87 protein-coding genes and 1 pseudogene (1 of these 88 running past the window's edge) are annotated in these 97,705 nt (G+C 72.2%); 43 read left to right on the top strand and 45 right to left on the bottom strand.

Annotated elements, in window-relative coordinates:
* Positions 1 to 216: 216 nt before the first annotated feature.
* From KVF89_RS20345 to KVF89_RS20335, 3 genes are read right to left on the bottom strand one after another with little or no spacing between them, the layout of a single operon-like run.
* Entirely contained in the window at positions 217 to 1,995 is a 1,779-nt protein-coding gene (locus tag KVF89_RS20345; protein WP_257428124.1) for an acetyl/propionyl/methylcrotonyl-CoA carboxylase subunit alpha, read from the bottom strand.
* Between the two features lie 16 nt (positions 1,996 to 2,011).
* On the bottom strand, positions 2,012 to 2,254 hold the full coding sequence (locus tag KVF89_RS20340) for an acyl-CoA carboxylase subunit epsilon (RefSeq protein WP_257428122.1): 243 nt from the start codon (positions 2,252 to 2,254) through the stop codon (positions 2,012 to 2,014).
* 29 nt (positions 2,255 to 2,283) lie between these two features.
* Positions 2,284 to 3,870 (bottom strand): acyl-CoA carboxylase subunit beta, encoded by a 1,587-nt coding sequence (locus KVF89_RS20335; RefSeq protein ID WP_257428120.1) that lies wholly within the window; start codon positions 3,868 to 3,870, stop codon positions 2,284 to 2,286.
* Positions 3,871 to 3,935: 65 nt separating this feature from the next.
* Here KVF89_RS20335 and KVF89_RS20330 point away from each other — a divergent pair, with 65 nt between their 5' ends.
* The 8 genes from KVF89_RS20330 (at position 3,936) to KVF89_RS20295 (ending at position 17,271) form a co-directional block, all read left to right on the top strand.
* On the top strand, positions 3,936 to 4,616 hold the full coding sequence (locus KVF89_RS20330; protein WP_257428118.1) for a TetR/AcrR family transcriptional regulator: 681 nt from the start codon (positions 3,936 to 3,938) through the stop codon (positions 4,614 to 4,616).
* Positions 4,617 to 4,768: 152 nt separating this feature from the next.
* Positions 4,769 to 6,316, top strand: coding sequence for a S8 family peptidase (locus KVF89_RS20325; RefSeq protein WP_257428117.1), 1,548 nt, complete (start codon positions 4,769 to 4,771; stop codon positions 6,314 to 6,316).
* A gap of 87 nt (positions 6,317 to 6,403) precedes the next feature.
* Complete coding sequence (locus KVF89_RS20320) at positions 6,404 to 7,036, top strand: GTP pyrophosphokinase (protein WP_257428115.1); 633 nt, start codon at positions 6,404 to 6,406, stop codon at positions 7,034 to 7,036.
* Between the two features lie 21 nt (positions 7,037 to 7,057).
* Entirely contained in the window at positions 7,058 to 8,779 is a 1,722-nt protein-coding gene (locus KVF89_RS20315; protein WP_257428114.1) for a cation:proton antiporter, read from the top strand.
* A gap of 97 nt (positions 8,780 to 8,876) precedes the next feature.
* A complete protein-coding gene (locus tag KVF89_RS20310) occupies positions 8,877 to 9,074 on the top strand; it encodes a hypothetical protein (RefSeq protein ID WP_257428113.1) in 198 nt (65 codons plus the stop codon).
* 242 nt (positions 9,075 to 9,316) lie between these two features.
* Positions 9,317 to 13,234, top strand: a complete 3,918-nt coding sequence (locus tag KVF89_RS20305) for a CLIPPER-2 domain-containing protein (RefSeq protein ID WP_257428112.1) — start codon at positions 9,317 to 9,319, stop codon at positions 13,232 to 13,234.
* Positions 13,235 to 13,377: 143 nt separating this feature from the next.
* Positions 13,378 to 15,957 (top strand): LuxR C-terminal-related transcriptional regulator, encoded by a 2,580-nt coding sequence (locus KVF89_RS20300; RefSeq protein ID WP_257428109.1) that lies wholly within the window; start codon positions 13,378 to 13,380, stop codon positions 15,955 to 15,957.
* A 165-nt stretch (positions 15,958 to 16,122) separates the two neighbouring features.
* Positions 16,123 to 17,271, top strand: a complete 1,149-nt coding sequence (locus tag KVF89_RS20295; protein ID WP_257428108.1) for a zinc-binding dehydrogenase — start codon at positions 16,123 to 16,125, stop codon at positions 17,269 to 17,271.
* Between the two features lie 199 nt (positions 17,272 to 17,470).
* Here KVF89_RS20295 and KVF89_RS20290 read toward each other — a convergent pair whose 3' ends face one another.
* Positions 17,471 to 19,192: an FAD-binding dehydrogenase gene (locus tag KVF89_RS20290; protein WP_257428106.1), complete on the bottom strand. Its 1,722-nt coding sequence runs from the start codon at positions 19,190 to 19,192 to the stop codon at positions 17,471 to 17,473.
* Positions 19,193 to 19,362: 170 nt separating this feature from the next.
* On the opposite strand from KVF89_RS20290, the gene KVF89_RS20285 reads away from it, so the two are divergent.
* The gene (locus KVF89_RS20285) at positions 19,363 to 22,380 is read left to right on the top strand and encodes an MMPL family transporter (RefSeq protein ID WP_257428105.1); all 3,018 of its coding nucleotides are present in this window, start codon (positions 19,363 to 19,365) and stop codon (positions 22,378 to 22,380) included.
* Positions 22,377 to 22,964 carry a TetR/AcrR family transcriptional regulator gene (locus tag KVF89_RS20280; RefSeq protein ID WP_257428103.1) on the top strand — a complete coding sequence of 196 codons (588 nt, stop codon included), beginning with the start codon at positions 22,377 to 22,379 and terminating at the stop codon, positions 22,962 to 22,964. Before KVF89_RS20285 ends, KVF89_RS20280 begins: the two co-directional genes overlap by 4 nt.
* 96 nt (positions 22,965 to 23,060) lie before the next feature.
* On the opposite strand, the gene KVF89_RS20275 is transcribed toward KVF89_RS20280, so the two are convergent.
* On the bottom strand, positions 23,061 to 24,647 hold the full coding sequence (locus KVF89_RS20275; protein ID WP_257428102.1) for an adenylate/guanylate cyclase domain-containing protein: 1,587 nt from the start codon (positions 24,645 to 24,647) through the stop codon (positions 23,061 to 23,063).
* Between the two features lie 47 nt (positions 24,648 to 24,694).
* Between KVF89_RS20275 and KVF89_RS20270 the strand changes: the two genes are divergently transcribed.
* Together KVF89_RS20270 and KVF89_RS20265 are read left to right on the top strand one after the other, a co-directional pair.
* The gene (locus KVF89_RS20270) at positions 24,695 to 25,186 is read left to right on the top strand and encodes a nuclear transport factor 2 family protein (RefSeq protein WP_257428101.1); all 492 of its coding nucleotides are present in this window, start codon (positions 24,695 to 24,697) and stop codon (positions 25,184 to 25,186) included.
* The gene (locus KVF89_RS20265; RefSeq protein WP_257428100.1) at positions 25,183 to 25,731 is read left to right on the top strand and encodes a PGPGW domain-containing protein; all 549 of its coding nucleotides are present in this window, start codon (positions 25,183 to 25,185) and stop codon (positions 25,729 to 25,731) included. Before KVF89_RS20270 ends, KVF89_RS20265 begins: the two co-directional genes overlap by 4 nt.
* 63 nt (positions 25,732 to 25,794) lie before the next feature.
* On the opposite strand, the gene KVF89_RS20260 is transcribed toward KVF89_RS20265, so the two are convergent.
* The 5 genes from KVF89_RS20260 to KVF89_RS20240 form a co-directional block, all read right to left on the bottom strand.
* Positions 25,795 to 27,300 carry an Ig-like domain repeat protein gene (locus tag KVF89_RS20260; RefSeq protein WP_257428098.1) on the bottom strand — a complete coding sequence of 502 codons (1,506 nt, stop codon included), beginning with the start codon at positions 27,298 to 27,300 and terminating at the stop codon, positions 25,795 to 25,797.
* Positions 27,297 to 28,004: a hypothetical protein gene (locus KVF89_RS20255; protein ID WP_257428097.1), complete on the bottom strand. Its 708-nt coding sequence runs from the start codon at positions 28,002 to 28,004 to the stop codon at positions 27,297 to 27,299. The genes KVF89_RS20260 and KVF89_RS20255 overlap by 4 nt, the downstream gene beginning before the upstream one ends.
* A 169-nt stretch (positions 28,005 to 28,173) precedes the next feature.
* Positions 28,174 to 28,857, bottom strand: coding sequence for a response regulator transcription factor (locus tag KVF89_RS20250; RefSeq protein ID WP_257428095.1), 684 nt, complete (start codon positions 28,855 to 28,857; stop codon positions 28,174 to 28,176).
* Positions 28,854 to 30,902 carry a sensor histidine kinase gene (locus KVF89_RS20245; RefSeq protein ID WP_257428093.1) on the bottom strand — a complete coding sequence of 683 codons (2,049 nt, stop codon included), beginning with the start codon at positions 30,900 to 30,902 and terminating at the stop codon, positions 28,854 to 28,856. Before KVF89_RS20245 ends, KVF89_RS20250 begins: the two co-directional genes overlap by 4 nt.
* A 125-nt stretch (positions 30,903 to 31,027) precedes the next feature.
* Positions 31,028 to 31,534: a hypothetical protein gene (locus tag KVF89_RS20240; RefSeq protein WP_257428091.1), complete on the bottom strand. Its 507-nt coding sequence runs from the start codon at positions 31,532 to 31,534 to the stop codon at positions 31,028 to 31,030.
* 128 nt (positions 31,535 to 31,662) lie between these two features.
* Between KVF89_RS20240 and KVF89_RS20235 the strand changes: the two genes are divergently transcribed.
* The 5 genes and pseudogenes from KVF89_RS20235 to KVF89_RS20215 form a co-directional block, all read left to right on the top strand.
* Positions 31,663 to 32,247, top strand: a complete 585-nt coding sequence (locus KVF89_RS20235) for a sugar O-acetyltransferase (RefSeq protein ID WP_257428089.1) — start codon at positions 31,663 to 31,665, stop codon at positions 32,245 to 32,247.
* Positions 32,248 to 32,270: 23 nt separating this feature from the next.
* The gene (locus KVF89_RS20230; protein WP_257428087.1) at positions 32,271 to 33,227 is read left to right on the top strand and encodes a patatin-like phospholipase family protein; all 957 of its coding nucleotides are present in this window, start codon (positions 32,271 to 32,273) and stop codon (positions 33,225 to 33,227) included.
* Positions 33,228 to 33,239: 12 nt separating this feature from the next.
* Positions 33,240 to 34,433 (top strand): TetR/AcrR family transcriptional regulator, encoded by a 1,194-nt coding sequence (locus KVF89_RS20225; protein ID WP_257428086.1) that lies wholly within the window; start codon positions 33,240 to 33,242, stop codon positions 34,431 to 34,433.
* A gap of 11 nt (positions 34,434 to 34,444) precedes the next feature.
* Positions 34,445 to 37,873 (top strand): exodeoxyribonuclease V subunit gamma, encoded by a 3,429-nt coding sequence (gene recC / locus KVF89_RS20220; protein ID WP_257428084.1) that lies wholly within the window; start codon positions 34,445 to 34,447, stop codon positions 37,871 to 37,873.
* Positions 37,870 to 38,259, top strand: a pseudogene (locus KVF89_RS20215) (UvrD-helicase domain-containing protein); the annotation flags it as partial. The gene recC and the pseudogene KVF89_RS20215, both read left to right, overlap by 4 nt.
* Here KVF89_RS20215 and KVF89_RS30610 read toward each other — a convergent pair.
* Genes KVF89_RS30610 through KVF89_RS20205 form a run of 3 tightly spaced genes read right to left on the bottom strand, consistent with a single transcriptional unit; the run spans position 38,228 to position 40,423 of the window.
* Entirely contained in the window at positions 38,228 to 38,893 is a 666-nt protein-coding gene (locus tag KVF89_RS30610; protein ID WP_372497959.1) for an ArsR family transcriptional regulator, read from the bottom strand. The pseudogene KVF89_RS20215 and the gene KVF89_RS30610 overlap by 32 nt on opposite strands.
* 13 nt (positions 38,894 to 38,906) lie before the next feature.
* Complete coding sequence (locus KVF89_RS20210) at positions 38,907 to 39,329, bottom strand: DUF3151 domain-containing protein (RefSeq protein WP_257428083.1); 423 nt, start codon at positions 39,327 to 39,329, stop codon at positions 38,907 to 38,909.
* A gap of 35 nt (positions 39,330 to 39,364) precedes the next feature.
* Positions 39,365 to 40,423 carry a PDDEXK nuclease domain-containing protein gene (locus tag KVF89_RS20205; protein WP_257428081.1) on the bottom strand — a complete coding sequence of 353 codons (1,059 nt, stop codon included), beginning with the start codon at positions 40,421 to 40,423 and terminating at the stop codon, positions 39,365 to 39,367.
* Positions 40,424 to 40,506: 83 nt separating this feature from the next.
* Here KVF89_RS20205 and KVF89_RS20200 point away from each other — a divergent pair, with 83 nt between their 5' ends.
* Positions 40,507 to 41,991 (top strand): DHA2 family efflux MFS transporter permease subunit, encoded by a 1,485-nt coding sequence (locus KVF89_RS20200; protein WP_257428080.1) that lies wholly within the window; start codon positions 40,507 to 40,509, stop codon positions 41,989 to 41,991.
* 60 nt (positions 41,992 to 42,051) lie between these two features.
* Here the strand turns inward: KVF89_RS20200 and KVF89_RS20195 are convergent, their stop codons facing one another.
* Genes KVF89_RS20195 through fbaA form a run of 4 tightly spaced genes read right to left on the bottom strand, consistent with a single transcriptional unit; the run spans position 42,052 to position 44,966 of the window.
* On the bottom strand, positions 42,052 to 42,390 hold the full coding sequence (locus KVF89_RS20195; RefSeq protein WP_257428079.1) for a type II toxin-antitoxin system PemK/MazF family toxin: 339 nt from the start codon (positions 42,388 to 42,390) through the stop codon (positions 42,052 to 42,054).
* Positions 42,374 to 42,571, bottom strand: a complete 198-nt coding sequence (locus tag KVF89_RS20190; RefSeq protein ID WP_257428078.1) for a hypothetical protein — start codon at positions 42,569 to 42,571, stop codon at positions 42,374 to 42,376. The genes KVF89_RS20195 and KVF89_RS20190 overlap by 17 nt, the downstream gene beginning before the upstream one ends.
* A 47-nt stretch (positions 42,572 to 42,618) precedes the next feature.
* Positions 42,619 to 43,938: a threonine ammonia-lyase IlvA gene (gene ilvA / locus KVF89_RS20185; protein WP_257428076.1), complete on the bottom strand. Its 1,320-nt coding sequence runs from the start codon at positions 43,936 to 43,938 to the stop codon at positions 42,619 to 42,621.
* Positions 43,935 to 44,966, bottom strand: coding sequence for a class II fructose-bisphosphate aldolase (fbaA, locus tag KVF89_RS20180; RefSeq protein WP_257428074.1), 1,032 nt, complete (start codon positions 44,964 to 44,966; stop codon positions 43,935 to 43,937). The genes ilvA and fbaA overlap by 4 nt, the downstream gene beginning before the upstream one ends.
* A 116-nt stretch (positions 44,967 to 45,082) precedes the next feature.
* Between fbaA and KVF89_RS30470 the strand changes: the two genes are divergently transcribed.
* The 3 genes from KVF89_RS30470 to KVF89_RS20165 are packed head-to-tail and all read left to right on the top strand — an operon-like array spanning position 45,083 to position 47,068.
* Positions 45,083 to 45,937, top strand: coding sequence for a hypothetical protein (locus tag KVF89_RS30470; RefSeq protein WP_257428072.1), 855 nt, complete (start codon positions 45,083 to 45,085; stop codon positions 45,935 to 45,937).
* Complete coding sequence (locus KVF89_RS30465; RefSeq protein ID WP_257428070.1) at positions 45,934 to 46,431, top strand: SigE family RNA polymerase sigma factor; 498 nt, start codon at positions 45,934 to 45,936, stop codon at positions 46,429 to 46,431. The genes KVF89_RS30470 and KVF89_RS30465 overlap by 4 nt, the downstream gene beginning before the upstream one ends.
* Positions 46,432 to 46,489: 58 nt before the next feature.
* Positions 46,490 to 47,068 carry a hypothetical protein gene (locus KVF89_RS20165; RefSeq protein ID WP_257428068.1) on the top strand — a complete coding sequence of 193 codons (579 nt, stop codon included), beginning with the start codon at positions 46,490 to 46,492 and terminating at the stop codon, positions 47,066 to 47,068.
* A 15-nt stretch (positions 47,069 to 47,083) separates the two neighbouring features.
* Here the strand turns inward: KVF89_RS20165 and KVF89_RS20160 are convergent, their stop codons facing one another.
* On the bottom strand, positions 47,084 to 47,731 hold the full coding sequence (locus KVF89_RS20160) for a TrmH family RNA methyltransferase (RefSeq protein ID WP_257429159.1): 648 nt from the start codon (positions 47,729 to 47,731) through the stop codon (positions 47,084 to 47,086).
* Positions 47,732 to 47,816: 85 nt separating this feature from the next.
* On the opposite strand from KVF89_RS20160, the gene KVF89_RS20155 reads away from it, so the two are divergent.
* On the top strand, positions 47,817 to 48,608 hold the full coding sequence (locus KVF89_RS20155) for a DedA family protein (protein WP_257428067.1): 792 nt from the start codon (positions 47,817 to 47,819) through the stop codon (positions 48,606 to 48,608).
* A 61-nt stretch (positions 48,609 to 48,669) separates the two neighbouring features.
* Positions 48,670 to 49,110 (top strand): VOC family protein, encoded by a 441-nt coding sequence (locus KVF89_RS20150; protein ID WP_257428066.1) that lies wholly within the window; start codon positions 48,670 to 48,672, stop codon positions 49,108 to 49,110.
* A 71-nt stretch (positions 49,111 to 49,181) separates the two neighbouring features.
* On the opposite strand, the gene pyrE is transcribed toward KVF89_RS20150, so the two are convergent.
* Positions 49,182 to 49,727 (bottom strand): orotate phosphoribosyltransferase, encoded by a 546-nt coding sequence (gene pyrE / locus KVF89_RS20145; protein WP_257428064.1) that lies wholly within the window; start codon positions 49,725 to 49,727, stop codon positions 49,182 to 49,184.
* Positions 49,728 to 49,878: 151 nt separating this feature from the next.
* Between pyrE and KVF89_RS20140 the strand changes: the two genes are divergently transcribed.
* A complete protein-coding gene (locus KVF89_RS20140; protein WP_257428062.1) occupies positions 49,879 to 50,454 on the top strand; it encodes a Uma2 family endonuclease in 576 nt (191 codons plus the stop codon).
* A gap of 11 nt (positions 50,455 to 50,465) precedes the next feature.
* Entirely contained in the window at positions 50,466 to 51,641 is a 1,176-nt protein-coding gene (locus tag KVF89_RS20135) for a pyridoxal phosphate-dependent aminotransferase (RefSeq protein WP_257428060.1), read from the top strand.
* 32 nt (positions 51,642 to 51,673) lie between these two features.
* On the opposite strand, the gene KVF89_RS20130 is transcribed toward KVF89_RS20135, so the two are convergent.
* Positions 51,674 to 52,729, bottom strand: coding sequence for a hypothetical protein (locus KVF89_RS20130; RefSeq protein WP_257428059.1), 1,056 nt, complete (start codon positions 52,727 to 52,729; stop codon positions 51,674 to 51,676).
* A gap of 231 nt (positions 52,730 to 52,960) precedes the next feature.
* Here KVF89_RS20130 and KVF89_RS20125 point away from each other — a divergent pair, with 231 nt between their 5' ends.
* Positions 52,961 to 55,492: an amidase gene (locus KVF89_RS20125; protein WP_257428057.1), complete on the top strand. Its 2,532-nt coding sequence runs from the start codon at positions 52,961 to 52,963 to the stop codon at positions 55,490 to 55,492.
* Positions 55,493 to 55,554: 62 nt separating this feature from the next.
* Here KVF89_RS20125 and clpB read toward each other — a convergent pair whose 3' ends face one another.
* Entirely contained in the window at positions 55,555 to 58,146 is a 2,592-nt protein-coding gene (clpB, locus tag KVF89_RS20120) for an ATP-dependent chaperone ClpB (RefSeq protein ID WP_257428056.1), read from the bottom strand.
* Positions 58,147 to 58,660: 514 nt separating this feature from the next.
* On the opposite strand from clpB, the gene KVF89_RS20115 reads away from it, so the two are divergent.
* Positions 58,661 to 60,154: a hypothetical protein gene (locus KVF89_RS20115; protein WP_257428055.1), complete on the top strand. Its 1,494-nt coding sequence runs from the start codon at positions 58,661 to 58,663 to the stop codon at positions 60,152 to 60,154.
* Positions 60,155 to 60,172: 18 nt separating this feature from the next.
* On the opposite strand, the gene KVF89_RS20110 is transcribed toward KVF89_RS20115, so the two are convergent.
* The 8 genes from KVF89_RS20110 to KVF89_RS20075 form a co-directional block, all read right to left on the bottom strand.
* The gene (locus tag KVF89_RS20110) at positions 60,173 to 61,087 is read right to left on the bottom strand and encodes an Abi-alpha family protein (RefSeq protein WP_257428053.1); all 915 of its coding nucleotides are present in this window, start codon (positions 61,085 to 61,087) and stop codon (positions 60,173 to 60,175) included.
* A 16-nt stretch (positions 61,088 to 61,103) separates the two neighbouring features.
* On the bottom strand, positions 61,104 to 62,438 hold the full coding sequence (locus KVF89_RS20105) for a DUF445 domain-containing protein (RefSeq protein ID WP_257428051.1): 1,335 nt from the start codon (positions 62,436 to 62,438) through the stop codon (positions 61,104 to 61,106).
* Positions 62,439 to 62,581: 143 nt separating this feature from the next.
* Positions 62,582 to 63,031: a heat shock protein transcriptional repressor HspR gene (locus KVF89_RS20100; protein WP_257428049.1), complete on the bottom strand. Its 450-nt coding sequence runs from the start codon at positions 63,029 to 63,031 to the stop codon at positions 62,582 to 62,584.
* On the bottom strand, positions 63,031 to 64,245 hold the full coding sequence (gene dnaJ, locus KVF89_RS20095) for a molecular chaperone DnaJ (protein WP_257428048.1): 1,215 nt from the start codon (positions 64,243 to 64,245) through the stop codon (positions 63,031 to 63,033). Before dnaJ ends, KVF89_RS20100 begins: the two co-directional genes overlap by 1 nt.
* Positions 64,246 to 64,393: 148 nt before the next feature.
* Positions 64,394 to 65,017 (bottom strand): nucleotide exchange factor GrpE, encoded by a 624-nt coding sequence (gene grpE, locus KVF89_RS20090; protein WP_257428046.1) that lies wholly within the window; start codon positions 65,015 to 65,017, stop codon positions 64,394 to 64,396.
* Positions 65,014 to 66,873, bottom strand: coding sequence for a molecular chaperone DnaK (gene dnaK, locus KVF89_RS20085; protein ID WP_257428044.1), 1,860 nt, complete (start codon positions 66,871 to 66,873; stop codon positions 65,014 to 65,016). The genes grpE and dnaK overlap by 4 nt, the downstream gene beginning before the upstream one ends.
* A 167-nt stretch (positions 66,874 to 67,040) precedes the next feature.
* On the bottom strand, positions 67,041 to 67,814 hold the full coding sequence (locus KVF89_RS20080; RefSeq protein ID WP_257428042.1) for a sulfite exporter TauE/SafE family protein: 774 nt from the start codon (positions 67,812 to 67,814) through the stop codon (positions 67,041 to 67,043).
* Positions 67,815 to 67,935: 121 nt separating this feature from the next.
* Positions 67,936 to 68,562, bottom strand: a complete 627-nt coding sequence (locus KVF89_RS20075) for a FadR/GntR family transcriptional regulator (protein WP_257428041.1) — start codon at positions 68,560 to 68,562, stop codon at positions 67,936 to 67,938.
* A 118-nt stretch (positions 68,563 to 68,680) separates the two neighbouring features.
* Between KVF89_RS20075 and KVF89_RS20070 the strand changes: the two genes are divergently transcribed.
* Positions 68,681 to 70,033, top strand: coding sequence for an SLC13 family permease (locus KVF89_RS20070; protein ID WP_257428040.1), 1,353 nt, complete (start codon positions 68,681 to 68,683; stop codon positions 70,031 to 70,033).
* Positions 70,034 to 70,044: 11 nt separating this feature from the next.
* On the opposite strand, the gene KVF89_RS20065 is transcribed toward KVF89_RS20070, so the two are convergent.
* The 4 genes from KVF89_RS20065 to KVF89_RS20050 are packed head-to-tail and all read right to left on the bottom strand — an operon-like array spanning position 70,045 to position 72,289.
* Entirely contained in the window at positions 70,045 to 70,710 is a 666-nt protein-coding gene (locus KVF89_RS20065; protein ID WP_257428038.1) for an HAD-IA family hydrolase, read from the bottom strand.
* A 22-nt stretch (positions 70,711 to 70,732) separates the two neighbouring features.
* Entirely contained in the window at positions 70,733 to 71,329 is a 597-nt protein-coding gene (locus KVF89_RS20060; RefSeq protein ID WP_257428037.1) for a hypothetical protein, read from the bottom strand.
* Between the two features lie 30 nt (positions 71,330 to 71,359).
* Positions 71,360 to 71,791 carry a nuclear transport factor 2 family protein gene (locus tag KVF89_RS20055; RefSeq protein ID WP_257428035.1) on the bottom strand — a complete coding sequence of 144 codons (432 nt, stop codon included), beginning with the start codon at positions 71,789 to 71,791 and terminating at the stop codon, positions 71,360 to 71,362.
* 9 nt (positions 71,792 to 71,800) lie between these two features.
* Positions 71,801 to 72,289 carry a nitroreductase family deazaflavin-dependent oxidoreductase gene (locus tag KVF89_RS20050; RefSeq protein WP_257428034.1) on the bottom strand — a complete coding sequence of 163 codons (489 nt, stop codon included), beginning with the start codon at positions 72,287 to 72,289 and terminating at the stop codon, positions 71,801 to 71,803.
* A 47-nt stretch (positions 72,290 to 72,336) separates the two neighbouring features.
* On the opposite strand from KVF89_RS20050, the gene KVF89_RS20045 reads away from it, so the two are divergent.
* Together KVF89_RS20045 and KVF89_RS20040 are read left to right on the top strand one after the other, a co-directional pair.
* Positions 72,337 to 73,227, top strand: coding sequence for a TIGR03619 family F420-dependent LLM class oxidoreductase (locus KVF89_RS20045; protein WP_257428031.1), 891 nt, complete (start codon positions 72,337 to 72,339; stop codon positions 73,225 to 73,227).
* The gene (locus KVF89_RS20040) at positions 73,227 to 74,387 is read left to right on the top strand and encodes a hypothetical protein (RefSeq protein ID WP_257428030.1); all 1,161 of its coding nucleotides are present in this window, start codon (positions 73,227 to 73,229) and stop codon (positions 74,385 to 74,387) included. The genes KVF89_RS20045 and KVF89_RS20040 overlap by 1 nt, the downstream gene beginning before the upstream one ends.
* A gap of 106 nt (positions 74,388 to 74,493) precedes the next feature.
* Here the strand turns inward: KVF89_RS20040 and KVF89_RS20035 are convergent, their stop codons facing one another.
* Complete coding sequence (locus KVF89_RS20035) at positions 74,494 to 75,342, bottom strand: aldo/keto reductase (RefSeq protein WP_257428029.1); 849 nt, start codon at positions 75,340 to 75,342, stop codon at positions 74,494 to 74,496.
* 194 nt (positions 75,343 to 75,536) lie between these two features.
* On the opposite strand from KVF89_RS20035, the gene KVF89_RS20030 reads away from it, so the two are divergent.
* Both KVF89_RS20030 and KVF89_RS20025 read left to right on the top strand, forming a co-directional pair.
* Positions 75,537 to 76,331 carry an SDR family oxidoreductase gene (locus KVF89_RS20030; RefSeq protein WP_257428027.1) on the top strand — a complete coding sequence of 265 codons (795 nt, stop codon included), beginning with the start codon at positions 75,537 to 75,539 and terminating at the stop codon, positions 76,329 to 76,331.
* Between the two features lie 67 nt (positions 76,332 to 76,398).
* Entirely contained in the window at positions 76,399 to 77,556 is a 1,158-nt protein-coding gene (locus tag KVF89_RS20025; RefSeq protein WP_257428022.1) for a sulfotransferase family protein, read from the top strand.
* Between the two features lie 9 nt (positions 77,557 to 77,565).
* On the opposite strand, the gene KVF89_RS20020 is transcribed toward KVF89_RS20025, so the two are convergent.
* Positions 77,566 to 77,925, bottom strand: coding sequence for a VOC family protein (locus KVF89_RS20020; RefSeq protein ID WP_257428019.1), 360 nt, complete (start codon positions 77,923 to 77,925; stop codon positions 77,566 to 77,568).
* Between the two features lie 122 nt (positions 77,926 to 78,047).
* Here KVF89_RS20020 and KVF89_RS20015 point away from each other — a divergent pair, with 122 nt between their 5' ends.
* Positions 78,048 to 78,494, top strand: coding sequence for a hypothetical protein (locus tag KVF89_RS20015; protein WP_257428018.1), 447 nt, complete (start codon positions 78,048 to 78,050; stop codon positions 78,492 to 78,494).
* 13 nt (positions 78,495 to 78,507) lie between these two features.
* Here the strand turns inward: KVF89_RS20015 and KVF89_RS20010 are convergent, their stop codons facing one another.
* The 3 genes from KVF89_RS20010 to KVF89_RS19995 all read right to left on the bottom strand — a co-directional run bounded on the left by KVF89_RS20010 (position 78,508) and on the right by KVF89_RS19995 (position 83,379).
* Positions 78,508 to 79,950, bottom strand: a complete 1,443-nt coding sequence (locus KVF89_RS20010) for a cytochrome P450 (RefSeq protein ID WP_257428017.1) — start codon at positions 79,948 to 79,950, stop codon at positions 78,508 to 78,510.
* 235 nt (positions 79,951 to 80,185) lie between these two features.
* Positions 80,186 to 83,173, bottom strand: coding sequence for a helix-turn-helix transcriptional regulator (locus tag KVF89_RS30145; protein WP_273475521.1), 2,988 nt, complete (start codon positions 83,171 to 83,173; stop codon positions 80,186 to 80,188).
* A gap of 53 nt (positions 83,174 to 83,226) precedes the next feature.
* Positions 83,227 to 83,379 carry a hypothetical protein gene (locus KVF89_RS19995; protein ID WP_257428016.1) on the bottom strand — a complete coding sequence of 51 codons (153 nt, stop codon included), beginning with the start codon at positions 83,377 to 83,379 and terminating at the stop codon, positions 83,227 to 83,229.
* A gap of 109 nt (positions 83,380 to 83,488) precedes the next feature.
* Here KVF89_RS19995 and KVF89_RS19990 point away from each other — a divergent pair, with 109 nt between their 5' ends.
* Both KVF89_RS19990 and KVF89_RS19985 read left to right on the top strand, forming a co-directional pair.
* A complete protein-coding gene (locus KVF89_RS19990) occupies positions 83,489 to 84,154 on the top strand; it encodes a nitroreductase family protein (protein ID WP_257428014.1) in 666 nt (221 codons plus the stop codon).
* Positions 84,154 to 86,130 (top strand): ABC transporter ATP-binding protein, encoded by a 1,977-nt coding sequence (locus KVF89_RS19985; protein WP_257428012.1) that lies wholly within the window; start codon positions 84,154 to 84,156, stop codon positions 86,128 to 86,130. Before KVF89_RS19990 ends, KVF89_RS19985 begins: the two co-directional genes overlap by 1 nt.
* A 13-nt stretch (positions 86,131 to 86,143) precedes the next feature.
* Here KVF89_RS19985 and KVF89_RS19980 read toward each other — a convergent pair whose 3' ends face one another.
* Entirely contained in the window at positions 86,144 to 86,818 is a 675-nt protein-coding gene (locus tag KVF89_RS19980; RefSeq protein ID WP_257428010.1) for a response regulator, read from the bottom strand.
* The gene (locus KVF89_RS19975; RefSeq protein ID WP_257428008.1) at positions 86,815 to 87,774 is read right to left on the bottom strand and encodes a sensor histidine kinase; all 960 of its coding nucleotides are present in this window, start codon (positions 87,772 to 87,774) and stop codon (positions 86,815 to 86,817) included. The genes KVF89_RS19980 and KVF89_RS19975 overlap by 4 nt, the downstream gene beginning before the upstream one ends.
* A 113-nt stretch (positions 87,775 to 87,887) precedes the next feature.
* On the opposite strand from KVF89_RS19975, the gene KVF89_RS19970 reads away from it, so the two are divergent.
* From KVF89_RS19970 to KVF89_RS19960, 3 genes are read left to right on the top strand one after another with little or no spacing between them, the layout of a single operon-like run.
* Positions 87,888 to 88,343, top strand: coding sequence for a hypothetical protein (locus KVF89_RS19970; RefSeq protein ID WP_257428007.1), 456 nt, complete (start codon positions 87,888 to 87,890; stop codon positions 88,341 to 88,343).
* A complete protein-coding gene (locus KVF89_RS19965; protein ID WP_257428005.1) occupies positions 88,330 to 88,815 on the top strand; it encodes a TrkA C-terminal domain-containing protein in 486 nt (161 codons plus the stop codon). Before KVF89_RS19970 ends, KVF89_RS19965 begins: the two co-directional genes overlap by 14 nt.
* Positions 88,812 to 90,107, top strand: coding sequence for an ArsB/NhaD family transporter (locus KVF89_RS19960; RefSeq protein WP_308212733.1), 1,296 nt, complete (start codon positions 88,812 to 88,814; stop codon positions 90,105 to 90,107). Before KVF89_RS19965 ends, KVF89_RS19960 begins: the two co-directional genes overlap by 4 nt.
* Before the next feature lie 43 nt (positions 90,108 to 90,150).
* On the opposite strand, the gene KVF89_RS19955 is transcribed toward KVF89_RS19960, so the two are convergent.
* Positions 90,151 to 90,339, bottom strand: a complete 189-nt coding sequence (locus KVF89_RS19955; protein ID WP_257428004.1) for a DUF1918 domain-containing protein — start codon at positions 90,337 to 90,339, stop codon at positions 90,151 to 90,153.
* A 75-nt stretch (positions 90,340 to 90,414) separates the two neighbouring features.
* Here KVF89_RS19955 and KVF89_RS19950 point away from each other — a divergent pair, with 75 nt between their 5' ends.
* On the top strand, positions 90,415 to 90,915 hold the full coding sequence (locus KVF89_RS19950) for a DnaJ family domain-containing protein (protein ID WP_257428001.1): 501 nt from the start codon (positions 90,415 to 90,417) through the stop codon (positions 90,913 to 90,915).
* Here the strand turns inward: KVF89_RS19950 and KVF89_RS19945 are convergent.
* Both KVF89_RS19945 and KVF89_RS30605 read right to left on the bottom strand, forming a co-directional pair.
* The gene (locus KVF89_RS19945) at positions 90,907 to 91,161 is read right to left on the bottom strand and encodes a DUF2442 domain-containing protein (RefSeq protein ID WP_257428000.1); all 255 of its coding nucleotides are present in this window, start codon (positions 91,159 to 91,161) and stop codon (positions 90,907 to 90,909) included. The two genes, KVF89_RS19950 and KVF89_RS19945, sit on opposite strands and share 9 nt — an antisense overlap.
* Before the next feature lie 11 nt (positions 91,162 to 91,172).
* Complete coding sequence (locus KVF89_RS30605) at positions 91,173 to 91,403, bottom strand: DUF4160 domain-containing protein (protein WP_273475522.1); 231 nt, start codon at positions 91,401 to 91,403, stop codon at positions 91,173 to 91,175.
* Positions 91,404 to 91,633: 230 nt separating this feature from the next.
* On the opposite strand from KVF89_RS30605, the gene KVF89_RS19940 reads away from it, so the two are divergent.
* Together KVF89_RS19940 and KVF89_RS19935 are read left to right on the top strand one after the other, a co-directional pair.
* Positions 91,634 to 92,737 (top strand): HpcH/HpaI aldolase/citrate lyase family protein, encoded by a 1,104-nt coding sequence (locus KVF89_RS19940; protein ID WP_257427994.1) that lies wholly within the window; start codon positions 91,634 to 91,636, stop codon positions 92,735 to 92,737.
* A gap of 3 nt (positions 92,738 to 92,740) precedes the next feature.
* Complete coding sequence (locus KVF89_RS19935) at positions 92,741 to 93,625, top strand: HpcH/HpaI aldolase/citrate lyase family protein (RefSeq protein ID WP_257427992.1); 885 nt, start codon at positions 92,741 to 92,743, stop codon at positions 93,623 to 93,625.
* 215 nt (positions 93,626 to 93,840) lie between these two features.
* Here the strand turns inward: KVF89_RS19935 and KVF89_RS19930 are convergent, their stop codons facing one another.
* Complete coding sequence (locus KVF89_RS19930) at positions 93,841 to 95,025, bottom strand: PucR family transcriptional regulator (RefSeq protein WP_257427991.1); 1,185 nt, start codon at positions 95,023 to 95,025, stop codon at positions 93,841 to 93,843.
* Positions 95,026 to 95,119: 94 nt separating this feature from the next.
* Between KVF89_RS19930 and KVF89_RS19925 the strand changes: the two genes are divergently transcribed.
* Complete coding sequence (locus KVF89_RS19925; RefSeq protein WP_257427990.1) at positions 95,120 to 96,265, top strand: ferredoxin reductase; 1,146 nt, start codon at positions 95,120 to 95,122, stop codon at positions 96,263 to 96,265.
* 76 nt (positions 96,266 to 96,341) lie between these two features.
* Positions 96,342 to 97,583, top strand: coding sequence for a fatty acid desaturase family protein (locus KVF89_RS19920; RefSeq protein WP_257427989.1), 1,242 nt, complete (start codon positions 96,342 to 96,344; stop codon positions 97,581 to 97,583).
* Between the two features lie 14 nt (positions 97,584 to 97,597).
* Here the strand turns inward: KVF89_RS19920 and KVF89_RS19915 are convergent, their stop codons facing one another.
* Positions 97,598 to 97,705: the 3' portion of a hypothetical protein gene (locus KVF89_RS19915; protein ID WP_257427987.1), read on the bottom strand. 372 nt of this gene lie beyond the right edge of the window; only the last 108 of its 480 coding nucleotides appear in the window; the start codon falls outside the window, past its right edge — the gene reads right to left on this strand; its stop codon occupies positions 97,598 to 97,600.

The raw sequence follows: 97,705 nt of genomic DNA, 5'->3' as shown, positions 1-97,705 counted from the left end.
CGCGCCCCCCCGCCGCCCACTCACGCCACCACCCCCCCGACCCGCCACAGATTTACCGGTCCACCGCCGCGACCCGCCCAATTTTCACCTCCCGAGTGTACTATCTGCCCCGGGTCGGTGTTGATCCGGATTCAATCTGCGACGGGTCGGGGTCAGACAGAGTTCAATCTGCGACGGGTCAGCGTCGGACAGAGTTCAATCTGCGACGGGTCGGGGTCAGTCTTTGATCTCGCAGACGACCTCGCCGTTGCCGATGGTGACGCCGACCTCGGCCGAGAGACCGGTGATCGTGCCGGCCTTGTGGGCCTTGAGCGGCTGTTCCATCTTCATCGCCTCGAGGACCACGACGACGTCGCCCTCGGCGACCTCCTGGCCCTCCTCGACGGCGACCTTGACGATGGTGCCCTGCATCGGCGAGGTGACCGAGTCACCGGATGCCGCGGCGCCGGCCTTCTTGCCGCCGGCGCGCTTCGGCTTCTTCGCGCCGCCGGCGGCGGCACCGCCGCCGAGGCCGCCGAGACCGGCCGGGAGGACGACCTCGATCCGCTTGCCGCCGACCTCGACGACGACCTTCTGCTTCTCGCCGGCCTCATCGGGCTCGCCCGCGGCGCCGCCGTACGGCGTGATCTGGTTGTCGAAGTCGGTCTCGATCCACGTCGTGTAGACGTCGAAGGAGCCCTCGCCCGACGGCGTGGACGCGCCGACCCAGGCGGGGTCGTTGACGATGACCTCGTGGAAGGTGATCGCGGTCGGCATGCCGTCGACCTCGAACTCCGCGAGTGCCCGGCGGGACCGCTCGATCGCCTGGGTGCGGCTCGACCCGGTGATGATCAGCTTGGCGATCAGCGAGTCGAACGCGCCGGGGACGGTCTCGCCGACCTCGTAGCCGCCGTCGACGCGGACGCCCGGGCCCTGGGGCGGGTTCCACGCGGTGAGGGTGCCGGGGGCGGGCATGAAGTTGTTGCCGCCGTCCTCGGCGTTGATCCGGTACTCGATCGAGTGGCCGCGGATCTCCGGGTCGCCGTAGCCGAGCTCCTCGCCCGCCGCGATGCGGAACATCTCGCGGACCAGGTCGATGCCGGTGACCTCCTCGGACACGCAGTGCTCGACCTGGAGGCGGGTGTTGACCTCGAGGAAGGAGATGGTGCCGTCGGCGGCCACGAGGAACTCGCAGGTGCCGGCGCCGACGTACCCGGCCTCGCGCAGGATGGCCTTGGACGAGTCGTAGAGGCGCTGGTTCTGCTCCTCGGTGAGGAACGGCGCGGGCGCCTCCTCGACCAGCTTCTGGTGGCGGCGCTGCAGCGAGCAGTCCCGGGTGGAGACGACCACGACGTTGCCGTGCGTGTCGGCCAGGCACTGGGTCTCGACGTGGCGGGGCTTGTCGAGGAACTTCTCGACCAGGCACTCCCCGCGACCGAAGGCGCCGATCGCCTCGCGGGTCGCGGACTCGAAGAGCTCGGGGATCTCCTCGAGGGTGCGGGCGACCTTGAGGCCGCGTCCGCCACCACCGAAGACCGCCTTGATGGCGACGGGAAGGCCGTGCTCCTCGGCGAACGCGACGATCTCGTCGGCGGACTCGACGGCGTCCTTGAGGCCCGGGGCGAGCGGGGCGCCGGCGGCGAGGGCGATCTGCTTGGCCTTCGCCTTGTCGCCCAGGCCCTCGATCGCGGCGGGGGAGGGGCCGATCCAGATCAGGCCGGCGTCGAGCACGGCCTGTGCGAACGCGGCGTTCTCGGCGAGGAAGCCGTAGCCCGGGTGCACCGAGTCGGCGCCGGACTGCTTCGCGACGTCGATGATCTTGGCGATGTCGAGGTACGTCTCCGCGGGGGTGGCGCCGCCCAGGGAGTAGGCCTCGTCGGCAAGGCGCACGAAGAGCGCGTTGGCGTCGGGCTCGGCGTACACCGCGACCGAGCCGATGCCCGCGTCCTTGGCGGCACGGATGACGCGCACCGCGATCTCGCCACGGTTGGCGATCAGGACCTTCTTCAACGACATGGTGTGGCCTTCCAGTTCAGCGGGGCAGGGCGCTGGCGCGCCAGGCGCCGCGTCCGGGGTTCGGGTGGGTGCTGGCGGTACGACGCAGGCGGCGGGCCGGGTCGGTCCACGGAGAGCGGGGTGCCTCGGGCGCCGCGGCGCCGCCGCCGAGGGCGGAGAGCACGGCGACGATCGCGGCGACCTCCTCGGCGCTCGCTTCGCTCACGCACAGCAACGGCGTCGCGCTCGCTTCGCTCGCACTGCTTTCTGTTCCGGCCATTCAGGCCTCCTTCGTCGGCGAACGGCCGGTCACAGCGGGATGTTCCCGTGCTTCTTGGGCGGCAGGACCTCGCGCTTGTTGCGCAGCAGGCGCAGCGCCTTGACCACCTCGGCGCGGGTCTCCGACGGCTTGATGACGCCATCGATGTAGCCCCGCTCGGCGGCGATGTAGGGGTTGGCGAGCGTGGTCTCGTACTCGTCGATCAGCTCGGCGCGCTTCGCCTCGACGTCTCCGCCGGCGGCCTCGAGCTCGGCGAGGGTACGGCGGTGCACGATGTTTGCCGCGCCCTGGGCGCCCATCACGGCGATCTGGCCGGTGGGCCACGACAGGTTGATGTCGGCGCCGAGGTGCTTGGAGCCCATCACGTCGTAGGCGCCGCCGTAGGCCTTGCGGGTGATGATCGTGACGAGTGGGACGGTCGCCTCGGCGTACGCGTAGATCAGCTTCGCGCCGCGGCGGATGATGCCGAGGTGCTCCTGGTCGACGCCGGGCAGGAAGCCGGGGACGTCGACGAAGGTCAGCACCGGGATGTTGAAGGCGTCGCAGAACCGGACGAACCGGGCGGCCTTCTCGGACGCGTCGATGTCGAGCGTGCCGGCGAACTGCATCGGCTGGTTGGCGACCACGCCGACGGACCGGCCCTCGACCCGGCCGTAGCCGACGATGATGTTGGGCGCGAACAGCGGCTGCACCTCGAGGAAGTCACCGTCGTCGACGATCGTCGTGATGACGTCGTGCATGTCGTAGGGCTGGTTCGGCGAGTCCGGGATCAGCGTGTCGAGCGCGAGGTCCTCGGCGGAGGGGTCGAGGTCGGCCGCGTCGTCGTAGGACGGCGCCTCGTCGAGGTTGTTCTGCGGCAGGAAGGCCAGCAGCGCCTTGACGTACTCGAACGCGTCCTCCTCGTCGGAGGCCATGTAGTGGGCGTTGCCCGACTTGGTGTTGTGGGCCCGGGCGCCGCCGAGCTCCTCCATGGTGACGTCCTCGCCGGTGACGGTCTTGATGACGTCGGGACCGGTGATGAACATCGCGGAGGTCTGGTCGACCATGATCGTGAAGTCGGTGACCGCGGGGGAGTAGACGTGCCCGCCCGCGCAGTTGCCCATGATCATCGAGATCTGCGGGATCACGCCGGAGGCATGCACGTTGCGCTTGAAGATCTCGCCGTAGAGGCCGAGCGAGACGACACCCTCCTGGATCCGGGCGCCGGCGCCCTCGTTGATGCCGATGATGGGGCAGCCGGACTTCATCGCCAGGTCCATGACCTTGGTGATCTTCTCGCCGTAGACCTCGCCGAGCGAGCCGCCGTACACCGTGAAGTCCTGCGAGAAGACGCAGACCTGGCGTCCGTCGACCGTGCCGTAGCCGGTGATCACGCCGTCGCCGTACGGACGGTTCTTCTCCAGGCCGAAGGCGGTCGAGCGGTGGCGGGCGAACTCGTCGAGCTCGACGAAGCTGCCCTCGTCGAAGAGCAGCTCGATGCGCTCGCGGGCGGTCTTGCGTCCCTTGGCGTGCTGCTTCTCCTGCGCCTTGGCGGCGGGAGCGTGCACGGCCTCGTCGGTGCGGCGGTCGAAGTCCGCCAGCTTGCCCGCCGTCGTGTGCAGGTCGATCTCGGTCATGAAACTGAGTATCATCCATTGACACTGGAGTTCACAAGTGGCCGGTGCTCAGGAGCGGAGTGGGTGTGACGCAATCGCGCGAGGAGGACCGCCGTGGCAGGAGTGCCGCCGCGGCGATCGTCGACGCCGCCTTCCGGCTGTTCAACGAGTTCGGGTACGACGAGACCAGCGTCGACGACATCGCCGCTGCCGCGGGGGTGAGCCGCAGCTCCTTCTTCCGGCTGTTCGGGTCGAAGGAGATGGTGATCTTCCCCGACCACGACGCGATCCTGGCCGCGGTCGAGGAGCGGCTGGCCGCCTCGACCGAGAAGAGCGCCATCCTCGCCGTGTCCGACGCCGTCCGGGTGGTCCTCTTCCACTACATCGCTGAGGGACCGCTGGCCCGGCGCCGCTACCAGCTGACGTCCACGGTCCCGGCGCTGCGCGAGCGGGAGCTGATCAGTGGGTCGCGCTACCAGCAGCTGTTCCGGCAGTACATCAGCGCGTGGGGCGACGGCTCCGAGGAGTCCGAGCGCCGTGGCGAGCTGATGGCCGCCGGGGTGGTCGCCGCCCACAACCGGGTGCTGCGCCGCTGGCTGCGCGAGGAGTGCGAGGACCCGCACCTGGAGATCGACGAGGCGATGGCGCAGGTCAACGCGCTCTTCACCCCCGCGCCCGTCCCCGCGCCGGTCGCTCCCGGCGCGATCGTCGTCGTCCGGACCGATCAGGACCTCGCTGCCGTCGCGGAGCAGCTCCGCTCGATGTGACCCGAGGCCGCGATATCGGCACCGCGTCCGGTCGCGGAACAGTTCCGGTCAATCCGAATCTCGACCGAGGATCCTCTCGCCAGTAGTGCCTCCGAGAGGACAAGATGTGACGCGGCGCACATCCGCGCCAGCTCTCTCGGAAAGGTTGACCCATGTCTCAGTTCAACCGGCGGCTCCGTGCCGCTGCCCTCACGGTCGCCGCGGGCCTCACCCTGGCCGGGCTGTCCGTGGGTGGGTCCGGTGCCTCGGCCGCTCCCGGAGGCGCGGCCGGCGACGGCCCCCCATCCACCCCGGTGCCGATCAGCACGCCCGACGGGGTCGTGTCGGCGTACCTGCTCAACGCGAAGCACGCCAACCCCGGCCAGACCCGTCTGGTCGAGCGGGCGGTCATCCGGGCCGGTGGAGTGGTGGTCCAGACCTGGCCGCAGATCGGCGTCGTCGTCGCGCACAGCGACCGGGCGGCCTTCCGCACCGACGTCAGGACACAGGCCGGCAAGGCGCTCGAGTCGGTCGGGGCCACCCGCACCGTGCCGGTCAGCGAGGGAACGCCGGACGGCGTGCAGGCGCCGTGGGGCCCAGGCAGGAGCCAGGCCCGTGCCGCCGCGCCGCGCGCCGAGGGCGACACCGGTGCCGAGGTCACCGAGGCGGTCGCGGCGGACCCGCTCGAAGGCGACCAGTGGGACCTGCGGGTGATCAAGGCCGACCAGGCACACGCGATCACCGACGGCTCCCGTGACGTCCTCGTCGGTGTGCTCGACAGCGGCATCGACCCCGACCACCCCGACCTCGACGACAACATCGATGTCGCCGACTCGGTCAACTGCAGCGACGCCGGCCGGCCGGACACCTCGGCGACCGGCTGGTACCCGACGACGAGCGACCACGGCACCCACGTCGCCGGCACGATCGCGGCGGAGCGCAACGGGGAGGGCATCGTCGGCGTCGCGCCCGGCGTGCGGATGGCGGCGGTCAAGGTCGTCAACGACGCCGGGTTCATCTACCCGGAGTACGCCGTGTGCGGCTTCGTCTGGGCCGGCACGCACGGCATGGACGTGACCAACAACAGCTACTACGTCGACCCGTTCGAGTTCTACTGCGAGGACCAGCCCGACCAGTACGCCGCCAAGGAGGCCGTGCGCCGGGCCGTGGCATGGTCCACCGAGCAGGGCGTCGTCCACGCGGCCGCGGCCGGCAACTCCGCGCTCGACCTGTCCGACAAGACGTCCTTCCTCGACCAGGGCAGCCCCGATGACGGGACCCCGGTCACGCGGACCCTCAACAGCGGCTGTCAGGACATCCCGACCGAGCTCGACGGCGTCGTGACCGTGTCGGCCAGCCACCGTGACGACATCCTGGCCTACTTCTCCAACCGTGGCCTCGGCATCATCGACGTCGCCGCTCCCGGCCGCCGGATCCTGTCCACCATCGTCGCGGGCAACGGCTACGGCCTGAAGTCCGGCACTTCGATGGCGGCCCCGCATGTCGCCGGTGTGCTGGCGCTGATGAAGTCTGCCCACCCCGATCTCACGCCGGCCCAGATGGTCGCGAGGCTGCGGGCCGCTGCCGACGACCACCCCTGCACCATCCAGGAGACGCCGCCGCTGCCCGAGATCCCGTTCGGCGTCCCCTGTGTCGGCACCGACGCCGACAACAGCTACTACGGCGAGGGCATGGTCGACGCCCTCGACGCCGTGAGCTGACCCGGCTCCGGGGACCCGGGTGGACCGGTGGCCGCCTGCCGGGCGGTCACCGGTCACCGGTCACCGGTCACCGGGCAGACTCGACGCGTGACCGCCATCGTCCCCGAGGAGTCGGCTGCCGCCTTCCTGCGCGAGCTGCGGCTGTTCCACCTGAACTACAAGTTCGGTCTCGACGAGATCCTCACCAAGATCAACATCCTGCGTGAGGAGATGACCTTCCGCGACGGGGCCAACCCGATCGAGCACGTCAACTCCCGCATCAAGACCATCGACAGCCTCCGCGACAAGGCCGCCCGGATCGGCTGCCCGCTCGAGCTGGACGCGATCGCGGAGCAGATCCGCGACATCGCCGGCGTCCGCATCGTGTGCAGCTTCGTGGCCGACGTCTACCGGGTGCTCGAGATGCTCACTTCCCAGCCGGACGTCACCGTCCGCCAGGTCAAGGACTACATCGCTCACCCGAAGGCGAACGGGTACCGGAGCCTGCACGCGATCGTGGAGATCCCGGTGTTCCTGTCCGACACGACCCGCGCCGTGCCGATCGAGGTCCAGATCCGCACCGTGGCCATGGACTTCTGGGCCAGCGTGGAGCACAAGATCTACTACAAGTACGCCAAGGACGTGCCCGCCGAGCTGGTCGAGGAGCTCTCCGCCGCCGCCGGCGTGGCCCACGACCTCGACAACCGGATGGCGGAGCTGCACCGCACCGTGCACGGATGATCGCCCCCTAGGCTCGACCGGGTGAGCCACGAGTTCGTCGTCATCGCCGGTGCGGGCCTGGGCATCAGCATCGCGGCGGCGGTGTTCGCCCGTCGTACCGGTGTCGCGGCGCCGCTGCTCCTCGTCGCCCTCGGCATCGCCGCGAGCCTGGTCCCCGGTACGCCGGTGCTCGAGGTCGATCCTGAGCTGATCCTGGCCGGCGTGCTGCCGCCGCTCCTCTACGCGTCGGCCGTCCAGCTGCCCGTGCTCGACCTGCGCCGCAACCTGGCGCTGATCAGCTGGCTGTCGGTCGTGATGGTGATCGTGTCGTCGGTGTGCGTCGGCCTGCTGGTGCACGCGGTGTTCCCGGCGATCCCACTCGCGCTGGGCATCGCGCTGGGCGCGGTGGTGAGTCCGACCGATGCCGTCGCCGCGACCGCTGTGGGGCGTCGGGTCGGACTGCCGCCGCGGTTGATGACGGTGCTCGAGGGCGAGAGCCTGGTCAACGACGCGTCCGCGCTGGTCGTGCTGCGCACGGCGATCGCCGTCGTCGGCACCAGCAGTGCGTTCAGCCTCGGCGGCACGGTCGGCGACTTCACCTGGGCCGTCGTCGGCGCGGGCCTGGTCGGGTGGCTGGTGGCGTGGGCGACGGTCCTGGTGCGCGAGCGTCTCGACGACCCGGTCCTCAACACCACGATCTCGTTCATCACACCGTTCCTGGCCTATGTGCCGGCCGAGGAGGTGCACGCCTCCGGGGTGCTGGCAGTGGTCGTGGCCGGCCTGGTCACCGGCGCGATGGGCGCGAAGCGGTTCAGCGCCCGCGACCGACAGACCCAGACCACGACCTGGGCGACGATCAACTTCATCCTGGAGAGCGGCGTCTTCCTGGCCCTCGGCTACCAGCTGCCCGCCCTGGTCGACGACGCCCGGGCGGAGACCAGCGTCGGCCAGGTCGTCGGCATGGTGAGCCTGGTCCTCGGTGCGCTGATCGCCCTCCGGTTCGCCGGCCTGGCCTGGCCGGCGCTGGTCGGCCGGTTCGGCCCCGGTGACCGCAACAGGCGGGCCCGGCTGCGGTTGGACCAGATCGAGCAGCACGTCTCCGCCTGGGAGCCGAAGGACGACCGGGAGGAGACCCGGCTGCGCTGGGCGCGCAAGCGGATCGCCCGCGCCAGCGCCGACGTCGCCTTCGAGGAGCGCGAGCCGATCACCGCCCGCGGCTACCTCGTCCTGGCCTGGGCCGGCATGCGCGGCGTCGTCACGCTGGCCGCGGCGCAGACGATCCCCAGCGACACACCGCACCGCAACACCGTGGTGCTGGTGGCGTGCCTGGTCGCGATGGTCTCGCTCGCCCTGTTCGGCCTGACCCTCCCGGCACTGATCCGCCGGATGCGGTTCCCGACCGACGACCCGGCCGAGCGTCGCGACGACGTGCTCACCCTGATGCGCCAGATCGGTGAGGACGCGACCGATTCCCTGGGGCCGCTCGACACCCAGCGGATCGACGGCGAGGCCCTCGACCCGGAGGTGGTGGAGGTGCTCAAGGACCGCTTCCTGCCGATGCTCCTGGCCGGCGTACGACGCGGCGCGGCGAGCCGGCCGGGCCAGCGGGAGCAGGCGTTCATCATCCAGCGCCGCTACCTCGACGCGCTGCGCGAGGGGTTGCTGCGGGAGCGCTCGGTGGGCGCGTTCAGCACCGAGACGTACAAGCAGGTCGAGGCGATCCTCGACCGCGAGGAGCAGCGGCTGGGCTCCGCCGCCGGCTGAGCACCGGGGGAGCAGCGGCTGGGCGCCGGGTGACTTCCGGGGTGACAACCGTGGTGCTGCCTCCGCGACCACCTCCGGCGTGCCCACAATCCCTCACATGCACAGCAGGCTCCCGGTCGTCCGCCGCGTCACGGAGTTCGACGCACTCGTCGAGCACCGGCTCGCGCGGCTGCACCGTGAGATCGACGAGGCCCGCTCGCGGCTGGCCGACGAGCCCGAGATCGAGATCCTGACCCATCTGTGCGGCGTCCTGGCCGGCCTCGGCGACACCCTGTCGCGCCGGGGGAGCGCGTAGTCACGCGCGAAGGCGCGGACCGCGGCATCGTGATCCGCGCCGGCAGGCGGCGCTGTCGTCACCTCGCCGCCGGGTGAGGTTCCGGGGGGTGTTCGGGGCGATGCCGTATCCCCCAGGGTGCCGGGTCGATATCCGTGGTGCAGGGCCGCTTCCACCTCTCCCCGGGACGGGTGCGGTGGCCTGCCGTCCGGCACCCAGCTGCACGCATCGCACCCATCTGCACTCGGAAAGGTCCCCCCACCTTGAGGAAGCTCCTCCCTGGTCTCGCACTGGCGCTCGTCGCCGGCGCGGCGGCCGTCGTACCCACGGTCGCGCTGGCTCCGCCGGCGATCGCAGCGCCCGGTGACCCGGGCAATCCCTCCGATCCGGTCGTCATCTTCCACGAGGACTTCGAGAACGACATGGCCGACGGCGAGGTCGTCCGGCTCACCGACTACGTCGGCGCGAACGGCGAGACCTACTCCGCCGAGGGCGCGTGGGCCAACCCCGCCCAGCAGAACGGCTTCGTCCTCGACGGCACATCGAGCGACGCCGACCAGCAGGCCGTCGGCAACACCGGCAGCTACGCCCAGCTGCGGAACCTCGCGACGACGATCGGCGCCATGAACGGCTCCGTGTCGCCGGAGTCGAACCACGCCGCCGCGGCCTTCACCGGCGGCGGGGACCCGGGACCGAACCTGGTCGAGTTCCGCACCGAGCAGCCGATCGCCTACGACGCGACGAACCGCTTCCTCACCTTCTCCGCCAACACCTCGGTCATCAACTGCCACGCGGCGCCGCCGCTGCTGCGGTTCTACCTGGACAACGGCGTCACCGAGATCCCGGTGGGGGCGAGCGCGCTCAACCCCTGCCCCAACGGTGCCCGCACCGTGATCTCCGACGGCATCCTGTTCAGCGGCACCGAGCTGGGTGTCGTGCTCCGCAACGAGCAGGGCAGCGCCGCCGGCAACGACCACGCGTTCGATGACATCGTCGTCAGCGACGCGACCCCGCAGCTGGACAAGGCGTTCTCGCCGACGACCGTGCCGGCCGGGTTCCCGAGCACGCTGACGTTCACCGTGACCAACACCTCCGACCTGGCCGCGAAGGAGGGCTGGTCGTTCACGGACAACCTGCCCGCGGGCATGGAGATCGCCGCGGCGCCGCGGTTCGCCACGGACTGCGCCAACGGCGCGATCCTGAGCGGTGGCACCGCCGGTGACACCGGCGTCTCGGTCGAGGGCGACCTCACCGCGGGCCAGGAGTCCTGCGCCCTGTCGGTCGACGTGGTGACGCCCGGCGCCCACGCCGGGGACACCTTCGCCAACGCCGCCGCCAATGTCGACGACCTGGTCGGGCTCGACCCGCCCGGCTCGGCCACGCTGACCGTCGGCGCGCGCGGCCTCCCGCAGGTCGGCTGCGACCTGGCCGACACCCGGGGCACCCAGCGCTGGTGGCACTTCGGCAACGGCGTCGGCCTGGACTTCGGTACGTCGGGCACGGCGATGCCGACCACGACCCCGGACACCAACGTCAACTCGATCGAGGGCACGACGGTCGTCACGGACGCGGCCGGGCAGTTGCTGTTCTGGTCCAACGGCCTTCAGGTGTTCAACAAGTTCCACCAGGTGATGCCGAACGGCGCCGGCCTGCTCGGCAACGCCTCGGCGACACAGACGGTGGCGGCGTTCCCGTCCGTCACCTCGCCGGGCACCTACTTCGTGGTCTCCACCAACGGCGCCTCGGAGGTCGGCGGCACCGGACATCTCGTCTACTCGGTGGTCGACATGTCCCTCGACGGCGGTCTCGGTGACGTGACGGCCACGAAGAACGTCGCCCTGGAGCCTGCCGCCAATGGCGCCTCCGAGCAGCTGACCGCGATCCCGAACGCCTCCGGCGACGGGTTCTGGGTGGTCACGGCGCAGGCGTCCTCGCCCAACATCCGGGCCTACCTGTTCGACGCGGCCGGCCCGGTCGATCCTGACGGCGCCGGTCCGTTGGCCGCGGGCGACTCGGTGGTGAGCGTGATGCCGACGAACAACTACAACCAGTTCGGCACCCTGAACCTCAGTCCCGACCTGTCCAGCGTCCTGCTGGCGACGGGGAACGCCGCCGGCGCCTCCCGGATCCGGTTGATGGACTTCGACGCCACCACCGGCCGCTTCGCGCAGCGCTTCGAGTGGACTACCCCGGTCGGTCAGGGCACGAGCATGTACTCGGCCGACTTCTCCCCCTCGGGCGACTACGTCTACGCGACGCGCATCTTCGGCGGCGCCCATCTGTTCCGCTACACCCTCGCGGGTGCGGCCGACGGTGCCGCGGTCAAGGCGACCGAGGTGGATCTCGGCGTGTTCCACAACGACGGCGGCCAGGTGAAGCGCGGCCCGGACGGCCGGATGTACCTCGCGAAGCGGGGCGCCGGTTCCCTCGGCGTGATCAGCACCCCCGACGCGGCAGACTCCGGCGACATCGGGCTCGACACCGCCGGCGTCACGCTGCCCGCGGGCACCGCGTCGCAGTGGGGACTCCCGCAGATGGTGACCGGCTGCCCGAGCACCCCGAAGCTGGAGCTCGTCAAGACGGCGGCGCTGACCACCGACACCGGCACCATCGGCCAGGCCGACGCCGGTGATGTGATCACCTACACGATCACCGTCACCAACAGCGGGTACGTCGACGTCGCCGACGTCACGGTCGCCGACCCGATGCCCGGACTGTCGCCTGTCACGCCGGCCAACGTCCCCACGCTGGCGCCCGACGACGACGCGGTCTTCACGGCGACGTACACCGTGACCCAGGCCGACGTCGACAACGGCGGCCAACTCGTCAACGCCGCGACGGCGGAGGGCACCGACCCGGACGGCGACGAGATCGTCTCCCCGCCGGCGCCGGGCACCTCGGTGACGATCGACATCGCTCCCGCCGACCCGGACGTGCAGGTCGTGAAGTCGTCGGCCATCACCACCGACGGGCTGCCGCTGGGCAAGGCCGACGACGGCGACGTGATCACGTACACCTTCACGGCGACCAACCACGGGAAGGCGACCGCGCACGACGTGGTGGTGAGCGACACGCTGCCGGGCCTTTCGGCGGTCTCGCCGGCCTCGGTGGGCACGCTCGCCCCCGGTGCCTCGGTGGACTTCACCGCGACGTACACCGTCACGGCCGCCGACGTGAAGGCACAGAAGATCGAGAACACCGCGTCGGTGACCTCGACCGGTCCGACGCGGGGTGGCGTCACGCCCCCGCCGGTCATCTCGGCGTCGAACACGGTCAACACCGCGACCGGTCCGCTGGGTGCGCCGTCGATCCTGACGAGCACTGACCGGAAGGTCGCGCTGGAAGTGGGCAAGAACGGCCGGACCAAGCCGGTCGCGCTGCGCGACTCGGTCACGATCACCGGCCTCGTCCCGGGCGGCAGCCCGCAGGGCACGGCCACGCTGTACGGCCCGGTCGCGTCGCCGTCGGGCGCGATGTGCACGCCGGAGAACCTGGTGGGCACGGTCGCCTTCACGCCGGCCAACGGCACCGTCGACACCCCGTCCGTGCAGGTCTCGGAGCCCGGCTACTACACCTGGGTCGTCGCCACGGCCGCGGACCGCCGCAACCTCGCGGCCACCCACGCCTGCGGCCTGCCGACCGAGACGACGCTGGTGCACCGGGCCGACTACGGCAAGGTGAAGATCGAGACCGGGTACGCCGGCACCGAGGCCTCGGTCCAGGGCCGCGTGGTCCGTCCGGCCCAGGTCTCGATCAAGGCGCTCGGCATGAGGGCCAAGCTCGACACCGTCGGCCTGCGCAAGGGCTCGATGGTGATCCCGGGCAATGTCGCCAAGGGCGGCTGGCTGGGCCGATCGGCGCTGCCGGGGGACCTCGTGGGCTCGACCGTGATCGCCGGTCACGTCTCGGACCGCGCGGACCGCCCGGGTGCCTTCGGCAAGCTGCGCAAGGCGAAGAAGGGCCAGGTCGTCACTGTTCGCGCGAGCGACGGGACGATCCAGAGGTACCGGATCGACCGCGTCTTCACCCAGCCGCGCAAGAAGGGCTTCGCGGGCACGGAGGTCTCCACGACCGGGGAGCACCAGCTGACCCTGGTGACCTGCACCGGCAAGGTGACCTACGCCAACGGCCGCTACCACTACACGAAGAACCTCGTGGTGGTCGCGACCCCGGTCGGGTGACCCGGAGATGAGGACGGGGCACCGGGGCGCCGGCAGCGATGCTGCCGGCCACCCCGGTGCCCTGTCTGCCGTTCCGCTGCGGCACGATGCGAGGACGGTGGCATCCCCCGAGCTGCCACCCCTCTCCCTCTGAGGTGCTGACCGTGCGTGCCGGTGCGATCGTCCGACCCCGCCTGCTCGAGCTGCTCGACGTCGACCCAGCGCCGGTCACGGTGCTGCAGGCGCCGTCCGGCTACGGCAAGACCACCTTGGTCCGGCAGTGGGCGGCGGGTCCACGCCCGCCGGACGAGCGGCTGGTCTGGGTCGCGCTCAGCGCGGAGGTCGAGTCCGACCGCGCGTTCTGGACGGCCGTCATCACCGCCGGCCGCCGGCTCGGACACCTGTCGCCGGAGCGGGCCGGCGTCGTCGCCGACGACGTCGACGCACTGGACGACCCGGTCCCGGTCCTCCGGAACCTGGTCGTCGACGGGCGACCCGTGACCCTCGTCGTCGACGCCTACGAGCACGTGCGCCATGCCGCCGCCCAGGTCGACAGCGACATCCTGCGCCTGGCCGCCGAGCTGCCCCATCTGCGGATCGTGGTGACCACCCGGGCCGGGACGACGCTCGCCGACCCGGTGCACCGGGTGCGGGACGCCGTCCGCCTGATCGGCGAGGAGGACCTCGGGTTCACCTCCGAGGAGACGGCCCTGCTCTTCGCCGAACACCTGCCCGGCGACCTGGCGGAGGTCGCGGAGCAGGTCCATCACGACACCCACGGCTACCCGCTGGCCATCCGGGCCGCCAGCCTGGCGCTGCGCGGTCGGTCGTGCCCGCCCGCCCGCGACTCCGCCGAGTGGCGCGCGATCGTCGCCCAGGACCTGAGCTCGCAGATGCACGATCCCGTGCTGTCCGCCTTCGTGCGCGACACCGCCGCCGCGCCGTACTTCGATCTCGAGCTGGCCCAGGCCCTCACCGGTCTCGAGGACGCGGGGCCGATCGTCGACCAGCTGGAGTGGAACGGTTTCGGGCGCTGGGTGCCCTACCTCGCCGACCGCCCCGTCTTCCAGTACGTCGACTCGCTCCGCGAGGCCGTCCGCGACGACCTGCGGACCAACGACTCCGACCGCTACCGGCGCAGCGCTGGCACCGCCGCGACCTGGCTGCACGACAACGACGAGCACGAGCAGGCGTTGGAGCTCGCCGTCGACGCGGGACGCTACGAGCTGGCGAGCCGGATCTTTCGCAGCGTGCTGCTGAGCTCGCCGGAGAGCTACACGACCGATCATCTCGACCGGCAGCTGGCCCGGATCCCACGGGCGCTGCTGATGCGACAGCCCGTTCTCGCGTTCGCGCGCGGGCTGGCGCTGCTCAGCAACCCGGCCACCCGCGGCGCCGCCGGCGAGTACTTCCTGCGGACCGCCGACCAGACGAGCGACGACTGGCGTCATCTCGATCGCGGCTCGTCGTTCTTTCAGCGGGTGGCGAAGTCGGCCAGCCTGCGGTTCGTGGGGCGGTACGTCGAGGCGGCCACCGCCGGCCGCGCCGCACTCGACTTCTACGACGACATCGACATCGGCGACGACGACCGGCTCCTCGAGCTGCGGGCGATGGGCCTGCGACAGGTGGGCTACTCCCTGTTCCAGGCCGGCGAGCTCGAGGACGCGCACGCCGTCGTCACCCGGGCGATCGCGACCGCCACCCGTCCCTGGGCGCGCAACTACACGCTGGTCTACGGCGTCGGGCTGTCGGCCATCGACGGCCGGTGCCGCGAGGCCGCCCACACCGCGCGGCTGATCGATCCACGGGCGTGGCCCCGCGACCACGCCCACACCTACGTCAACGCGCTCGGCAGGATCGGCAACGCGATGCTGCGCCTCGACGACTTCGACTTCGCCGGCGCCATCGCGGAGTACGACGGCTGCGAGTCTTTCATCCACACCGCCGAGTTCTGGCCGTTCCTCACCTGGACCCTGCTCCAGGCGCGCCTCGGGTTGGAGGAGTCGGGCCCTGAGGTCCAGCGGGTCGCCGATGCCCTGCAGGCCTGGCCGCCGCCGCCCGGCGCCGGTGACAGCTTCGGCACCTCGGTGCTGCACGGCCTGCTCGCCATCACTTGGCTCTCCGAGGGCCGCACCCGCGAGGCGGCGGAGCTGCTGCGCCGCCCGAGCCGTTGGCCCGGCCAGGTCGCGCCCGCGCAGGTCCTGAGCCGGCTCACCGGCGGCGACGCGGCCGGCGCTCTGCACGTCGTACCTCGCCTCGAGTCGCTCCCCGGGCACAGCATCCGGTCGCGCGCCGGCCTCGCCACGCTCGGCGCCGCGGCCGCCCTGCGTGCCGGACACCCCGACGCCGCCGGCGCGTTGCTCGACCGGGCCGCCTCGCTCCACGCCGAGCACGGTGTCCGGGCCCACCTGCTGCACGTGCCCGGCAAGGATCTCGAGGCGCTGCGCGACCTCGCCCGGCACTCGGGTCGCGCCGCGGCGGCTTCCTACCTGGACGTCGACGTCGTCGGCACCATCGATCCCGGCGTCGAGGTCAGCCCGCTGACCGCACAGGAGCTCGCGGTGCTGCGCGCCTCGGTCGACCATCCACGCCGCAGCGACCTCGCCGCCGCGCTCCATCTGTCCCCGGAGACGGTGAAGTCGCACATGCGCAGCATCTATCGCAAGTGGGGCGTGAACACGCGCGAGGCGGCCCTCGAGCGGGGCATCCGGCTGGGCCTGCTCGGCGACGACCGGCCCGGGTGAACTGCTGGGTGAGATGACCTCGCCCGAGGTGCCCGGCGGCCGGGTGGCGGCGCAGAATCGGGACCGGGCCTCCGGAAGGGGCCCATCCCCCCAGTGCGCGGCCCGGGTGAGAATTCCCGGGCCGCGTCGTTTTTGGGGCCGGACGCCGGACGGCATGATGTCCGCATGCGTGCCGTCGTGTGCCACCGGGCCGAGCTCACCGTCGAGGATCTCCCCGACCTGACACCCGAGCAGGGGCAGGTGCTGATCGACGTGGAGCGGTGCGGGATCTGCGGCTCCGACCTGCACGCCCGGGTGCACTGCGACGAGACGGCGGCCGACGTGGCCGAGCTCGGCTACGACCACTTCATGCGCTCGACGGACCGGGTCGTGATGGGACACGAGTTCGTCGGCACCGTCGCGGACTACGGTCCGCGCACCCGCAAGGCGTTCCCGGTCGGCACCCGGGTCGTCGCCCTGCCGGTGCTGCGCGCCGGCGGGTCCGTCCACCTCACCGGGCTGAGTGCGCTGGCCTCGGGCGGGTACGCCGAGCAGGTGCTCGCCGTGCCGTCGATGACCCTGCGCGTCCCGGATGGCCTCGACGCGGAGGCCGCCGCCCTCACCGAGCCGATGGCGGTCGCCCTGCACGCCGTACGCCGCGGCGAGGTCGGCGCGAAGGACACGGCCGTCGTGATCGGCTGCGGTCCGATCGGGCTCGCCGTGATCGCGATGCTCAAGGCCACCGGGGTGCGCCACGTCATCGCCAGCGACTTCTCCGCTGGCCGTCGCGCCCTGGCGGAGCGGATGGGCGCCGACGTCGTCGTCGACCCCGCCGAGGAGTCACCGTGGGCGTCGTTCGCCGCGTCGAAGCGCTATCTCACCGAGGCGATCGCCCTCGCCGAGATGGGCATCGACGCGATGGACAAGCTGCGCGCCGTCCCCCTCCTGCCGTGGGCGCACGTCCTGCGCGCCGCCGAGAAGGCCGGCGCCACCCCGCGGGGGCCGGTCGTCTTCGAGTGCGTCGGCATCCCCGGCATGATCGAGCACGTCGTCGCCAACGCCCCGCTCCTGTCGCGGGTGGTCGTCGTGGGCGTGTGCATGGGCGAGGACACCTTCCGCCCGTCGATGGCGATCAACAAGGAGATCGACCTGCGCTTCGCCTTCGCCTACGACCCCAGCGAGTTCCACCAGACGCTGCAGTGGATCGCCTCCGGCAAGGTGGACGTGCGTCCGCTCGTGACGGGTACGGTCGGGCTGGACGGCGTCGCCGGTGCCTTCGAGGACCTCGGCGACCCCGAGCGGCACGCGAAGATCCTGGTGGACCCCGCCCGTTGAGTCGCCCCATCTGACCCGTTGAGTTGCCGCATCTGACCTATTGAGTTGCCCCATCTGACCCGTCGAACTGCCGATCCCACGGGTCGGGGCGGCGACTCGATAGGTCAGATGGGCCGACTCAGGGGGTCAGAACGGCCGACTCAACGGGTCAGAACGGCCGACTCAACGGGTCAGATGCGGCGACTCAACGGCGGCGGGTTCAGTTGCGGGCGATGGCGCGCCCGGCGGCCCGTCCCGAGAAGATGCAGCCGCCGAGGAAGGTGCCCTCCAGGGCGTTGTAGCCGTGCACGCCGCCGCCACCGAACCCGGCGACCTCGCCGGCGGCGTACAGACCCGGGATCGCGGTCCCGGACCCGTCGACGACCTGGGAGGACAGGTCGGTGGCGACGCCGCCGAGGGTCTTGCGGGTCAAGATGTTGAGGCGTACGGCGATGAGCGGGCCGTGCTCGGGGTCGAGGACCTTGTGCGGCTTGGCCACCCGGATCAGCCGGTCGGTGCGGGAGCGGCGGGCGTTGGCGATCGCCATCAGCTGGAAGTCCTTGCTGAACCCGTTGTCGAGCTCGGCGTCGCGGGCCTCGATCTGGCGGCGGAGCACCGCTGCGTCGAGATGCGGGCCGCGGGCCGGGGAGTCGCCGTCGACGATGGCGTTCATGCCGTCGACCAGGTCCTCGAGCGAGGTGGCGACGACGAAGTCGAGGCCGTCGGTCTTGAACCGCTCGACCGGGGCGGGGGCGCCCTTCGCGAGCCGGGCCCGGAGCATCACCTTGAGGTCCTTGCCGGTGATGTCGGGGTTCTGCTCGGAGCCGGAGAGCGCGAACTCCTTCTCGATGATCGACTGGGTGAGCACGAACCACGTGTAGTCGTAGCCGGTCGCGCCGATGGTGGCGAGCGTGCCGAGGCTGTCGAACCCGGGATAGTTGGGCGCGGGCAGCCGCTGCCCGGTCGCGTCGAACCACAGTGAGGACGGCCCGGGGATGACCCGGATGGCATGGTCGGGCCAGACCGGGTCCCAGTTGTGGATGCCCTCCGTGTAGTGCCACATCCGGTCCGGGTTGACCAGCCGGGCACCCGCGGCCTGGGCGATCGCGAGACCACGCCCGTCGACGTACGCCGGCACGCCGCTGATCATGTGCGCCGGAGCGGGACCGAGCCGATCGGCCGGCCAGTTCGCCCGGATCAGCTCGTGGTTGTGGCCGATGCCGCCCGTGGTGACCACGACGGCCGGCGCCCGCAGCTCGAAGGCGTCGACCTCGACGCGCGAGGACGCGAAGCCCCGCTCGGCCGACGACGGCTCGAGGACCGCCCCGCTGACGCCGACCACGGCGTCGCCGTCCTTGACCAGGGTGTCGACGCGGTGCCGGAACCCGAAGCGCACCAGGCCCTGCTCCTCGGCCGCCAGGACCGGTTCGAGGAAGACCCGCACCACCTCGGGGCCGGTGCCCCAGGTGAGGTGGAAGCGGGGCACGGAGTTCCCGTGGCCCGCCGCGTCGCCACGCCCGCGCTCGGCCCAGCCGACGAAGGGCAGCACCTTGAGGCCCAGCTCGCGCAGGTAGGCGCGCTTCTCGGTGGCGGCGAAGCGGACGTACGCCTCGGCCCACTGTCGCGCCCAGTGGTCCTGCCCCGGGCTGCCGTCGGGCTCGGTGTCGGTGCGGTCGAAGCCCGCCGAGCCCTGCCAGTCCTGCCAGGCCAGCTCGACGGAGTCCTTGATGCCCATCCGCCGCTGCTCGGGGGAGTCGACGAGGAACAGCCCGCCCAGCGACCAGAACGCCTGCCCGCCGAGGTTGGCGCGGTTCTCCTGGTCCAGCACCAGTACCCGCTTGCCGGCCCGGGTCGCCTCGTAGGTCGCCACCAGCCCGGCCAGGCCGGCGCCCACGACGATCGCGTCCGGCTCGAATCCCTGCTCCACGCTGCCCGTACTCACGCGGGGAGCCTGCCACACCGCCGGTGGCGGCCCCTTGCAACTGAGGGTCACAGCGCCAGAAGTGGTGCAACAACGCCCGGGTAGGAGCAGTAGCACGTAGTTGCCAAGCGTGATGTGGCCCGCGCCACACCTCCTTGCCACTGGCAAGGAACCGGTTCTAGTTTCCAGGGGTGCCCGCTCAGCGCGACCAGGTCGCCCACTACGCCCGGTTCGTCGTACGACGGGCCGGGTGGGTGGTGCTCGCCTGGCTGGCGCTGACCGCGGTGATGAACGTGGCGGTGCCACAGCTGGAGGAGATCGCCGGCCGCGACTCCTCGCCGATGGTGCCGAAGGACGCACCGTCGATGCGGGCGGTCGAGCTGATGAACGAGCAGTTCAGCAGCGGCGACAGCGAGAGCTTCATCGTCGTCGCGATGGAGCGCACCGCGGGGCTGACCCGGGCGGACCGGGCGTACGCCGAGTCGCTCGTGACCGAGCTCGCGAAGGACAGCGACGACGTCGCGTTCGTGCAGGACGTGCGGGACCCCGCGCTGCGCAAGGCACTGACCAGCGAGGACCGGCAGGCGCGCTACCTGCTGGTCGGCATCACGGGCGCGACGGGCGCGCCGTCGTCGCTGCGCCAGGTCGCCGCCGTACGTGAGGTCGTCGGCGAGCAGGCTCCGACCGGGCTCACCGTCGAGGTCACCGGGCCGACCGCGACGGTGGTCGACCTCGCCACCGAGACCGAGCACAGCGTCGTCCGGATCACCATCGTCACGATCGGCCTGATCGCACTGATCCTGTTCCTGATCTACCGGTCGTTCGCGATCCCGGTGCTGATCCTGACCGTCGTCGGGCTCGGCCTCGGGCTCGGACGGGCGGTGGTGGCGTGGTGCGGACTGCACGACGTCTTCGCGGTCTCGACCTTCAGCGGATCCTTCCTGACCGCCATCGTGCTCGGCGCCGGCACGGACTACGCCGTCTTCCTCGTCGCGCGCTACCACGAGCAGCGGCGGCTCGGCATCGAGCCGACGCGGGCCGCCGCGATCGCCGCCACCCGGGTCGGCTCCGTGATCGCGGGCTCGGCGGTGACCGTCGTCCTCGCCACCCTCGCCATGGCGCTCGCCGACCTCGGCTTCTTCAACACCACCGGACCGGCGGTCGCCGTCAGCATCGCGGTCAACCTGCTCGTCAGCCTCACCCTGACCCCCGCTCTCCTCGCCCTGGCGGGTCGCCGCGGCTGGGCCGAGCCGCGCACCTCCCGGGCCGCCGGCGTCTGGCAGCGGGTGGCCGACCTGGTCGCCGCGCACCCGGCCCGGATGCTCACCGCGTCGCTCGTGCCGCTGGCGGTGCTGGCGGCCCTGTTCCCCCTCGCCGACCTGTCGTACGACGTGCGCGAACCGCTCCCGGACGGCGCCGAGAGCAACCGGGGCTATGCCCTGCTCGCGCGGCACTTCCCGGTCAACGAGGTGCTGCCCGACTACGTGCTCGTGCGGGCCGACCACGACCTGCGCACCAGCAAGGACCTCGCCGTCCTCGAGCGCGCCGCCGCCGCGGCCGCCCAGCACGACGGCGTCGTCCTGGTGCGCAGCGTGACCCGGCCGCTCGGCGTACCCATCGCGGAGGCGTCGGTCGCCCACCAGGCGGGTCTGGTCGGCGACGAGCTCGGCCGGGCGCAGGGTCAGGTCGCCGAGGGTGCGAGCGGAGCGGACGAGCTGGCCGCCGGCGCGGGCCAGCTCGACGACGGGGCCGGGCGGCTCGCCGACGGCGCGGGCCGGGCGGTCGAGGGCGCCGACCGGATCGCCGCCTCGACGGGCAAGCTGACGACGGGGATGACGCAGCTGCTCGACGGCGCGGACGCGGCGATCACCGGGACCGGAGACCTGCGCGCCGGCGCGAGCGGCCTCGCCGACGGGCTGGAGGTCGCCGCGGGCCAGGTGGAGGTCGCCGTCGACGGGCTCGCGCTGGTGTACGACGCGCTCGCCACCAAGAGCCTCACCTGCGGACTGGACCCGGCCTGCCGGCAGGCGCGCACCGGGCTGAGGCAGATCTGGGAGGCCGAGCGCGACCAGCTGCTGCCCGGCCTGCAGGAGGCGGCGAAGGGCGCCCGGTCGCTCGCGGACGGTACCGGCGACCTGCAGTCCGGCCTGCAGCAGCTGCGGTCCGGACTGGCCAAGGCGCGCAAGGGCAGCCGGCAGCTCGCCGACGGTCAGCGGGTGTTCGCCGACCGTCTCGGCGACCTGTCCACCGGCGCCGAGCAGCTGGCCGAGGGAGCCGGGCGCCTGCACGGCGGGACGCGGGAGGTCGCGGCCTCCCTGCCGGAGCTCGAGGACGGCCTCGAGGCCGCCGCGCGGCACCTGCGCGAGACCCGGTCCGGGGCGGACGACCCGGTCAGCGGCGGGTTCTTCCTGCCGCCGACCGCCCTGGCGGACCAGGACTTCGCCGCCGCCATGCAGCTCTACCTGTCGCCGGACGGTCGCACCGCGCGGTTCGCCGTCCTCGGCTCGACCGACGCCTTCGGCCCCGAGGCCTCCGACCGGGTCGACGAGATCCGCACCATCGTGGAGACCTCCTTCAACGGCACCCGGCTCGACGACGCCGAGGTCGTCACCACCGGCATGGCGAGCACCAACGCCGACCTGCGGCGCTACTCGGTGTCCGACCTTCAGGTGATCGCCGGCTTCGCGCTGGTGGCCGTCTTCCTCGTGCTGCTCCTGCTGCTGCGCAGCCTGGTCGCGGCGTTCGCGCTGATGGCGACCGTCGTGTTGTCGTACGGCGCCGCGATCGGCCTCTCGGTGCTCGTGTGGCAGTACGGCCTCGGCATCCAGCTGGACTGGACCGTCGCGGCGGTCGCGTTCGTCGTCCTCGTCGCCGTCGGCGCCGACTACAACCTGCTGCTGACCAAGCGGATGCACGAGGAGGCGCCCGACGGGTCGGCCGCCGGGATCGCCCGGGCCACCGCCGTCACCGGCGGCGTGATCACATCGGCGGGCGTGATCTTCGCGGTGTCGATGATGGCGCTGCTGGCCGGGCGGGTCACGACCATCGGCCAGGTCGGCTTCACCATCGCGGTCGGGCTGCTCCTCGACACCTTCGTGGTCCGCTCGCTGCTGGTGCCGGCCCTGGCCACCGTGCTGGGCAGGCGGCTCTGGTGGCCGCAGCGGTCGGCGCGGGACGGGGCGCGGGATGAGGCAGGATCGGCGGCATGAGGAATGCCGACCTGCGCCAGCGACTGCTTCGCGCGGCCGAGCAGGAGATCGCGGCGTGCGGGCTGGCCAAGGCCAGCCTCCGCGCGATCGCTCGCCGGGTGGGCGTCTCCCACCAGGCCACGGCGCACCACTTCGACGACCGGGCCGGACTGTTCACGGCGCTGGCGGTCGAGGGCTTCGAGCTGCTGCTCGACCGGACTCGTTCGGCCGTGTCCGACCTGTCGGCCGAGGGCGGGAGGCAGGTGGTCGCCTCGGCCGTCGCCTACGTCGAGTTCGCCGCGTCCCGGCCGACCATGTTCGACGTCATGTTCCGGCCCGAGCTGCTGCACGCCGCCGACCCGCGTCTCCGCGCCGCCCGGCTCGAGCACCGGGTGCTGCTGCGTGAGCTGGTCGGCACCGCCCAGGCCACGGGCTGGGCCGCGTCCGTGCCGACCGAGGAGCTGGCCACCGTCGGCTGGGCCGCCGTGCACGGGCTCGCCGTCCTCCAGCGTGACGCCCAGCTGACCGACGTGCCCACCGGGGTGCACGTCGACCCGGCGCGGCTGCTGGCGCAGGTGGGTCAGGCGCTCGACGCGCTGGCGTGACGGGTGTATGAATCGCCGCTGAAGCGGCGATTCATACGGACCTCTTGACTGCTGCCTGCGCTTCTTGCCCGGTGCAAAGGCCAGGAAGCGCAGGAATCACCTCTGAACCGGCGATTCCTGCAGCACCGCGAGCCGGGTCGGCCCCGACCGTCCCCGCAGCACCGTCTCGCCGTGCTCGACCCACCGGGCGGCCTCCGTCCCGTCGGCGGCGGTCACGGAGTCCCAGGACGCGAGCACCCGGCCGGGGGCGTCCTTGGCGAGGTCGGTGAGGCGGGCGGCGGAGTTCACGGCGTCGCCGATGACGGTGTACTCGAAGCGCTGCTCGTGGCCGACATTGCCGGCGACGACCTGACCGGTGGCGACGCCGATCCCGGCCTCCACCTCGGGCACCTCGGTGGCCAGCCGGGCGGCCATCGCCCGGGCCGCGGCGAGGGCGGCGGTGGCATGGTCGGGCAGCTCGACCGGGGCGCCGAAGATCGCCAGCACCGCGTCGCCGATGAACTTGTTGACCAGGCCGTGCTGGCGATCGACCTCGTCGACGACCACTCCGAAGAAGCGGTTGAGGACGGCGACCACCTCGGTGGGCCCGTGCTGCGTCGCGTACGTCGTCGAGCCGATCAGGTCGACGAAGAGCACCGAGCACACCCGGGTCTCCCCGCCGAGCTCGATCTCGCCGGCACCCAGCGCCGCCGCGGCGGCCGCGACCTCCTCGCCGACATGGCGGCCGAACAGGTCGCGGATCTGCTCGCGCTCCCGCAGGCCGTGGACCATCGAGTTGAAGCCGCTCTGCAGCTGCCCGAGCTCGGTGCCGTCGTACACGACGATGTCGGCGTCCAGCCGGCCGTGCTCGACCTCCTGCATCGCGTCGCGGACCGACAGCAGCGGTGCGACCACGGAGCGGGCGTTGAGGTCGGTGAGCAGGAACCCGAAGACCAGCACGATCCCGCACACGATGATGGTCACCACCGCGAGCTGTGCGAGCGTCGCGTCCGACCCGGCCGGGGTGAGCGCGAGGATCGCGGCGATGAGCAGGCCGACGATCGGGGCGCCGGTGCCGAGGGTCCAGAAGATCGCCATCCGCGGACCGACGCCGACGCCGCGCACCCGTTGGGTCACCTTGACGTCGGCGAGCGCACGGGCCGCGATCGGGCGCAGCGTGAACTCGGTCAGCAGGTAGGCGATGCCGGACACCACGACGGCACCGATCCCGACGGTCAGGCCGGTGCCGATGGCTCGTGCGGGCTGCAGCACGACCGTCAGGACCGTGAACAGGATCGTCCCCACCAGCCAGATGGAGAACTGGGCGGAGGTCAGCGAGAGGGGGACGCGCAGGGCCCGGGCCCGCTGGGAGTGGCCGGGGTCGATCTCGGACTGGGTCGCCCACCGCAGCGCGCGCAAGGAGGACGTCGTCCCCCAGATCGCGCCGACGATGGCGGCCAGCACGACATAGGACGGGATCGCGATCGCCAGGGCCAGCACCATCGCCCGGTTGGGCGAGGGCGAGGGGATGGCCCAGGTGTTGATGACGAACACGACGAGCGCGCCGACGAGGTTGGTCGTCACCAGCATCACCGTCAGCAGCACCTGGATCCGGATCCGCAGCTGGCGGGGCCCCTGGTCGCGCGGGCCGAGGATCCGGGACCCGAACGGGCCGCGTCGGAGGGAGGGCGACCGACGTGGCATGGCCCGAAGCGTAGTGCTGGTTGTCCCCCTCTGATTGGATCGGCGACATGAGCGCCGCCGAGATCACCGAGGCCTATGCCGCCTTCCACGAGAAGGTCGCCGGCTTCGTCGCGACCGGCGACTGGTCCGGGTACGCCGACCTGTTCACCCCCGACGCCGTCTACGTCGAGCACGCGATGGGCACGTTCACCGGCCGCGACGAGATCCGGGACTGGGCGGTGCGGACGATGACGTCGTACCCCGGCCGGATGATGCCGGGCTTCCCCATCTCCTGGCAGGTCGTCGACGCGGAGCAGGGCCGGCTGGTCTGCGAGGTGCTCAACCCGATGCCGGATCCCGGCGACGGGACGATGCTGACCGAGCCCAACATCACGATCATGACGTACGCCGGGGACGGGCTCTTCTCACGGGAGGAGGACGTCTACAACCCGCTCCGCTTCCACGCGATGGCCCAGAGGTGGGCGCGGATCGCGGCCGAGCACGGCCGTGCCGACGAGGACGTGCTGGCCTGGCTCGACAGGTTCGGGGGTGGCCGGTGACCGGCGCGGCGAAGCGGATCCTGCTGGAGGTCCTCGGCTGGGTCCTGCTGCTGGCCGGCGTCGCCGCCCTGGTGCTGCCCGGGCCCGGTCTGCTGCTGATGGCGGGCGGCCTGGCCGTGCTGTCGCAGCAGTACACCTGGGCCGAGCGGCTCCTCGACCCGGTGATGCTGCGGGCGCTGCGGGCCGCGGCGGAGGGGGTGGAGACCCGGCCGCGGGTGATCATGTCCACGCTCGGGGCCCTGGGCATCGGCGCCTTCGGCGTGCTGTGGCTGGTTGCCCCGGACGCGCCGGGCTGGTGGCCGATCGCGGAGCGCTGGTGGCTGCCGGGCGGCATGTGGACCGGGATCACGCTGCTGCTGTCGTGTGTCATCGCGCTGGCGCTGATCGTCTACTCCTACCGCCGATTCCACGGCAAGCCGGAGGCGGTCGCCGCCCTGGATGGCCGGATCGACGAGGCCGATGCCGACGCGCACGAGCAGCGTGACCGGCTGCGCGAGAGGGGCCACGGCGAGCGCCGTCACCAGGACGGCGAGGACGGTCCCTGACGGACCGGACCGGGGCGGCGGCGCGCCACCCCGGTCCGGATCCTCCTCATCGTTCGAGCGAGCTCAGCGGACCTTCGCCCGGACCGTGGTGCCGGCGGCCTCGACCGCCGCCGAGCCGCCGTACGCGATCGCCAGCTTCGCCTTGCCGCGCGGGAGCCGCTTGAGCACCAGCGTCGCTCGGCCGTTCTTCAGGACCGCCGTGCCGAGGACCTTCTTGCCGCGCCGGACGACGACCGTGCCGTCGGGAACGGCGCCCGACGCGGTCACCGCGACCTTCAACTTGACCTTGCCGCGCGCCTTCGCCTTCGCCTTGGCCTCGACCTGGGCGGCGGCCCGGGCCACAGCTGCGGTACCGGCGCTCTGCAGGACCAGCGGCTCGAACTGCGGTCGCCGCACGGTCAGCCGCACGCTGAGCGACCGGCCGGCGTCCGCCGCCCCCGGACGGTACGACGCCCCGGTGGCCCCGGCGATCGGCTGGCCGTCGCGCAGCCACTGGTAGGTGTACGTGTCGGTCGTCGCCCGCTGGGGGAGCAGGGTCTCGACCCGGACCTCGGTGACGCCGGGAGCGACCGCGGTGAGCACGCCGCCGACCTTCGCCTCGCCGGTGATCCGCGCGGGCCCGTCGGCCTCGAGCGACTTCGCGATCGTCAGCGGGCTCGACGTGGCCGGGACGCCGTCGTGGTGCTCGAGGACCGGGACCGACGCGTAGTGGATCGTGCTGCCCGCGTCCTGCGGCCGCACCGTGTAGGTCGGCTCGGTGAAGCCGGTGAGCACGGAGCCGTTGCGGTACCACCGGTGCTCGACCGCCGTCGGCTCCGGGGCGAAGGTCGCGGGCGTCGCCGTCAGCGTCTCGCCCACCCGGGGCGCGCCGGAGATCGTCGGGGGCTGCTGGACGGTGAACGTGCCCCTCCGGACGTGGTAGGTCAACGTCGCCTGCCGGGCGTTGCCCACCGGGTCGGTGGTCGTGACGACGAGCGTGCGGGTGCCGGGGGTGCTGGTGTTCAACGGCGCGCCGTTGGCGACGCTGCCGTTGCAGGTGGCCACGCCGGAGTGTCCGTCCCAGCAGCTGAAGCCGCTGAGGACCCGCTGGCCGAGCGCGTACTCCGCGCCGTGACCCAGGTGAGCGGCGTACGTGATCGTCGGCGCGACCCGGTCGATGCCGACCCAGATCCGGGCCTCGGCGCGGTTGCCGTTGTTGTCGGTGGCGACGATGTCGATCTGGGTCGATCCCTCGTTGCTGACCGGGATGCTGCCGCGGTGGCCCTCGAACATCTCCTCGAGCTCGGTGGCGCCGGTCATCGTGTAGCTGACCTGTCCGACGCCGGAGCTGGCGCCACCGCCGGTGCCCTGGTCGACGACGAGGACCGGCACCGTGCGCGGTCCGGGGAACCAGCCGTCGACGCCGCCCGTCGGGTAGTCGATGTTGATCGTCGGCGGCGTCCGGTCGATCGCGCCGGGCACCGGGCCCGGGTCCTCCGGGTCCTCCGGGTCCATCGGCTGGGCCGCCGTGGGGCCGGCGACGAGCAGGGCGGCGGCGGTCAGCGCGCCGACGAAGCGGGTCCTTCTCATGACAGGTCCTCCTGGACGATGCGGCTGCGGCTCAGGGAGAGCCAGATGCCGACGAGTACGAAGCCGGGCAGGGCGATGAAGGGCAGGCCGGGTACGCCGGTGGCCGCGACGGCCGCGAACGCGAGCACGCAGACCAGGCCGGCCAGCACGGCCGGGCCTCGGGAGACCAGCCCCTCACGCAGGCCCATCCAGGCGACGCCACCGAGGGCGATGGCCAGCGGGAGCGCCGCGATGAACGGGCTGAAGTCGTTCATCACGTAGTAGGTGTAGAGGCCGGCGTCGTCGTAGGAGCCCTCTTCGATCGCGCCGTGCAGGTAGTTGCCGAGCGCGCCCTTCCAGCCGTAGGCCAGGGTCAGCGCGCCGGCCGCCGCGACGGCGCCGAAGGAGACGACGGAGGCGCCGATCGACCAGTCGTAGCGCTGGCTGACCCGGCGGCGCCACACCGCGGCGAACACCAGGAGGGCGGCGACGCAGAGGAAGCCGCCGAGGCCGCCGATGCGGAAGGGCAGATGGTCCAGCTCGGGGATGTCCGCCACGGAGACGGTGTGGTCCGTGGACCGCTGCTCCCCGGCGGGCCGCTGGTCGGTGAACAGGGTGCCGACCATGCCGAGCAGGCCGGCGGCGCTCATCCACAGCGGCCAGGCGTGGAAGCGTGAGGAGTCCACGGGCACGGGGGTCCCCCGTGGATCGGTGGCGAGTGACATGAGGGTCTGCTCTCTCGGGAGCGGCGCGCGTGCGCCGGCCGCCGTGCTCTACGGCGGTGACGTCACCCTCGTCCGCGCGGCAGCCCGGCCGACAGGTGCAGGCGTCCTCAGTCCGCCGGGCCGCCGGCCTCGGGAAACACGGACCAATCCCGCGTGCTGCGCGACGGCGCTATTGGTCCGTGTTCCCCTCGGGCCGGGTCACACCGATGCCGGCCTTGCGCGCCTTGACCACGAGCGCCGCCCGGTCGGTCACGTCCAGCTTGGTGAAGATCGCGTACACGTAGTTGCGCACCGTCTTGGTGGTGAGCACCAGCATCCGGGCGATGGTGGCGTTGTCGTGGCCACGCGCCACCAGCTCGAGGACGTCGCGCTCGCGCTCGGTGAGCTCGGCGAAGACGCCGCCGCGCGCGCTGCGTGCACCCGTCAGGAAGGCCACGGCCCGGCCGGCGACCTGGGGGCCGAGCATCACGGCGCCGCCGGCGATCGCTCGGACGGCGCTCTCGATCTCCTCTGGCTCCGCGCCCTTGACGAGATAGCCACGGGCACCGGCGCGCAGCGCGCCGAAGAGCGCCTCGTCGTCGCCGAACATGGTGATGACCAGGACGCCCGTCGCCGGGCGCCGCCGCAGGATCTCGCGGGTCGCGTTCGCGCCCGACCCGCCGCCCAGGTCGAGGTCCATGAGAACGACGTCGGGCGCCGTCGCGTCCACCACGGTGACCGCCTCGTCCTCGCTCGCGGCCTGCCCGACGACGTCGAAGCCGGTCTCCTCCAGCAGCGACGACATCCCGATCCGGAAGACCGGGTGGTCGTCGACGACGACGATCCGGATCCGGGCTGGATCGACCGGGCTCATGGCAGCACCATCCTCACGCGGGTTCCGGGGGTCTCCGGGCGAGACTCCACCACGACGCTGCCACCGAGCTCGTCGGCCCGCTCGCGCATCGATGTCAGACCGACCCCCACGCGGGGAGCGTCGCCGAGCCCGCAGCCGTCGTCGACGACGTCGAGTACGACGCCCCCGCCGGCCGGTGCGTCCACGGCGAGCTCGACCGTCTCGGCCCGGGCATGCCGGTAGACGTTCATGAGCGCCTCGGTCGCAACGTGGTAGACCGCTATCTGATGGCGGGTCCCGAGGATGGCCGTCGGGTCGACACGGGTCCGCACGTCCAGGCCGGCGCCGCGGAACCGTGTGGCGAGGACGTCGAGCGCGGCGGCGAGGTCGCCGTCGTCGAGCTGGGCCGGCAGGAGCGAGCGGGCCAGCATCCGGATGTCCTCGGTGCGCCGGGTCAGCTCGCCGCGCATCTCGTCCAGCAGCGCGGACGCACCCGGTGGGTCGTGACGCAGCCGGCGCTGCGCGGCCGCCAGGCCGAGGCCGACACCGGCGATGGCCGGCCCCAGGCTGTCGTGCAGCTCGCGGCGCAGCATCCGGCGCTCCTCGTGCCGCACCTCGCCGAGGCGCTCCGACGCGGCCTGCAGCCGCAGCTGGGACTGGACGAGGTCGAGACTGAGCGCGAGGACGTCGGACAGCGACCGGAGCACGCGCCGGGTGCGCCCGTCGAGGCGTTGCCCGGGTGCCGCCAGCGCGGTCAGGTCCCCGATGTGACGGTCGTCCACCACGAGCCGGACGCTCGCCCGGTGCTCGGCCGGGGCCCGGGGGCGGTCGGTTCCGCTGCTCACCTCGATCAGGGGCTCCGAGGCCGACACCACCGTCACCCGGCCCAGCCGCAGTCCGTCGCGGACGCTCTCGACGAGCGCCGGCAGCACGTCGTGCCGGCTCTCGCCCCGCACCTGCCGCCCGAGCTGGGTGAGCAGCCGGACCGGGTCCGCGGCACCTCCGTGCACGAGCCGGTCCACCCGGCCCTGCAACCCCTGGCGCAGCGGGTGGATCACCAGGGCCAGGCCGGCGACGACCAGGGTGCGGGCGGTGTCGTCGCTGACCGGGAGCAGCCGGATGGCGAGGCCCACCGACCCGACGTAGAGCAGCGCGACCACGGACGACAGCAGGGCCCACACGACGAGCCGGGGTACGACGACCTCGGAGCCGCGGTCCCAGGTGCGCAGCACGACCACGACCACGGACAGGCACAGCAGCACCTGGGCGACGGCGAGGATCGGCACCCCGAGCGGCTGGACGGAGGCCCGGCCCCAACCGGGCGGCCAGAGCTGGAGCACGGCCATGCCGGCGAACATCAGCGCGACAGCCGCCACCAGGACGCCGTACGCCCGGGCACCGTCGCGAGGCTCTCCCCGCCACTGCCGGACGACGTCCGCGACCGCGAGCAGGCCGACGACCCCGGCGACCCCCACGCACGGCCACGCCAGGTGCATCGCGGCCGTCCCCGTGGCGGTGCCGTCGAGCGAGAGCGGATTGGGGGGTGCGCCCGGCTGCTGGCTGATCGCCGTGAGCAGGGTGATGAGCCCGCTGGCGAGGACGCCGGTCGCCGCCAGCGCCCGCCGGACCGGGGTCAGCCGGTCCGGCCGCAGGAGCCACGGCAGCACCGTGATGGCCAGGAACCCACCGGGCGCGGAGAGCCAGCCGGACGCCTGCACGGCGAGCCCGGCGCCGGGCAGGCCCGGGTGGGTCCAGGTGAGGAGGCTCCACCCCAGCGCGGCCGCCGAGGCGGCGAAGCCGATCCCGATGAAGGCGGTGAGGGGGCCGGCCGGGTGGTGGCCGCGCCGCACGATCATGGCCGAGGTGGGCCCGGTGGTGAGGGCGACGAGGACGTAGAGCGCGAAGTAGCTCCGCTCGGCGTGCCACGGGACCTCGCCGAACGGTCCACCCGCCGCCAGCGTCATCGAGCCCGCAGCGAGGGCGAGACCCCAGGTCAGGGCGACGATCCCCAGCGCGCGGCGACGCCGCCCGACGTCGTCGGGCCGGCACCCGACGCGCTCGTCCATGGGCGGCATTGTGCTGGATCCGGTGGCCCGGCGGGCAAGGTCCGCAGTCCTCGTTCGCCCGGGCTGCCCGGTCCTGCCGTCCGGTCCCGCCGTCCGTCCCGCAGCCCAGTCCCGCAGCCCGGTCCTCAGGAGGCGTCGAACGCGAGCCGGAACCCGCCGTCGCGCGGGTCCACCTGGAAGCCCGCGTCGCCGGCGAGCCCGCTGACGACCTCGTGGCCGAGGCCGGGCGGCTCCTCGCGGGTCACGTCGTACCCCTCGGCACCGGCGAGCGCGTCCTCGTAGTGGTCGAGGACCGCGGCCGCCTCCTGGTCGGCGGCGTAGTCGACGGTCTGCACGCTGCCGTCGCCACCGGACACCGCGCACAGCACCGCGCCCGCGGGCGGCTCGGGCCAACCGGGCGGCAGCGCCGCGTCGGCCAGGTCCGGCTCGCCCCACGCCATCGGGAACGCCGCCTCGCACTCCTCGGGCACGCCCGAGTCCTCCTGGGCGTCCGCGAGCCGCTCCGTCGCCTCGCTGATCTCGTCGTCGGCGGTCCGGCCACCGGACGGGTCGTCGCCGCCGCAGGCCGTGAGTGCGAGCACACCGAGGACGACGGCGGTGGCCGCGGCGGGGCGGGCAAGGGTGATGGACATGGCTCTCCTCGTTCGGGCGTCCGTCCGCGGCGGTCGCGGAAGACCGAGGAGAGCCTCCCGGCGTGCACGACCCGGCATCGAGAGGCCGCGGTCCCCGAACGCTCGGGCCGTCGGGCAGGCTGGGACCCATGACCGGACGACCCGAGACCGACGGCCGCTCCATGCGGGAGCGGATGGATGACGGCGACCTCTACCTCGCCGACGACCCCGAGCTGATCGAGGCCTACGCCCGCGCGCAGGAGCTGACCGAGGCCTACAACGCGACCGGGGTCCGCGAGCGCGAGCGGCGTACGACGATCCTCGGCGAGCTCCTCGGCGCGATCGGCGAGGAGACAGCCGTCCGCCCGCCGTTGCGCGTCGACTACGGCCGTCAGGTGCGGATCGGAGCGCGGGCCTTCGTGAACTTCGGCCTGGTCGCCCTCGACGTCGCGCCGATCACGATCGGCGACGACGTGCAGATCGGGCCCAACGTCCAGCTGCTCACGCCGCTGCACCCGCTGGAGGCAGGGCTGCGCCGCGACAAGTGGGAGAACGCGTTGCCCATCGCGATCGGCGACAACGTCTGGTTGGGTGGCGGCGTGATCGTGTGCCCGGGCGTCACCATCGGCGCGAACACCGTCGTCGGCGCCGGCTCGGTCGTCACGCGCGACCTGCCGGCCGGCGTGCTGGCCGTCGGCAGCCCGGCCCGGGTGGTGCGCGAGCTGCCGGCATGAACTCCCTCCGTGACGATGCCGGGATGAGGCGGCCCGTGGGTGCCTCGCTCCTGGCCGTGCTCCGGGAGCGGCGACGCTCCGGCAGCCTGCCCGGACAGCGCGGTGACGGGCACCGGATCGCCCTCGCCATCGAGGGCGGCGGCAGCCGGGCGGCGTACTCGGCCGGGATGGCGCTGGCGATCGACGAGGCCGGCCTGACCGACGCGTTCGATGACGTCTACGGCACGTCCGGCGGTGCTCTCAACGGTGCCTGGCTGCTGACCGGCGAGGCCCGGCGCTGGATCCGCAGCTGGGCGTGGCCGGAGGTCGCCGCGGCGAGGGTGACCGATCCGCGACGCATCCTGCGTGGCGGGCCGGTGGTCGACCTCGGCCGCCTGGTGCACCACGTGTACGAGGAGATCACGCCGATGGACTTCGACGCCATCGTCGCCAACCCGATCGGCTTCCACCCGATCGCGACCGACGCCGCGACCGGGGCGGCGGCCGACCTGGCGTCGTACGTCACCGACCGGATCGGCGCCCAGACCGCGCTGCGGGCGAGCTCCTGCATCCCGCTGCTCGCCGGCCGTCCGGTGCGGCTCGGCGGCCGGACGTACGTCGACGGGGGACTCTCCGAGGGAGTGCCCTACCGCACCGCACTCGCGCAGGGCGCCACCCATGTGCTGGTCCTGCGCACCCGCCGGGCCGACCAGCGCGCCGTACCGCCGTCTCGGGTCGAGCGGATGCTGCTGGCGCCGTACTTCCTGCGCCACGGGCGGGCGGCCGGCGCGGCCCACATCGGACGGCATCGGACCTACGCCGAGGACGACCTCCAGCTCGCCGCGGGCACCACGGCCGACGTACCGACCCTCGTGGAGGTCCGTCCGCCGCTCGGCTCGCCCGACGTGACGCGGCTCAGTGGCGACCTCGGTGTCATCGACGACGCGATCGAGCGGGGGAGGGGCGCGATGGCCGCCTTCCTCGACGGGCCCTCGGGCTGAGGCGCGGGGATCGTGTCCGAGGAGGCGCCGCAGCGTCGGCCCCGCAACCGCAAGCAGCTGATCGTGGCCGCGGCGGCACGCCAGTTCGAGCAGGGCGGGTTCCACGACGTCGCGGTCGCCGACATCGCCGCGGAGGTGGGCATCACGGCCTCGGCGCTGTATCGCCACTTCCGCGGCAAGTCGGGGCTCCTCGCGGCCGCGGTCGAGCAGGAGATCGAGCTGCTCGAGCAGGCGTACGGCGGCGCGGCGGACCTGCCGGCGCTGCTGGACGCCGCCGCGACCCTCCTGCTGCGTCCGAACCGGCCGGGGAGCGTGTGGCAGCGCGGCCAGGTCTTCCTCGAGCCGGGATGCGCCGCGGAGCTGGAGGTGCGGTACCTCGCCGCGCTGGAGCCGCTGCGCCGGGCTGTCGTGGCGGCCGCGCCCGACAGCATCGGCCACGCCGACGCCGAGGCGCGCACCTGGGCCGTGCACTCCGTGCTGACCACGGGCCGCGCCTTCGAGCGGGCCCGGGTCGATCGCGACCGCACGCGACGGCTGCTGGTCGAGGCGGCCACCGCGGTGGCCGCGGTCGGGGAGCTCCTGCCCGGTCGTGCCGTCGTGCCCCGCGCGGTGGTCGGTCAGCGGGGCAGGCTGCGACCGGTGTCCCGGCGCGAGGCGGTGCTCTCGGCCGCCGTACGCCTGTTCGCCGAGCGGGGCTTCAGAGCCGTCGGCATGGACGACATCGGCGCCGCCGCCGGGATCTCCGGACCGACGCTCTATCACCACTTCCCCCGCAAGTCGGCACTCCTCGCCCACGTCATCACGCGCTGCCTCGACGCCATGCAGTTCGAACTCGCCGGCGTCCTCTCGTCCACCGATGACGCCGCCGAGGCGCTCGAGCAGGCGCTCGCGTCACTGGTACGCATCAACGTCGCCCAGGGGGATGCGCTGGCCGCGCTGTTCACCGAGGTCGTCCACGTCCCTGAGGACGAGCGGGCGCCGATCCGGCGGATGCAGCAGGACTACGTCGACGAGTGGGCCGTGCTGCTCGTCGCCTGCCGGCCCGAGCTGACGCGCCCCGACGCCCAGGCACTGGTGCGGTCGACCCAGACCGTCGTCAACACGATGCGCCTGCGCCTGCCCCTCGACGAGGCCGGCCAGCGGGCGGCGTTGCAGCGGATCGGCCGGGCGGTCCTCGGGACACGTTCCGCCGAACCCGGTCAGTAACCTCGGCCCCGATGGCCCTCCACCTGCACCGCGCCGCGCGGACCGACCTCCTCGCCGACGACCTCGGCGAGCTGCTCGCGACGCCGCTGCCCGACCCGTTCGCCAGCGAGGTCGTCGTCGTGCCGGCCAAGGGCGTCGAGCGGTGGCTCACGCAGCGGCTGTCGCACCGCCTGGGGGCCGGGCCGCTGGGCGGGGACGGCGTGTGCGCGGGGGTGCGACTCCTCCAGCCGGCGTCCCTGGTCGGACTGCTGCTGGGTCGCGACCGCGACGACCCCTGGCATCCCGACCGTCTGGTCTGGCCGTTGCTCGCCACGGTCGACGACTCGCTCGGCGAGCCGTGGTGCGCCACGCTGGCGACCTACCTCGGGCACCAGGTCGCCAGCGAGGAGGGCGAGCTGCGCCGGAGCCGCCGCTGGGCGGTCGCGCGTCGGCTCGCGGAGCTGTTCACGTCGTACGCCGTGCAGCGGCCGGGAGTGGTCCGCGACTGGCGCGAGGGGCGCGACAGCGACGGTGCCGGCGGGCCGCTGGCCGCGGACCTCGCGTGGGAGGCCGAGCTGTGGCGGCGGCTGCTCGACCGGATGGCGGCGGCCGGGCACACCGAGCCGCCGGACCTCCGGCACGACCGGGTCCGCGCCGCGCTGCGGGCCGGTCAGGTGGCGGGGCTGGACCTGCCCGACCGGCTCTCCCTGTTCGGCCACACCCGGCTGCCCGAGACGGAGGTCGACCTGCTGGTCGCGCTGGCGGAGCACCGCGACGTCCACCTGTGGCTGGCCCAGCCGTCGGCGGCGCTGTGGGATGCCGTGGCCGCGGCCGGCGTGGAAGTGGGCCCACGGGACGCCGCCGCATCGGTCGAGCTCGCCCACCATCCGCTGCTCGCCTCGCTCGGCCGTGACGCGCGGGAGCTGGCGACGGTGCTCGGGGCGCGCGTGCGCGCGGGCGAGGCGGTCGACGCCGGCGCGGCCGCCGACCCGGTCGCGGCCGACGACCTGCTCGGCTGGCTGCAGTCCGACCTGCGCGCCAACCGGGTGCCGTCGGCCGACGAGCAGGCCCGGCGGGTGCTGCGGGCCGACGACCGTTCGCTGCAGGTGCACGCCTGCCACGGTCCGGCCCGCCAGGTCGAGGTGCTGCGCGAGCTGCTCGTCGGCCTGCTCGAGGACGACCCGACCCTCGAGCCCCGCGACATCGTCGTGATGTGTCCCGACGTCGAGACCTACGCGCCGCTGATCTCCGCGGGCTTCGGCCTCGGCGAGCTGATCGGCGAGACCTCGGGGGGCGCCGGCCCCGGTGCCGCGGGTGGGGCCGAGCTGCACCCCGCCCACCAGCTGCGGGTCCGGCTGGCCGACCGCGCGGTGAGCAGCACCAATCCGCTGCTCGCGGTCGCCGTCGTGCTGGTCGAGCTCGCGGGCGGCCGCGCCACCGCCTCCCAGGTCCTCGACCTGCTGGCCAGACCGGTGTGCCGGCGCCGGTTCGGGTTCAGCGACGACGACCTCACGCGGATGACGCGCTGGGTCGCCGAGGCGGGGGTCCGGTGGGGGATCGACGCCACCCAGCGGGCGGCGTACGCCATGGACGGGTTCGAGCACAACACCTGGCGGGCCGGTCTCGACCGGCTGCTGCTCGGCGTCGTGATGAGCGACGACGAGCACCGCCGCGTCGGGCGCGGCCTGCCCGTCGACGACATCGCCAGCGGCGAGATCGAGCTCGTCGGCCGGCTGAGCGAGGCCGTCGCCCGGCTCGGCGCCTGCCTCACGGCGCTCGACCGGGCCACCGCCGCCGACGCGTGGTTCACCGCCATCGCCGAGGGCGTGCGCGACCTGTGCGAGGTCGATGACGACGACGCCTGGCAGCTGCCGCAGTTCGAGCGCGAGCTCGCCCGCGCACAAGCTGGTGCTGGGAGCGCTGCCGAGAGCGACACTGACGACACGGGCGTGCCCTTGCGTCTCGCCGACGTCCGCGCGCTGCTGCAGGCCCGGCTGGCCGGCCGCCCCACCCGGGGGAACTTCCGCACCGGGATGCTGACGGTCAGCACCATGGTGCCGATGCGGTCCGTGCCGCACCGGGTGGTGTGCCTGGTCGGGCTCGACGACGGCGTCTTCCCGCGCACCAGTGGCGTCAACGGCGACGACGTCCTCGGCCGACGGCCCCGCGTCGGCGAGCGCGACCTGCGCGGCGAGGACCGTCAGCTGCTGCTCGACGCGATCCTCGCGGCGGGGGAGCGGGTCGTCGTCACCTACACCGGCGCCGCCGAGCACACCGGCCAGGAACGGCCGCCCGCCGTACCGCTCGGGGAGCTGCTCGACGCGCTCGACCGCACGGCCGCGGCACCCGTGCGTGCGCAGGTCGTCGTCCGCCACCCGCTGCAGGGCTTCGACCCGCGCAACCACGTCCCCGGAGCACTCGTCGGCCCCGGGCCGTTCAGCTTCGACCGCGCCTCGCTCGCCGGCGCCCGGGCCTCGGTGCGCGAGCGGGCGCAGGTCCCCTCGTTCCTCGACGGCGCGCTGCCGGCCCGCCCGCCCCAGGACGTGTCGCTCGCCGACCTCGTCGACTTCGTGCTGCGCCCGGCCCGCTCCTTCCTGCGGGGGCGGCTCGACGTCGCCACCCCGTTCGAGCCCGGCGAGGTCGCCGACGCGATCCCGGTCGACCTCGACAACCTGGAGCGGTGGGCGATCGGCGACCGGCTGCTGAAGGCCGTGCTGTCCTCCGACGACCCGGCCGCCACCGGCGAGGCCGTGATGCTCGCCGAGCAGCTGCGCGGCTCGCTGCCGCCGTTCGGACTCGGCCACGGCGCCCTCACCGACGTCGTCCGCGACTGCCAGGCGCTCCTCCAGCAGAGCGCATCCCTGCGCGCCGCCCCCGCCCGCAGCGTCGACGTCGATGTCGACCTCGGCGGCGGCCGGCGGCTCACCGGCACGGTGCCGCGGGTCCACGGCAACCAGGTCGTCGACGTCACCTACTCGCGACCCGGACCGAAGCAGCGGATCGCGGCGTGGCTGCAGGTCGTCGCCCTCAGCGCCACCCACCCCGACGAGAACTGGACCAGCCACGCGATCGCCCGCGCCCGGAGCGGCCCGCAGCGGGCGCTGGCCGGTCCGCTCGACCACCGGGCCGCCGCGTGGCTGGCCGCCGTCGTGGCCCTCTACGACGAGGGCGCCACTCGCCCGCTGCCGATCCCGGTCCGCACCGCCCACGCCTGGGCCGAGGCCCGGGCCAAGGAGCTGCGCGGCATGGACATCGACCCGGTCGACGCCGCGGCCGCCGCCTGGACCACCGACCCCTACAACCAGTGGGGCATCAAGGGCGAGGACGACGACCCGGTGCACCGCCGGATCTGGGGGCACGCCGCGCCGGTCTCGGTGCTCATCGACGCCGGCCTGCCGGCGTACGCGTGGACGCTGTGGGAGCCGCTCCTCGCCGGCGCCGAGAAGGTCAGCGCCCTATGAGGGAGACGATGAGCCCGTTCGACATCCGTGGCCCGCTGCCGACCGGCACCACCCTGCTCGAGGCCAGCGCCGGCACCGGCAAGACCTGGACCATCGGCGCGCTGGTGACCCGCTATGTCGCCGAGGAGGGCGTCCCGCTCGAGCAGCTGCTCGTGGTCACCTTCGGCCGGGCGGCGAGCCAGGAGCTGCGCGAGCAGGTCCGGCACCAGCTGGTCGAGGCCGAGCAGGCGCTCGCCGGCCGGCCCGCCGAGGCCCGGACCGACGTCATCGAGCAGATCCTGGACTGCCCGCCCGAGGAGCAGCGGCGGCGGCACCGGCGGGTCGCGCAGGCCCTCGCCGACTTCGACGCCGCCACTATCGCCACCATCCACCAGTTCTGCTCGCTGGTGCTGGAGTCGCGGGGGGGGGGCGGGCCCCCCCCCCCCCCGGCCCCCCGCGGCGCGCACCCCCACCCCCCCCCGGGCGGGGGGGGGGCGCCACCCAACCCACCCCCCCGGGCCCCCCCCCCCCCCCGCCCCCCCCCCCCCCACACCCACCCCCCGCCCCCCCCCCCCCCCCCCCCCCGCGCGGGCGCCCCCCCCCCCCCCGGGGCGCGCGACCCCCCCCGCGGGCCCGCCCGCGCCCACCGCCGGGGGGCCGCCGCCCCCCCCCGGGGGGGGCGCGCCGGCGCGGGGCCCCCGGGGGGGCGGCGCCGCCCCCGCCCCCCGCCCCCCCCCCGCGCGGGGGCCCCGGGGGCGCCCCCGCCCCGGGGGGGGGGCGCCGCCGGCCGCCCTCGACCCGGCCGACGATCCGGTAGCGGGTCGCCGGGTCGAGCTCGCGTGCCTGCAGCCACATCGGCTCCGCGCCCGGCTCCTCGCTCACCCGCACCAGGCCGGCCCGCTCGAGCCGGCGCAGGTGGGCGCGGATCGAGTCCGGCACGATCCCCGCGTCGGCGGCCAGCTGGTCGACCGTCTTCGGGGTGTCGACCGCGAGATAGACCCACCACACCCGGGAACCCAGGCGCGGGAGGCCATCGCCCATCGGCGTACGTCGCTCAGCCCAACAGCGCGTCGTACGCCGTCGGGCTGGAGTCGCGCAGGAACGTGGAACAGCGCTCCCACTCCTCGGTCTCGCCGATAGCACGGGCGGTGAGGGCGAGCAGCGCGAGGGCACGCAGGAAGCCGCGGTTGGGCTCGTGCTCCCACGGCACCGGGCCGTGGCCCTTCCAGCCGCTGCGCCGGAGCAGGTCGAGGGAGCGGTGGTAGCCGACCCGGGCGTAGGCGTAGACGGTCACGTCATCGGCGCTGTCGTCGCGGGCCTGCTCGGCGAGGGTCGCCCAGGCCAGCGGCGACGACGGGAGCCGACGGACGACGTCGGCCGGCGCGCGGCCCTCGGCGAGGAGCGCCTCGGCGGGGTCGACGGGCAGGTGGGTGGGCGGGGGTCCGGCCATCAGGTCGGTGCCGGGCGTGATGCTCATGGCGTCCATTCTTGCGCAGGCCCCCTCGGCCGTCCCTAACCGTCCGAGAGCTCGTCCACCAGCACAGCCTCGAGCTCGCCCGCTCTCGGCAGTGCCGCCCGGGCATCATCGGGAAGTCCGAAGTAGTCCGCGACCGCCAACGGCGCGGCAGCGGAGGCCAGCGCGTAGCGGACGGTCGGGCCGCTCTTCCCGGTGCAGAGCAGGATGCCGACCGTCGGGGCGTGGATCCGCGACCGCCGGTACTGGTCGTCGACGATGGCGACGTACGTCCCGAGTTGGCCGACGTGCGCGGGCTCAAGCTTGCCCACTTTGAGCTCGACCACCACGTAGCGCAATTGCTCGGTGGAGAAGAACAGCAGGTCCACGTAGAACTCGTCGACCTCGTCGCTGCGGTCGTCAGGCACAGTGAGACGGACCTGCCTGCCGACGAAGGCCATACCGCGGCCGAACTCCAGCATGGTGTCCTGGAGGCGGTCGACGAGTGCCTGCTCGACGTTGCGCTCGTCGGTCTTCTCGACCAGTGCCAGGTGTTCGAACACATAGGGGTCCTTGACCAGTTGCTGAGCCAGGTCCGAGTCCGGCGCGTCGAGCACCGCGGGGAAGTTCGACGGCGCAGACCCCACGGCACCTCGGAGACCGACCTTGATCTGGTGCTCCAGAACTCCGCGCGACCAGCCCTCCTCGGCCGCTCGGGCCGCGTACCAGTCGCGGTCCTCGCGGCTCCCGAGTCGGCTCAGGAGGACCGTGACGTGGCCCCAGGGCAATCGTGCAACGGCTTGTTGCACGAACTCGACCTCGGTCGGCCAGACCTCTGCGGCCTTCCGCATGTACAGAAGATTCCGCGGCGACCAACCACGCTGGTCGGGGAACTCACGCTGGAGGTCCGCCGCCAGCCGGGTGACGACCTTGCTCCCCCACCCGTTCGTCTGCTGGCGATGGAGGATGTCCCGGCCGATCGACCAGTAGAGCCGCAGCACCTCGGTGTTGGCCGCGCGCGCCGCACGGACCTGGGTGCTGCTCACCCGTGCCTTCAGTTCGGCCAGCAGGTCCGCATAGCCGTCGATCTCGATCTCGATGTCGCTGTCCCGAGCCATGTCCCGCACGGTAGGCCGGGCCTCCGGCGCAATATCTCCCATCGGTCGCGGCGGCGTCGGTCCTCGGGTGTTGACTGGTGCTCGTGGCTCGGAACGCATCCTCATCCATCACATCGTCGGCTCCGGAGCAGACGACCGATCCGTGGCCGGCCCTGTGGGCCCTGGTCATCGGCTTCTTCATGATCCTGGTCGACCTCACGATCGTGACGGTGGCGACGCCGACGATCATCGAGGACCTCGACGCGTCGGTGAACGACGTCGTGTGGGTCTCCAGCGCCTACATGCTGGCCTATGCCGTGCCGGTGCTCATCACCGGCCGGCTCGGCGACCGCTACGGCGCGAAGTACCTCTATCTCATCGGCCTGACCGTCTTCACCTTCGCCTCGCTGTGGTGCGGCCTGACCACGACCGTCGAGGCGCTCATCGTGGCCCGGGTCGTCCAGGGGCTCGGCGCCTCGATGATGACGCCGCAGACGATGGCGATCATCACCCGCATCTTCCCGCCCGCACAGCGCGGCAGCGCGATGGCGGTCTGGGGTGCCACGGCCGGGGTCGCGATGGTCGTCGGGCCGCTGCTCGGCGGCGTGCTCACCGACGGCCTCGGCTGGGAGTGGATCTTCTTCGTCAACCTCCCGGTCGGCCTGGTCGCCTTCGTGATGGCCTGGCGGCTGGTGCCGGCCCTCCCCACCCATGCCCACCGCTTCGACTGGGTCGGGGTGGTCCTGTCCGGCGCAGCCATGTTCCTGCTCTGCTTCGGCATCCAGGAGGGCCACCAGAAGGACTGGGCCGGGTGGATCATCGCGATGATCGCCGGCGGCAGCGTGGTCCTGGTCGCCTTCATCATCTGGCAGCGGCTCAACCGCACCGAGCCCCTGGTGCCACTCGACCTCTTCCGCGACCGCAACTTCTCGGTGTCCACGATCGCCATCACCTGCATGGGCGCCGTCGCCGCGTCCTTCGGCTTCCCCCTCATGCTCTACGCCCAGGCCGTGCGCGGCTACTCCCCGACCGAGTCCGCACTGCTGATGCTGCCCATGGCCGTGATGTCGATCGTGCTGGCCCGCCTGGTCGGCCGCCTCTCGGACCAGCAGCACCCACGGTGGGTCCTGGGCTTCGGGTTCGCGGCCAGCCTGGTGGGCTTCCTCGTGCTCATCTGGCGCCTCGAGCCCGGCGTCGCCGTGTGGGAGCTCGCCGTCCCGATGGCGCTGATCGGCATCGGGAACGCCTTCATCTGGGCCCCCACCGCGACCACCGCCAACCGCAACCTGCCGATGCGCCAGGCCGGGGCCGGCGCCGGCGTCTACAACGCCACCCGCCAGGTCGGCTCGGTGCTCGGCGCCGCGGCGATCGCCGTGATCATGGACAGCCGGCTGGCCCACTACCTCCCCGGTGCCGCCGCCCACGGCGAGGCCGGTGCCGCCCGGATCCCCGACCCGCAGGTGGCCGAGCTGTTCAGCAGGGCGATGCAGCAGTCACTGTGGCTGCCCGCCGCGGTCTACGTCGTCGGCCTGGTCGCCGTGATGTTCTACGAGAGGCCTCGGCACGAGGGGTTCGGCGTGCCGCACTGACCTCGGGAGAGCATGAGACACACCAGGCCGCGCGGCCTCGGAGCGTGTCTCAGAACGCTCTCAGGCGTCGATGATGGTCGCCACGACTCCCCGGATCTGCCGCAGCACGACCGGGCCGACATTGCCTAGACGCGCTCCCACCCGCGGCATGGCGACGGAGCGGATGTGCTGGCACTGCGCAGCAGAGACGGCGACGAGTCCGTTGTGCTCATCAGGCTCGACGGCGACCTCGGAGCCGCTGTTGCGGACCGTGCGGGTGAGGGGGACCACCTGGACGACGCTCGGCCCGCCCCGGAGGACGCGCTCGGCGGTGACCACGACGGCGGGCCTGCGCAGACCCGCCTCGGCCCCCGCGGGAGTGCCGAGATCGAGCTCGACGACGTCACCCGGCGTCAGCATCGAGCCAGGCGAGCTCGTCGTCGCGCAGCGGCACTGCGAGGTCGGCGCCGATGGCCTCCTGCTCGAGCAGCCGCACGGCGCGGGAGACGGACTCGATCACGGTCTCGCCGCGCCGGGCGGCCAGATCGTTGAGCGCGTCGCGGGTGGCGCGGCTGACCCGGATCGTCGTCGTGTCGCTCATCCTCCCAGGATAGCTACTTGTAGACAATCTGGTCTACAAGCCGCATCTCAGGACAGCACGAACCCGAACAGCGGGCTGTCCGGCGGCACCTTCTCGACCCGCAGCCGCGACTCCTCCATCCGGGCGAGCAGCCCGGCCAGGTCGTCGGGCGACTGCATCTCTATGCCGACCAGCGCGGGTCCGGTCTCCCGGCTGTTGCGCTTGGTGTACTCGAAGAGCGTGATGTCGTCGTCGGGACCGAGCACGTCGTCGAGGAAGCGGCGCAGCGCACCGGGCTCCTGCGGGAACTCGATGAGGAAGTAGTGCTTGAGCCCCTCGTGGACCAGCGCCCGCTCGACGATGTCGGCGTACCGCGAGACGTCGTTGTTGCCGCCCGAGACGACGACCACGACCCGGCTGCCCGGAGCGAGACCCGCCAGGCCCCCGGCGGCGACCGGCAGGCGCAGGGCCGCGGGCGCGAGGGCGCCGGCGGGCTCGGCGATGATGCCGTCGACCTGATAGAGGTCGAGCATCTCGACGCAGATGAGTCCCTCCGGGACCGCCGCGACCGACAGGGCGACCGCAGTGCGCGCCTCGGCGACGGCACGGTAGGTGAGGTCCCCGACCCGGCGCACGGCGGCGCCGTCGACGAACGGGTCGAGGGTGTCGAGCTCGACCGGTCCACCGGCGTCGAGCGCCGCGGCGAGGGAGGCAGCACCCGCGGGCTCAGCGGCGAGGACGCGTACCCCGGGCAGCCGCTCGCCGAGCACGGTGAGGCAGCCGGCGATCAGGCCGGCGCCGCCCACGGGGAGCACCAGGGCGTCGGGCTGCCAACCGAGCTCGGCCGACTGGGCCAGGATCTCGGCGGCCACGGTGCCCTGGCCGGCCACGATGCCGTCGTGGTCGAAGGCGGGAACCACGGTGGCCCCGGACGCCGCGGCGAAGTCGGCGGCCGCGACCGCGGCGTCGTCGTACGCCTCGCCCGCGATGACGACCTCGACCTGGTCGCCGCCGAGCGCCGCGACCCGATCGCGCTTCTGCCGTGGGGTGGTGCGGGGCAGGAAGATCGTCGCGTGCACGCCCGCCCGGGCACAGGCGAACGCGACGCCCTGGGCGTGGTTGCCGGCGCTCGCGCAGGTCACGCCGCGGGAGCGCTCCTCCTCCGAGAGGCCCGCGAGCACCGTGTAGGCGCCGCGCGCCTTGTAGGAGCGGACCGGGGTGAGGTCCTCACGCTTCAGCCAGACGTCGAACCCGGTCAGGGCCGAGAGCCGGTCGGCGCGCTGCAGCGGCGTGGGCGGGATGACCGAGCCGAGCAGGGCAGCCGCCCGGTCGACGTCGGCCGCGGTCGGGAGCGCGGTGCCGGCCGGCGGCTCAGCCCCGGGGCTCAACCGACGGTCTTGCCGGCCGAGCGCAGGTTCTCGGCGGCCTCGACGACCCGCGCGGCCATGCCCGCCTCGGCGGCCTTGCCCCAGGCGCGGGGGTCGTAGGCCTTCTTGTCGCCGACCTCGCCGTCGATCTTCAAGACGCCGTCGTAGTTGCGCAGCATGTGGTCGGCGGCGGGACGGGTGAAGGCGTACTGCGTGTCGGTGTCGACGTTCATCTTCACGACACCGAAGTCGACCGCCGCGGCGATCTCGTCGGCGCTCGATCCGGAGCCGCCGTGGAAGACGAGGTCGAACGGCTTGGCACCGTCCGCCAGGCCGAGCTCGGCGACGACCGCGGCCTGCGCGTCGCGCAGGATCTCGGGGCGGAGCTTGACGTTGCCCGGCTTGTAGACGCCGTGGACGTTGCCGAAGGTCAGGGCCGTCAGGTAGCGGCCCTTCTCGCCGACGCCGAGCGCGCGCACGGTGGCCAGCGCGTCCTCGGGCGTGGTGTAGAGCTTCTCGTCGATCGCGCCGACGATGCCGTCCTCCTCGCCGCCGACGACGCCGACCTCGATCTCGAGGATGATCCGCGCCGCGGCCGCCTTGGCCAGCAGCTCCTCGGCGATCTGCAGGTTCTCGTCGAGCGGTACGGCGGAGCCGTCCCACATGTGCGACTGGAACAGCGGCGCCTCGCCCCGGGCCACGCGCTCGGCGGAGAGGGCCAGCAGCGGGCGGACGAAGCCGTCGAGCTTGTCCTTCGGGCAGTGGTCGGTGTGCAGCGCGATGTTGACCGGGTAGCTCTTCGCGACCTCGGCGGCGTAGGCGGCGAAGGCCGCGGAGCCGGTGACCATGTCCTTCACGGACGGGCCGGAGAGGTACTCGGCCCCGCCGGTCGACACCTGGACGATGCCGTCGGACCCGGCGTCGGCGAAGCCCTTGAGCGCCGCGTTGAGCGTCTGCGAGGACGTCACGTTGATGGCCGGGAAGGCGAACGCGCCGGCCTTCGCGGCGTCGAGCATCTCGGCGTACTTCTCAGGGGTGGCGATAGGCATGCTTGCTGGCTCCTGCGCGGGGTCCGGTTAGGTCCGTCTCAACCTACCGTGACAACCGATCGGTGTCGGCGCGCGTATCCGTGGTTGAGTGATTCGTTCCGACCCCCGGAGGACCCGTGCAGGACATCATCGACCGGCTGCAGGCCGAGCTCGGGGAGCGGCGTACCCCGCCCCCCGCCTTCGAGATCGGCACGACGATCGGCGCCGGCCGCCGCGCCGTACGCCGCCGGCGGCTGGCCGTGACGACCGCGGGCCTGGCGCTGGCACTCGTCGCGGGCGGCACCCTGTGGAGCGCCACCGGGCCGCTGGGCGAGCAGGGCCGGGACCGGTCGGTCCCGGTCGCGGCGGCCGCCGGCGTCCGCACCGACGACCTCCACCCGACCAGCGACCTGCCCGCCGACTTCCCCGTCGGGTACGACGCCCGGACGGGTGACCTGCTCGTTCAACGTGACTGGACCGTGGTCGACCGCGTCAACGAGCCGATCACCGGCAGTGCGCTCGACGCCGACTCCCGCATCGTCGCGTCGGCGGCACTCGCCGTCCGCAACGGCGACCAGGACACCTGGGTCCTGGTCTACAAGTCCGGGACGGAGGACGACGGCAGCAGCGCCTCGCAGAGCGGCGATGGGGTCGCCGATCCCGAGGCGAGCACGGTCTTCCCCGACCTGGACACGTGGGTCGCCTACCAGGCCGACCTGCTCTTCACCGGCTCGACCGACCAGCTCGTCGCCTTCGACGACGACGGCCGGCTCGCGGCCCGGTACGGCGTCCGGCTGGTCCGCCAGGGTGGCCCGCTGCCCTTCCTCGCCGACGGCGTTCCGGTCCGGCTGCGGGTCGGCTCCGAGCAGGTGTGGGGCGTGGCCCATCGGGCCGACGACCTGACCCTCCTGGCCGTCGAGTCCGACTATCCGGCGGCCGACGAGCGCGGCACGATGGCCGGCTTCGTCGAGTACCTCCGGACCGGCCGGTGAGGCGCGCCGAACGCGAGGCGGCGTACGTCGAGTTCGCCACCGTCCGCCGCGACCGGCTGCGCCGGATCGCCTACGGCATGTGCGGCGACTGGCACCGCGCCGACGACCTCGTGCAGACCGCACTGGTCCGGCTCTACGTCGCCTGGCCGCGGGTCTCGCGGAACGGCACCGAGGACGCCTACGTCCGCAGGATCCTGCTCAACGCCGCCATCGACGAGTCCCGGCGCGCCGTCCGGCGCGAGGTCCCGACCGACTCCCTTCCCGACGTCCCCGCCTCCCCCGGACTCGGTGTCGAGGACCGCGACTCGCTCGTCGCGGCGCTCCAGGAGCTGCCCGCCCAGCAGCGGGCCGCCGTACTGCTGCGCCACTGGCTGGGGCTCCCGGTCGCCGAGGTCGCCGCCGAGCTCGGCATCTCCGAGGGCACGGTCAAGAGCCACACCTCGCGCGGCCTGGCCGCGCTGCGGGGACATCTGGCGGAGGTCGAGACGGGCTGACATGCTGGCCCGCGACCCGTCGCAGCCCGGCGGGGACGGAGGACGCGAGGAGGTCACGATGCGCTGGGCCAGGGTCGCGGTCGGTGTCGGCCTCGTCGTGCTCTCGGCCCTGTACGCCGTCGGCTGGTTCCGGGCGCGCCACCATCTCGCGTACCTGTGGTCGGCAGACTCGACCACGGAGGAGCTGCTCTGGCTGGGCACCTCCCTCGCCGTGGGTGTGGCCGGCGTGCTCGTGCTGGTCGGCACGATCGGCCTGCTCCGCGGCCAAGAGCTGCGCGGCTGGACCGCTTGGGCGACCACGGCAGCGCTGTGCGTGGCCGGAGTCCTGCCGGCCGTGCGCGTCGCGACCGTCACTCGGTCGGAGTCCACCTTCTTGCCGGACCCGTTCCGGGAACACGGACCGGAATGGGCGCTGTACCTCCCCCACGACGACCCGTGGTTCTGGCGTTCCGCGGTGTGGCCGTTCACCCTGCTGGCCATGGCCTGGACGATCCCCCTCCTCGTCCGGCAGCTGAACCGGGTCCGGCCGCGGCGTCTTCCGCTCGCGGTCGTCGCCGTCGTGGGCGCGATCACGGTGCTGCTCGGGGCTTGTCTGCACGGCACGCTCGTCGTCGCGTCGCTGGCCTCCTTCTCCTGAGCCCGGTCCTGCGGCTCAGCCGCGCCAGGCCCGGTCGCTGCCGAGATCGGCGTGCTGGCGGACCCAGGAGTGCATGGCGATGGCCGCGGCGGCCGAGGCGTTGATCGACCGGGTCGAGCCGAACTGGGCGATCGAGAAGGTGCCGTCGCACGCCTCCCGCGCGGCCTCCGAGAGGCCGGGGCCCTCCTGGCCGAACAGGAAGCAGACCCGCTCCGGCAGCACCATCGTCTCGAGGTGGTCGGAGCCGGGCAGGTTGTCGATCCCGAGCAACGGGACGCCGGTCGCGGCCAGGTAGGCATGGAGCTCGGCGACGCTCGGGTGGTGCCGGACGTGCTGGTAGCGGTCGGTCACCATCGCGCCACGGCGGTTCCACCGGCGGTTGCCGACGATGTGCACCTCGGCGGCGAGGAAGGCGTTGGCGGAGCGGACGATGGTGCCGATGTTGAAGTCGTGCTGCCAGTTCTCGATCGCGACGTGGAAGCCGTGCCGGCGCCGGTCGAGGTCGGCGACGATCGCCTCGACCGTCCAGTACCGGTAGCGGTCGACGACATTGCGCCGGTCACCGTCGCGGAGCAGCGCCTCGTCGTACACGTGGCTGCCGGGGCCCTCCGGCCACGGCCCGGGCCACGGACCGACCCCGACCTCGGGCTGTCCGTGGGGCATCGGGTCGTACGGCGCCCGCTCCTCCTCGACCACGAACCCGACCCTATCGATCACCTCGTTGGGCGGTGGCGGGTAGCGTGGCGCCGTGAACTCGCTGGTCGCGACCCCGCTCGTCGTGCCGATGCTGCTCGGCATCAAGTGGCTCGATCCCGAGTGGCTGCAGCATGAGTACGGCACCATGTTCATCTGGATCGCGATCGCCATCGTCTTTGTCGAGTGCGGCCTCTTCTTTCCGTTCCTGCCCGGGGACACGCTGCTGTTCGCGCTCGGACTGTTCATCGCGGGCAGCAACAAGACCGGCTACTCGGTCGTCGGGATCTCCAACGAGCCCGTCGAGCTGGTCATCGCGATGACCCTGCTCGTGATAGCCGCCTTCGCCGGCAACGTCGCGGGCTACGAGATCGGCCGCAAGCTCGGCCCGCCGCTGTACGAGCGCGACGGCCGGGTCCTCAAGAAGAAGTACTTCGACAACACCAGCGCGTTCTTCGACAAGCACGGCAACAAGGCGCTGGTGATCGGCCGGTTCGTGCCGTTCGTGCGCACCTACATCACCGTGGTCGCCGGCGTCACCATGATGGAGCGCCGCCGGTTCTTCACCTGGAGCGCGATCGGCGCCGTCCTGTGGGTCGTCTCGATCACGCTGCTGGGCTACTTCCTCGGCGCCGCGATCCCGGCGCTCGGCGAGAACATCGACTACGTCACCCTCGCCATCCTCGCCTTCTCCGCGGTCCCGCTCGCCTGGGAGTGGTGGCGCCACAAGCGGCCGGCCGTCAAGCGCCGCAAGGCGCTCGCGAGCTCCCCCGAGAGTCCCGTCGAGAGTCCCGTCGAGAGTCCCGTCGAGCCCGCCATCGAGAGCTCGGTCGCCGAGGAGCGATGAATTCACCTTGAGGTGACAGTCTTCCCGGCATCGAGTCCACGACGACACACCGGGAGCAGCGATGAGCATCAACCTCAACCCCTACATCAACTGGCGCGGCCAGGCCCGCGAGGCGATGGAGTTCTACCAGTCGGTCCTCGGCGGCGAGCTCAGCGTCATGACCTTCGCCGACATGGGCGGCACCGCGGCGGCCGAGGCCGAGGCCGCCGGCGAGGCCGACTGGGTCATGCACGCCGCCCTGGCGGTGTCCGACTCGGTCCTCCTGATGGGCGCCGACCACCCCTCCCACGTGCCCGGAGAGCCGCAGACCCAGCAGGTCAGCATCAGCGGCCCCGCCGAGGACGGCGACACCCTTCGTGCCTGGTGGGCGGGCCTCTCCGACGGCGCGACCATCCACGAGCCGCTGGCCCAGGCGCCGTGGGGCGACAGCTTCGGCATGCTGCGGGACAAGTACGGCGTCGACTGGCTGGTCAACATCGCCGGCGCCCCCACCGAGGGCTGAGCCCTCCCGGTCCGCCGGAGCGCGGATCAGGCCGGACCGGATCAGGCCTGGCCGGATCAGGCCTGGGCGGATCAGGCCTGGGCGTCGGCCCGGGCCCGGTCCAGCTCCGCCTTCGTCAGCACCGCGCGGACCTCGAGGTCGACGTCGGCCAGCGGGTTCTCCCCGGCCGGGCTGCGGTCGATCGCGCAGATCACCGTCTCGACCACGCCACCACCGGCGCGCAGCGCGTTCGTCGCGTCGCGGACCGCGCCGCCGGTGGTGATCACGTCCTCGATCAGCACCACCCGGCGGCCGTCGTACGCCGGTCCCTCGGCGAGCTTGGCGGTGCCGTACTCCTTGGCCGACTTGCGGACGAACACCACGGGCAGGCCGACGAGCTGGCTGACCGCGGTCGCGATCGGGATGCCGCCCATCTCCAGGCCGCCGAGCAGCTCGGCGTCGGCCGGCAGCAGCTGCGCGACCTCGCGGGCGACCCGGGCGAGCAGCTGGGGGTCCGCCTCGAAGAGGTACTTGTCGAAGTACTCGTTGCTGACCTGGCCGGACCGGAGCACGAACTCGCCGGTGAGGCGGCAGGTGGCGTCGATGTCGGCGGCGAGGTCGGTGTCGGTGGTCGTCACGACTGCTGAGGCTATTCCCTCCGGGGCGTCTGTGGAGAACGCGGGCTCATGTCGGGCGTCTCCGACATCGTTGGCCTCCCTCCCGCTCTCGGGTCATCATGGAAGGAGCACCGATGTGTCCGCGCTGCCGTCTCATCTCGCGAGGGAAGCCATGTCCACCACCCTGCTGGCCGACACTCCCGGCATCGAGCGCGTCCCGATGTCGTTCGACGAGTTCCGCTCACTGCCGGACAAGCCCAAGTCCGAGTGGGTCGACGGAGTGGCGGTGATCTACACCGTGGCTCCCGTCTCGCGACATGCGTCGCTGCAGTACGAGCTCGCCTACTGGTTCCGTACCCACTTCCCCGACCTGTGGGGCGGGACGGAGGCGGACACGATGCTGCCCGCCAACCGCATGCGCCGGCCCGACCTGGCGCTCACGGTCCAGCCCCCGCAGGGCCCGTGGATCGAGGGCACCGAGGCACCACCACTGATCGTGGTGGAGATCCTCTCCCCGACGACCCGCAGCGAGGACCTGCTCCGCAAGGCGCCGGAGTACGCCGCGGCCGGCATCACGCAGTACTGGGTCGTCGACCCCGACGGCGAGCCGTCGATCGAGGTCAACCAGCTCACCGACGGCGCGTGGATCAACGTCGCGCGGGTGAGCGAGGCGACGCCGACCACCATGGTCGCCGTCCCGGGACACGACGACGTGGAGCTCGACTTCCGGGAGATCCTCCGGCAGTAGGGTCGGGTCTCGTGCCCCATCCAGCAGCCCGTCGCGTCGCCGGCATGGGCGAGACCATCTTCGCCGAGATGTCCGCCCTCGCCGCCCGGACCGGCGCGGTCAACCTCGGCCAGGGCTTCCCCGACACGGACGGTCCGCCGGTGATCATCGAGGCCGCGGTCGCCGCGCTCCACACCGGCGCGAACCAGTACGCACCGGGCATCGGCGTCCCCGCCCTGCGCCAGGCGATCGCCCGCCACCAGCAGCGTCACTACGGCATCGAGCTCGACCCCGACCGGCAGGTCGTGGTCACCACCGGCTGCACGGAGGCGATCGCCGGCACCCTGCTCGGACTCGTCGACCCGGGCGACGAGGTCGTGGTGCTCGAGCCGTTCTACGACTCGTACCCGGCGATGATCGACTTCGCGGGCGGCGTACGACGCCCGGTGACGCTGCGTGCACCGGACTTCCGGCTCGACCCGGCCGAGCTCGAGGCCGCCGTGTCCGCGCGGACCAGGCTGATCCTGCTCAACACCCCGCACAACCCGACCGGGCGGGTGCTCGACGCCACCGAGCTGGCGGCCGTGGCCCGCGTCGCGATCGAGCACGACCTGATCGTGGTGACCGACGAGGTCTACGAGCACCTCACCTTCGACGGGCACGGGCACGTGCCGATCGCGACCCTGCCCGGGATGGCCGAGCGGACCCTGACCCTGTCCAGCGCCGGGAAGTCCTGGTCGGTCACCGGCTGGAAGGTCGGCTGGGCGACCGGGCCCGCCGAGCTCGTCGCGGCCGTGACGGCGGCCAAGCAGTGGCTGACCTTCACCTCCGGCGCTCCCCTGCAGCCGGCGGTCGCCGCAGCGCTCGACGCCGGCGACGCATTCCCGACCGCCCTCGCCCGCGACCTCCAGGAGCAGCGCGACCAGCTCGTCGCGGGACTGCGCGCGGCCGGCCTGACGACGTACCTCCCCCAGGGCACCTACTTCGCCACCACCGACGTGGGCGACCTCGGCTGGGCCAGCGGCGGCGACTTCTGCCGCGCCCTGCCCGAGCGGGCCGGCGTCGTGGCGATCCCGTCAGAGGTCTTCTACGACGACCCGGACGCGCCCGGCAGCGGCCGGCACCTGGTCCGCTGGGCGTTCTGCAAGCGTCCCGAGGTGATCGCCGAGGCGGTACGCCGGCTCGTGGCGTCCGACCTCCGGCGCTGACCTGTCCGGCCGACTCGGCTCCCCCGGCCGGCTCAGCGGCCCGTGTACCAGCGACCGACCTCGGGGCGCAGCAGCAGCCAGATCGCCCCGGCGATCGCCGCGACCAGCACGACCAGCGGCCACGCCCCGAGGGACAGCGCCAGCGCGACGACGGCGGCTCCGGCGCCCGAGATGGCGAGCGTGATCCGGGCCCAGTTCTGGCCGGCGAACGCCAGTCCGGCGAGTGCGGCTGCCGCGAGGGCCCACACGATCAGCCCGGCGAGGAACAGGTAGAGGACCACGACCAGGTCCTGCTCGCCGAGCTCGGACTCCTTCATCATCTGCGGCTGCTGACGCTGCATCTCGGCGTACAGCTCGTCGCTCTGCGAGGGCACCACGGCCGCCAGGACCGCCAGCACCACGAGGACGAAGCCCGAGGTCAGCCAGGTCAGCGAGCAGGCCGTGACCAGTGCCCGGGGACGGACCCCGCGGTGCGGGCGCTGTTCCGAGCTCGGCATCGGCATCGGCGGGACAGACCCGATGGGCTGCTGCGTTCCGGTCGGCAGGGTCGCGTGCGGGGCGGACGGGGGCGCAGGAGGTGCGGCAGGCGAGCCTGCCGACGTGTTCGGCGGCCGGAGCCCGCCGAGCCGCGCGGCCCGGCGCTCCTCGTAGCGCTGGATCCAGGGCCGGCCGGCGTACCAGTCCCGCGTCGGCTGCAGCCAGAGCAGCGCGATGCCGGCGAGCACCATCGGCGCGAGGAAGCCGGCCGTGGCCAGGCCACCGAGGAACAGGAGCGGCGACAGCGCGGTCAGCGCGATCCGCGCGCTCGCCGAGCGCTTGAACACCTGGACGCCGAGGATGATCGACGCGGTGGCGGCGCCGGCACCGATCAGGCACAGGATCCGGACCAGCGTGGCGAGGGTGTCGACACTGATGCCGAGGTCGCCGGTCATCGGCTCGGTCAGGAACCGCTGGAGCTCCTCCTGCACCTCCAACGTGTGGAGCGTCGAGACCCGCTGCCAGGCGGCGAGGACCACGAACACCGAGCCGCCGATGATCAGCGCGCCCGCCAGCGTCGCCTGTCCCGGCCGCTGCTGCTCCTCGCTCATGGGTCCATTCCACCAGACGGGCCTGAGCTGGTCTCAACCCGTCGGCGACGGGCTGCGCCGTAGGCCCGGCCCGGCGGTGCGTGCCCGTGGCTTGCCGGGTGACTCACCGACCCCTGGGCGCCGCGTCTCATTTGAGATCACCGGACCTTCTCCGCAACGCATCCGCATGGAAACGCCCACTCGATCGGATGGCCCTGCCCGGCCCACAGGCTCGGCAACCCGAGGAGGAGCATGAACCAGACATCCAGCGGACCGATGTCCGCGCAGGCCGGCGACCCGACGGGGCGGTCTCGGCGAAGGGTGCGTCGGCGCCTTGTCGCGGCGGGCGTCGCATTGAGCGCGGGGGCAGCTCTCGTCTCGGGCGGCCCGCTCGCTCAGGCGAACGAGGACCCCACGCAGGCCGTCGGCCCATCCACCTTCGACGTCAACGAGGCGACCATCGCGGACATCGCGGCGGCCCTCGAGTCGGGGACCCTGACGAGCGTCGAGCTGACCGCGATCTACCTCAACCGCGCGGCGAAGTACGACCGAGGCGGCATCAATCTGAACTCGATCGTCGTGGAGAACGGCGCGGTGCTCGAGGAAGCGGCGCAGATGGACGCGCTCCGGGCGGCGGGGACGGTCCGAGGCCCGCTCCACGGCATTCCGTTCACCGTCAAGGACAGCTACAAGGTCGCGGGGCTGACCGTCGCCTCGGGCTCACCCGCCTTCAAGGATCTGGTGGCCGACGAGGACGCCTTCGCGGTGGCGAAGATCCGCGAGTCGGGCGGTCTCCTCATCGGCAAGACCAATATGCCGCCCATCGCCAACGGCGGCATGCAGCGAGGCGTGTACGGGCGCGCGGAGAGCCCCTACAACCCGCAGTACCTCACCGCCGCCTGGGGATCGGGCTCCTCGAACGGCTCAGGCACCTCGACCACAGCCAACTTCGCGACCTTCGGCATGGGCGAGGAGACCGTCTCATCCGGACGCTCGCCGGCCTCCAACAACGGGCTGATCGCGTACACGCCGTCCCGCGGGCTCCTCTCGATCCGAGGAAACGCGCCGCTCTGGCCGACTCGCGACGTCATCGTGCCGCACACCCGCACCGTCGAGGACACGATGACGGTCCTGGACGTCATCGCGAAGAAGGACGCGCGCCCGGACGGGGACTTCTGGCTCACCCAGCCCTTCGTCGACCTCCCCGACATCGAGGACGTCCGCCCCGAGTCGTACCTCGATCTGAAGGACACCGCCGCGCTGGAGGGCAAGCGCATCGGGGTACCCCGGATGTACCTCAACAAGGACGTCGAGACCACGACCCCCATCGACACCCGCCCTTCCGTGATCGACCTGTGGGAGCGCACCGCCGACGACCTGCGTGCTCAAGGCGCCGAGGTGGTCGAGGTGGACTTCCCCCTGGTCGAGAACTACTTCGAGGACCGGCCGGGTGCCGAGAGCATGTACACCCGCGGCTACGTGCCCGCGGCGTGGCGCAGCCTCGAGACCGGCGACTACGCATCCTTCTGGATGGAGAAGTTCCTCAAGTCCAACAACGACCCCGCCTATCCGTCCTGGACGGCGGTCGACCCGGCCACCGTGTTCCCGTATCCGAGCCGGCTACCGGCCAATCCGGCCGCGACGGCGAACTCCTACGCCAACCGCATCGAAGCCATCCGGACCCGCATGCCGTCGGACCTGTTCGCGGTCGAGGGCCTCGGTGACACGATCGAGGGCTGGAACAGGACCCGTGAGGAGGACTTCGACAGCTGGCTGGTCGAGAACGATCTGGACCTTCTGGCGTTCCCCGCGGTGGCCGACATCGGGAAGGCGGACGCCGACATCAACGTCGCGTCGAACACCGCCGCCCACCGCTACGGCGTCGGGCGCTCGGCGACCGATCACGTGATGCGTGTCTTCGGCCTGCCCAGTGTCTCGGTCCCGATGGGCCTGTTGGCCGACATCGAGATGCCGATGAACGTGACATTCGTCGGCACGCCGTATACCGACAACGACCTGCTCTCCATCGCCTACGACTACGAGCAGGCGACCCACAACCAGGTCCCGGCTCCACGGACGCCGGCGCTGCCCCAGGACGTCGTCACGCTCGCCACCGACGACGCCCAGCGGCCCGAGAACAGGGGCGACGTCGTCGCTCCGGCCCTCGGCGTGGACGTGCAGAAGGTGGACTGGACCGGCCCCACTCCCCGGTTGGCGGTCACCGTCACCACGAGCGACGCGTCAGGAATCGACGATCTCTGGCTGACGGCGAACGGCGACGAGCTGACGCTCACCGAGACCGCGCCGGGCACCTACCAGGGGACGATCTTCATGGACCGCTACCAGTACGGCGGCGACACTGGCGCGAGGTCGGTCCGCCTGGTGGCGCTCGCGAAGGACACCGCGCGCAACGCCGCGGCGTTCACCGACGCGGTGAAGGTGCCGGTCCCGTTCACCGACGCGCCCGTGGTGAAGCCGGGAGGAGAGGACCCGGTCAAGACGGACTCCTCGATCTCGGTCACCAAGCTCAAGAAGAAGGTGAAGGTCGGCAAGAGGGCCACGCTCTCCGTCACCGTGGCCTCCCCCGCAGGGGTGCCCACCGGGACGGTGCGGGTCAAGGCCTTCGGGAAGAAGGCGAAGGTCCGGTCCCTCGCCAACGGCACCTCCACCGTCAGGCTGCCGAGGTTCAAGACGACCGGCACCCGGACCGTCCAGCTCCTCTACGGCGGTGACGCCACCACCCTCGCCTCGGCGACGATCATCACGCTACGCGTGGTCCGCTGACCGAGGAGGACCAGTGGTCCGGCACCTGGCGCACTCGGGCCAGGTGCCGGACCGGGCGCATCTCACCTGGTGAGCACCAGTCCGTCCTCGCCCCGGTCGACGCTGACGGATCCACCGTCGGTGACCTCGCCGCCGATCAGCAGCCGGGCGAGCGCGTCGCCGATGGCGGTCTGGACGAGCCGACGCAGCGGCCGGGCGCCGTACGCCGGGTCGTAGCCGACGTCGGCCAGCCACTGCCGCGCCTCGGGAGTGACGGTCAGGGTGATCCGCCGGGCGGCGAGCCGCGCCTCGAGGGAGCGCAGCTGCAGCTCGACGATCCGCGCGAGGTCGTCGCGAGAGAGCGCGTCGAAGGTGACGATCTCGTCGAGGCGGTTGAGGAACTCGGGCTTGAACGCCTGCCGCACCACACCCATCACCGACTCCTTCTGGGCCTCCGGCGACAGCGACGGGTCGACGAGGAACTGCGAGCCCAGGTTGGAGGTGAGGATCAGGATCGTGTTGCGGAAGTCGACCGTGCGGCCCTGTCCGTCGGTGAGCCGGCCGTCGTCGAGCACCTGCAGCAGGACGTCGAAGATCTCGGGATGGGCCTTCTCCACCTCGTCCAGCAGCACGACCGAGTAGGGACGCCGCCGCACCGCCTCGGTGAGCTGGCCGCCCTGGTCGTAGCCGACATAGCCCGGAGGGGCACCGACGAGCCGGGCCACCGAGTGCTTCTCGGCGTACTCGCTCATGTCGATCCGCACGATGGCGCGGTCGTCGTCGAAGAGGAAGTCCGCCAGCGACTTGGCGAGCTCGGTCTTGCCGACACCGGTCGGGCCGAGGAACAGGAAGGACCCGGTCGGCCGGTTGGGGTCGGAGATCCCGGCCCGCGCCCGGCGTACGGCGTCGCTGACGGCGCGCACCGCATCGGCCTGCCCGATGAGGCGGGCGCCGATGGCCAGCTCCATGTCGAGCAGCTTGGCGGTCTCGCCCTGCAGCAGGCGGCCGGTGGGGATGCCGGTCCAGGCCTCGACGACCTCGGCGATCTGGGTCGCACCGACCTCCTCGCCGACGAGCTTCTCGTCGGGCGACTCGGTGTCCTCGACCGCCTCGACGGCCTTGATCTGCTGCTCCAGCGCGGGGATCCGGCCGTACAGGATCGCGCTGGCGCCGCCGAGGTCGCCCTCACGCTGCAGCCGCTCGGCCTCGCTCCGGAGCTGGTCGAGCTGCCGGCGCAGCGCGCCCTCGCCCTCCAGCTCGGACTTCTCCCGCTCCCAGCGGGCCTCCAGGCCGCGCAGCTCCTCCTCCTTGTCGGCGAGGTCGGCGCGCAGCACCTCCAGCCGGTCCCGCGAGGCGTCGTCGGACTCCTTGGCGAGCGCGAACTCCTCCATCTTCAGCCGGTCGACCTGGCGGCGGAGCTGGTCGATCTCCTCCGGGGAGGACTCGATCTCCATCCGCAGCCGGGAGGCCGCCTCGTCGACGAGGTCGATCGCCTTGTCGGGGAGCTGACGGCCGGTGATGTAGCGGTCGGACAGGGTCGCGGCCGCCACCAGCGCGGCATCGGTGATCCGCACCCCGTGGTGCGCCTCGTACTTCTCCTGGATGCCGCGCAGGATCTGGATGGCGTCCTCGACCGAGGGCTCGCCGACGAAGACCTGCTGGAAGCGGCGCTCCAGGGCGGGGTCCTTCTCGATCGACTCGCGGTACTCGTCGAGCGTGGTGGCGCCGATCATGTGCAGCTCACCACGCGCGAGCATCGGCTTGAGCATGTTGCCCGCGTCCATCTGCGAGTCGCCGCCGGCACCCGCGCCGACGACCGTGTGCAGCTCGTCGATGAACGTGATGACCTGACCCTCGGACTGCTTGATCTCGTCGAGGACGGCCTTGAGTCGCTCCTCGAACTCGCCGCGGTACTTCGCGCCGGCGACCATGCCCATCAGGTCGAGCGAGAGCACCCGCCTGCCCTTGAGGGAGTCGGGGACGTCGCCGGCGACCACGCGCTGGGCCAGGCCCTCGACGACGGCGGTCTTGCCGACGCCGGGCTCGCCGATGAGGACCGGGTTGTTCTTGGTGCGCCGCGACAGCACCTGGACGACCCGGCGGATCTCCTGGTCACGGCCGATCACCGGGTCGAGCTTGCCCTCCTCGGCGGCGGCGGTGAGGTCGACGGAGTACTTCTCCAGCGCCTCGTACGTCGCCTCCGCGTCCTGGGACGTGACACGGCGGTTGCCGCGGACCGCCGTGAGCGACTCGCGCAGGACGTCGGCCGACAGACCCGCATCCGCCAGCAGCTTCTGCGCCGGCGACTCCACGGTAGCCAGACCGATGAGCAGGTGCTCCGTCGCGACGTACTCGTCGGTCATCGACCGGGCGAGGTCCAACGCGGAGGCCAGGACGCGGGTCAGCGCGGCCGAGCCGGCCGGCTGCTGGACGGTCGCACCGCTGGCGCGGGGCAGCGCGTCGCGGGCGGTCGAGGCGGCGTGCACGAGCGCGGACACGTCGACCCCCGCCTTCGCGACGAGATGGGCGGCGGTGCCGTCCTCCTGCAGCAGCAGGGCGACGAGCAGGTGGATCGGCTCGACGGTGGTGTTGCCCGCCGTGGTGGCGGCGAGCTGGGCGGCCTCGATCGCCTCGCGACTGCGCGTGGTGAACTTGTCGGCCCCGAATTGGCTCATGTAACGGCTCCTCCAGAGTGGTTGGCTCCATCTTGGCCGGATTCCCTCCGGCCGGTCACCAGAACAACGCGTTCAAAGTTGAGTCTGTTCCACTCAACTTTGGGAATTTCCCGGGCGGGCGCGGGCCGTGGCCGTCCGGCAGGGCAGGGCGAGGACGGCGGCGGGGAGCCGGCAGAGGGCCCGGGTGCGGGGCCGAGCCGAGAGTGGACCGAGAGTGGACCGAGAGTGGACCGAGAGTGGACCGAGAGTGGACCGAGCGTGGACCGAACGTGGACGTGGTGGGCGGACACGGGTCTCGGGCCCACCCGCCCACCACGAGTCGCAGCGGTCGGCCGGGCCGTCCTCCTCGTCCCCGGAGTAGGACGCGACCCCACATCGCGCCGGCACCACGGCCGACCGCGCTGGGACGACGGTCGCACGGCTCCACCGCCGGTCGCGGATTGTTTCGTCTCGGGCCTCGGGCGAAACAATCCGTTTCCGCGCCGCGGACGGCCGCCGGTGCCAGCATGGCCGGGTGGCTCGGCACACGGACGAGATCGACGACCCCACCCCACTCGCCGGGGCGAGGATCGACGTCGCGGCGCGGATCGGGTGGCTGCTGCGCATCAGCCGGGTGATGGCGGGGGTGCCCCTGCGGGAGCTCGCCGGCCGCGCCGGCAACGGCACCCGGCTCTCGGCGGCGACGCTGTCCCGCGTCGAGACCGCGGGCCGACGCAGCGGGGTCGTGGTCGCGGCGTACGAGGAGGCGCTCGGTCTCCCCCACGGGCAGCTGCGGGCACCCATCGACGTGCTCTGCCGGACCTTCTCCTATGCACCGGTCGACACGGAGCCGTACGCCCCGGAGCCGACCCTGGTCGGCTTCACCTCCGCCGTCGACGCCGTCGGGTCCGGCCGGCCGAGCGCCCACGACTGGCTGCGCTTCGCCGAGTACCACGTCCGCACCCCCTTCGGCATGGACACCCACACCATCCGCCCCCTCCTCGCCCGCCTGGTCGACGAGGTGGGGCGATCGGCGGGTCTCGGCTACCAGCTGCGCTACGAAGCGCTGAGCAAGCTGCGCTGCAGCCCGTACGCCGCCCTGGTCGCCGAGGTCGTGCGAGAGGCCGTCGAGCAGCCCGGGATGCGGCGCCCGGCCGACCTGCTGAGCGCCGTCACCGAGTACCCGACGTCCGATCTGGTCGCCTGGTGCGGCGAGCTGCTCACCCACGAGTCCTGGGTGATCGCGCGCGCCGCGTGCCTGGGCATCCAGAACATGCGCAGCGTCGGCGGCCTGCGCCGGGCCGACTGGCTCCCCCTGGTCCCCGTCTTCGCCGCCGCGTGCGACGCGGCGGTCGGCGACACCCTGCGGCAGCCGATCCTCAGCTCCACCCTGGCCTGCTGCCCTCCCGAGTTCCGTGCGGCGGTCCGGGCCAGCCTCACCGAGGAGCTGGTCGAGCCGCGGCGCGCCGCCGCCTGGACCCGGACCCGGCGCAACCGCCACTTCACCTACGCCGCGACCCTGGCGGCCGAGATCGCGGACACCCGCGCCGGGGAGGCGATGCTCGCCCGACTGCTCTTCGAGGTGCTCTACGACTTCCGCGCCACCCACGTGACGACGTCGTCGTTCCTGCTCGTCGCCTCCCCGTTCGCCGACGACGTCCGCGAGCTGATCTGCCGGTCCGCCCTCGACGGCCCCGACGAGACCACACGGCACGGCGCGGCCTTCGCGTTCGCCAACCTGATGATCCCCTTCGACACGGCAGATCCCGGGCCGTGGCTGGCCTCCGACGACCAGGTCCTGCGCGGGGCGGGCCTGAGCATCTGCGGCTTCGCCGGGGTCGCGCTGGACAGCGACCTGCTCCGCGAGCTCGCCGCACGCGACGACCAGATCGGCTACGAGGCGATGTTCGCGGCCGGGATGTCCCAGCAGCCGGAGCTGGCCGAGCTGGCGTCCGCGAAGCACCTGCCGGTCACCGTACGGCAGGCGGCGGCGTGGTGGCGGGCCGCGGGCGGACGCATCGTCAGCTGAACGGCTCGACCCGCCGGCTCAGGCGTCGATGTCGGGCGGTGCCTCGTGCTCGGGCAGGTCGGCGCTCGCGGCGGTCACCTCGTCGACCAGCGCCAGCTTGCAGAACTCCTCACCGAAGGGGGTGAGGTGGAAGCTGCGACGCACGACCTTGGCGAACTTCACCGAGTGCATGGCGGCGAGCACGTCGGGCTGGGCCTCGAGGACCTGGTACTCCAGGTGGTCGCGCACCGGCTCGCGGGAGAACCAGACCAGACCGAGCCGGAACAGGTTGTTGAGGTACGACGGCACCTGCTCCAGGTAGCGGAGGCCGGCGCGCGGACCGATCATGTTGAGCCCGGGCGCGATGAGCTGGCTGCTCACCATGCCGATCGGGCCGCCGGTGCGGACGTCGACCGACGGCTGCGGGCCGTCGCGCAGCAGCATCACGAGGATCCGCGCCTCGTCGGGGGCGAGCTCGTCGAGGATCCGGTCGAAGGCCGGGTGCCGGTCGTCCTTGCTCCACACGTCGCGCGAGCGCTCGAGCAGGTCGTTGCCGCGATCGCGCAGCGACTGCGAGCGCGAGGCGAGCACCTGGCCGTCGACCACCGGGGCGGCCACGACCTCGCGCGGACGGTCGGCACTGCCGCCGAGCGACTCCCCGGCCCGCAGCAGGGCGGTCGCGACCGGTACCCCGTCGGAGACCTGCTTGGCGACCTCGCCGAGCGCGCCGACGTACGACCCGACGTCGCGGATGAGCGAGGCGGCCTCGTCGCGGCTGGTGACGGCGCGGCCGACCCGCATCCAGTTGCGCGTCGTCGTACGCAGGCCCCAGCCGGCGGTGTGCAGCGCCGCCGAGCCGGCCACCCGCGCCAGGCCGGGGAGCGACTCCGCCATCGCGGGCCCGGTCAGCGCGGGCAGGCGTGGCAGGCCGTCCTTGTCGAGGTCCTCGGTCATGTCTGCCTTCCGATGCTCATGATGGCGGGAACCCGGGTATCCAACCCCAGTTGAAGATGCCGAGGTGGAGGAAGCCACCGGCGGCGCCCATGATCGCGCCGTGTGCGTAGAGCATCCACTCGTCCTCCTTGATCGCGGCCCGCATCATCTCGACGAAGTCCTTCGGCGCGAGCTCCTTGGTGCGCCGCGCGATGAGGACCCGGATCTTCTCGGACTGCTGCTTGCTGAAGCCCGGGTCGCGGAACGGGGTGATGGTGCGACCCACCGCCTCCTTCGCGAAGGAGTCCTTGATGCTGTCGTACCTCCGCCCGCCCATCGCGACGTTGACCGCGCCCCGCAGCGGGCCGGCGGCCTTGTCGATCGCGGGACGCATGGCGGTCGCGATCATCTGCCGGGTGCGGTCCCCTCGGGGGCCGTCCATGAGGAAGTCGCCGATCCGCTCGAGCGTGATCACGTCCTCGGCGATGATCCGGGCGTAGACCTCCGCGCACTCGTCCTGGCGCCGCAGGAACAGGCCCTGCACCTTGATGCCGAGGATCCGCTTCGCCTCCGGCGGGTCGAAGATCAGCCACATGCCGAGCAGGTTGGTGGTCCAGCCGACGACGACTCCGAGCAGCGGCAGCAGCCACCAGATGTGCCACGTCTGATCGACGATCGCGACCGGGACGCCGAGCAGGAAGCCGAAGATGAAGCCGAAGGCGACCATCAGGTTGAGCTCGCGCTGCCCCACGTCCTTGAAGACGCGGACCACCAGCTCGGGGTTCTTGCGGAAGTGGTCGATGACCATGATCTTGGGGTCGAGCAGCTGGTTGATGTGGACGCCGATCTCGTCGGTGATCGTCTTGACCACGCCGGGCAGCTGCGCCTGGACCCGGTCGATCACCGCCTGGCGCACCGGGCGGGGCAGGTCGCGCCACAGCCGGGGGTGCTCACGCTTCATCACGTCGTCGACCAGCGCCGGCAGGTCCGGGCGGAACACGTTGACGATGTGCTCGGCGATCTGGTCGGGCTCGAGCTGCGCGTAGAACTCGGCCGGGGTGCCCAGCTTGGCGATCACCTTGTCGACCGCGATGCTGCCCATCTTCGCGGCGCGGGCGGGCACGATGCCCTGCCAACCGAGACCGCCGTCCATCCAGCCGGGGATCTCCTGCAGCTTGCGCGGCAGCACACCGGCCACCTCCCGCAGACCGGGGACCCGGAAACCGTGGAAGTTGATCGGCTTGAAGAGCATCCACAGCCCGGACCAGTTGATCAGCCAGCCGATGATCCCGGTGAAGAACGGGATGGAGACGAACGCGAACCAGTCGACGTGGTCGGCCCAATCCCGGAGCCAGTCCAGCACTGCGTCCACACGCACCTCTCGTCCCGTGGCGTCCGCCGCGCCTCAAGCCCGCGGACGGTCCCGACGGGTGGAGGTTAACGCCTGTGGGGACAACCGCCCCGGAGATCTCAGGTCACGGTGTCACAGCAACCGGGCGCCCCTCCCCGACGAGGTCAGGGGTTGCGGCGCCAGACCACGACGGACTGGCCGACGGTGGCGCCGGGCAGGGCGGGCAGGTTGCTGCGCGGGACCGGGGGGCGCGCGGCGGCCGCCTGCCGGAGCGCCTCGTGGGCGGCCTCCAGCTCGGCGACCAGCTCGGCATTGCGGGCGCGCAGCGCGGCGACGGCGTTCTCCAGGTCGAGGATCCGCCTGACGCCCTCGATGCCGATGCCGGACGCGGTCAACTGCGCGATCTCGCGCAGTCGCTCGATGTCGCGGTAGGAGTACCGCCGGCCGCCACCGCCGGTGCGACCGGGCGTGATCAGCCCCACCCGCTCGTAGGTCCGCAGGGTCTGCGGGTGCAGGCCGCTGAGCTGGGCCGCGACGCTGATGACGTACACAGCCTCGTCCTCGCCCGGGGGGCCGAGCGGTCCCGGCCCTCCGGGCACGTCGCGGCCCACCATCAGTTCGCGTCCTGGCGTCGGTCGCTTCGCTCCCCGCCGGCCTCGCCCGCGAACAGGCCCGACCGGAGCCGAGTGTCGGTGGTCGCGGCGGCGTACGCCTCGAGGGCCTCCTTCGCGTCGGCCTCGAGACTGCTCGGCACCTGCACCTCCACCGTGGCCAGCAGGTCGCCCCGCGAGCCGTCGGCCTTGGCCGCGCCCTTGCCGCGCACCCGGAAGGTGCGCCCGTTCGGCGTGCCGGCCGGGACCTTGAGGGTCACCGGGGCGCCGCCGAGGGTGGGGATCTTGATCTCGGCCCCGAGCGCGAGCTCGGCGAACGAGACCGGTACGTCGACCGTGAGGTGCTCCCCCTTGCGGCCGAACACGCGGTGACCGGTGACCTTGACGGTGACGTAGAGGTCTCCGGCGGGACCGCCGCTCTCACCCGGGACGCCCTTGCCGCGCAGCCGGATCCGCTGCCCGTCCTTCACCCCGGCCGGGATCTTCGCCTGGATGGTCCGGGTGGACCGGCCCAGGCCGGAGCCGAGGCAGGTGGGGCACGGGTCGTCGTACACGAGCTGGCGGCCACCACACGTCGGGCAGGTCTCGTTCATGGAGAACGCGCCGCCGACGGAGGCGGTGACGAACCCGCTGCCGTCACAGGTCGGGCACACGTGCGGCTGGGTGCCGGGCTTGCCGCCGGTGCCGTGGCAGGTCGCGCAGGCGCCGTCGGAGCTGACCCGCAGCGAGACCGTGGCGCCGTCGAGCGCCTCGGTGAACCCGATGGTCGCGGTGGTCTCGAGATCGGCGCCGCGGGTGGCCCGAGGAGCGCGCGCCCGACCCCGGCCACCGCCGAACAGGTCACCGAACAGGTCACCGAACCCGCCTCCGCCACCACCCGCCCGGTCCCGGAGCAGGTCCTCGACGTTGACCCCGCCACCGAACCCGCCCGCACCGCCGAAGCCGCCCCCCGCGGGGAACCCGCCGCGGCCGAACAGCTCGCGGGCCTGGTCGTACTTCTTGCGCTTGTCGGGGTCCCCGATGACGTCGTACGCCTCGGCCACCGCCTTGAACCGGTCGTGCTTGACGGTGTCGTCGGGGTGGGAGTCGGGGTGGTTGGCGCGCGCGAGCTTGCGGTAGGCCTTCTTGATCTCGTCCTGCGTCGCCGACTTCGCGACCCCGAGCTCCTTGTAGAAGTCCTTGGTCGCCCAGTCGGACCGGATCCCGTCGTCACTCATCGCACACCTCCCTTCGTTGAGTCGTCACTTCTGACCTGTTGAGTCGTCACATCTGACCTGTTGAGTTGCCACTTCCGCCCGTTGACTCGCCATCCTCGCCGATCGGATCGGACCAGAAGTGACGAGTCAACAGGTCAGATGTGACGACTCAACCTTCCGCCGGGTCGACCACGAGCACCTGCGCAGCGCGGACGACCCGGTCACCCATCTTGTAGCCCGACTTGGCGATGACCTTGCACGTGGTGACCTCGACCTCGGCGTCGGTGCCGATGTGGGAGAGCGCCTCGTGGATCGTCGGGTCGAAGGCGTCGCCGGCCTCGCCGAACTTCACCAGCCCCAGCCCGGCGACCACGCGCTCGAGCTGCTCGGCGGTGGCCTTGAAGCCGCCCTCGAGCGGCTCGTGGTCGCGGGCCCGGTCGATCGTGTCCAGGACGTCGATGATCGGCGTGAGCGCGGCGTACGTCGCGTTCTCGCGCAGCAGCTCGCGGTCCCGCTCGACCCGGCGCTTGTAGTTGAGGAACTCCGCCTGCAGCCGCTGCAGGTCGAGGGTGCGCTCCTCCAGCTCCATCCTCGTGACCGTCAGCTCGTCGGCCTCGGGGGTGGCCTCGGCTGCCTCGACCACCTCGGCCGCCTCGGCGGTCTCGACGGCCTCGGCTGCCTCGGCTGCCTCGTCGGTCTCTGCCGCCGGCGCCGCCTCGGCCTCCTGGCCCTCGGGCGAGGGAGCCGCAGTCTCCTGCGGCTCCCCCTCCGGGGTGAGGTTCTCCTCGGTCACTTGGTGTCGCCCTCGGTGTCCTCGTCGACGATCTCGGCATCGACGACGTCGTCGTCGCCCTCACCGGTGGCACCGGTGGTGCCGCCCGCCGCGGCCGAGTCGGCCTCGGCGGCGGCGTACATCGCGGCGCCCATCTTCTGGCTGGACTCGCCGAGCTTGGAGATGGCGGCGGTGAGGTTCTCCGGGTCGGTCTCCTCGGTCGCCAGCGCCGTCTTGAGCGCCTCGACGTCGGCGGAGACCTCGGTCTTCACGTCGTCGGGCAGCTTGTCGCCGTTGTCGGCGAGGAACTTCTCGGTCGTGTAGACGAGCTGCTCGCCCTGGTTGCGGACCTCGACGGCCTCGCGGCGCTTGGCGTCCTCCTCGGCGTACTGCTCGGCCTCCTTGACCATGCGGTCGATGTCCTCCTTGGACAGCGCGCTGCCGCCGGAGATGGTCATCGACTGCTCGCGGCCGGACGCCTGGTCCTTGGCGGAGACGTGGACGATGCCGTTGGCGTCGATGTCGAAGGTGACCTCGATCTTCGGCACGCCGCGCGGAGCCGGCGGGAGGCCGGTCAGCTCGAAGTTGCCGAGGCCCTGGTTCTGCGACCAGATGGCGCGCTCGCCCTGGGCGACCTTGATCTCGACCGACGGCTGGTTGTCGTCGGCGGTCGTGAAGATCTCCGAGCGCTTGGTCGGGATCGTGGTGTTGCGCTCGATCAGGGTGGTGAAGACACCGCCCTTGGTCTCGATGCCGAGGGACAGCGGGGTGACGTCGAGGAGCAGCACGTCCTTGACCTCACCGGCCAGGACACCGGCCTGCAGGGCGGCACCGACGGCGACGACCTCGTCGGGGTTGACGCCCTTGTTGGGCTCCTTGCCGCCGAGCATCTCCTTGACCAGCTCGGTCACCGCGGGCATGCGGGTCGAGCCGCCGACGAGGACCACGTGGTCGATCGCGGAGAGCGCGACGCCGCCGTCCTTGAGGACGTTCTGGAACGGCGCCTTGGTGCGCTCGAGCAGGTCGGCGGTCAGGCGCTGGAACTCCGAGCGGGTGAGCCGCTCCTCGAAGTGCAGCGGGCCGTTCTCGCCGTGGGTGATGTAGGGCAGGTGGATCGTGGTGTCGCTCGAGGAGGACAGCTCGATCTTGGCCTTCTCCGCGGCCTCCTGGAGGCGCTGGGCGGCGATCTTGTCGGCGGCCAGGTCGACGCCGTTGGCGTCCTTGAACTTCTTGACCATCCACTCGACGATCGCGTTGTCCCAGTCGTCGCCACCGAGGTGGTTGTCGCCGCTGGTCGCCTTGACCTCGACGACGCCCTCGCCGATCTCGAGCAGGGACACGTCGAACGTGCCGCCACCGAGGTCGTAGACGAGGATGGTCTGGTCGTCGCCCTTGTCGAGGCCGTAGGCCAGCGCCGCCGCGGTGGGCTCGTTGACGATGCGGTCGACGGTGAGGCCCGCGATCTCGCCGGCCTCCTTGGTGGCCTGGCGCTGGGCGTCGGAGAAGTACGCCGGGACCGTGATCACCGCGTTGGTGACGGTCTCGCCGAGGTAGGCCTCCGCGTCGCGCTTGAGCTTCTGCAGGATGAACGCCGAGATCTGCTGGGGCGTGAAGTCCTTGTCCACCGGGTCGCCGATGTGCTGGGTCCAGTCGGTGCCCATGTGGCGCTTGACCGACCGGATCGTGCGGTCGACGTTCGTGACCGCCTGGCGCTTCGCGACCTCGCCGACGAGCACCTCACCGCTCTTCGCGAAGGCCACGACGGACGGCGTGGTCCGGGCTCCCTCCGCGTTGGCGATGACCGTGGGCTCGCCGCCCTCGAGGACCGCGACGACGCTGTTCGTCGTACCGAGGTCGATGCCGACAGCTCGTGCCATGTGTGTTTCTCCTCCGTGCGTGAAGATATGGGTGCAAGTTAGTTGAGCCGGATGGACTCAAGTCTGACACAGGCTGCAACGGGCCGGTCCGCCGGGTTGTTCCCGAGGCCGGCGAGGAATCTCCGGATGCCCCGCAACCGCGCGAGGAGCCGCCCGACCGGCGCGGCTCAGCCGACGAGCATCACCGTCGACGCGCTCACACCGGCCACGACCACGAGCGTCCGCAGTACCGCCGCCGGGAGGCGTCGGGCGATCCGGGCGCCGACATAGCCGCCGACGATCGAGCTCACCGACAGCAGCACCACGGCGAGCCAGTCCACCTCGGCGACGACGACGAACACGAGCGCGGCCACGAGGTTCGAGGCCAGCAGGGCGATCGTGCGGATGCCGGCGATCACGTGCAGGTCGATGTCGAGCGAGAGCGCGAGGGTCGCGATCATCATCACGCCGGCCCCGGCCCCGAAGTAGCCGCCGTAGACGCCGGTCAGCAGGACGAAGCCGGTCGCCATGACCGAGAGCCGCAGCCGCGGGTGCACCTCGCGGCCGTCGCGGCCCCGCTGGGCCGCCAGCCAGGCGGAGAGCCGCGGCTGGACGCCGACCAGGAGGCAGGTGCCGAGGATCAGCCACGGCACGACGGCCTCGAAGACGCCGGGCGGCAGGGCCAGCAGCAATGCCGCGCCGGCCGCGCCGCCGATGCCGGTCAGCACCATGACGCCCGCGGCGATCCGTGGGTGGACGCGCAGCTCCTCGCGGTAGCCGATGCCGCCGCCCACACCCGAGGGCACCAGCCCGATCGTGTTGCTCACGTTCGCGACGACGGGCGGCAACCCGACCGCCAGCAGCACCGGGAAGCTCAGCAGCGACGCGACGCCGACGGTGGTGCTCAACACGCCGGCACCGAGACCGGCCAGGACGACGACCAGCTGCTCGAGGCCACTCACGGACGGCCCTGGGGCACGGAAGGGGTCACGGGAGACATGGTGGCATTGTCCCTATGGCTAGGCCACCGGGCCACATGGCCGGTGATCCAGCGCCGGCGTAGCCGGAACAGGGTCAGCCGATTCAGCCGTCGCCGAGCAGGCCGACGCAGGCCGTGGCGGCGCCCGCGGCGTCGCCGCGGATGATCGCGTCGGCGAGGTCGCCCAGGCCCGCCTGGAGGCCGGCCGAGGGAAGGGGATCCGGCGCGTGCCCGGCCAGGCTGTCGTCGAGATCGGCGAGCAGGGCGGAGTCGGCGAGGCGGCGTACGCACCGCCAGGTGTGCTCGAAGCTGCGGGGCCGGCCGTCGTCGGCGAGCATCGCCAACCGCAGCGAGGTCTGCGGGTTCACCGCGGCGGCCCGGGCGATGCCGGCGAGCACCGCCTCCCGCGCGGCGACCACCTCGGTGCGCGGACGGGCGTCGAAGCCCGGCAGCAGGGTCCCGACACCGGGATCGGCCGCGGTGTCCCGCACCAGTGCGCCGACGCCGTGGCGGACCTCGATCCGGCCCCGGGTCTCGAGAGCGGCGAGCGCGCGCGACAGCGTCGCCCGGCTCACGCCCAGCTCCGCGGCCAGCTGACGCTCCGGCGGCAACCGGTCGCCGCCGACCAGGCCCTGGGCCTCGATGAAGTCCGAGATGTGGCTCGCGAGGCTCTCGTAGAGCCGCTCCCGGCGCAAGGGCGGCACCTGCGGGCGATCACGCGTGGCGGACATGGGCCCATCGTAGTGGCCCGGACCCCCTAGTGGACAGGTGGCCTAGCCACTGGCACACTCGTCCGCGTTGTATGACGCCGGTCACGTCCGCGGCCGGTCCCCGATCCCAGGGAGAGCCATGTCCCACGAGCTGATCTCGCTCGCCGTCCTCGTCATCGTCTTCCTGATCGCCACGGTGCGGGGCGTCAACATGGGCGCGCTCGCCCTGGTCGCGTCGTTCATCGTCGGCCTGGCCGTCTACGACGCCACCACCGAGGACGTCCTCGCCGGCTTCCCCAGCGGGCTCTTCGTGATCCTGGTCGGCGTCACGTACCTCTTCGCGCTCGCGAAGAACAACGGCACGGTCGACTGGATCGTGCACGGTGCCGTCCGGGCCGTCGGGGGGCGCGTCGCCCTCGTGCCGTGGGCGATGTTCCTCGTCTGCGCCGCGGTGACCGCGATCGGGGCGGTGAGCCCCGCGGCCGTCGCGATCGTCGCGCCCGTCGCGATGGGCTTCGCCCTGCGCTACCAGATCCACCCCGTGATGATGGGCATGATGGTCGTGCAGGGCGCGACCGCCGGCAGCTTCTCCCCCATCGGCATCTTCGGCTCGATCACCAACGGCGTGGTCGACACCAACGACCTGCCGGGCAACCAGGGCTTCCTGTTCGTGACCACCTTCCTCGCCGCCACCGTCGTCGCGGCGATCACCTACCTCGCCTTCGGCGGGCGCGAGCTGATCGCCCGGGGCCGCCAGGCCGTCGCCGTCGGCGCGCTGGGCGGTGAGGCCGAGGCCGCGTCGTACGCCGCGACGCGCGGCACCGGACCCGCCACCCCGCACTCCGCGGTCGAGGCCCGTCGCAGCACCCGCGCCGACGACCCCGACGACGCCACCCGCCTCAACCCGCAGCGCTCACTGACGCTGGCCGGCCTGGCCGCCCTGATGGTCGGCGCGCTCGGCTTCGACCTCGATGTCGGCTTCACCGCACTCACCATCGCGGTCGTGCTCACCCTCGCGTTCCCGGCCTCGGCCAAGGGCGCCGTCGAGAAGATCAGCTGGGGCACCGTGCTGCTGATCGGCGGCATCGTCACCTATGTGACCCTGCTGCAGAACCAGGGCGTCGTCGACTGGCTCGGCGACGGCGTCGCAGAGGTCGGCTCGCCCCTCGTCGCGGCGCTGCTCATCTGCCTGATCGGAGCGGTGGTGTCGGCCTTCGCCTCGACCACCGGCATCATCGGCGCCCTGATCCCGCTCGCCGTGCCGTTCCTGCTGACCGACCAGGTCAACGCGATCGCACTGATCGCCGCGCTGGCGATCTCCAGCTCGGTCGTCGACTGCAGTCCCTTCTCCACCAACGGCGCCCTCGTCGTCGCCAACGCCGACACCGACCAGCGCGAGATGGTGTTCAAGCGGCTCATGCAGTGGGGCATGTCGATCGTCGTCGTGGCCCCGCTCGTCGCCTGGGCACTGCTGGTCGTCCCGACCGCCTGAGCCTGGCTGAGCTACAGAGCGCGTACGACGTCAGCGAGCTCGCGGGCGTCACTCACCTCGACCGGCGGACGCGGCCCGTCCGGGTCCACCGCGTGGCCCGGGCGGGCGAGCCTGACCACGGTGATCCCCGCCTCGAGCGCGCCACGCACGTCGCGCGCGGACGCCGCGACGTGCACCAGTCGCTCCGGCACGACCGCCCGCACCGCGCCGAGGTAGATCGCCGGGTCGGGCTTGAAGGCATGGAGCCGCTGCGAGGTCAGCAGCAGGTCGGGGTCGACCAGCTCCGCCGCCCGGGTACGCCGCGCGAGGTGGTCGTCGACGTTCGACAGCAGTCCGACGCGGGCGAGCGCGGCGACCCGGCGCAGCCCGTCGGCGACGTCGGGCCACAGCGGCCACGCGCCGATGCCGTCGTGCAGCCGGGCCAGGTCGGCGCGGGCGAGACCGGGGTCGAGGCCGAGCTCGTCGTAGGCCCGCCGCAATGCCTCCCTCGAGACCTGGGTGAAGGTCCGCGGCGGCCGGGCCTGCCGCTGGAGCAGCTTGTTGTGGCGGTCCCACATGTCATACAGCGCGACGCCGTCGAGCCCCCAACCGCGCTCCTCGGCGATCGAGCCGAGAGCCGCGCCGGCGCCGGCGCGGGTGTCGGTCGCGGCGCTGAACAGGTCGACGGTGACGATCACGGCAGGCGGCGTTCGGGTGTCGTCAGCCGACGGTGACGCTGATCTCGTTGCTCACGGTGCCGCTGTCGCGGTCGACCACCCGGAACCGGTTGACGCCGCTCACGCCGGTGAAGATGTAGCTGGAGAAGGTGCCGTTGGTGACGCCGACGCTGGCCGGGAAGTCGGCCCAGTCGCCGTTCTCGAAGCGCTGGACCCACAAGATCGCGCCCTCGCCGCCGGGGTAGACGCCACTGAAGTAGATCCGCTCGCCGCTGGCGACGGACGTCGCGAGGGCCTGCAGCGAGATCTCGTCGGCCGCCTCGCTGGTGAGCTCCGTGGTCGGCTCGTCCTCGGGGACCTCGGTCTCGGCGTCGCCGGTCGGCTCGTCGGGGTCCTCGGTGTGGAGGGTGACCAGGGGGCCGGTGGCCTCGTCGGTCTCGACCGGGCTGGGCAGGTACATCGACTGCCGGACCGTCGACTCCCCGGCCGCGTCGCCGTCGTCTCCACCGAGGCCGAGCACCTTGGTTCCGACGAGCGCCACGACGGCGAGGACCAGTCCCACACCGAGGGCGACGGCGAGCAGCGCCACCAGCCCGTTGAGCACGGGACGTTCGCCGGGGGGCTGCTGCTGGTCGCTCACCCGCCCCATTGTCCAGACGGGCCGAAGAAATCAGAAACCGCGCGTCCAGACGACCTGCTCGTGCAGCCGGCGCGAACGCCAGCCCTCGGCCGTCCGCACGAACGTGTGCCGGTACCTGCCGCCGACCTCCACGACCCGCTCCCCGCCCTTTCCGTCGCCGATCCGCATCGGGTTGTGGAAGTACGCCGTCACCTCGGCCTCGTCGCGGGAGTCGGCGAACGCGAAGGCGACCTGACCCACCAGGTGCACGCGGTGCTTCGAGAAGCCGGGCAGCGCCTCGGCCAGCCAGGCCTTGACGACCGGGTAGCTGTCGACGACGCCGCCGCTCTCGGTGTAGTCGATGTGCGCGTCCGGGGTGAAGACGGTGTCGAGGCCGTCGAAGTCGCCGTCGTCGACGGCGAGCGTGTAGCGGGTGATGGCGTCGGTGATCTCGGCGCGGTCGATCAGCTCCTGCAGCTCCACAGGGTCTCCTCAGCGGGGCTCGAGGACGACGACCGGGATCTCCCGGTCCGTCCAGGCCTGGTAGTTGTCGAAGTCGGCGTACAGGTCGACGAGGCGCGGCCACAGCGCCGCCCGCTCCTCGGGTCCGGCGACCCGGGCGCGGACCGCCCGGCTCCGCTCCCGGGGTACGGCGACTGTGGTGTCGGGATGCGCGACCAGGTTGTGGAACCACTGGGGGTTCTTCGGGAGCCCGCCCTGCGACGCGACGATGACGAGGGCGGGTCCGTCGGCCAGGTAGAGCAGCGGTGTGGTGAACCGCGCGCCGCTCTTGCGGCCGACGTGGTCGAGCAGCAGCACCGGGACCGGCTTCCTCCAGCCCGCGCCGATGCGCCACGTCGCGCCGATCCGCCCGTTGGTGAGCCGGTAGACGGCGACGTTCGCCTTGGCGCCGTACTTGATGATCTTCGCGACAATCGGCTTGTCGAGGCCGTCGGGCTTCTCCTTGGGCAGTGCCGGCATGGAAACCACTCTGGCAGAAATCTAGAACAGGTTCTAGTGTGGCGGTCATGCGCTTCTCCTTCGCCGAGGGCATGACCCACGCCGACTACTACGCCCCGCTCGCCCAGGCCTGCGAGGCGACCGGCTACACCTCGATGACGATCGCCGACAGCCTGATCTACCCGCAGGAGTCCGACTCGAAGTACCCCTACACCGACACCGGGGACCGCGAGTTCCTGCTCGGCAAGGAGTTCATCGAGACGTTCATCCTGTGCAGCCACCTCTTCGCGGTGACCAGCAGCCTGCGCCTGACGCCGTTCGTGCTGAAGCTGCCGATCCGGCCGCCCGTGCTCGTCGCCAAGCAGGCGTCGTCGCTGGCGTTCCTGTCCGGCAACCGCCTCGGCCTGGGCGTCGGGCTCTCGCCGTGGCCCGAGGACTTCGCCGCCCTCGGCGTCCCCTGGGAGAAGCGCGGCAAGCGGATGGACGAGTGCATGGACATCCTGCGCGGCCTCACCCAGCCCGGCGACGAGCCGACCTTCTTCGGCTACCAGGGCGAGTTCTACGACATCGAGCCGCTCCAGCAGTGCCCCGCGCCGACCGAGCGGATCCCGCTGCTCGTCGGCGGCCACTCCGACGCGGCACTGCGGCGCGCCGTACGCAAGGGCGACGGGTGGATGCACGCCGGCGGCGACGGCGAGGAGCTCGACCGCCTGCTCACCCGGCTCGCCGAGATCCGCGCCGAGGAGGACGACACCCGCGACGACTTCGAGGTGCACGTGATCTCCTACGACGCCTACACCCTCGACGGCATCAAGCGGCTCGAGGACAAGGGGGTCACCGACTGCATCGTCGGCTTCCGGGTCCCCTACATCAAGGGACCCGACACCGAGCCGCTCGAGACCAAGATCAAGCACCTCGAGCAGTACGCCGAGAACATCATCGCCAAGGCCAACGGCTGATGTCGGCGTCACTCGGGCTGACCCAGCCCCTCCAGGACGCGATCGCCGAGGCGGAGGAGCTGATCGCGAACGCACCGTTCATCGACAGCGAGGCGGACCGGATCGAGGGCTACGAGTACCTCGCCGGACGGATCCGGATGGCGATGCAGACGGCGTTCGACTACGACCTCGAGCAGCCGCTGTTCATCAACCCGACCCACCAGTTCTCCAAGCAGGGCCTGGACAACCCGGACGCGATCTACTTCAACGCCTACCTGCGCGAGGGCGTCGAGTACGTCGTGCGCGGCCGGCGGGGGACCTCGGCCGACCTGTCCTTCCAGGTGATGGGCGGCACCTACAGCGCCGACTCGGCCGCCACCTCGCTGATGGCCTTCGACGAGCGCGAGCTGGACATCGGGCCGGACGGCTCCTTCGAGTTCACCTATGTCGCCGAGCAGGGTGCCAAGACGCTGATCGTGCGCGAGGTCTTCAACGACTGGGACACCGAGGAGCGCGGCACACTCACCATCGAGCGCCCCGACACCCTCGGCAGGCCGCGCCGGGAGCCGACCCCGGACCTGCTGCGGAGGAAGTACGAGATCGCGGCGCGCTCGCTGATCGGCTCGATCCAGACCTGGTTCGCCTTCCCCCACTTCTTCCAGTACAAGGAGCCGGTCAACACGCTGACCGCCCCTGCCTCGACGCCGGGCGGCCTGTCGTCGCAGTTCTCCTCGATCGGCCACTACGAGCTGGCCGAGGACGAGGCGATGATCGTGTCGGTCCCGCGCTGCGACGACTGCACCTACCAGGCGATCCAGGTCGGCTCCGACTGGTACGCCTCGACCGACTACGAGACCCACCAGACGTCGCTGACCAAGGCCCAGGCCGTCGCGGACGGCGACGGGATCATGCGGTTCGTGATCTCCGAGCGCCCGCCCGGGCCCGACGGCACCCCGGTCGCCAACTGGCTGGAGACCACCGGCCACCGCACCGGCCCGATCATGCTCCGCTGGCAGCAGCTCACCCGCGCGCTGTCGGCAGCCGACGGACCGGTCGTCGAGATCGTGCCGGTCGACGAGGTACCGAAGCACCTGCCCGGACTCGTCGGCCTGTCCGCGGAGGAGTACGCCGAGCGGATCGCCGCCCGGCAGCGCGCGGTCGCGCGGCGGATGATCTCGTAGCGCCGCGGCGCCCACCGGGCGTCGTACCCGGCATTCGGGTCGTCATTGGGAGGCTCTGACGACCCGAATGCCGGGTATGACGCCCGGCGGGATCAGATCCGGGCGATCAGGCCGGGATCCAGTCGAAGACGTCCGGGTTCGGGCCCTGACGTCCGGCCTCGCCCTTGTCGAGCGCGGCCAGGGCGGCGATGTCGTCGGCGGAGAGCGCGAAGTCGAAGACCTCGAAGTTCTCGGCCAGCCGCGCCCTGCTCAGCGACTTCGGGAAGACGATGTCGCCGCGGTCAAGCGCCCAGCGCAGCAGCACCTGGGCCGGCGTCTTGCCGTGCCGCTCGGCCAGCGCCGTCACCGCCGGGTCGCTCAGCTCGCCGCCACCCTGGCCCAGCGGCGACCAGGCCTGGACATGGGCACCGTGACCGGTCGTCGCCGAGCGGACCGCTTCGTTGGCGAAGTACGGGTGCGCCTCGACCTGGTTGACGGCCGGGACCACTCCGGTCGCCGCGACGATGCGGTCGAGGTGGTCGGGCTGGAAGTTGGAGACGCCGACCGAGGTGGTCAGGCCGGCTGCGCGCAGCTCGAGGAGCGCCTCCCAGGTCGAGACGAAGTCGCCGTCGTACTGGGTCGGCACCGGCCAGTGGATGAGGAACAGGTCGACCCGCTCGAGACCGAGCTTCTCCAACGACACGCGCAGGGAGTCCTTCGCGGCGGCGGGCGCGTGCCGGTTGTTGTTGAGCTTGGTGGTGACGTACAGGTCGTCCCGGGACAGGCCCGAGCGCGCGATGGCGGCACCGACCCCCTCCTCGTTGCCGTACATCTGGGCGGTGTCGACGTGGCGGTAGCCGATCTCGAAGGCGTCGGACACCACGCGCTCGGCGTCCGCCTGCGGCACCTGCCACACGCCGAGGCCGAACTGGGGGATGGAGGTCTGGTCGTTGAGGTCGATGCGCGGGATGGTCACCCTGGTTGCAACGAAGGTGGGCCCCGACTATTCCGGCAGGCTGAGGGAGAGCTGCGGCCGGTTCATCACGGGATGCAGGTGGGACACCACTTCCGTAGTGGAGCTCCGCCACAGAAGTGGCCCTTCGCCTAGATCCCGTGATGAAGCAGCGCGAACCCTTCCGCAAAACTGAAACACGTTCTAGTCTGTCCGCCATGGTGGATCTGCTGACCGACAAAGTCGTCGTGCTCTCCGGCGTCGGGCCGGGCCTGGGGCGCTCGCTCGGCGAGGAGGCGGCCAAGATGGGCGCCGACCTGGTGCTCGCGAGCCGGACGCCGCAGCGTCTGGAGAAGATGGCGGAGACCGTGCGCTCCCACGGGCGCCGCGCGCTCGTCGTACCGACCGACATCACCGACGAGGACCAGCGCAAGGCGCTGGTCGAGGCGGCGCTGGACGAGTTCGGCCGGGTCGACTGCCTGATCAACAACGCCTTCGGCATCCCGCCGATGGACCCGATCAGCACGCTCGACCTGGAGGGCCTGCGCACCGCCAACGAGACCAACGTCTTCGCGCCGCTGCGCCTCTCGGCCCTGTTCGCCGACGCCCTCTCGCAGACTGAGGAGAAGGTCGGCGGCTCGGTCATCATGGTCAACTCGTGCGTGATCTACAGCAGCCAACCGGAGTACTCCGGCTACAAGCTGTCGAAGGGCACGCTCGAGCACCTCGCGCAGTCGCTCGCCACCGAGCTCGGCCCGCGCGGCATCCGGGTCAACAGCGTGGCGCCGTCCTACATCTACGAGGACGTCAACAAGGCCTACTTCGACTGGATCGCCCAGGAGTCGGGCCGCACCCACGAGGAGGTGTACGCCGAGAAGGCGGCCCCCACCGACCTGAAGCGGCTCGCCACCCCCGACGAGGTCGCCCGGGCCACCCTGTTCCTCGCCTCCGACCTGGCGTCCGCGGTGACCGGCCAGATGCTCAACGTCGACTGCGGCGAGTTCCACGCATGAGCGACGCCCTGCGGAGCGTCTGCGGCGTTGCCGACGCTCGACGACCACTCAACCGGGAGATCGCGTCATGAGCGAGCCCCGCCAGCGCGCGGACGTCGGCACCTTCGAGGACATCTGCGAGGCGGCCACCCGCACCACCGGCCTGACCGACTTCGGCTTCGCCGAGGCCCCCGGGCACGAGGAGGCGTTCCGGATCCTCGTCGAGGACCTCGGCTCCGCCGAGGCCGGACTGACCGGGATCGGCAACTACTTCATGCGCTCGCAGGTGAAGAGCGCCCTCGTCGCGCGGCTGCTCACCCAGGCCCGGTTCACCGAGTTCCCGCAGCACACCGACGTCGCGATCGAGCGGCCGATCTTCGTGCTCGGCCTCCCCCGCACCGGTACGACGGCCCTGAGTCGCCTGCTCTGCGCGGATCCCGCGCACCAGGGCCTCGAGATGTGGCTGACCGAGTTCCCCCAGCCGCGTCCGCCGCGCGACACCTGGGAGGACGACCCGATCTTCAACGCCATGCAGGCGGCGTTCCGTGAGCACCACATCACCAACCCGGAGTTCATGGGCATCCACTACTCCGACGCCACCGAGCCGGAGGAGTGCTGGCGGGTGCTCCGGCAGACCGGCAAGTCGCTCGGCTTCGAGTCGCTGGCCCACGTGCCGGCGTACTCCCGCTGGCTGGCGACCCAGTCCTGGACCGACGCCTACGAGCGGCACCGCCGGAACCTGCAGCTGATCGGTCTCGACGACCAGGACCAGCGCTGGGTGCTGAAGAACCCGTCGCACCTGATCGCGCTCGAGGCGCTGCTGGAGGTCTATCCCGACGCGCTGGTCGTGATGACCCAGCGCGACCCGGTCACCTCGGTCGCGTCCGCCTGCTCGCTCTCCGCGGAGGCCACCGACGGCCACTCGACGACCTTCGTCGGCGAGACCCTCGGCCGCGACCAGCTCGGCCATCTCACCCGGCAGTGGGACGCGTTCTGGCAGGCCCGGGAGAAGCACGACGAGAGCCAGTTCTTCGACGTCGACTACCGCGGCTTCGTCCAGGACCCGGTGGGCACCGTCGGCGCCATCTACGACGCCTTCGGCCTCACCTGGAGCCAGGCGGCGCAGCAGGAGGTGCGCCGGCTGGACGAGGAGTCGCGCAGCGGCCCGCGGCGCCCGTCGCACTCCTATGACCTGTCCGACTACGGCATCACCGAGGACGAGGTGCGGGCCTCCTTCACCCGCTGAGCCCCGAGGTCACACCTTGCACAGGCAAAATGGGTGGCCGGCGGGGTCGAGGAACACCCGGAAGCTCGTGCCCGGCTGGTGGGCGTGCCGCGTCGCGCCGAGGGCGAGCGTGGCGGCCTCCGCCTCGTCGAGGTCGTCGACGTCCACGTCGAGGTGGACCTGCTGGGGCACGTCCTGGCCCGGCCACTGCGGGGCGCGGTAGTCGTCGACCTGCTGGAAGTGGATGTGGTGGTCGCCCGAGGAGACGGTCGCCCAGGTGCCGTCGGGATCGACCCGGGGCGGCCAGCCGAGCAGGGCGCCGTAGAACTCGGCGAGCGCCTTCGGGTCGGGACAGTCGAGGACGAACTGGGGATTGCGTGCGATGGCCATGCTCCGACACTAGGAGGTGCCGCGGACATCGGTACCGCACCGACAGCCCGGCGCACACTCCCGTCCACAGGCCCGGGCGACCGACGTTTGTCCACAGGGCCGCGGTGTCGAGGCTGCCGCGTATGAACCACACCGTGTCGCTCGCCGTCCCCCGCCGCTGGTCCACCCGTGACGCCCCCGCTCCCGGCGTCGTCCTCCTCGCGCGGGCACCCGCGGCGACCCCGGCCGGCTTCACCCCCGAGCTGGTCGTGCGCACCGGCCCGGTCGACAGCGCGCTGTCCCTCGCGGACTGGCGCGCCGACGCGATGGTGGCGCTCGCCGGGCAGCTGGTCGACCTCGAGGTCGAGGACGCCGACGCGTTCGAGCTCGACGGTGAGCCGGTCGCCTACCACCGGTTCTCCCACCGGCTCGGTGGCGTCGACGTCCTGTGCGACCAGTGGGCCTGGCTGCGCGACGGGGTCGGCGTCACCCTGACCGGCACCGTCGCCCGCGCGGACTACGGCGACTACTACGACCTCTTCGAGGACGTCGCGGCGACCGTCGAGCTGATCCCGCGTGCCGCCGCCTGAGCCTCCGCCACGTTCAGCGCGCTCGCCGGGCGACCCGGATCCGGGCGCCGCGACGGGGGACGCTGGTGATGTTGCGGACCTTGGGCACGTCGGTGCCGACGGCAGTGACGTCGTAGGCCCCGAAGACCTGGCGGAGCACCTCGACGCCCTCCATCAGGGAGAACCCGGCGCCGATGCAGCGCCGGACCCCACCACCGAACGGGATCCACACGGTGAGCGCGGGGACGTCGGCGCCGAGGAACCGCTCCGGGCGGAAGACGTCGGGGTCGGCGAAGTTCGACTCGCGCTGGTGGCTGACCACGATCGACGGGCCGACGGTGGTGCCGCGGGGAAGGTCCCAGCCGCCCACCGTGGCCGGCTCCATCAGGGTGCGCACGACCATCGGGATGATCGGGTGCAGCCGCATCGACTCCTTGAGCACGGCCTCCAGCCAGGCGTCGTCGCCCTCGTCGACCGCGCGCTGGGTGCGGGCCAGCAGGTCGGGACTGCCGCCGACCTCGGCCAGGGCCCAGGACAGCGCGGACGCGGTCGTCTCGTGCCCGGCGAGCAGCAGCGTGACCAGCTGGTCGCGGAGCTCGACGTCGGAGAGGCCGCCCGCGCCGGGGACGGCGTCCGGAGGCGCGTCGGCATCGTGCGCGGCGAGCAGGCGGGAGAGCACGTCGGAGCGATCGGCGAGATCGGCCGCGGTCCGCCGTTCGCGGATCTCGGCGTACATCAGGCGGTCCAGCTCGACCTGGTTGTCGACGGTACGTCGCCAGGGGCCGAGCCGCTGCAGACGTGGATAGGCCCAACCGAGGAGGATGGCCGGGCTGATGTCGACCGTCTTGTTGACCGCGGGCCGCAGCCCGGCCAGCCGACGCTCGTCGGTGACACCGAAGACGACGCGCAGGATCACCTCGAGGGTGAGGGCGTTCATCCGCTCCAGGGCGCGGAACTCCTCCCCCTCGCGCCAGCTCGAGACCTCGGCGGCGGCGACCTCGGCCACCATCGAGCGATAGCCACGCAACGCATGGCCGAGGAACGCCGGCATGAGCAGCTTGCGCGCTCGGTGGTGCTCGCCGGAGTCCTGCAGGAGCAGCGAGTGCTCGCCCATGATCGGGCCGAGGATCGCGTTGCCCCGCCCGGCATGGAAGACCTCGGGGTCGCCGGCGAAGATCTCCTTCGTCACGGCCGGCGAGGTGAACAGCACCAGCGGCCGGGCGCCCGGGACCAGCCTGAGGGTGAACGCCTCGCCGTACGTGCGGTGCAGCCAGGGGTGGAACCAGTGCCGGAACCGCATCAGTGCCACCGTCTGGACCATCGCGGGCCAGCGCGGGCCCGGCGGGAGCCCATCCGCCGGGACCGGCGGGAGGTCGCCGCCGCCGACGACGCTCATCCGGCCGAAGCGCCGCATGGTCAGCGGCAGCGTGTCCGCGGAGGAGGGTGATCGATCCTGGCGGGATCCGGTCGTCGTCACCGAGCCGACGCTACGCCGCGCCCGGGGTCCCCACACCCTCCCACGGTAGGAGATCGCGGCCTTCCAGGATCGTGGCTAGGGAAGCACTGATCAACGGCGCCGTCGCGAGCGTCGCGAGACGCGTGCGATGGCAAGGCGCAGGCGCGAAGCCATGCTGGGCGCACGTCGAGCGCCTGCAACGCCGCCAGCGTGCGCGTTTCGCGACGCGCAGCAGGCGGCATTGATCAGTGGTTCCCTAGGGCAGGAGCCCGTCGCGGCGCGCGATGGCGGCGGCCTCGGTGCGGCCGGCGGCACCGAGCTTGCCGAGGATGTTGGAGACGTGGACGCTCACCGTCTTGGTGCTGATGAACAGCTGCTTGCCGATCTCGCCGTTCGACCGGCCCTCGGCGACCAGGGCGAGGATCTCGACCTCGCGGGCGGTGAGCGCCGCCCCGCCCGTGTGGGTCGTCGTGGCGCCGGCGCCCCGCGCCGACCCGGACTCGGCGTGCAGGTCCGCCACCAGGAGCGGCGCGCGGAGCCGGTCGGCGAGCGCGCGGGCCTGGTCGGCCTCCTCGCGGGCCCGGACCGGGTCGCCGGTGAGCCGCAGGATCTGGGAGTACGCCGCCCGCACCCGGAGCAGCTCGGGCACGTCACCCACCTTCACCGTGGAGTCGAGCGCGGTCTCCCACGCGGCGAGCAGCTCGTCGCGCCGGGACTCCTCGCCGCCGGCACCGCCGAGCCAGTGCACCCGGTGGTGCTCCGCGACGAGCCGGTCGGACCACATCCGGCCCTCGGGCCCCCACGGGCCACCGCGCTCGCGGATCGCCGCGAGCACCGCGTCGCCGTCGGCCAGCAGCCGGTCGGCATGTGCGACGAGGGCCCGGCGCTCGGCGACGCTGGCTCGCGACATCGAGCGGGCGATCGCCACCAGCGCGAGCGCGGCCAGCCGGATCCGGCCGCCGAAGTAGTCGCCCCAGATCCGGCCGAGCACCTCGACGACATCGTCGTAGACGCTGATCGCCGCGGCGGCGTCGCCCCGGGAGCCGTGGACCTCGATCTCGGCACCCGCGCTGTAGACCGCCACGCCGCCCTCGTCCTCCCAGAGCCCGCGCAGCGCGAGCAGCCGGTCGAGCACGTCCTCGCCCCGCGCGGCCAGCACCGCCAGCCGCGCGGGCTCGAGGATCCCCCGCGGGATGGGCGGCCCACTCATCGAGTCGACACTGTCGACGAGGGCGACGACGTCGTCCCAGTCGCCGAGGAGGTAGCTGATCCGGGTGAGCTGCCACCGAGCCTCGATGCTGAAGGGCGCCCAGACCAGGCCGGCCTGCTCACCCTGGGCCATCGCCGAGCGGAACCACCGGGCGGCCTGCTCCCAGTCGCCGGAGTCCTGGTAGGACCGGCCGAGCAGCCAGCGGCCGCGGATCTCGGCCTGGAAGGCGCCGGCCCGGACCGCGCTGTTGACCGCCGACTCGAGCGCCCCGCGCAACGCGTCCTGCTCGGACCCCGCGGCGGTCTTGACCCGCAGCCCGCTCAGGGTCGTGACGATGTCGGAGGCCAGCTCGGGCATGGCGAGGCGCTCGGCCAGGGCCAGCGCCTCGGTCGCGAAGGCCTCCGCCTCGTCCTGCTCGTCGGGCCGGTAGGCACCGAGGATCCGGGCGTGGTTGGCGAGCACCTTCGCCCGCAGCGGGCTCTCGCCCTCGGGAGCGAGCGCCAACGCCCGTGCCGAGACCTCGACCGGATCGAGCTCGGTCTCGGTCATCGACAGCACCTCGGCCTGGGTGTTGAGCAGGCGGGAGCGATCGGCCTCGGGGGCGCCGGGAGGGAGCTGGCCGAGCCGGGCGGTGACCAGCTGGCCGGCGCGGACGGCGTTGCCGCCGGTGATGAGCGCGTCGGCCGCGCGGACCACGAGGCGGGCATGGTCGACGCCGAGCCGCTCCACGCGGGCCGGGTCCTCGAGCAGCTCCAGCGCCTGCTGGTAGTGGTCGGCCGCCTCGTCGGGCCCGCCGACGGCCATCGCCTCGTCGCCGGCCTCGATGCTCGCCGTGACCGCCCGGTCGAGGTCGTTGGCGCGGCGGGCGTGCAGGGCCAGCTCGGCGGAAGTGCCCCGCGCGGCACCGGTGGAGAGCGCGTCGGCGTACCGGGCGTGGAGCCGCGCCCGCTCCCCCGGCAGCAGGTCGTCGTAGATCGCCTCGCCGAGCAGAGCGTGGCGGAAGGCGTAGAGGTGGCCGCCGACCTCGAGCACGTTCATCTCGACGGCCTGCCGGATCCCGGCGTCGAGCTCGTCGGCGGGGATGCCGGCCGTGGCCGCGAGCAGGTCGTGGGCCACCCGCCGGCCGGCGACGCTGGCGACCCGGGCGACCTGGCGAGCGCCCTCGGAGAGCCGGTCGAGCCGGACCAGCAGCAGGTCGGCCAGGTCGCCGGGGACGTCGCCGTCGGCGCAGGAACCCGAGGCCACCAGCTCCTCGACGAAGAAGGCGTTGCCCTCGGCCCGCTCGACGATCCGGCTCACCGACCGTTCGTCGAGCCCGGCCGGAGCGAGCTCGTGGACCAGCGCGCGCACGGCCTCAGCGGGCAGCGGGCCGAGAGCGAGCCGCCCGACCTGCGGGAGCCGGGTCCACTCCGCGACCTGACGGCGCAGCGGGTGACGGCGATGCAGGTCGTCGGAGCGGTACGACGCCACGATGGCGACCGGGCGAGCGAAGGCGCGGGTGAAGAGGAAGCCGAGCATGTCACGGGTGGACTGGTCGGCCCAGTGGAGGTCCTCGACGACGAGCAGCACCGGCGCCTCGGTGGCGGCCGCCTCGAGCAGGGCGTGCACGGCCACCAGGGTGTCGCCGCGGTCGGAGCCGCGGCTGTGCTCGTCGGAGGTGTCGTCGCCCACGACCCGGGTGCGACGCCCCGGCTGCAGCCGGGCCAGGGCCGGGTGGACGGCCGCGACCGCCTCGACCAGGTCGGGGTGGCTGGTGCCGAGCCGGCCGAGCACCTCGCTGAAGGGGAGGTAGGGCAGCGCGCTGTCGCCGAAGTCGAGGCAGTGGCCCGCCAGCACCTGCCAGCCGGCGTCGAGGGCGTGGTCGCGCAGGGTCCGCAGCAGCCGGGTCTTGCCGACGCCGGCGTCGCCCGACAGCAGCACGGCTCGCCGGGTCGTCCCCGCCTCGGCGGCGCTCACGGCGTCGTCGAGCACGGCGATGGCCTCGGCGAGCTCGGTGTCACGCCCGACCATGGTCAGGCTGCTGTGTGCGGCCACGGACACCATCATGTCGTCCGCCACCGACAAGGTGGGCACGGGTGGCGCCCGCCTCAGCGCGAGCGGCGCTCCACGCTGGGGTCGGTCGCGGCGATCCGCCGCAGCCAGGAGGTGCGGCTGCGCCCCGCCCGGCTGGCGGCCATGCCACGTGCCGCCTGCTGGCGGCGGTAGTCGTTCTCCGCGTTGATGAAGTAGTCGTTGCTCATGACGTAGAGACTCGTCGCCTGAGGTAGGCCCCCACATCGGACAACTGCCTTATCCGGTCGCCCCGGCTACCTCAGGTTGCCGGGGTGAGCCCACCCCTAGGCTGGGCGGGTGGAGTTCTCCGAGGTGGTACGCCGACGGCGGATGACCCGCGCCTACACCTCGGATCCGGTGGCCCCGGCGGTGCTGGAGCGGGCGCTCGACCACGCCACCCGGGCACCGAGTGCCGGGTTCTCCCAGGGCTGGGCGTTCGTCGTGCTCGACACCCCGGACGCCGTCCACGGCTTCTGGGCCGCGCAGACCGACGACGCGGACCCCGGCGGCGTCCCGGACCGCTGGCTCGCGGGCATGATGAGCGCACCCGTCGTGGTGGTGCCGTGCAGCCGCCGCGACGCCTACCTCGACCGCTACGCCGAGCCCGACAAGCGCCGCGCGGGCCTCCACGAGCACGACGAGAGCCGCTGGGCGATGCCCTACTGGCACCTCGACACCGCGATGGCGTCGCTGCTGCTGCTCCAGTCGGTGACCGACGCCGGGCTCGGCGCCTGCTTCTTCGGGCTGGTCCCGGGCCGCGTGGACGCGGTGAAGGACGTGCTCGGCCTCCGTGACACCGCGGAGGAGGAGGCGCCCCACCCCGTCGGCGCCATCACGATCGGTCACCCCGCCCCCCGGGCGGCGGGCGCGCGGGGCTCGGCGAGTCGCCGGCGGCGTACCCCGTGGCAGGACGTGGCCCACCGCGGCCGCTGGGGAGCGGGCTGGAACGGGCAGGACGCCTGATGCCTCGCCCGAGCCCGGTCGTCACCCATCTGACCGCCGCCGACCTGCGCCAGCGCGACCCGGTGCTCCCCAGGATCGCCCGACTGCTGCGGCCCTATCGCGGCAAGATCACGCTGGTCCTGGTCGCCGTCCTGGCCGCGGCCGCGCTGCAGGCGATGGTGCCGTTCCTGACCCGGGCGGTCTTCGACGACGCGCTGTTCCCCCTCGACGGCGGCGGCCCTCGCCTGGACCTGCTGGCCTGGCTGGTCGCCGGCATGTGCGCGATCCCGATCGTGGCGGCCCTGATCGGCATCGTGCAGATCTGGCTGACCTCGACGGTCGGGAACTCCGCGATGGCGGACCTGCGCGGCGACCTCTTCGAGCACCTGCAGAAGATGGAGCTGGCGTTCTTCACCGCCACCAAGACCGGCGCCATCCAGTCCCGGCTGGCGAACGACGTCGCAGGGGTGCGGACGGTGCTCACCGACACCGCGACGACGATCGTGCAGAACTCGGTCACCGTCACCGCGGCGTTCGTGTCGATGGTCGTGCTGTCCTGGCAGCTGACCGTGCTCACGCTGTTCGTGATGCCGTTGTTCATCGGCCTGCAGTTCCGGGTCGGTCGCGCGCGGCAGCGCCTCGCCCGGCGCACCCAGGAGTCCCTCTCCGAGATGACCGCGATCACCGAGGAGGCCCTCTCGGTGAGCGGCATCCTGCTCGCCAAGGTGTTCAACCGCGCGGAGTCGGAGGTCGAGCGCTACCGCGAGGCGAACCGCAGGCAGACCCGGCTCCAGGTCGACCAGGCGATGACCGGACGCACCTTCTTCGCGATGGTGCAGACCTTCTTCGCGATCACCCCCGCGCTGATCTATCTCGTCGCCGGCTGGATCGTCACCGGCAACGTCCCGGTCGGCGCCGACACCATCACGGCCGGCACCCTGGTCGCGTTCACGACCCTGCAGAGCCGGCTGCAGATGCCGCTGCTCCAGCTGATGCGGGTCACCCTCGACGTCCAGACGTCGATGGCTCTGTTCCGCCGGATCTTCGAGTACCTCGACCTCGAGCCCGCGATCACCGAGCGGCCCGGCGCGGTCGCCCTCGACCCGGAGCGGCTGCGTGGGCGGGTCGAGCTGCGCGGCGTCCGCTTCCGCTACCCCGAGCCGCGCTCGCTCTCCGGCACCGTCAACCGCGACCGGTTCGGCGAGAGCGGGGTGCGGATCGAGGACGGCCCCGACCCCGACGGCACCGAGCGGCCCATCGGGTCGGGCTGGGCGCTGGACGACGTGTCGCTCGTCGTGGAGCCCGGGCAGCTCGCCGCGATCGTCGGACCGTCGGGCAGCGGCAAGACCACGGCGACGTACCTGGTCCCGCGGTTCTACGACGTCACCGAGGGCGCCGTCCTCATCGACGGGTACGACGTCCGCGACCTCACCCTGTCCTCCCTCGCCGACGCGGTCGGGATGGTGACCCAGGAGCCGTACCTCTTCCACGGCACCATCCGCGACAACATCGCCTACGCCCGGCCCGACGCGGCACCGGAGGAGATCGTGCGGGCGGCGCGCGACGCCAACATCCACGACCGGATCATGAGCTTCCCCGACGGCTACGAGACGATCACCGGCGAGCGCGGCTACCGCCTCTCCGGCGGGGAGAAGCAGCGCCTCGCGATCGCACGGGTGCTGCTCAAGGACCCGCGGATCCTGATCCTCGACGAGGCCACGTCCGCGCTCGACAACGAGACCGAGCGACTGGTCCAGGAGGCGCTGGAGCGGGCCACCCGCTCCCGCACCACCATCGCGATCGCGCACCGGCTCTCCACGATCCGCTCGGCCGACGTGATCTTCGGCCTCGAGGACGGACGGCTGGTCGAGCACGGCACCCACGACCAGCTGATGGCCGCCGGCGGCCTCTACAAGCGCCTGTACGACGAGCAGTTCTCCCGGGTCCCCGCCGGCACGCCCTGGTGCGACCCCCGGCGCGCCGACATCCCCCTCTGACCGCCCGCCGCGGTCACGGCTCCACGAGACCGGCCCGGATGGCGTACCGGGTCAACTGCGTCCGGTCCGTCATGCCCAGCCGGGCGAGGATGTTCGAGCGGTGCTTCTCGACCGTCTTGAGGCTGATCGACAGCAGGGCGGCGATCTCCCGCGACGACCGTCCCTCCGCGATCAGCTTCAGCACCTCGTCCTCGCGCGGGGTCAGCACCGTCTCGGGCACCCGGTCGCCGCGCGCCAGCCGGTCGAGGTAGTCGCGGACGATCGCGCCCATGGCACCGGGGTAGACGAAGGCCTCACCGCGCATGGCCGCCCGGCAGGCCTCGACCAGGTCCTCGTCGACGACCGACTTGAGCACGTAGCCGCTGGCGCCGAGCTTGAGGGCCTCGAAGAAGTACTGCTCGTTGTCGTGCATCGAGAGCATCAGGATGCGCGGCGGCTCCCGGCGCCGATTGATCTCCCGGGCGGCCTGCAGCCCGGTCATCGTCGGCATCGCGATGTCGAGGACGACGAGGTCGATCTCGTGCTCGCGCAGCAGCGCCACCGCCTCGGCTCCGTCCGATGCCTCGGCGACGACCTCGATGTCGGGCTGCTGCTCCAGGATCAGCCGCACCCCGTGCCGGACCAGGGCGTGGTCGTCGGCCAGCAGCACCCGGATCCGGCGGCCCGGCGCCGACCCGTTCCCGCTCATGCCGGCACCCGCAGCCGCACCGTCGTCCCCTGCCCGGACGAGACGACCTCCACCGAGCCGGCGACCAGGTCCGCCCGGTCCCGCATGCCGGTGATGCCGGCGCCGTTCCCCTCGCCGACGGACATGGGAAGGCCGCGACCGTCGTCGGCGACCTCCAGCACGACCTCCTCCCCCAGGCGCAGCAGCGACAGCTCGACGCGGGACGCGGCGGCGTGCCGGACGACATTCGTCAACGCCTCCTGTGCGACCCGGTAGATGACGATCTCCACCTGCGGGGTGAGGTCAGGCAGGCCCGGGCCGAAGGTACGCCGCACCGCCGGCCCTCCGTGGCGCGCCACGTCGGTCGCCAGCGACGCGAGCGCCGCCTGGAGGCCGAGGTCGTCGAGGACCCCCGGCCGCAGCTCACGGGCGACCCGTCGTACGTCGTCCAGGCCGGCGCGGGCGCTCTCGCGGACCGCCGCCAGCTCGTCGCGCAACTCCGGGGGCGCCTGCTCCTCGAGGCGCTTGAGCCCCAGCAGCACCACGGTCAGGCTCTGGCCGACCTGGTCGTGCAGCTCCTGGGCGATCCGGTGCCGCTCGGCCTCCTGCGCGGCCAGGGCCTGGGCGCTGCTGGCGCGGCGCTCGTCGTCGAGCCGCTCCAGCATGGCGTGATAGCTGCGGGCCAGCTGGGCCCCCGGCCCCTCCCCACCGGCGTCGAGCCGGCGGCCGACGCCGCCGAGACGGACGGTCGCCATCTCCTGGATCACCCGGTCGACCGGCGCGAGCGCTCGCCGCAGCAGCACCGCCGTGACGCCCAGGATCAGAGCGAGCCCGACCACGAGCACCACGGCCTCGGAGACCACGACCTGCCGGGAGACCCGGGCGGGCGAGAGCAGCAGCACCAGCAGGCTGGCGCACAGCACGGCACCGTTGATCAGGGAGACCTTCCAGTAGAGGGAGGAGTTCGCGAACCGCACGGTGTCCACCTTCGCCGACCGGGGCGCCGCCCGCCAGCCACCGCCTCCTGGCGGCCCGGAAATGGGGGCTAGCACCCATACCGCGCAAGCCGTCCGACGACTTGGCTTGAACCATGGCACCCACCCTGTCCTCCTTGCGTCGTGCCCTCGGCCTGCGTTCTCGCGGGAGGCACGACGTCGCCCGACCCCGCGGCGGCGACAGCGGCCCGCCCGTGTTCGTGGTGCCCGTGACCGTCCGCGAGCGGACCGACGATGATGCCGACATCCGGCTGCTGCTCGAGGTGAAGCTGTCCTCCGCGACCCTCCCCCGCCCGGAGATCGACCGGATCACGCTCGCGCTCGTCGTCCCGGCCGCGAGCATCTGGGTACGCCGGCAGCGCCTCGCCGCCCTGGAGGACTCCCTGGGACCACGACTGCGCGAGGTCGAGGAGGGCGTCTGCCACCAGACCCGCGCACTCGGCGCGGACCTGCTGTCCGTGGAGGTCGTGGCCGTGGAGCACCTCCTCGTCTCCCCGTCGGCCGACGCCGACCACGACATCACGCAGAGGGGTGAGCATGGGGACCGGTGAGCTGGAGCTGGCCGTCGCGGTCGGGATGCTCTGCGCGGCCCTGGGGTTCGCGCTCGGGCTGGCGATCGGGCGGGGCCGGCAGCCGCGATGGGCCGAGAAGGGCAGCTTCGTGCACAAGGTCTCGATCGGGTTCGCGACCCTCGACCGGATGGACGGCGTGCTGCTGCGGTTCGAGGTGGAGCCGGAGTCGAGGATGTCCGGCGTCGAGGTCGGCGAGCTGCGGCTGCCGCCCGGCGCGGCGGTCTCGCTCATCACCCGCGGCAAGGACGCGCTGGTGCCGTCCGGTCGGACGACGCTGCGCACCGGCGACCAGGTGCTGGTCGTCACTGCGCTCGGCAAGGTCGACGAGGTCGAGGAGCGGCTGCGCGCGGTGAGCCGGTACGGCCGGCTGGCCGGCTGGTACGAGTCCCTCGAACCCCCGAACTCCGCGCGGGCGTTCGGCGTCCGGACCGCCGGGGAGAGTGCGGCGTGATCCTGACCTCCGCCGCTCTCTCCATCTTCATCGTCGCGTACGCCCTCATCGCCACCGAGCGCGTCCACCGGGTGGCCGCGGCGCTCGGCGGCGTCGCCGGCATGGTGGTGATCGGGCTCGTCGACGCCAACTCGGCCTTCTTCGACCACCACACCGGCATCGACTGGAACGTCATCTTCCTGCTCTTCGGGATGATGATCATCGTCGGCGTGCTCAAGCAGACCGGACTCTTCGAGTTCCTCGCACTGTGGGCCGCCCGGAAGTCCGGCGGCCATCCCTACCGGCTGCTGGTCCTGCTGGTGCTGATCGGGGCTGTCGTGGCCCCCATCCTCGACAACGTCACCTGCGTGCTGCTCGTCGCACCGGTCACGATCTCGGTGTGCCGCCAGCTGGGACTCCCCTCCGCGCCGTACCTCATCTCGCTGATCCTCGCCTCCAACATCGGTGGTACGGCGACGCTGATCGGCGACCCGCCCAACATCATCATCGGCAGCCGCGCCGGCCTGAGCTTCCTCGACTTCCTCATCCACTCACTGCCGCTGACGATCATCCTGCTCGGCGTCTTCGTGGTGATGGCGCGGTGGCTCTTCCGTCACGACCTCGGCCGGAAGGTCGACGTCGGCGACGTGCTCGGTGACCTCCATCCACGCGACGCGATCACGAACATGCGGATGCTGCGGCGCTGCCTGATCGTGCTGGGGCTGGTCATGGTCGCCTTCAGCCTCCACACCGTGCTCCACCTCGACCCGTCGGTGGTCGCGATGATGGGCGCGGGCGCCACCGTGCTGGTCTCCCGCACCGAGCCCGAGGAGTTCCTCGAGGAGGTCGAGTGGGGCACCCTCGCCTTCTTCATGGCCCTCTTCGTGCTCGTCGGCTCGCTCGTCCAGGTGGGCGTCATCGGCCGGGTCAGCGAGCTCGCCGCCGAGGCGATGGGCGACCGCGAGCTGCTGGCGTCGACCGCCCTGCTCTTCGGCTCCGGCGTGGTCGGCGCCTTCGTCGACAACATCCCCTACACCACGGCGACGGTCCCCATCGTCGAGGAGATGGTCGCCGCGACCTCGTCCTCCGGCGCGGACAGCCCGCTGTGGTGGGCGTTCGTCTTCGGTGCCGACCTGGGCGGCAACGCGACCGCCGTCGCCGCCGGTGCCAACGTCGTCGTCCTCGGCATCGCCGCCAAGGCGGGCGAGCCGATCAGCTTCTGGAAGTTCACCAAGTACGGCCTCGTCGTCACCGTCGTGACGCTCCTCATCGCCTGGGTCTACGTCTATCTGCGCTACTTCGCGTGGGCCTAGCGCGGCCGGCCGCGCGGTTCAACCACCGGATCCGTCGTGGGCTTCAGGGCTGGGCGGGCACGACGTGCGCGTCGGGCCCCGGGAAGGCCAGCGACTCGTGGCCGTCCTCCCAGCGGACCAGGTACGGCGGGGCGCCGTCCTCCCCGCGCACCTCGAGCACCTCCGCCTCGCGGCGGTGCATCGAGACCGTCCGTCCCTCGACGACCAGGCGGTCGCCCACGCGCGCGTGCATGCCTCCACCATGCGCCCGACCGGGTCGAGGCACAAGGGGGTCGCCGGGCTCGGCCGCGCTGCCTATCGTGGGGTGATGGACGAACAGCCGGACCCGCGTGCGGAGAAGGCCGCCGCCCGCGCCCGGATCGAACAGCAGCAGAGCTGGGTCGACCTCCAGGTGCGCCAGGCGATGGAGCGCGGCGACTTCGACGACCTGCCCGGCGCGGGCAAGCCGATCCCCGACCTGGGCAGCACGCACGACCCGGACTGGTGGGTGAAGCGGCTGGTCGAGCGGGAGCGGATCACCGTCCTCCCGCCCGCCCTCCAGCTCCGCAAGGACGACGCCGAGCTCGACTCGGTTCTCGACGCGCTGGGATCCGAGCGCGAGGCCCGAGCGTTCGTCGAGGACTTCAACGCCCGCGTCATCCGGGCCCGCTACACCCCGGTCGACGGACCGCCGCTGGTCACGATGCCGCGCGACGTCGAGGAGACGATCGCCGCCTGGCGCGGGCGGCAGACGGCGCGTCGTACGACGGCCGCAGGGTCCGCTCCGGAGCCGCGCCGCCGCTGGTGGCGGCGCCGTCGATCACGCTGAGACGCCGACGTCGGGCAGCGCAGCGAGCGTCTCCGGAGCCAGATCGAGCTCGCCGGGCCAGCACACCGTCCGCAGGACCGGGTCCACATGGAGGGCCCGGAATGCACGGTCGTCGTCACGAAGGATGGCGAAGGCAGGCCCGCTGAGCAGTGGCGCGACGTCCACGACCTTCGTCGTGAGATCGGAGAACCGGACATGGATCAGCCGATCACGGCCGGCGGTCGCGCCGACGATGTGCTTCTCCATCGCGCACCTCCTCATGGAAGGGGCTCAATCCTACCGGGAGGCTCGCCGCGGGCCGCTCGATCCCAGGCCGCTCGCAGGTCACCCTGATGGATCCGCGCCCACTCGGCAACCAGGCTGCCGGCTCTCCGCGGCAGCCCGCCCGCGAGTATCTCGAGCGTCTCGATGGCCACGCTCGCCTCATGCCCCGCGTAGATCGCATGGAATTGCGGCGGAGCGTGATCCGCGTAGTACAGCGCGATCACGATTCCATAGAAGCTGCTGATCCGAGGCACGTCGTCTCCCGGGACTCCGAGTGGGACCGTCACGGTGACAGGAGCGTCCGACACATGCCGCCGTCTCGCGAGAGATCCGTCATACCGGAGCGGGGCGACTCGCCGGTAGGTTGTCGATCCGTGAGTGAGCGAAGCGAGCGAACCATCGAGCACGGCGTCGGCGGCGGCTCCTGTCCGGCCGGAACGAAGCGAGGACGGGCATGAGCCACAAGAGCGCCAAGGACTTCTTCCGGCCGCTGGCCGTGGGTGCGCCGCAGCCGCTGCGCGAGATCCCCGCGCGGCCCAGTCGCGCGATCCACTTCTTCGATCCCAGCAACGCGAAGATGGCCGCGAAGATCCCTGCGATGGTCGGCACCGTCGACGTGCTGTTGGGCAACCTCGAGGACGCCATCAAGGCCGACAACAAGGTCGCCGCCCGCGAGGGCCTGGTGAAGATCGCCCAGGACACCGCCGATCTCGGGGGACGCAGCGGGCCGACCCAGCTGTGGACGCGCATCAACGCCCTCGACAGCCCCTGGGTGCTCGACGACCTCACCACCCTCGTCCCGGCGATCGGCGACAAGCTCGACGTGATCATGGTCCCGAAGGTGCAGGGCGCCGAGGACATCCACTACGTCGACCGGATCCTGGCCCAGCTCGAGGCCAAGGCCGGCATCACCCGCCCGATCCTCATCCACGCGATCCTCGAGACCGCCCGCGGCGTCGCCAACGTCGAGGAGATCTGCGGCGCGTCCCCGCGCATGCAGGGCCTCTCGCTCGGGCCGGCCGACCTCGCGGCCGACCGCAAGATGAAGACCACCCGCGTCGGCGGCGGCCACCCCGGCTACCTGGTGCGCGAGGACGCTCCGCGCGACGCGGACGGCGCCTACCAGTACGACGCCGACCGGTTCCGCTTCCAGCAGGACCTGTGGCACTACACGATGGCCAAGATGGTCGACGCCTGCGCGACGCACGGGATCTACCCGTACTGGGGGCCGTTCGGCGACATCAAGGACACGGTCGCCTGCGAGGACCAGTTCCGCAACGCGTTCCTGCTCGGCTGCGTCGGCGCCTGGTCGCTGCACCCGGTCCAGATCGAGATCGCCAACCGGGTCTTCTCCCCGAGCGTCGAGGACATCGCCCACGCCCGCCGCGTGGTCGCCGCCATGGGCGACGGCACCGGCGCGGTGATAATCGACGGCAAGATGGAGGACGACGCCTCCCTCAAGCAGTGCCTCGTCCTCGTCGAGCTGGCCGAGGAGCTGGCCGCGATCGATCCCGTGCTGAAGGCGACGTACTACGCCATCGAGACCCCGGAGGCCTGACCCATGAGCCGTCAAGAGTCCAACGCTTTCAAGCCGCTGCGCTCCGTCCTCTACATGCCCAGCTCCAACGAGCGGGCGCTGGAGAAGGCGAAGACGCTGCCCGCCGACGCGATCATCTTCGACCTCGAGGACGCGGTGGCCCCCGACGCCAAGCCGGAGGCTCGCAAGGCCGCCACGGCCGCCGTCCAGTCCGGCGAGTACGGCAACCGGCACCTGATCATCCGGGTCAATGGCATCGGCACCGCGTGGCACGCCGACGACATCCGCGCCGCGGCCCAGGCCGGCCCCGATGTCGTCCTGGTCCCGAAGGTGAACTCCGCCGAGGAGGTCCTCGAGCTCGTCGCCGCGCTGGACGCCGCCGGCGCGCCCGAGAAGACGACCCTGTGGGCGATGGTCGAGACCCCGATCGGCATGCTCAACGCGCTCTCGATCGCCACCGCCTCCGAGCGCCTGACCGGCTTCGTGATGGGCACCAACGACCTGGTCAAGGAGCTGTACGCCGAGCACGTCCCCGGTCGGCAGCCCGTGCTGACCGGCCTCAGCCTCGCGCTGCTCGCGGCCCGCGCCGCGGGCATCGTGATCATCGACGGCGTCTACAACGACGTGAAGGACACCGAGGGCTTCCTCGCCGAGGTCGAGCAGGGCCGCCAGATGGGCTTCGACGGCAAGACCCTCATCCACCCCGGCCAGGTCGACGGCGCCAACTCCGGCTTCGCGCCGAGCGAGCAGGCCGTCGAGGACGCCCGCGGCCTGATCCGGGCCTGGGAGGACGCGCGGACATCAAGCGGCTCCGGCGTCGTCACCTACAACGGCAAGATGGTCGAGAGCCTCCACGTCGAGTCCGCCGAGCGCACGCTCGCGATCCACGAGGCGATCCAGGCGCTCTGACCCGGCGCAGACTGATCTCGAGTTCCCGCCGACCCGGCGCAGACTGAAGTCAGAACAACGCCGACCCGGCGCAGATTGAACTTCTGTTGTTCAATCTGCGCCGGGTCGGCGCGTTTTGCTGTTCAGTCCGGGCCGGGTCGGGGCCAGATCCTGTTCAGCCTGCGACGGGTCGGGGCCAGATCCTGTTCAGCCTGCGACGGGTCGGCGGGGACTGATCAGCGCTCCTCGACCCCGAGGGCGATGGTCAGCGCGAGGACGGTGTCGGGCTCCTCGAGCCGGTCGCCGTACAGGTCCCGGATCTGCGTCATGCGGTAGCGGATCGTCTGCGGGTGCACGAAAAGTGCCGCCGCCACGTCGTCGCGCCGGCCCTGGTGGAGCAGCCAGGCGCGCAGCGTCTCGCGCAGCTTCGCCGCGGTGGCCGGCCGCAGCTCGTCGAGGGGGGCGAGGACGCGGGCCCGGAGGTCGTCGAGCGCGGCCGGGTCGGCGGTCAGGACCAGCCGGGGAAGGTGCGCCTCGGTGTCGCCGGCCAGGCCGAGGTCCCGGGCCCGCACCGCACGGTCGTACGACGACCGCACCTCCAGCCACGCCCGCGGGGGCCCGACCACGCAGTCCCGGCCCTGCACCGACCGCAGCAGCGTCGGGCGCCGGCGGTCGTGGGCGTCGGGCACGAGCAGGAGGGCGGCGCCGTCGAGCTCCGGCAGGTCGCTGGCCTGGATGGTGCCACGGCGCAGGGACTGCTGCAGCGCACCGGCCCGGGACTCGGGGACGATGACCGCGGTCAGCGTGGCGGGCGGGGCCCACTCCGCCCGTTCGGCGGCCGCCAGGACACTCGCCTCGGGCGCTCCGGTCAGGAGCTGGCGGGCCAGCCGCTCCATCATCCGCTGCCGGACCCGGCCCTCGGTCGCGGTCTCGTCCTGATGGCCGGCCACGCAGGCCGCCGACAGCTCGTCGATGTAGGCGAAGACCAGGGCGGCGAAGGAGGCCATGGTGGCGGGCTCCATACCCTCGTCGACCGCGCGGGCGGACAGGCGTTGCCAGCACACGCGCGCGCCGATCCGGAACGCCGAGAGCAGCGCGTCGGTGCTGCGGCCGCTGCGCGCCTCGCCCCGGCCGAGCTGGTAGGCGCCGTCGACCGCCGACGCCCGCGGGGCGAGCGCGTCAGGACCGCGCCGGTCGCTGGTCAGCGAGAGGAAGCCGCCGAGCGCGACCTGGACGGCGCCGCGGATGGTCTCGCCCATCGGCCCGCCGAAGGCGTCCTCGTAGGCCGGGACGTCCCGGATGATCTGGTCGACGACGTCGTCGGCGACGGCCGCGAGCTCGGCCCGGATGGCGGACACCGTGGCCGGCGGCAGCAGGACCCGCTGGTCGGTCCCGGCCTGACGCAACACACGACGCGACATCATGGCCCTTCTTTGTCTCTGCTGAACAAAACCGGGGAGTAGATTCACCGGCTGAGGTCATGAGTTTAACCCTCCAGGCTGGGACTCTAGAGATGTGAGTACGACGACCGCCGCCCCTGTCGCGGCCGCCCGGGCCGGACGCCTCCGCACCGGCCTCCGCTCGCTCCTCGACGCGGCCGTGACCCCGCTCAGCGTCGACGACCTGCTCGACCACTTCGCCCCCCTGCGGCCCGGCGCTGCCGTCGGTCTCCAGGGCCGGATCGTCTCCGTCGAGTCCGAGACCGAGGACGCCGCGACGATCGTGGTCAAGCCCGGCCGCGACTGGGACGGGCACATCCCCGGCCAGTACGTCCGCGTCGGTGTCGACGTCGACGGCGTCCGGCTGTGGCGCACCTACTCCCTCACCCACGGTCCGCGCCGTGACGGGCACATCTCGATCACCGTCAAGGCGATCCCCGGTGGAGCTGTCTCCCAGCACCTCGTACGCACCGCGCGCCCGGGCCAGATGCTCCAGCTCGCCCAGGCCGAGGGCGACTTCGTGCTGACGCCGCCGCGGCCCGGGCACCGCCAGAAGCTGCTGCTCGTCACCGCGGGCTCCGGCATCACCCCGGTGATCGGGATGCTGCGCAACCTCTACTCGCGCAACGAGTCCGAGGCGAAGGCGGCGTACGACATCGTGCTCGTGCACTCGGCGATGAAGCGCGACGAGGTCATCTTCGGCAACGAACTCCGCGCGCACGCCGACGCGGGCCGGCTGCGCCTCATCGAGCGGCACACCGACACCGACGGGCTGCTCACCACCGACGACCTCGAGAACGAGGTCCCCGACCTGGCCGAGCGCACGGCGTACGCCTGCGGTCCGGCGGGTCTCCTCGACACGCTCGAGGCCTACTACGGCGAGCGTCGCCTGACGCTCCACACCGAGCGGTTCCGGCCCACGGTCGTCGACGTCGACGCCGCGGGCGGCACGCTCACCTTCGCCGGCTCGTCTGCGGCGAGCGTCGACACCGACGGCTCCGTCCCGATCCTCGATGCCGCCGAGTCGGCCGGCGTCCTCATGCCCAGCGGCTGCCGGATGGGCATCTGCATGGGCTGCGTGCTCCCCATGAGGTCCGGCGCCGTGCGCGACCTGCGCAACGGCGAGCTCACCGTCGCCGTCCCGGGCGAGACCCACCCCGACGGCGTCAAGATCCAGACCTGCATCAGCGCCGCTGCCGGCGACTGCACCTTCGACCACTGACCCGTCGCATCCGTACACCTGAATCACGCCGACCCGTCGCGTTCGAACGCGACGGGTCACCGAGAAGGAGCCTCCCATGACGACGATCACCAACAAGGCCCAGAACCCCACCGCCCACCTGTCCCCCGAGGACATCGAGGCACTCGGCGCCGAGCTCGACGCCATCCGCCAGGAGATCATCGACGCGCGCGGCGAGAAGGACGCGGCGTACATCCGCAAGGTCGTCGACGTGCAGCGCAAGCTCGAGCTCGCCTCGCGTGCGACCCTGCTCGTCAGTGTCTTCCCGCCCGCGTGGGTGGCCGGCACCGTCGGTCTCTCGGTCGCCAAGATCCTCGAGAACATGGAGATCGGCCACAACGTCATGCACGGCCAGTGGGACTGGATGCGTGACCCGAAGATCCACTCGACCACGTGGGAGTGGGACAACGCCTCGACCGCCGACGGCTGGAAGCACTCGCACAACGAGGTCCACCACACCTACACGAACATCGTCGGCAAGGACAACGACCTCGGCTACGGCATCATGCGGGTCGACGAGGAGCAGCGCTGGTATCCGATGTACCTCGCCCAGCCGCTGTGGAACTTCCTCAACGCCTGCTTCTTCGAGTACGGCATCGCGGCCTACGACCTCGAGCTCGGCAAGAACCTCTCCAAGCCCAAGGACAAGCGGCCCGAGTCGTTCAAGAAGGCCGCCAAGGCCACCCTGCGCAAGATCCGCAAGCAGGCGACCAAGGACTACGTCGTCAACCCGGTGCTCGCCGCGCCCACCGGCTCGTTCCTGCCCGCGCTCGCCGCGAACTTCACCGCCAACCTGGTCCGCAACCTGTGGTCGCACTCGGTCATCATGTGCGGCCACTTCCCCGAGGGCGTCGAGACCTTCGAGCTGAACTCGATCCCGGAGAAGGAGACCCGCGGCGAGTGGTACCTGCGCCAGATGCTCGGCTCCGCCAACATCTCCGGCTCGAAGCTGATGCACATCATGACCGGCAACCTGTCGCACCAGATCGAGCATCACCTCTTCCCCGACCTGCCGAGCAGCCGGTACGCCGAGGCGGCGCCGAAGGTACGCGCCGTCTTCGACAAGTACGGCCTCAACTACCACTCCGCGCCGCTGCCGCAGCAGGTCGGGAGCGCGTGGCACCGCGTCGTCCGGCTGTCGTTCCCGAACGGCTGGCTCGCGACGACCAGCGCGAAGAACCTGCCGAGCCAGCTCAAGCTGCTCTACGCGATGACGACGGCCGACAAGCGCAAGCGTCGTGTGATGCAGCGGCTCCTGGAGAGCGCTGCCTCGAAGAAGGAGCAGACCCTGGCCGCCTGAGCCTGAGCCTCGGCTCAGGCGGGCGGTGCGGAGGCGTCGCGACCGACCGTCCAGACGAACCCTGCCGTCGGGCCGTACACCTGCGCGAACAGCACGGGGTCACGCAACGCCAGCCACTCCCG

Source organism: Nocardioides carbamazepini (genome assembly GCF_024614185.1).
In the GTDB taxonomy this organism is placed as follows: Bacteria; Actinomycetota; Actinomycetes; order Propionibacteriales; family Nocardioidaceae; genus Nocardioides; species Nocardioides carbamazepini.
Note: the sequence above shows the minus strand (reverse complement) of the source record. Positions and strands in the feature narration are given on the sequence as shown.

Bases quoted from the DNA above. Each gene is read 5' to 3' on its own strand.
- KVF89_RS20345 (WP_257428124.1), bottom strand. From the start codon at position 1,995: ATGTCGTTGAAGAAGGTCCTGATCGCCAACCGTGGCGAGATCGCGGTG.
- KVF89_RS20340 (WP_257428122.1), bottom strand. From the start codon at position 2,254: ATGGCCGGAACAGAAAGCAGTGCGAGCGAAGCGAGCGCGACGCCGTTG.
- KVF89_RS20335 (WP_257428120.1), bottom strand. From the start codon at position 3,870: ATGACCGAGATCGACCTGCACACGACGGCGGGCAAGCTGGCGGACTTC.
- KVF89_RS20325 (WP_257428117.1), top strand. From the start codon at position 4,769: ATGTCTCAGTTCAACCGGCGGCTCCGTGCCGCTGCCCTCACGGTCGCC.
- KVF89_RS20310 (WP_257428113.1), top strand. From the start codon at position 8,877: ATGCACAGCAGGCTCCCGGTCGTCCGCCGCGTCACGGAGTTCGACGCA.
- KVF89_RS20295 (WP_257428108.1), top strand. From the start codon at position 16,123: ATGCGTGCCGTCGTGTGCCACCGGGCCGAGCTCACCGTCGAGGATCTC.
- KVF89_RS20280 (WP_257428103.1), top strand. From the start codon at position 22,377: ATGAGGAATGCCGACCTGCGCCAGCGACTGCTTCGCGCGGCCGAGCAG.
- KVF89_RS20275 (WP_257428102.1), bottom strand. From the start codon at position 24,647: ATGCCACGTCGGTCGCCCTCCCTCCGACGCGGCCCGTTCGGGTCCCGG.
- KVF89_RS20270 (WP_257428101.1), top strand. From the start codon at position 24,695: ATGAGCGCCGCCGAGATCACCGAGGCCTATGCCGCCTTCCACGAGAAG.
- KVF89_RS20260 (WP_257428098.1), bottom strand. From the start codon at position 27,300: ATGAGAAGGACCCGCTTCGTCGGCGCGCTGACCGCCGCCGCCCTGCTC.
- KVF89_RS20255 (WP_257428097.1), bottom strand. From the start codon at position 28,004: ATGTCACTCGCCACCGATCCACGGGGGACCCCCGTGCCCGTGGACTCC.
- KVF89_RS20250 (WP_257428095.1), bottom strand. From the start codon at position 28,857: ATGAGCCCGGTCGATCCAGCCCGGATCCGGATCGTCGTCGTCGACGAC.
- KVF89_RS20245 (WP_257428093.1), bottom strand. From the start codon at position 30,902: ATGGACGAGCGCGTCGGGTGCCGGCCCGACGACGTCGGGCGGCGTCGC.
- KVF89_RS20240 (WP_257428091.1), bottom strand. From the start codon at position 31,534: ATGTCCATCACCCTTGCCCGCCCCGCCGCGGCCACCGCCGTCGTCCTC.
- KVF89_RS20235 (WP_257428089.1), top strand. From the start codon at position 31,663: ATGACCGGACGACCCGAGACCGACGGCCGCTCCATGCGGGAGCGGATG.
- KVF89_RS20230 (WP_257428087.1), top strand. From the start codon at position 32,271: ATGAGGCGGCCCGTGGGTGCCTCGCTCCTGGCCGTGCTCCGGGAGCGG.
- recC (WP_257428084.1), top strand. From the start codon at position 34,445: ATGGCCCTCCACCTGCACCGCGCCGCGCGGACCGACCTCCTCGCCGAC.
- KVF89_RS30610 (WP_372497959.1), bottom strand. From the start codon at position 38,893: ATGGGCGATGGCCTCCCGCGCCTGGGTTCCCGGGTGTGGTGGGTCTAT.
- KVF89_RS20210 (WP_257428083.1), bottom strand. From the start codon at position 39,329: ATGAGCATCACGCCCGGCACCGACCTGATGGCCGGACCCCCGCCCACC.
- KVF89_RS20205 (WP_257428081.1), bottom strand. From the start codon at position 40,423: ATGGCTCGGGACAGCGACATCGAGATCGAGATCGACGGCTATGCGGAC.
- KVF89_RS20195 (WP_257428079.1), bottom strand. From the start codon at position 42,390: ATGCTGACGCCGGGTGACGTCGTCGAGCTCGATCTCGGCACTCCCGCG.
- KVF89_RS20190 (WP_257428078.1), bottom strand. From the start codon at position 42,571: ATGAGCGACACGACGACGATCCGGGTCAGCCGCGCCACCCGCGACGCG.
- fbaA (WP_257428074.1), bottom strand. From the start codon at position 44,966: ATGCCTATCGCCACCCCTGAGAAGTACGCCGAGATGCTCGACGCCGCG.
- KVF89_RS20165 (WP_257428068.1), top strand. From the start codon at position 46,490: ATGCGCTGGGCCAGGGTCGCGGTCGGTGTCGGCCTCGTCGTGCTCTCG.
- KVF89_RS20160 (WP_257429159.1), bottom strand. From the start codon at position 47,731: ATGCCCCACGGACAGCCCGAGGTCGGGGTCGGTCCGTGGCCCGGGCCG.
- KVF89_RS20150 (WP_257428066.1), top strand. From the start codon at position 48,670: ATGAGCATCAACCTCAACCCCTACATCAACTGGCGCGGCCAGGCCCGC.
- KVF89_RS20140 (WP_257428062.1), top strand. From the start codon at position 49,879: ATGTCCACCACCCTGCTGGCCGACACTCCCGGCATCGAGCGCGTCCCG.
- KVF89_RS20130 (WP_257428059.1), bottom strand. From the start codon at position 52,729: ATGAGCGAGGAGCAGCAGCGGCCGGGACAGGCGACGCTGGCGGGCGCG.
- KVF89_RS20125 (WP_257428057.1), top strand. From the start codon at position 52,961: ATGAACCAGACATCCAGCGGACCGATGTCCGCGCAGGCCGGCGACCCG.
- clpB (WP_257428056.1), bottom strand. From the start codon at position 58,146: ATGAGCCAATTCGGGGCCGACAAGTTCACCACGCGCAGTCGCGAGGCG.
- KVF89_RS20110 (WP_257428053.1), bottom strand. From the start codon at position 61,087: ATGACCGAGGACCTCGACAAGGACGGCCTGCCACGCCTGCCCGCGCTG.
- KVF89_RS20100 (WP_257428049.1), bottom strand. From the start codon at position 63,031: ATGGTGGGCCGCGACGTGCCCGGAGGGCCGGGACCGCTCGGCCCCCCG.
- dnaJ (WP_257428048.1), bottom strand. From the start codon at position 64,245: ATGAGTGACGACGGGATCCGGTCCGACTGGGCGACCAAGGACTTCTAC.
- dnaK (WP_257428044.1), bottom strand. From the start codon at position 66,873: ATGGCACGAGCTGTCGGCATCGACCTCGGTACGACGAACAGCGTCGTC.
- KVF89_RS20075 (WP_257428041.1), bottom strand. From the start codon at position 68,562: ATGTCCGCCACGCGTGATCGCCCGCAGGTGCCGCCCTTGCGCCGGGAG.
- KVF89_RS20070 (WP_257428040.1), top strand. From the start codon at position 68,681: ATGTCCCACGAGCTGATCTCGCTCGCCGTCCTCGTCATCGTCTTCCTG.
- KVF89_RS20050 (WP_257428034.1), bottom strand. From the start codon at position 72,289: ATGCCGGCACTGCCCAAGGAGAAGCCCGACGGCCTCGACAAGCCGATT.
- KVF89_RS20045 (WP_257428031.1), top strand. From the start codon at position 72,337: ATGCGCTTCTCCTTCGCCGAGGGCATGACCCACGCCGACTACTACGCC.
- KVF89_RS20040 (WP_257428030.1), top strand. From the start codon at position 73,227: ATGTCGGCGTCACTCGGGCTGACCCAGCCCCTCCAGGACGCGATCGCC.
- KVF89_RS20030 (WP_257428027.1), top strand. From the start codon at position 75,537: ATGGTGGATCTGCTGACCGACAAAGTCGTCGTGCTCTCCGGCGTCGGG.
- KVF89_RS20025 (WP_257428022.1), top strand. From the start codon at position 76,399: ATGAGCGAGCCCCGCCAGCGCGCGGACGTCGGCACCTTCGAGGACATC.
- KVF89_RS20020 (WP_257428019.1), bottom strand. From the start codon at position 77,925: ATGGCCATCGCACGCAATCCCCAGTTCGTCCTCGACTGTCCCGACCCG.
- KVF89_RS20015 (WP_257428018.1), top strand. From the start codon at position 78,048: ATGAACCACACCGTGTCGCTCGCCGTCCCCCGCCGCTGGTCCACCCGT.
- KVF89_RS19995 (WP_257428016.1), bottom strand. From the start codon at position 83,379: ATGAGCAACGACTACTTCATCAACGCGGAGAACGACTACCGCCGCCAG.
- KVF89_RS19985 (WP_257428012.1), top strand. From the start codon at position 84,154: ATGCCTCGCCCGAGCCCGGTCGTCACCCATCTGACCGCCGCCGACCTG.
- KVF89_RS19980 (WP_257428010.1), bottom strand. From the start codon at position 86,818: ATGAGCGGGAACGGGTCGGCGCCGGGCCGCCGGATCCGGGTGCTGCTG.
- KVF89_RS19970 (WP_257428007.1), top strand. From the start codon at position 87,888: ATGGCACCCACCCTGTCCTCCTTGCGTCGTGCCCTCGGCCTGCGTTCT.
- KVF89_RS19965 (WP_257428005.1), top strand. From the start codon at position 88,330: ATGGGGACCGGTGAGCTGGAGCTGGCCGTCGCGGTCGGGATGCTCTGC.
- KVF89_RS19955 (WP_257428004.1), bottom strand. From the start codon at position 90,339: ATGCACGCGCGCGTGGGCGACCGCCTGGTCGTCGAGGGACGGACGGTC.
- KVF89_RS19950 (WP_257428001.1), top strand. From the start codon at position 90,415: ATGGACGAACAGCCGGACCCGCGTGCGGAGAAGGCCGCCGCCCGCGCC.
- KVF89_RS19945 (WP_257428000.1), bottom strand. From the start codon at position 91,161: ATGGAGAAGCACATCGTCGGCGCGACCGCCGGCCGTGATCGGCTGATC.
- KVF89_RS19940 (WP_257427994.1), top strand. From the start codon at position 91,634: ATGAGCCACAAGAGCGCCAAGGACTTCTTCCGGCCGCTGGCCGTGGGT.
- KVF89_RS19935 (WP_257427992.1), top strand. From the start codon at position 92,741: ATGAGCCGTCAAGAGTCCAACGCTTTCAAGCCGCTGCGCTCCGTCCTC.
- KVF89_RS19930 (WP_257427991.1), bottom strand. From the start codon at position 95,025: ATGTCGCGTCGTGTGTTGCGTCAGGCCGGGACCGACCAGCGGGTCCTG.
- KVF89_RS19920 (WP_257427989.1), top strand. From the start codon at position 96,342: ATGACGACGATCACCAACAAGGCCCAGAACCCCACCGCCCACCTGTCC.